Genomic DNA, 115,343 nt, shown 5'->3' with positions numbered 1-115,343 from the left:
ATTATCTAGATATTTGGGTGTATAAAGATAATAAATCAGTGCTTGCTTTAAACAAGGGGTTGGGGTGTGTATGGGAAGGAGAAGGTGAAGATGAAAAAGGTATTCCATATTTATATGGTACTTTAACGAAGGAAGGATTCGACATAAAATCACAGAAAATAAGGAATAATTTGTCTAAAATAAAAATATAATATGAAAATAAATGATTTTATTCAGAATTTTGCTAATCAGTTTGACGAAACTGATGCAAGTGAATTTCAGGCTACAACAGAGTTTAGGCAGCTTGATGAGTGGTCATCCCTTTCATCTCTTGCAATTATATCAATGATTGATGATGAATATGATGTTGTTATTAACGGGAATGATCTTCGCAATTGCAATACTATCGAGGATTTGTTTGCTATAGTAGAATCTAAAAAGTAACTTATGGCATTCATATCAATACCTAATGTAGCTATTCGGGGAATCTCAGCATGTGTACCGTCACATGTAGAAGAAAACATTGACCTTCCTGTCTTTAAGGAGGGCGAGGCTTCTCGTGTGATAGCTCAGACAGGCATAGAACGCAAACATACGGTTGAATCAGGTACTACAGCTAGCGATCTTTGTGTTAAGGCTGCCAATAAATTGCTTGAGGACTTAGGTTGGGGAAAAGATACGATAGACGTAATTGTGTTCGTTTCATCATCAGCCGATTATGTAGTCCCGCCAACAGCTTGTATAATACAAGAAGAACTGGGATTGCCAGAGACTTGCCTTTCTATTGAAATTAAGCATGGTTGTTCGGGGTGGGTGGTAGGATTGAACTCTGCTGCTTCCCTCATAATGGGAGGCTGTTTGAAAAGAGCTCTGCTTCTTTGTGGTGATACCTCGACATTGCTCCATTCACCTTTTGATAAGGAAACGCGACCACTCTTTGGTGATGCCGGTTCATGTACTGCTTTAGAATTTGACACTATAGCTTCCACCTTGGAGTTTGAACATGGCACTCGTGGCAAGGACTTTAAATCTATTTATACTCCTGTTGGTGGTTGTCGGAATGCCGTTACAGCGAAAGACCTTGAATTCATAGAGTATGGTCCAAATCAATTACGTCGTAATATTGACTGTACTATGGATGGCATGAATGTGTTCGCTTTCGGAATGTCTGTTGCTCCGAAAAGTGTAAAAAGACTAGCCGAAAAATATGTACTAAATCTTGAACAGATGGATTATCTCTTTCTGCATCAAGCCAATCACTACATGAACGAGAAAATTCGAAAGAAACTAAATTTTGCTCCAGAAAAGACACCTTATAGCCTTCGTGATTTTGGTAACACGAGCTGTGCTTCTATTCCTGTCACTATCATAACACAGTGTAGCAAAGACTTTGCAACTAGAAAACTAGATTCTATTGGTTGTGCTTTCGGTGTGGGACTAGCATGGGGAAGTGTTCATTTTCAGACAAATAAAATAGTTTGTTCAGAATTAATATTTTATTAAGTTAATGTATAATCCGTTTTCATTAGAAGGTAAGACTATTTTAGTCACGGGTGCTTCATCCGGGATAGGGCGTGCTACGGCTATAGAATGTTCAAGGATGGGCGCAAAGGTAATCATTACAGCCCGTAATGAGGAACGATTGAAGGAAACTCTTGAACAGTTGGAAGGAGATGATCATTGTATGATCCTTTGTAATCTTGCTGACACATTGGCAATAGATGGATTGGTTTCAAATTTACCTGAAATTCATGGGTTGGTCAATAACGCTGGTTTTACAAAGTTGTCTTTACTTCAATTTGTAAAGGAAGAAGACTTGAAATCCATATTTCAAGTAAATACTATAGCCCCTGTTCTCCTTTTCCAAAAACTTCTAAAAAAGAAGAAAATAAAGAAGGGTGCATCTATTGTATTTACTAGTTCTATGGCAGGATTAGGATGTACATCTGTCGGTAATTCCATGTATACTGCCAGTAAAGGTGCGATAAGTGCATATATAAAGACTGCGGCTCTTGAACTTGCTCCCAAAAGTATTCGTATAAATGCCATCTGTCCGGCAATGGTTAATACAGGTATTCTTGAGGGTGGATCTGTAACAAAGGAGCAATTAAAGGAAGATATGAAACAATATCCGTTGGGACGCTATGGTGATCCATATGATATTGCATGGGCGATGATATATTTGTTATCTGACGCCTCCAGTTGGATAACTGGTACAAATTTAATCCTTGATGGAGGTTTAACATTAAAATAATTATTAAAATAATCCGATATGACAACTTTAGAAAAGTATACAAATGTTTTCGTGGAAAATCTGCAAATAACAGCAGAACAGTGTGAAGGTCTTCAATATCAAGGTGTAGAACTTTGGGATAGCGTAGGTCATATGACTCTTGTTGCAGCTTTGGAGGATACTTTTGATATCATGCTGGAAACAGACGATATTGTTGACCTTTCTTCTTTCGAAAAGGGGATGGAGATTCTTCAGAAATACGATATCACATTCTAAAATCTAATATGCTAAATAATGATTTTTATTCATTATATTTAAAATGTATCATATTAACAGAGAATTATTAAACAATGGAAGATGTTGAAATAAAATCATTGGATTATAATCAGATTTTAGAGTATCAAGCAGACAGATATCCTTATTTGTTTTTTGATAGGATTGATGAAGTAATACCGGGACAGAGGTGTAAGGGGTATAAGAACTTGACTCATAACGAATGGTTTTTCCCTATTCACTTCCCTGGTGATCCTTGTATGCCCGGTTTCCTGCAAGCAGAAGCTTTGACGCAAGTATGTGCTCTTTGTATATTGACATTGGAAGGCAATAAAGGCAAGCAAGTGTTGCTCCTCTCTTGTGATAAGTTGCGTCTGTTTCAGAAAGTTCGTCCCGGTGACAAAATGGTACTTGACACAGAGCTGTTGTCATACCGTCATGGTATAGCAAAAGGTAAAGGAAGAGCTATGGTTGACGGCAAACTAGTTTGTTCATGTGAAATGACTTTTACTCTTTCAGAGTCGGAAGAGCGCAAGGCATTAACTCCAAAGATTTGATTATGGATATAAAAGGAAAAGTTGTCCTCATCACAGGATGTAACAGAGGTATTGGTAAAGCTATGCTTGAGACTTTTTCTGCACAAGGGTGCAATATTATTGCTTGTTTGCGACAGAAAAATGAAGAGTTCGACATGCTATGTGAGGAAATAATCCAAAGGAATGGCACGATGATTACCAAGTATTATTTCGATATGATGGATGAAGATAGTATAAAAAGTACTATCACACAGATATTCAAGAGTAAACAGCGTATTGACATAATGATAAATAATGCAGGTGTGGTAACGAAAGGCTTATTACAAATGACAACGATGAAACAGTTGCACGAAATTTTTCAGGTTAATTTTTTTGCCCATGTGCAATTCATACAGGGTGTTTCTAAAATAATGATGCGGCAACGGGAAGGTGTAATTATCAACATGGCAAGCGTTGGAGGAATTGATGCTTATCCTGCATACATAAGTTATGGATGCAGCAAGGCTGCAATGATATATTTAACAAAGACTTTGTCTCAGGAACTGGCTCCTTATGGAATACGGGTGAATGCTCTTGCTCCCAGTATGACTGATACCCGTATGAAAGAGCAGATGGGAGCAGAAGCAAATGAGGAAATAATGAGGCGTACTGCGCTCAAACGTATTGCCCAACCAGAAGAGATAGCTAAACTTGCATTATTTCTGGCTTCGGATGATTCTTCGTTTATTACCGGACAGGTAGTGCGCATTGATGGAGGTTTAAACTAGAGCAATAATAATGGAACAAAAAAAAATAAATAACTGTAAACAGTTAGCCAAAGAACTTCGGCGAGAAATAGTCGTGTCATCTTATGGCACAGGTAAGGTAGGTGTACATATAGGTCCAGCCCTTTCCCTTGCCGATTTTTTAGCTGTGTTGTATGGTGGTGTTATGAATATTGACCCCTCTAATCCGTTTAAAGAAGGGCGTGACCGTTTTGTGTTGAGTAAAGGGCATGCATACACTGCGCTTTATTCAGTCCTTAGCCTTCGTGGTTTTTTCTCAACAATGGAATATCATGAAAATTTCATGACTGACGGAGGATTGTATCCTGCACATCCTATTAAGCAATTGGACAAGGGCATTGAGTGTTCTACAGGTAGTCTTGGTATGGGGTTATCCTTCGCTGTCGGGAAGGCTCTTAACGCAAAAAAGAAAAAACTTGATTATAAAACATATGTTGTCGTGGGTGACGGAGAGTGTAACGAAGGAAGTACATTGGAGGCATTTGTGTCTGCAGTTCAGTATAAATTGGATAATCTTATCGTGTTCATTGACCATAATGGATATCAGCAGGATGGTATGACGTCTGAGATCATGAATTTTTCTTTTGCTGATACTTTGGGAGCCATCGGCTGTAAAGTGGTAGAGATTGATGGAAATGACACGGAAGCTATAATTAATGCTTTGGAGAATAGACCAATAAATGGTAAACCTCTTGTTATAGTCGGTCATACAATCAAGGGGAAAGGTGTATCATTTATGGAGGGTGTCAACTCATGGCATCATTCATCAATGAACGAAGATCAATATAAACAAGCAATGGAAGAACTAAAATAAACAGATAATTATGGAATATAACAGAATACAACTTCGTACTTGGTCTATGCTCGGCAAACGAGGTACTTTCGGTTCCGCGCTTACCGAGTTCGCTCCTATAGCTGATAATCTGATGGCGGTTTCAGCAGACTTTACACGTTCTTCCGGTTTGGAACGATATAGTAAGGTTTATTCTGATAAGTTTCTTAATGTAGGTATTGCCGAGCAGAATCTTATCGGAGTTTCGTCTGGACTTGCCAGTGAGGGCTACAATGTGTTTGCTACATCTTTTGCAGCATTCATTGCAACACGCAGCTATGAGCAAGTGAAGATCCATTGCGGATATATGCAGCATAATATAAAAGTTGTTGGCTTGGCTGCTGGTTTCGGTGTTCAGCAACAGGGTAATACCCACTACGGTCTTGATGATATTTGCTTGATGCGTGCTATACCTAACATGACTATAGTATCGCCAGCCGATTCGACTGAGGTAGTTAAAGCAACAGAAGCCCTTCTTAACTTTGAAGGTCCTGTATATTTGAGGCTTTGTGGTGAAGCTAATGACCCTATGGTGTATAAATCCGATTATGATTTTGAAATAGGTAAGGCTATAACGCTGTGTGAAGGAGCCGATGTTACTATAGTCTCTACTGGTACAATGGTGTATCAGTCACTTCAAGCCGCGAAAAAGTTGGCAGAACAAGGTATTGAATGTACGGTAATAAATATGCATACAATAAAGCCTCTTGATACAAATGTGCTTGCTAAATATTGCCATGACTGTAAATTGGTAGTAACCTGTGAAGAAGGATTTGTATCAGGTGGACTTGGTGCTGCTGTTGCAGAAACTTTAGTACAGAGTGGCAAGAAAATACCACAGATGCTCCTACTTGGTCTGACTGATTTCCCACATGCTGGTTCTTATAAATACATGCTTGCACAAACTGGTCTTGATGCCCAACATATAGCAGAGAAAATACAAAATAAACTGGCTGATATTTGATAACGATGTTTAATCTACAGCAATATTCGGCAAAAATAGCCGTCATTACTGACCGTGGTGAAAAACTTACTTATGCTGAACTTTATACAAAAGTAGAGGATTTTCATGAGCATATACCTGTAAAGGGACTTATTTTCTTTTTGTGCGAAAATCAACTGGGGTCTTTAGTGGGATATATGGCATGTATAATGAAAAAGATTCCTGCTGTATTACTTGATGGAAGTAAAGAGCTGGAATTAATACAACAGCTTATTACTATTTATCATCCCGAATACCTTTGGATGCCTACACATCGCAAATGTGAAATAGGTGGAAAGACACTTTATGAATATGGTGACTTCTCACTCCAGCAGATAACTTATGATCATGACTTTACCACTGAAGAGAAGATTTTAAATCCGGACCTTATACTTTGTCTGACCACTTCTGGAAGTACTGGATCACCAAAGCTAGTTCGTCTGTCATTAAAAAATCTGGAAAGTAATGCTGAATCTATAGCCGAGTATCTTCAAATTGATAAAAATGAACGTCCCGTAACAACACTTCCAATGTATTATAGTTTTGGCGTTTCGGTAATCAACAGTCACTTGATTAAAGGTGCCACCCTTTTATTAACTGATAAATCTGTTATTCAAAAAGAGTTCTGGTCGTTCATCAAAGAGCAGAAAGCTACATCTATAGCTGGTGTTCCTTATACTTACGAGATGTTACGCAGATTACGTTTCTTTCGTATGGAACTGCCGGATCTTAAGACCATGACGCAGGCTGGTGGGAAGTTGAACGCCACTTTTGTGAAGGAGTTTGTAGATTTTGCTAAGCAGAGCGACAAACAATTTATTGTAATGTACGGACAGACTGAAGCTACTGCCAGAATGAGTTATCTTCCTTGGGAAAGAGCATTAGAGAAAGCTAGTAGTATCGGCATTGCCATTCCGGGTGGTGAATTCTCATTGGCAGATGCGTCAGGTAATGAAATACTAGACACGGATATTGACGGTGAGTTGGTTTATAAGGGAGCTAATGTCTCAATGGGATATGCAGAATGTCGTGAAGATCTGTCTAAAGGTGATGAGAATCATGGAATATTGCATACAGGTGATATTGCTCGCAAAGATGCAGATGGCTATTACTATATCACCGGACGTATGAAACGATTTGTAAAAGTCTGGGGTAATCGTTGTAATTTAGATGCTACGGAACAACTCGTAAAAGCAGTTACTTCAAATTGCGCATGTGTAGGTGTGGATGATAAGATAACAGTGTTTGTGACTGAAGAAGGACTAGAAGATCAAATCAAGAATTTACTAGTGGAGAAGACCGGATTCAATCCCCGCGCATTTGCTATTCAAGTGATTGCGGAAATTCCCAAATACACATCAGGTAAGATACAATACCCTGAACTTCAAAAAATGATTTGAGTATGGAAATAAACGAAATATTGGAAATATCCCCGTATTCATTAAGTAAAGACCAAAAGCGCGAATTACTCAATAATCGTCTGCATGAACTGACACGCAAACATTATGAGCAATGTCTGCCATATCGTAGAATGATGGATGCAATGGAACTGGACATGGATAATCTTCCCGGTTACGAAAAGCTCCCATTCCTTCCTGTTCGTCTATTTAAGGAGTTTGAACTTCGCAGTTGTGAGAAAGATGAAATTGTAAAGACTATGACATCATCGGGAACTACAGGTCAGCAGGTGTCGCGTATCTTTCTGGATCGTGAAACAAGTAGTGCCCAGCAGAAATGTTTGACAAAAATCGTCAGTCACTTCATTGGCACCAAGCGTGTGCCCATGCTGATACTGGATACATCAGCTGTTGTCAAGAATAGAAGTATGTTTTCTGCCCGTGGAGCCGGTATTTTAGGTTTTTCCATGTTCGGAAGTAAACGTCAGTATGCACTGGATGAAAATATGGAATTGGACATCGAAGGCATGAAGAACTTCCTCGAAGAACATAAGGATGAAACGATCTTTATGTTTGGTTTTACTTTTATGATTTGGCAGCATTTTTACAAAAAACTTATCGAAACCGGTTACTTACCCAACCTTTCCAAAGGTGTGCTTATTCATGGTGGTGGTTGGAAAAAACTGGTCAATGAGAAAGTTTCTCCAATAGAATATAAGAAACGTCTGAATGAAGTTTGTGGCATTTTGCCGGAGAATATACATGACTATTACGGGATGGTTGAGCAGACCGGTTGTGTGTATATGGAGTGCCAATGCGGTTATTTGCATGCTTCTGTTTTCAGTGATGTGTTGATTCGCCGCCCGAAAGATTTTTCATTAGCCGCTGTAGGTGAACAAGGTCTGATTGAAGTGGTGAGCGTATTGCCCGGTAGCTATCCCGGACATGTGCTTTTGACTGAAGATGAAGGTATGATATTGGGTGAAGACGATTGTCCTTGTGGTCTGAAAGGCAAGTATTTCAAGATTGAAGGTCGAATTAAAAATGCGGAAATCCGTGGATGTAGTGATACCTATGCAACAAAGTTCTGATTATATCTTGCTTTTCCCACAAGAGATTGATTGGGAGAAGTTTACGCAATATCACCCCGATGAACCATTCTCGGACGGTGTGATAGAGTTTCTGAATGCTTTATCTTCAGTCTTACTGAAAGATCATCGAAGTCGTATGTTTCCGGATGTCATTACTTTTGCGTTTTTCTGTCGAAGGGCAAATCTGATAGCACTGAAAGAACGGTATATGCAGGATAAACTGAGATTGGGTCGTGGCATACTGTTCCACATTGCTCCCAGTAATGTACCTATCAATTTTGGTTATTCATTGGTGGCCGGTCTGTTAGCAGGTAATGCAAATGTGGTTCGTGTCAGCGGCAAACAGTTTACACAGGTTGACTTGATTATTGATCATTTACATGAATTGATAGAGTGCGGAAAGTATGATGATATTGCTTCACGCATTGTTCTGGTTCGATATGACCATACAAGTGATGCTAATGCTTATTTTTCTTCTCTTTGTGACGTTCGTGTCATTTGGGGGGGGGATACGACCATTGCCACCCTGCGTCAAAATGTACTACCGGCACGTAGCTTTGATGTCTGCTTCGCTGACCGATATTCCATTGCAGCCATCCGTCCAAAAGCCATAATGGCAACCTGTGATGCCGATATGAAAAAGTTGGCGGAGGCCTTTTATAACGATACCTATTTGTTTGATCAAAATGCCTGTTCAGCTCCCCATACTATTTTTTGGTTGCAAGATGAGCACTTGGAAGCGGCCAAGGATCGCTTTTGGAATGCTGTTCATGAGCATGCTGAGCATAAATATCGACTACAAGCTGTGGTGAGTGTGGACAAAATAACTGCATTCTATCGTCAGGCTGCATACATGGATGTTAAGTATGAGAAGATGCCCGACAATGTGGCGGTACGTTCCGAATTAGTGGAACTGCCGAAGAATATTGAAGACTTCCGCTGTACATGTGGCTATTTCTCAGAATACACTGTTCGATCGTTGGATGAGATTGCTCCGATCGTCACCACCAAGTACCAGACACTGGGGTATTACGGATTTGAAAAGAACGAACTCATTGATTTCATTCGCCGCAATCGTCTGAAGGGACTGGATCGTGTTGTGCCCATCGGAGAGACGACTGTTTTTGCGCTTACTTGGGATGGATACAATTTAATAGATACGTTTACACGGATTCCATCGGTAATATGATATATTTGGATAGCATTGTCAATTCCGTATTTAACTCTATGACATATTTGATTCATTCAGATAATAGTCAAGATTTATATATCGTAGATTGTGGTGATGTGCAACCGATAATAAATTATGTCCATAAATACGAACTTACATTACGAGGTATATTTCTCACTCATACACATTTTGATCACATTTATGGTCTGAATGAAGTGGTGTCAGCTTTTCCGCAAAGCACAATATATACCTCTGAACACGGTAAGGAAGGTCTATATTCTCCCAAGTATAATATGTCTCGTTATCAGATTGAGATACCGCATTTCATTTATCGGTTTGATAATGTTGCTATCATAGATGAAAATGCAAGTTTACCTCTCTTTGACGGAGTAGCGATGCAGGTACTTAGCACTCCTGGTCACGACTGGAGTTGTCTTAGCTATTTGCTGGATAGATGGCTCTTTACAGGTGATAGTCTGATACCGAATACTCGGTTGTTGGTGCACTTTCCGAAGAGTGATAAGACGGTAGCCTACAAACAATATGAAAGGCTGCAACAGTTGGCTGAGTTGAACAAATTAGAAATTAAGTCCGGACATTATGTCCATAATTAATGTTAAATGATGAATATAATTAAAACTACTATTGAAGGCTTAGTAATCATAGAACCTAAAGTCTATCAAGACGAACGCGGCTATTTCTTCGAAAGTTTCAATGCTAACGAATTTGCGGAAAAAACAGGTATGGATATTCACTTTGTACAAGATAATGAATCCATGTCCTCCTACGGTGTGATGCGTGGATTACATTACCAAAAGATGCCATATACCCAAAGTAAACTAGTACGATGTGTGAAAGGCGCGGTTCTTGACGTTGCAGTGGATATTCGACATGGCAGTTCCACCTTCGGTCAACATGTAGCGGTAGAACTTACGGAAGAAAACCATCGTCAGTTCTTTGTTCCTCGTGGGTTTGCCCATGGGTTCGCAGTGCTGAGTGAGATAGCTATCTTTCAATATAAGTGTGATAACTTCTATCATCCGGAAGCCGATGCCGGCATAAATATCAAAGATAAGAGTTTAGGGATTGACTGGAAAGTTCCTGTTAAGCATGCTATTCTTAGCGAAAAAGATCTGAAGCATGCTTGTCTTAAGGATGCATCTTATGATTTTGATATAAATAATAAATTATATTAGAAATGAAATTCGAAGATTTATCGATGACATTGGAGCAAGTTGTAGATTTTGTAAAGAATCACAATATGTTTATCGGAGATGATGATCATAAACATCTAAGTAATGATGGCATTTTAGAGTATCTGAAAGCAAATAGGGATCGAATAACATTCAAACCTTTGTATTATTATGGTGACACAATCATCGGAATCCAAATAGAAGAAAACGTAGATGGCGCTCTTAAAAAGTATGAGTGGTCCGTCAAGTACTAACAATTATTCAAACAATATTAAATATGAATATTTTAGTCACCGGTGCTAACGGTCAGTTAGGGCAGGCTATCAGAGCGCAATCTCGTTGTTTCCAGAATCACAATATAATATTTACAGATGTGATTGCAGATGATATGTTAGAAACGATCCTATTAGATATCACTAGCGAGGATGCCATTCGTTCTGTCTGCAAGTCTGCGCAAATTAATGTTATCATCAATTGTGCTGCCTATACGGATGTGGAAAAAGCGGAAACAGATTTTGAAATGGCAAATCTTATCAATTGTGATGCCGTAAGAAATCTAGCAACTGTCGCTAAGGAATGCGACATCACGCTTATCCATATCTCTACTGATTATGTCTATGACAGTAGGAAAGCCGCTCCTTATGTGGAAACTGATGAGAAGCATCCAATAAATGTCTATGCTTCAACTAAATATGCCGGGGAAGTGGCTATCCATGAAGTCGGATGTAAGTTCATCTTGTTTCGTACAGCTTGGATGTTTTCTGGCTTTGGAAGTAACTTTATGAAAACGATGCTCCGCTTGACGGCTGAGAAGGAAACTCTAAACGTAGTATATGATCAGGTTGGTACCCCGACATACGCTCCTGAGTTAGTATCTGTAATTTTTAAAGTTATTGATGAAGATAAATTAGATATGACAGGTGAGTATAATTTTACTAATGAAGGTTCGGTATCTTGGTATGACTTTGCAGTAGCCATCAATTATTTGAGTGGGCACAACTGCAAAATTAATCCTTGCAGTTCTGAAGAATATGGCTCTAAGGTGATAAGACCCAATTATTCTGTTTTGGATAAATCAAAAGTAAAGAAAACTTTTGGTATAACAATTCCGCATTGGCTTATTTCCCTTGAACAGTGTATTAATAATAAACAATAAAACTCATGAAAGGTATTATTCTTGCTGGTGGGGCAGGTACAAGATTGTACCCTTTAACAATGGTTACTTCAAAGCAATTGCTTCCAGTTTATGACAAACCAATGATTTTTTATCCATTGTCTACGCTTATGTTAGCGGGGATAAAGGAAATCCTGATTATATCTACACCTGTAGATTTACCCAATTTCGAACGTCTTTTAGGTGATGGTAGTCAGTTTGGCATTCAACTGTCATATAAAGCACAGCCATCTCCAGATGGCCTTGCTCAGGCCTTCCTGCTGGGTGAAGATTTCATAGGTGATGATTGGTGCGCAATGATATTAGGAGATAATATCTTTTACGGAAGTGGTCTGAAAGAAAAACTTAAGAGTGCAGTGAGTAATGCCGAAAACGGGTATGCTACAATTTTTGGTTATTATGTCAATGACCCGGAACGTTTCGGTATTATGGAATTCAATGAAGATGGTAGGATTCTATCTGTAGAGGAAAAACCTAAGTATCCAAAGAGTAATTACTGTGTCACTGGACTCTATTTTTATGATAAGCGTGTTGTTTCATTTGCAAAGGACGTAAAACCCTCTGCTCGTGGTGAGTTAGAAATAACATCGCTCAATAATCTTTATCTTAAAGATGGGGCATTGAAAGGAATTATATTGGGGCGTGGCTTTGCTTGGCTTGATACAGGGACTATGGATAGTTTAATAGAAGCATCCGAGTTTGTACAGATGACTGAGAAACGACAAGGAGTGAAAATATCCGCTCCGGAGGAGATTGCGTTTCGTAATGGTTGGATTGATAAAGAAACACTAATGACTTCTGCACTGCGTTATGGTAAATCGCCTTACGGACAGCATTTAAAGAATGTAGCTGAGGGTAAATTTATTTACTGATTGAAATTAAAGATATGATAAAAGGAATTTTTTGTCACGACTTACCAATTTATAAAGATATTGATGGGAATTATTGTAGCACTACACTTACTGATAGTTTATTCTTAAGATATTTTAATGTAGTTGACGAGCTTGTTGTTGCGACGAGAGTATATAAGATTGATAAAACATATAAAGAGGCACACCAAGAAAAAATCACTTTACCAAATATTAAGTTTCTAGAATTTCCTAATTTGAATACCTTTAAAGGGATTTTTACGCTTATACCTAAGGCTAAAAAGGTTTTAAAAAAAGAGATGCAGAAGGTTGATTTAGTATTCATTCGAGGTGGTATTATTGCCACATTAGGTGTGACAGTTGCTCGTGAATTGAATAAACCCTATCTTTTAGAGAATGCTGGATGCGCTTGGGATGGTTATTGGAATCACAGTTTGGCAGGAAAGTTAATAGCTCCTTTTATGGAATATAGGGCTAAAATTGATACAAGAGACGCTGCTTTTGTCATCTATGTTACAGAAAAATGGCTTCAGAATCGTTATCCAACTAAAGGTATTAGTACGTATGCTTCTAATGTCATATTGGATACTATGGACGATATTATACTAAATAAAAGACAACAGAAAAATAATCTGAATAAATCAGATCTTATTGTTGTCGGTACTACTGCTGCTATAAATAATAAAGCAAAGGGACAGCAATATTTTATTGAAGCTATGTCTAAGTTGAAAAAATATAATATTCGATATGAACTTGTAGGAAGTGGAGATTCTAATTATCTAAGATCTTGTGCTTTGAAAAATGGAGTAGCAGACCGTGTTGTCTTTAAGGGGCAAATGAAACATCAACAAGTTCTTGAATGGATTGACTCTCTAGATATTTATATTCAGCCAAGTATGCAGGAAGGTCTTCCTAGAGCATTGATTGAGGCAATGAGTCGAGCTTGTCCAGCAATAGGATCATCTACAGGTGGTATTCCAGAATTACTTCCATCTGATGCGATTTTTAAAAGAGGGAACGTTGATTCTTTAATCAAAACTTTTAAGACTATTATAGAGTCGGATTTAGATGCTAAGGCTAAAGTGAATTTTAATAAAGCAAAGGAGTATGAATTAGAAAAACTAAATTCGAGGAGGAATGTGGTATATGAACAATTTAAGAATTATATCATAAATGAGTAAGATATGTGTTTGTATCAGTTGTTTCAATTGTTATGAAACAAGAATGAAGGGGGTTGTAGAATATTTTAATGATAATCACTATTCTACCAAGTATTTTATATCAAACTTTAATCATTATGATAAAAAATACTATACAGTTAATTATCCTAATACGACCCAAATTCAGGTTCCTCGCTACGCTAAGAATTTGTCAATAAGCCGTTTGAGATCTCATTATGTTTTTTCGAAAGAAGTTTTTGCTCTTTTGAAAAAGACAAAACCTGATGTGATATACTGCATATTTCCACCAAACACATTGGTGAGAAGTGTTATTAAGTACAAAAAGATTACTCAGTGTAAGGTTATTCTTGATTGTTATGACACGTGGCCTGAAAGTTTTCCTACAAAACGATTTTCTAAACTACTTTCTTGGCCATTTAGTATATGGGCAAACATAAGAAACCGCTATATTTCAGAGGCTGATTTGATTTTGTGCGTTTCGCAGGTTGGGGTTGATTTTATAAAGAAAATTGCTCCTAATACACCTGCTAAGTTGCTCATGCCGGTTATTGATGCTCAGGAATTTCTCCAGTATAATGATGACACTTCAAAATTGACGTTTTGTTATTTAGGAAATATCAATCATATAACCGATATTAATTTGTTAAATTTGATATTAAAGGGGGTTGCTAAGAGGAAAAAAGTCTGTTTGCATATTATCGGAGAGGGGCAAAATTATCTTGCTCTTAAAGAGTTGCTAACTGATTCAGGTATCGATGTAATTGGACATGGAATTGTTTTTGATATAAAAGAAAAAATGAAAATTTATTCTTTATGTAATTTAGCTATTAATGTCCCTAAAGAAGAGATTCAATCCACTATGTCCTTGAAATCCGTGGAGTATATCAGTATGGGACTTCCATTTATCAATAGTGCTGGTGGAGATACACAATGTTTGGTGGAAAATTATCAAATAGGTATTAATATCGATAAAAATAATTTGGCTAGAACTATTGAACAAATTGCTATTCTTACGCCAAAAGAATTGAGATGTTTGCACGACAATACAGTCTATTTATATAATAGTAAGTTCTCTAAACAGGATTTGAATATAATTCTAAAAGATTGAATGTTCTAGGTTTGAGAACATCTTTTTGATTACACATAACTATGTTGCTTCTTGCATTTCCATATTGTTTCTTATTAGTCATAAATCTGATACTTACTTTTAAAAATAGGAGTAGTAATTTGATTGCTGTTTTAACTTTACTGTTTTTAGGTATTTTGTTTTGCTTCAATGATGGAGAGTCTGGTGATCATTATTTATATAAATTAGGGTTTGAGAATCAAAATGGTGGTATGGCGGTTGAAGGAATTTATGATTATTTCGTTGAAGAAATTAAAATAATGGGAGTAGAATCATATAATGTTTTTCTTGGTATTATATACGTAATTTGTTTAGTATTATTTCATTTGGGAATTAGAAGTAATATATACAATATTCACGCATTTATTCCTGTAATACTTCCCTATATTTACCCTTCTTGTACAGTCACAATAAGGTTCACACTGGCGTTTTCATTATTTGTGTTCTCCCTGCGATATTTGTTTAGAGGTAAAATACTACTATATTTTTTACTTGTTATATTGGCTGGTATGATGCATTACTCTTTGTTTTTTGCTCTCTTATTCGTTTACTGTGCAAAAATAAATGCGAATGAACGAAATAAGGTAGTAAAGACAGAAAAGGATCTTGATGAAAAGTCTAATTTATCATATTATTACAGAAAAAATATATTCGCTAAGTTGGTTGTTATAATTTCTTTATTATTAGTGATAATTATATACGTAACAAGGAGTTTGCCTTTCTTAGATCAGATATACGTGATTTTCAATATTTTAGATTTAGGTATTGATAACAAATTGGATGCAAATATGGCAACAATGACAAGGTTAGGAGCTTTCATTTTTATTCCTGCGTATATTTTTTCTTTTTATATGTCTATAAAGATGCGAAAGTATGTAATTAAAGCTATTTTGAATGAAGAAGGTATAGCTGAAGTTTATTACTTGATAAATATTAATTATATTATTAATGCTATTTCTGCTGCAATAATCCCATTGTTGGTTCTTAATCTTTCATTTAGTCGATTACTCTTTCTTCCTACTATTGTTAACATAATAGCATATGAGAGAATTCTAAAATATAATAAATGTGAGGAACCATCTATACATCTTAATGGTTGCAATATACTATTGTCGCTCATTATGCTAGCGTGGTTTATCCCTGCAATTTTTAAAATTAATAGTATTAGTCCCAGTACATTGCTAGAAACTGCAAGTCAATTTCTTGATTCAATATGATAAAAAATATCTGTGAGATGGAGCGAAGTAAGATTTTTATAAAAAACACCGCATGGGAATTGGGTTACTATCTTTTGATAATAGCATTGGGCTTTTTTGCACCTAGATTTATAATTCTCACTTATGGATCTGACGTGAACGGTTTGTCATCAACTATTACACAAATTCTTAATATAATTCTTCTTTTACAGTCAGGAGCAACGACAGCTGCTGTTTATTCACTATACAAACCTATAGCAGATCATAATTGGGAAAATATATCAGAGAAAGTAACAGCGGCAAATTTGTACTTTAAAAAAATGTCGTATGTTTTTTTGGGTATAATGTTTGTTGTTGCCGGAGTTACAGCGTGGAATATTAATAGTGGAATACCGGAAATTACGATCTTTATTGCTTTTATTATAATGGGATTTAAGAGTTTTCTTGATCTCTACTTCACATCTAAGTATCGCATAGTATTTACTGCTTTTCAAGAAAAATTTATAATGTCTATTGCTACTCTTCTTGAACAGACAATATACTATGTATTAGTTTTTACGACTATATTTTTCAAATGGAATTTTTTATTTTTATTCTTTTGGTTATTTTTTGGCTGTATTGTAAAGATTATGGTACTTAAGATAGTGTATGTAAAACGCTATCCAGATATCAAAAGGATTGGGAATTTGTTTAAATCAGCAACAATTCATGGCAAAAATTATTCTTTAGTAAACGAGGTGTCGCATAGTATTGTCACAACTTCAACAGCAATCATGATATCATTTATGTATGGATTGGATGAAGTTAGTGTGTTTTCTATCTATGTAATGGTATTTTCTGCCTTGAATCTTTTTAGTACAGCCCTTAACTCATCTTTTGGACCAACTTTTGCTAACCTTTGTGCTAAAGGAGAAACTAAAAGGGCTAAAGATGTATTTACTATATTTCAGTTTTTATATATTATGATGAATACAATTTTGGTAATGTGTGCTTTTTACTTGATAATACCTTTCATGCGATTATATATAGAGGGAAAAACCGAAGTAAGCTATATTAATATTACACTTGCTATTCTTTATTCTATTTCAGGGTTATTATCGGCCTGTCGTATTCCTTACAACCTAATAGTCTCATCATACGGTTTCTTTAAGGAAACTTGGTTGCAGCCAGTTATAACTGCGATAATATCATTGCTGATTTCATACTTCTTTGGTAGAATTCAGTATGCCTTCATCCTGATTGGCCCTATAATATTTTATTTAGTGAATTTTGTGTATCAATATTTTAAATTAAAACGATTAACTCCTCATCTGATTTCTTCTAAAGTATTCATCATTTTTGCTATATCTTTAGTAGGTATAGTACTAGTATACTTTGCAATGAAGGGAATAGAAGTTCCTCATGGATTTTGGGCTTGGCTGTTGGCTGCTGTCTTTACTCTATTCGCGGTGACAATTTATATATTCGTTGCTAGTAGGATTTTTTTAAGTAAGGAGTTTTATTTATCTATGGCTTATATTAGAAGTTTATGCAAGGCTTATGTTTAGAAGTAATTATTTATGTCTCAGATAATTTATTTTATAGAAAACAGTGGATATTATAAGTATGTGATAGCCGCAGGAGAGGGGGACTCTGATGTGTTTTTCCCTTTGGGATTTAAGAATCACTATATTGAAAAATTATTTAAATTGCATTTGGCTTGGCCAATAAATAAGAGGTCTGATGCTCCGTATGTAAAGATTTGGTTTAATAGTATTTTAAAAGGGATAAATATAGATCCGAAACAAGATTTATATATTTTACTTGCAGAGTCATATCATTTGTCTTATAGTAATAACTTTCTTAATTACTTGAAGAGTAAGTATCCTGATGCTAAATTGATTTTCTGCTTTTCGAATCCTGCTGGTGATTATAATCTCAAAAAATTACAGAAAGTTATTCTCAATTATGATGCAGTCTTGACCTTTCATAAAAAGGATGCTGAGTTGTATGGGTATTTTTATTGTGATGATATGCCATATCGTTTACCCAATATTGATCAAGACGATTTAGACAACAGTGATGTTTTCTTTGTCGGAGCAAATAAAGGGCGCCTTAGATTGCTTTTATCAATTTATGATAAACTGTCTAATGCAGGCTTAAAATGTGATTTCTTTATTTGTGGAGTAGAAAAAAAAGATCAAATATTTCGAGAAGGGATTGTATATAATAAAAGAATTTCATATGATGAAGTTTTGAAACATGTTAAAGCGTCAAAGTGCGTTCTTGAGGTATTGCAAAATGGGAATAATTATGTTTCAATTCGTACAAATGAAGCTATTCAGTATAATAAAAAGCTTCTTACAACAAATAGTGAGATAATAAATACTTCATTTTATAATAAGGAATTAGTGCAAATCTTTTCTGGCGATAATATTGATACAAACTTTTTTGTTAAAGAAGTGGCATCAGATGTTTATAATAATATTAATTCAAATAGATCATTTTTGGCGATGAAAGAGTATCTTAAAACGAATTTTAAAAGAAAATAGAAATATGATATCTTCAAAAAACGAATATGAATTGTTTTTACGTGCGGATAGTGTAGCTAACAAATTTGAAAGAATGCCGATGAAGTGGATTAATATCCGTTTTCGTTATTTACGTTGTTTGCGACGGTATGAGTATGTTGTGAATTGTAAACCTACTTTGTTTATAGTTAGAAAGCAATTACTACGGTTAATATTATCTCAACTTAGCGTAAAGTCAGGTATTCAAATTCCTATTAATACTTTTGGTAAAGGTCTTTATTTACCGTATCATGGAACAATCGTAGTTAATGAGACAGCTCGTTTCGGTGATTTTTGTGTTGTTCAGGCAGGTGTTAATGTAAGTGCAAATGTATGTGGTGGAAACCATATATATTTTGGAACAGGTTGTAAAATAATGAAGAATGTTGAAATTGCTGACGATGTTATCATTGGAGCTAATGCAGTTGTAACTAAAAGTGTTTTCGAACAAAATATAGTTGTGGCAGGCATACCGGCAAAGAAGATTAATAATAATGGATATAGAGACCGGAAAAATGCAATTTAACAATCCTTATCTTTATTGTTGGTAAGCATCCCAGAATAGCGTCTTTCATATTTTCCATTTACGTTTTGCCTTTGCTATATACTTTTAAAAATAAATTTATGAACAGTAGTAGTGATTTCTATTTTGTCGGAGTTGTGGCAATATCTCAAGCCAATATTTGATGAAACGAAAGATTTAGCCGCTAATCTTTTCATCAAAGCTGTTTGTTATGCAGTGAATGAATAGGAAGCGTGTGAATAAAGGTCAGGCTGAGATTGATAATAACGCCGCCGAATGCCTGATGAAGTCTATATTGCGGATGTTTTACGAAAATTAACATCTAGTGAAACTGATTATGTGGCACTTTTGCCAATGAATATTGTAAAATAACTTAATTATTAATCAAAAATATAACTCAGTATGGACTACAATACCTTTAGCGGGGTTATAGCCAGACAGTGAGTGCTTATATACAATTCAATGAATTTAGAAATTCGAAATAAAAATGTTCTCATTATTGGTGCTAGCAAAGGCATTGGTCGTGAGATTTCTTTGGCCTTTGCTAAAGAAGGAGCAATGGTAACTGCTATCGCACGAAATGAGAAATTGCTGGTTTCATTGCAACATGAAATGAAACAAATTTATGAGGCTGATCACAAATATTATGTTTGCGATTTGATGGATATGGATTTAACAGTATTGGCTAATAAGCTTTTAATAGAAAAAGGTCCTTTTGATATTATTGTTCATAATGTAGGTGGTTCCTTAGTAAGCCGTAATGCATTAGGAACTTTAGATGAGTGGGAATATGCATGGAAATTTAATGCGGGTATTGCTATCGCTTTAAATAACATATTAATTCCACCAATGATAGAAAAAAAATGGGGTCGTGTCATTCATATTTCTTCAATTTCGGCTCAGATGTTACGGGGTAACCCGTTGTATGCTTCGGCTAAAGCTTTTTTAAATGCTTATGTTACGACTGTTGGGCGTACAATAGCGTCGTCTGGAGTTGTAATGTCGGCTGTGATGCCGGGAGCAGTTGCTTTCCCTGGTAGTTATTGGGATGAATATACAAGAACTGATCCTGAAAGATGCAATGATTTCTTGCGTCATCATCAAGCGGCTGGTCGTTTTGGTACAACAAAAGAAATAGCTGATGTCGTGCTTTTTATGGCAAGTGAACAAGCGTCCTTTATGCAGGCGGCTATAATTCCGGTAGATGGGGCTAATATGTGATGTGTATGAAACGATTATTTGATATAGTATTTAGTGTGCTGGGACTTATAATAATAAGTCCTGTCTTCATTCTTCTTTCCTTGATAATTGTCTTGGATTCACGTGGAGGAGTTTTCTTTAGAGGAGTCAGAGTTGGGCAATATGGAAAGGATTTCAAAATCTTTAAGTTCCGTTCAATGGTGAAAGATGCGGAGGGTAAAGGTAAATGGAATGTAGGAGATAATGATAAGCGAATAACACGTTTTGGTCATTTCCTTCGTAAGTCTAAATTAGATGAACTACCTCAACTTATTAATGTACTTATTGGGGATATGAGTTTGGTTGGACCTCGACCTGAATTACGTTATTATGTAGAAATGTACATAGAACGAGAGAAAAAGATTTTGAAAATGAAACCGGGAATTACTGACTGGGCTTCAGTGACTCATTTTAAACAATTTGTCAGCTTCACTCAATCAGATGATCCAGATAAAGAATATGTAGAGAGGATTCGTCCTTTAAAGTTGGAGTTACAACTTTATTATTATGAACATAGAAGTTTAGGGATGGATATACGAATTATTGTATTTACCGTTTCTAAAATGATCTTCCGTAATTTGAATCTTCCGAAAGATATTCAAGAAGTAATAACGCAATTTAATAATAAAATCCAAAAATATGACAAGTGAAGAATTAGCATGGAAGATCAAACGTCATGGTGTAGAGATGACGCATATTTCGCACGGGTCTCATATCGGAGCCATATTGTCTGTATCGGATATTATAGCTGTTTTATATGCAGATATACTGAATATAGATCCACAGGATCCAAGAAAGGCCGATCGTGATCGTTTGATTTTGAGTAAAGGTCATGCAGGGGCAGCCATTTACGCTGCACTTGCTGAAAAAGGCTTCTTTCCTGTAGGTGAATTGGCTACTCATTATAGAGATGGTAGCCGTTTATCAGGACATGTGTCACATAAAGGCGTGCCGGGAGTGGAGTTTTCTACAGGATCGTTGGGACATGGATTGCCTGTTGCAGTTGGTATGGCACTAGAAGCAAAAATGGAACGTAAAGATTATCAAGTCTATATCGTTATGGGCGACGGTGAATGTGATGAAGGTTCGGTATGGGAAGCTTCTATGTTTGCCCATCATCATAAATTGGATAACTTAACTGTAGTGGTGGACTATAACAAGATGCAGAGTCTGACTTTCTGTGAGGATACATTGTCACTAGCTCCTTTGGATAAGAAATTTGAAAGTTTCGGATACAATGTGTTAAGCGTTGACGGACATAATCATGATGAACTGAAAAAGGCTTTTCGTACGACTTTTACTAATGGAAATCCGAAACTGATTCTAGCTAATACTATCAAAGGAAAAGGAATATCATTTATGGAGAATAATATATTGTGGCACTATCGTACTCCGCAAGGAGAAGAATACGAGGCTGCCGTTAAAGAACTGGAGGAACAAAGACCATGAGAGATACATTTGTCAGAACACTGATTGAGATAGCTAAGGCTGATAAGGATGTGCATCTATTGACCGGTGACTTGGGGTTTGGCGTATTAAAACCTTATTGGGAGCAATTGCCGGAACAGTTCACTAATGTAGGCATTGCCGAACAGAATATGACTGGGATTGCAGCAGGAATGGCTTTATCAGGAAAGAAAGTATTTACTTATTCTATCGGTAATTTCCCCACTTTGCGCTGTCTGGAACAGATTAGGAATGATTGTGCTTATCATGATGCTAATGTAAAGATCGTTTGTGTGGGAGGCGGGTTTGTATATGGTTCTTTGGGTATGAGTCATCATGCCACGGAAGATTTGGCTATCATGCGTGCATTGCCTTCAATGGTAGTTATGGCTCCAGGTGACTTGACGGAGGCTGCTGCTTGTACACATGCTATTTATGAGCATTCGGGAACGTGTTATTTGCGTTTGGGTAGAGGTGGCGAACAGAAAATTCATGATTCTATTGTAAACTTTCAGATCGGAAAGGCTCTAAAGATAAGAGATGGAGAGAAGGTTGCAATTTTCTCTACCGGTGGTATTTTTGATGAAGCATTGGGAGCTGTAGAGTTATTGAATAAAAAAGGGATATGTCCTGCTTTATATACTTTTCCAACTGTAAAACCAATCGATAAAGAATTGATAACACACTGTTCGCACGAGTATGATTTGATTGTAACGGTAGAAGAACACAATATTATAGGTGGGCTTGGAAGTGCTGTCTCAGAAGTACTGAGCGAGTTGCCGAGCAGAGCAAGACAGATAAAGATAGGATTGAATGATACTTATTCGTGTATTGTGGGGAGTCAAAAATACCTAAGAAACGAATACGGAATGAGTGCTGAGAAGATTGCGGAAAGAATTGAAATGTTTTAATATAATAGTATAGAGACTATGATATATCTAATAGATAGGAGGGGGATACCTTAAAATGACTGGAGTAGATAAATATTGATAATCCGCTATATATGAATTTTCTCAGAAAAAGAGCTCCGCAAGGGGCTTTTCTTTTTGTTATCTGAAATAAAAGCTTGACCTTTGTATTGTTGATCAACTAAATGTGAATAAAATAACTTGAATTTGAATCTTTAGAAAAAACGTAAGCCTCCGATACAATCCCCGTTGTCTTGTATCTTTTTTCTCTTGATCTTTGCGCAAAAAAAGATTATGCGAAAAATGAGCAAAGAAGAATTCTTAGAAATTCTATCCCGCCAGTAATGAAGCGGTTTGACGATAAAAGACTCCTGTGTCAATGAAGCCTATACCGAATCTAGTTTTTATCGGGGCTTACGAAGAACTGAAAATGAATTAAAGTAATGGAAATTATAAAGACTAATATAGAAGGAGTCGTTATTATCGAACCCCGTATTTTTTAAGATGATCGTGGTTATTTCTTTGAATCTTTTGCTCAAAGTAAATTAGTGCGAGTTATAAAAGGAGCTGTGTTAGATGTTGCTGTTGATATAAGAAAAGGCTCTCCTACATTTGGGCAATATGTATCTGTAGAATTAACAGGTGAAAATCATCGTCAGTTTTTTATACCTCGTGGATTTGCTCATGGATTTAGTGTTTTAAGTGAAGGAATGATTTTCCAATATAAATGTGATAACTTCTATTCTCCTCAAAGTGAAGGGGCAATAGCATGGAATGATCCGGATTTGAATATTGATTGGCGTATTCCTGCTGAAAAAGTGGTTCTCTCAGAGAAAGACGGTAAGCATCCAAGGTTAAAAGATTGGCAGAATGTGTTTTAGGATATTACTCCAATTACCTGCAATTCAGTTCTTAGAATTGAAATAAACGACGATTGGGAGCGTATTCTTGAACGAACGCACCGATAAAAAGAAAAAAACATTGAGAAGATTGTATTGAATCTTCTCAATGTTTGAATCCAATCATTAAGAAGATTTTTTCAAACTTCCCAATGATTTTTGTAAGCTTTCAAAGTGACATAATGACAAAGAGGACATATGGCCTCTTTTATAAATTCTTATGATGCGTTCTTTAAACTACTTTGCTGATTTTTAATTTATTGAGTGCCTTTTATGGACTGTTTTTATGTGATTGCCGAAATCGTATTTTACGCGAGCTAGATTGTTGCTTTGTTGATGAACGCTTCCGGTAGTTTACCAATAAAGTATTGGATATTGTACGGATTATTTAAAGGATGAAGTGTGGGAGATAGCATTAAGGACAATAATAACTGGTTATGCTCATAATAACAGGAAATCAGGCAGATATTTGTACACGATTTTAGGAAAACATGGCCTTTGCTTTCTGTTTTTTACCTTGCTGGTCTGCTTCTTTTTCCTCATTGCCATCTTCAAAACTATCATGTGCCTTTTTGTCCTTTTGTCTTTTTGAGAGAGAAGGATAAAGCGAAGTGTCGAATGCGGATGAGTGCATGCAACTTTTTGTAAACCAGATTATAACATGCTATTTATTTCTCGGATAGGGAAAACGGAATCCTCAAAATAGGTTGTAATATCGCGTAATATGCTTTTGGGGGAATATTTTTGTGGCAGGCTTCGCAAGCGAGGAGATTTCATTGATCAACAGTTAATTGGTTTAAGAAAATGTGTACAAAAAAGCTAGCTGGTTTCTTTTTTGTTTTCTATTCTTGATAGAAGAGGTGATTTTTTGACATAAAAGCTTTCTTTATTTAATTTATTTTATATCTTTGCTAGCATATCAAGATTACAATCAACTATTTATTCACATAAACTTAATAAAATTATGTTCAAAGCTCCTTTTTCTTTTGACGGTCGTATTCGTAGGATCGAATATTTCCTGTCTGGTATTATCGGTGGTATCGTTTTTGGTGTTGCCTATTCTCTCGGTTTAGCTACTTTGTTTCTTGGTGCGGCTGCCGGTTCCGCGGGTGGTTCCCTGTTTGGTATCTTGATTGGTATCGTAGCGGGAATAGCCTCTATATGGTTCTCTTTGGCGCAGGGCGTGAAGCGGTTGCATGACTTGAACAAGTCCGGTTGGTTGATACTCATTTGCTGTGTTCCTATCATCGGGTGGGTATTCAGTCTTTACATGTTGTTTGCCGATGGTACGGTAGGTCCTAATCAGTATGGTGAAGATCCGAAGAACCGTATGCCATATCAGCCGCAGCCAACTTCTGTAAATGTAACAGTGAATGTGTCGAGAGAAACTCCTGCTGAAGCACCTGCCGAAGAAGAAAAAACAGAAAAAGCCGAATAGTCTTTAATAAGCAGAAATATGGTTGCCTCTTGCAAAATTCGTTTTGCGAGAGGCATTTTTTTACTACCTTTGAGGATTGGTAAACAGAAAAAAGAAGATAAATATGAAAAAAGTAATTTGCAGTGAAAAAGCACCGGGAGCTATCGGTCCTTATAGTCAGGCGATAGAAGCCAATGGAATGGTATTCGTATCGGGTCAGTTGCCTATCGATGCGGCTACCGGAAAGATGGCGGAAGGAATTGAAGAACAGGCACGCCAGTCGTTGGAGAATATAAAACACATCCTGGAAGAAACAGGGTTGACAATGGGAAACATTGTAAAAACGACTGTATTTCTCCAGGATATGTCTTTCTTTGCCGGAATGAACGGTGTATATGCTACGTATTTTGACGGAGCTTTTCCGGCACGTTCGGCTGTGGCCGTAAAGGCTTTGCCGAAGGATGCGTTAGTGGAGATTGAGTGTATCGCGGTTCGCTAACAAATCGGCGACAATAAAACTGCTGCCTCCCACGAAGATGAAGTCTTTAGGGGGGCAGTTTTCTTTTGCTGCCCGCACGGCATCCACTACGGTAGGGTAGGAGGTGCCTTTCAGTCCCGCTTCCGAGGCCATTTTCATCAGCTCATCCTCCGGCATTGCACGTTTCACGCTCGCTTTTGTGAAATAGTAGGTGGCGTCTTTCGGCAACAGTTCCAGAACACTGCTGATATCCTTGTCGCTGACCATGCCGAATACAATATGCAATTCCTGATGCAACTTTTCGTGTATATACTTCAATTGCTTGCGAATACTTTTAAAGCCATCAGCGTTGTGACCTGTGTCGCAGATGAGGTCAGGATAGCTTTGGAGTTTCTGCCAGCGTCCCATCAGACCGGTCATCTCGCATACATTAGAGAATCCGGTATGGTAATCTTTATTACAGATTTCATATCCCAGGTTCTTTAAAATATCCAGTGCTGCCAGGATTGTGAGACAATTTTCTGTTTGATAGAGACCGCTCAGTTCGTAGTATAATCCCGTCATAAAACTGGAATTATGAATGGATATTGCGTCTTTTCTTTTATCCATGATTCTGTCTATCGCACGTATGGCGTCAGCCGGGTTGATAAGAGAGACAAATTGCATCATTTTCATTGGAAGCGTCTGTATCTGCTGAAGTTTTATTTCCTCCTCCAATAATTCCTGCAAATCGGCTCTGGACTCTTTCAGGTTATCATATGACAAATATTGCACATGGGTGAAACTCTTTAATTCTTCCGAGAAGGTGATGAAGGTATTCATTGCCTTGGCTTTCATCGTAAATACTCTTTTCACCGCTCCGGATACTTTTCCCACTACTACCGGAACATCTTCTTTGATAATTCCTGCCTTTTCTTTGGCTATTTTAGTCAGTGTGTGGCCCAGATATTGCATATGGTCGAAACCGATATTGGTAATAACACACAGATCGGGGGTGATGATATTGGTACAGTCCAGACGTCCGCCCATGCCTACCTCGATCACTGCCACATCTACCTTCTGATCGGCAAAATAGCGGAATGCCATTGCCGTGGTAAGTTCGAAGAAAGAAGGGTGCAGAGGTTCGAAAAAGGAACGGTGGTCTTCTACAAAGTTGACCACATACTCTTCGGGAATCATTTCACCGTTGATACGGATACGCTCGCGGAAATCGATCAGATGCGGGGAAGTGAATAACCCGACTTTATAGCCCGCGGCTTGTAGCACGGCAGCGATCGTATGCGAACAGGAACCTTTTCCATTTGTCCCGGCGATATGTATCGTTCTGAATTCTTGATGCGGATGACCTAAATGTTCGTCCAATTTGTGTGTTGTCTCTAAACCTGGCTTATATGCTTTACCACCTATTTGCTGAAACATCGGTGCACTTTCATATAAGTACTTTAAAGTGTTCTGATAATCCATGTTTTATAATATTTAACTCCGGGCAATCTTTATTGCTCGCAAAATTGTTTATCTTTAGAACCATCATTCCAACTGTAAACGGAGGATTGATGAATGAGACTGCAAATATCAACATTAAAATCTAAGAAATCATGGGAACTAAGAAAAATTTTGTAATTGACACAAATGTTATTCTTCACGACTATAATTGTTTGAAGAATTTTCAGGAAAATGATATTTATCTCCCCCTTGTCGTACTGGAAGAACTGGACAAGTTCAAGAAAGGAAACGAGCAGATTAATTTCAATGCCCGTGAGTTTGTCCGGGAACTGGATTTGCTGACAAGTGACGAACTTTTCTCTAAAGGAGTGAGTCTGGGAGAAGGATTGGGACGCCTGTTCATTGTCCCCGGCAATGTGGATGCTCCCAAAGTTCATGAATCTTTTCCGGTGAAGAAACCCGATCATCTGATATTGGCAGCCGTTGAATATCTGGCGGGTAAATATCCGAAGACTCCGGCTATCTTAGTGACCAAGGATGTGAATCTGCGTATGAAGGCACGTTCCATCGGTATTACCAGCGAAGACTATATCACAGATAAAGTATCCAATGTCGATATATTCGAGAAATCCAATGAGATCTTTGAAAACGTGGATCCGGCATTAATCGACCGTATCTATTCCTCCAAAGAAGGCATCGACCTGAGTGAATTTGACTTTAAAGACGTCATTCATCCTAACGAATGCTTCGTTCTGAAAAGTGACCGGAACAGTGTACTGGCACGATACAATCCTTTTACCCATTCCATTTGCCGCGTCACGAAGGGACGCAACTATGGTATTGAACCTCGTAATGCCGAACAGAGTTTTGCTTTCGAGATACTGAACGATCCGAACGTCAAACTGGTGGCATTGACAGGAAAGGCAGGAACGGGTAAGACATTGCTGGCTTTAGCGGCAGCTTTAGGCAAGTTGACTGATTATAAGCAAGTATTGCTGGCACGTCCGGTGGTGGCGTTGTCCAACAAGGATATCGGTTTCCTTCCGGGAGACGCACAGGAAAAAGTTGCTCCATATATGCAACCGCTGTTTGACAACCTGAATGTGATCAAACGTCAGTTTGCCGCTAACTCGACCGAAGTGAAACGTATCGAAGATATGCAGAAGAGCGAGCAACTGGTGATTGAAGCGCTGGCATTTATCCGCGGACGTAGTTTGAGTGAAATGTACTGTATCATTGACGAAGCGCAGAACCTGACCCCGAATGAAATAAAAACGATCATTACCCGTGCAGGCGAAGGTACGAAGATGGTGTTTACGGGAGATATTCAGCAGATTGACCAGCCGTATCTGGATAGCCAGTCCAATGGTCTTGTATATATGATCGACCGTATGAAAGACCAGAATATCTTTGCACATGTCAATCTGGTGAAAGGCGAACGCAGTCAGTTGAGTGAGTTGGCCAGTAATCTGTTATAAATAATAAAGAACTAAAAAAAAGAAGAATGAAGAATTACCGGTAGTATAAATGCGCCGGCGGATTCTTCATTCTTCTTTTTTATTCTTTGTTTCTAGTCCTTCATTCTTAATTTTCTTTCTTACCGAAATATTTTAGGAATTGCGTACGTTCGAACGTATTGATGCCTTGAACGTCTTTAATATTCAGTTTTCCTTTGAACTGAGCAATACTTTCGAAACCTTTCCGTTCCATCCATGCAGATAAGAAGCGGGTGGATTCTCCGATGAATGCGTTCGTGTTCTGATAGACAGCGCTGCAAACTTCTACGGCAGTAGCTCCGGCAAGGATTGCTTTTACTACTGCTTCCGGACTGGAAACACCACCGGAGGCTGCATAATCGATTTTGTCTACCACTGAGGATGCGATTCCAATCCAACGGAGAGGAGTGGCAAGATCGGTGGAAGTGCTGAATACTGCACCGGATATTTGTTCCATATTCTCGATATTGATATCCGGCTGGTAGAAACGGTTGAAGAGAACCACTGCAGCTGCTCCGTTAGCGTACAGCTGATCGATCAGAGCTACAGGATTTGTCAGGTTGTCCCCCAGTTTCATAATCACCGGAATGCTTACTGTCCGTTTGATATGACGCAGGATGTCGATATGACGCTGCTCAAATGAACCGTACGTATATTGTACATCCGATTGCAATGCCAGAATATTGATTTCCAGTGCATCGGCACCGGCTTCCTGTATCTGTTTGGCAAAGTCTATCCATTCCGCATCCGAATAGCAGTTGATGCTGGCTATGATGGGGATGTTACACTCTTTTTTGCTTTCCTTGATTAAGGTGAGATATTCAGCTAATTTATGTTCACGGATATATTCTTCCAGATAATCGCTTGCTTCCGGATAAAAAGCGGGATCTTTCAGTTGATCCGCTTCCAGCATGATTTGCTCCTCAAACAGAGATTTCAGTACGATGGCACCTGCACCTGCTTCTGCCAGTCTCTTATTTTTGCCGGCACTGTTGGTCAGTCCCGAACTACTGATAATGATTGGGTTTCTGAGAGAAAGCCCTGCGAAAGTAGTTTTTAAATCGGTCATAATTATATCTTTTTAAAGTAGTTGGCTACTGATTAATAGTTTCTTTCTCCGAATATCTTGCTTCCTACCCGTACCAGAGTGCTTCCTGCGGCGATTGCTTCGTGATAGTCATGTGACATACCCATCGACAATTCACGGAAAGTAAAGGTTTCGGCAAACCAGTTTGCTTTTATTTCCTGAAAGAGCCTATTCAGTAAACAAAATTCCTGGTTAATTTGTTCAACATCATCGGTGTTGCTTGCCATTCCCATCAATCCGCAGATGCGTACGTGAGACAGTTCTTTCCATTCGCCGGCATGCAGCATATCCTTGCATTCTTCGGGGCTGAAACCGAACTTGGTCTCTTCCTGTGCAACGTGAATCTGTAACAGACAGTTCACGATACGTCCCGCTTTGGCAGCTTGCTTGTTGACTTCCGTCAGCAGTTTGTACGTATCGATTCCATGTATCATCGCTACGTAGGGGATCATGTATTTGATCTTGTTTGTCTGCAAGTGCCCGATAAAATGCCATTCGATGTCTTTCGGCAACGTTTCGTATTTAGCTGTCATTTCCTGCACTTTGCTTTCTCCGAAAATACGCTGTCCCGCCTGATAAGCCTCTTCTATCGCTTCATTGGGATGGAATTTTGAGACAGCAACCAGCCGGACTCCTTGTGGGAGTTCGGCCAGCACTTGCTTAAGATTGTCAGCAATACTCATGGTTACTTATGCTTTTGACGGATCAAACTCTGGTTTGTCATTCGGTCCGGCACTGTAAGGATATACATCCATCAACGGGGTCTCGGATACCATACCGATCTGGTAGTCGGCCATCGTTCCTTTCATGCCTTCATCCAGCTTCTTCACTGCGTCGCGCAAGTCGGCAGCCTGAACCAGCACTTGGGTAGAAGTCTTTTTCTCTGCACCGCTTTTTTCGTCAAGGGTGATAAAGATAAGTTTGCACTTAAACCAGCGGTCGGCACTTTCCTCGTCGCTGGGGAAAAGTTCGCTATAGTTGGCACGTTTAATGTCCGATACTGTAAATTCTCCTGTTATAAATGGAGTCATCTCCTCGATAATACGTGCTTCTGCTTCTGTAAAGCTGAGTGCATCTACCAGATAAGGTTCAGTCACTTTCTTCTGCATTCCGTTTTCCATCGTTTTCTCGTAACGGATTTTGCACTCAAACCAAGTATGCATTGCCATAATTTTTCTTCTTTTTTAGTTTATTGATTCGTGTAAATTGCCTACAAAGATAAACAAAATACGAAGTAACTACCGAAAGATTTTTATTTTCTTTTATGCAGATTCCTCAATTCGAACGAAAGCATGACGCGGAAAAGTCCGATGATGAAGAAAGTAAAGGAAATCATGTAGACCACGTACAATGCACCTACTGCCGGTTGCCACAATATGATGAGAGCACAGATGATGGCGAGGATACCGAAGGCCATATACCAGCCCCAGTCGCGGGTGCCGTAACGTTTGAGGTCGATGGAATAGCCGGTAGAGGAAAAGCCCCGGAACATGAGCCAGAAGGCGATGATGAACGGAATCACTTCCATGCTGACCATCGGATAGGCAATCAGGTAAATACCTAAGATAAGGTCGATAATTCCTCCTACCAGATACCAGCCCCAACTCGGTACTCCCTTGCGGTTGCTGAGGGAGAATATAATTTCGAGAATACCGCTTATCAGCATCGATATGCTGAAAACGATGCTAAGTGCCACATAGCTGCTGAGAGGTGAGAACATAAGCCAAAGGGCGACAATAATATACACGATTCCTAACAGGAGAGAGGTCCACCAGTTTTTTACTGAATGTTTGATCTCATTGAAAACAGTTTCCATACGTTCTTTAATTTTAAATGAATACTCTGTGAATTTGTGGAGGAATAACAAATTGATTTTAGAAAAGGTTTTCGTGTGAACATATTCCGGGGATAAGTTGTTTTTATTATAAAGTAATTTTAAAATGTAAATGCAATATGGCAACAACAAATTTCAAAGGACAACCGGTGAAACTGATCGGTGAATTTATACAAGTAGGTAAAGTCGCTCCTGACTTTGAGTTAGTAAAAACAGATTTGTCTTCTTTCTCCCTGAAAGACCTGAACGGCAAAAATGTGATTCTAAATATTTTTCCAAGTCTGGATACCAGTGTCTGTGCAACATCGGTACGCAAATTTAATAAAATGGGAGCAGGTCTGAAAGATACGGTAGTATTGGCTATCTCCAAAGACCTTCCTTTTGCCCACGCACGTTTCTGTACGACGGAAGGCATCGAAAACGTAATCCCATTGTCAGATTTCCGTTTCTCTGATTTTGACGAGAGCTACGGACTGCGTATGGCAGACGGACCGTTGGCAGGCTTACTGGCACGTGCAGTAGTCGTAATCGGCAAAGACGGCAAAGTGGCATATACGGAACTTGTTCCGGAGATTACTCAGGAACCTGACTATGAGAAGGCATTGGCGGCAGTTAAAGAATAGGTAATAAGTATTAGGTATTAAGTAATAAGTATTAGGTAATAAGTATTAGCCGAAGTCGCTTATTTCATTATTGGCATTAATTATGCGGAGTATTACTTAATACTTATTACTTAATACCTATTACCTATTACTTTACATTAAACCTTAACCACATGGACAAAATTCGATTTTTCTTCATCGCCCTGTTAGGTATGGGCGCTGCACACTTGTCGGCTCAAACGGCCGATAGTACACAAACTTCTCCCTGGACAACGGAAGGTTTTGCCGGACTCAAACTGACGCAGGTTAGTTTGACCAACTGGTCTGCTGGAGGTGACAATTCTGTCGCTTTTGACTTGCAAGGTACTTATCAGGCTAACTATAAAAAGGGAAAGCATATATGGAACAACCGTCTTGAACTGGCTTATGGCTTGAATAAGACAGGGGAGGATGGCATGAGAAAGGCCAATGATAAAATATATATGAATACCAACTATGGGTATTCTATCGCCAAAAACTGGTATGCAAGTGCATTTACCACTTTCCAGACACAATTCTCGCCCGGATACGACTATTCAGTCAATAAGGATGTCGCTATCTCCGAATTTATGTCTCCGGCATATCTGACTACCGGTTTGGGATTCACATATGATCCGGGAAAGATTTTCACGGTTGTATTGTCTCCTGCCTCTTGGCGCGGCACCTTTGTTCTAAATGACCGTTTGTCTGATGAAGGCGCTTTTGGTGTCGATCCCGGCAAACATCTTTTGTCGAGCTTCGGTGCTAATCTGAAAGGAGAGGTGAAATATGAATTCTTAAAGAACATGACTGTATATTCCCGTCTGGACTTGTATTCTGACTACTTGCATAAACCTCAGAATATTGATGTGAACTGGGAAGTGCAGATTAATATGGCAATCAACAAATGGTTCTCCACTACGCTGACCACCAATTATCCCAAGCGGGTCTAACCATCGGAAATGAAAGGATAGTAAAGTGATGTAATATCACTGATTTACAGTCTATTAGGAATGAAAGCCGATTTTGGATAGGTTCGTTATTCTTTCCTAAATTAGCGGATTGTTTACCCACTTTTGTCTCGTTTTTGTCCCTCGTTGTATTATCTTTGTATCGCAAACTAAATGCTTGATAATCAGTGATAAAAGAATATATTAACATCAGAAAAGAAAGGAAATAAAATGGGACGAAAGAAGAAAGAAATCCGTTTGAAGGAGCCTGTGCGCATCCGAGAAAAGAAGATAGCAGGTGGCAACATCAGCCTCTATCTTGACATTTATCAGAATGGATTGCGCAAGAAAGAGACTTTGAAACTCTATCTTGTGCCAGAAGTCAACACTGCTACCAAGTTGCAAAACGCCAATACAAGAAAGTTGGCAGAGCAAATCAAGGCGCAGCGCATTCTTGACATCCAGAGAGAGGGTCTTGTGGATTGGGACAAGGTGAAGAAGTCACGCATGACACTTACCAAGTGGATGGATGACTTTGTGAAGTACAATGCCGAGTTGTCTGAGTCTTCCATGAAGACAAAGCGAAACACTCATACTCGCATTGACCAATACCTACTATATATAGGCAAGCCAGAGTTTCTGTTGAAAGACGTGGACAAGGAGTTTTGCAAAGGCTTCATTACTTTTTTGAAGACTTGCACCTACAATGATGGAAAGAAACAACTCAGCACCACCACTTGCCGTATGTTCGTCAACTATTTCGGCTCGTCATTGGCAAAGGCAGTAAGGGACGGACTGATTGAGCAAAATCCATTCTTGCTGTTGGAGGCAAAGGAGAAGCCACAGAAGCGAGTGGCTGAGCGTGAGTTTCTGACGATAGAGGAAATAAAGAAGGTGATGAACACACCATGCCGTTATGAACTGGTGAAGAAAGCCTTTCTGTTCTCCTGTTTCACTGGTCTGCGATATAGCGACATGAAAGCCTTGAACTGGAGTGAAATCCACAAGGCTGCTGACGGCAAGACAGAATACATTGACCATATCCAAGTCAAGACCAAGGATAGAGTAACCATCCCCTTGTCGGAAGAAACAAAGAAGTGGATGCCTAAAAGAGAAGAAGGCATAGACAACATCTTCCACAACTTGACAATCACATCTACAACTGTAGAAGTGGTTCTGAAAGAATGGATGGAGGCAGCAGGAATAACCAAGCATATAACTTACCATTGCTCACGACACACGGCGGCAACTATGCTCCTGACCCTTGGTGCAAGTATCTATGTAGTAAGCAAGATACTCGGACACAAGAGCATCAAGATGACGGAGATTTACGCCAAGATTGTTGACAAGAAGAAGTTGGAAACCGTGAACCTCGTGAACGGAATGTTTGACCAAATACCAGTAATACAATGAAGATAGAAATCAAGGAACGTAAGCTGACGGAAGGCAAAAGAGCCTTATATCTGGAATACTACGAGACTGGCTTCCGCAAGAGAGAAAACTTGCATCTCTATCTCTTGCCCGATGATGCCGTTGGTGCTGCAAAGCACAATCGGCTTACATACAACAAGGCTATGGAGATACGAGCAGAGCGCATCCTCACCCCTCCTGTATTGGAGAAAGAGAATGCCAAAAGCGAAGAACAAGGTAACGGCTTGACTTGGCTACAATGGTGCGATGACTATATCAAATGGTCTGTTGATTGTGGCAACTGCAAGAAGATGATAGGTCATAAGAATGTTGTCCGCAAGCGTATCGCCACTTATCTGCGAAGAGTAGATAAGAAAGACATCCTGCTGAAAGATGTCAGTAAAGATGAAATTTGCGGTCTTTTTGATTATATGCGCAACAAGTATCGCAACAAACGCCAAATCAAGACCAACGGAGGACGGTTGGCTGATTACACATTACTGTTGTTTGAGGAAACTGTCAAAGCGATATTTAACAAGGCTATGCGTGAAGGACTTGTAAAATTCAATCCTGTACACAGTCTAAACAAGTTGGAACGCTTCCATGCTCCTGACAAACACAGAGAGTATCTTACGCCAGAAGAACTCACACGTTTCCTGGCGGTGGAAGCTGAATGTGAGAATGAACGAACCGTACAACTGGCATTTGGCTTATCATCCATGACTGCCCTTCGCCTTGGCGATATGCAGCATCTAAGGTGGTGTGATATTAAAATGATAGATGGCGTGCCGACAATCAGCATCATACAGCGAAAGACAAAGCGTCCTGCCATTATTCCGCTCAATGAAATGGCGCAATCGTTGTTGCCACCTCGGACGGATGACAATCCGGAAAGTCTTGTGTTTCACCTTGTCAAGAAGTCAGACAACGTATCGAAATACGTAAGAAGACTTAAAGAAAAGGCAGGCATAGAAAAGGATTTGACCTACCATTGCTCACGGCATACGACAGCATCGTTGGCTATCTCAGCAGGAGCAGACATATCAGCAGTGAAGGATGTTTTGGGACATGGAAGCATCACTTCAACCGAAGTTTATGCAAAAGTGGCTCTTGAAAAGAAGATAGAGGCGGTCAATCTGTTTAATGGCGTGTTTGATTGAGACATACAGCAGGGTGCGAACAATGGGAAGTCTTACTTCTTCCCTTTTGTTGGGAAATTGCCGTCAGGCTGTATTCAAAAAACGCTTGTGTTCAAATAAATCTGCAAGACTTATCTGGACACAGGCTTTTTCATGTTCAATTTAATCTTTGATAAAGATGACAACAGGAATAATATACGCTCGTGTCTCCAGTATTGGTGACAGGCAGAGCACGGAAAGACAGGTCAAGGACTTGTCGGAGTATGCAAAGTATAAAGATATCGAAGTCCGTAAAGTCTTTGAGGAGCATATCTCTGGCGCGAGGAAGAATGAGGAGCGTCCAGTGTTGTGTGAGGCAATAGCTTTTTGCAAGGAAAAACGCATAGGCATTCTTCTTGTCAGCGAGCTGTCAAGGTTAGGTCGCAATGCGTTTGAGGTTCTTGCCTCTGTCAAGGAACTCATTGACTGTGGCATCAACCTCTATATACAAAAGGAGCAGCTTACTTTATTGGACGATGATGGACATCCGTCCCTCTTCGCCCCAATAATGATAGCCACGCTTTCTACCTGTGCGCAATTGGAACGTGAAAATATCTCGTTCCGTTTGCAATCAGGCAGAAAGCGGTATATAGAGAAAGACGGAAAACTTGGTCGCAAGGTCGGCTCGGTAAAGACAGTAGAGCAGATGAAAACGGAATATAGGGAAGTAATAAATCTGCTCCGCAAAGGATATTCCATAAGGGATGTGGCAAAGTTGAGTGGCAAGGGTATAAGTACGGTTCAAAGAGTGAAGAAACTGTTTACATGAAGTGTACTATGCAGTAGTGACTCACTTACAACCAAATATTTTATGCTAAAAAAGTGAAAAATCTTTGGCAATTTCAGCCAAATTGAATAAATTTGCATTTAAATTAAAATGTTTTACGCTATGGCAAATCTAAACAGGCTAAAAGTAGTGCTTGCAGAACAGCAGTGACTATCACTAGAAAGGCTTGACAGATTTGAGTACGATTAACTAATTCGTTTTACACTCTTAATATAGGTTCACTAATCAACTTTACACTTAATGTTGAGTGAACTAAATCGGTTTACATTTAGCCTTCATTGAACTGAATGGCTTTACAGTAATTTAGACTTAGGACCAAGAACGCCTATCTCCGATATGAACGCAAATTTAATAGCTTAGCCTTGAAACTATAAATAGTTCAAGAAAAAAATATATCTTTGCAGTCATAAGCCGAAGAGGAAACGTGCTCTGCTGAGGAGCAACCCGCCAGCAATAGGCTTAGCACTACACTGAAAGTAGATTCAGACGAGGTTGCTTTATAGGTGATCTCGTCATTTTATTTTCAGGAAGTGCATATGGCTAAGAAAACCTATTCCATAGGACTGGGCAGTTTTGCCTCCCAGGGATTTCTCCAACATCTTTTTTGAGGACCTTCCTGCAAATGTGCAACCTCTGGCGTTTGCATGCCTATACTTCTATGGGGTCGTTCCGTATTGTAAAACAGGATAGTGTAGCAGTAAAATATCTAAATATTTATGGCATAAAGATTTGGGGTAAACAAAAAGATCTAACTTTGTACTCCGAGAATGGGAGTGAGTGTGCTTTCAACAGATAGTCAAAATAGCGGTCATAAACCAGTCTGTTTGCTGCTACATTTCTGCTACACAAGACTATCAGTACAAAAGGTAAATATTTAGATAACAGCGATAAGGAAATACCGTGGATTAGTCCTAGCTGGTCCACGCTACGTACTCTGGACAAGAGTAAAACAAGAAAAGATTGAATCAGACAATCGCCGTAACTTCAACGAGTTACGGCGATTGTTCGTTTGTACGGCTGCTCGTTGTGGAGCACATACAGATATTGTATCTCTTTGAACAAACAAGAAAAGGCATCCGTATGACGCGTATTCGTCTCAAAAGAGAAAGAGAGACGCTTGATGCGGCCGGTTTTGCTTGGTCTAACCCGATGTATGAGGCAAGGACTTTGCTATAAATACCAAGAAATAGGTATTGCGGGATCAAATAACTTCAATTAAATTTGCACAAAATTTAACAAATGATTTAAAATCGACTTATCTGCTTGAAGGCAAACAATATTTGGGTGCCATCGTTGAGGCTTGGAGTTCTCAGTGATGAGAAAGCATCATAGGTCTAATAAATTTACTATGCATTATATAAGAAGAATGCTGCTTCTGCTTCTCGCACTGACACCCTTAGGCGTGTGTGCCCAGACGCAACAAAGCACAAAAACAGAGAGAAGAAGTGCGATGACCGATTCGGTGTACAGGTTGACAGAGGTGGTGGTGCGATCCAATCAGATGTTGGGTAGCAAGTTTGAGGTCCGCAACCGTACGGGGGCGGCTTATTATATCTCTCCGGAGGAACTAGGAAAGTTTGGTTATACCGACATCAACCGTATGCTCAAGAGCGTGCCGGGAGTGAACGTGTATGAAGAAGACGGTTTCGGATTGCGGCCGAACATCAGCCTGCGTGGTACGAAAGCCGAGCGAAGCGAGCGTATCTCACTCATGGAGGACGGAGTGTTGGCTGCTCCGGCGCCTTATGCCGCTCCCGCGGCCTATTATTTCCCCAATGCCGGGCGCATGTATGCCATCGAGGTGCTGAAGGGGAGCAGTCAGGTGCAATACGGTCCGTTTACCACCGGTGGCGCTATTAATATGGTGTCGACGCCCATTCCCTCGAGATTCACCGCCAAGTTGAACACCTCTTACGGCAGCTACAACACGCTCAAGTCGTATGCAAGCATAGGCAACCACTTTAAATATACGGGCTTTCTGGTGGAATATCTGCGCTATCAGTCGGATGGTTTCCGCAAGGATGAGCCGAACGAGCGCACGGGATTCAAGCGCAACGACCTGATAACAAAGTTCTCGGCACAGACCAATAGGGATGAAGGACTCAACCATTTGTTCGAACTGAAGTTTGGGTTTGCGAATGAGACTTCTGACGAGACTTATCTGGGATTATCGGAAAGCGATTTCGCCATGCGTCCCTACTTCCGCTATGCTGGTGCGCAGAAAGATAATTTAAAGACCCGTCATACCCAATGGGTGGCTACCTATCTGATAAAGGCTGGCAGCAAATTTAAGATAACCACAAACTTATATTATAACTATTTCTTCCGCAACTGGTATAAACTGAACGAGGTGAGGGCAGGCATTACCAAGGCCGAACGCCGTTCGATCGATGCCGTGCTGGCTGATCCGGAGACCAATCGAGACTATTTCGATATTGTTACGGGCAAGAAAGACTACATCGGCGAGGCGCTGATGCTGCGCGCCAATCATCGTGTGTACCGCTCGCGAGGCATACAGTCGAAGGGTGAGTATCGTATGATGCTGGGCGGTGGCTATCTCACCGCGGAGCTGGGCGTGCGCTATCATGCCGACAGTGAGGACCGATTCCAGCAAGACGATGCTTATGCGATACAAGGCGGGCGTATGAGTCTTTTCTTGGCGGGACAGCCGGGCGACAATGCCAACCGCATTACCACGGCTCATGCCTGGTCGGGCTATTGGCTGGGAAAATGGTCGAAAGGCATTCTCACGCTCACAGTCGGTATGCGCTATGAGGATGTGGAACTGCTGAATCGCAATTATACCAAGGCCGATCCGCGTCGTACGGGCAAGGTGCGCATTGAGACACCCAACCACGCACATGCTTTGTTGCCGGGATTAGGATTCAATGTGAAGGTACTGTCTGTCCTTTCGGCTTTCGGAGGAATTCACAAGGGGTTCGCACCGCCCAGCGCCGTGCTCAACCAAAAACCTGAAAGCAGTGTGAATGTGGAAGCCGGACTGCGCCTGACGACGCAAAAGATGAAGTTCGAGGCCATCGTCTTTAACAATAACTATTCCAATATGCTGGGAAGCGACTTGGCCGCACAGGGCGGACAAGGCACGCTCGACCAGTTCAATGTAGGTAAGGCTATGGTAAACGGCTTGGAACTAATGTTCCATTATCTGCCGCTACCCAGGCATTTCGCCGTCCAGCTGCCCATTCAGCTTTCCTACACATACACCAATACCGAGATGAAGAACGATTTCATAAGTTCGGCTTGGGGAAATGTGGTTTATGGCGACGAGATACCTTATATATATAAGCACGCTTTCAATGCTCAGATAGGCATCGAGCATAAATGGGTGGAAGCAAACTTCGGAGCACGCTATAATGGTGATATGCGCACCACGCCGGGGCATGGAAAGATTGCCGAGCGTGAGAAGATTCCCGCCCATCTGATTTTGGACGCTTCGCTAAAAGGGCATATCAATAAGAATATCACCATCACACTGAATGCCATCAACTTGGCCAATAAGAAATATTTGGTATCACGCCATCCCGCCGGATTGAGGGCCGGCCATCCTTTTGGCATCTACGGGGGCGTCCAGCTGCATCTGTAAAGCAAAGGCAGATTATAGTCAATAAAGCAAGTAGAATCATCATTGTAAAAAAAGAATGTATAGACTTATAAACATAAAGAAAGCATTGACAACCGTCTTGTTGTTGTTCACGCTTCTCACCGCGGTGGCGCAAACAGCCGGAACCGTTACGGGAACGGTGAGGAACGAGCAGGGCGAAACACTCATCGGAGTGCATGTGCAGGTGTTGGGAACCAAGGCAAAGGCCGTGTCTGATGTAAACGGAAACTTCACCATCAAGGCTGTGCCGGGACAGACATTACAGGTAAGTTACATCGGCATGCTCACACAACGGGTGAAAGTCGGTGGGCAGCCATTGAATATCGTGCTGAAAGACGACAGTCGGCAAATAGACGAAGTCGTGGTAACAGGCTATCAGAACATCCGTAATCGGGTATACACCGGCGCTGCCACATCGGTAAAGATGGATGACATCAAGCTTGAGGGTGTCGCCGATGTATCACGAATGCTCGAAGGACGCGTGCCCGGCCTGTCGATACAGAACATATCGGGTACATTCGGATCGGCGCCTCGTATCAATATCCGGGGTGGCGCCTCTATCATCGGCAATGTGCAGCCGCTGTGGGTTATCGACGGTGCGGTGTATGAAGACCTTGTACACCTCAGTCTCGACCAACTGGCATCGGGCGATGCCGTGACACTCATCAGCTCGGCCGTATCGGGACTTAACCCGGCCGACATACAGGACATACAGGTGTTGAAAGATGCTTCGGCCACATCGGTGTACGGTGCTCGGGCTTTGAACGGCGTGATTGTGATTACCACCAAGTCGGGTAGGAGGGAATCTCCCCTGCGGGTAACTTACTCCACGGAGAATACCGTGCGCCTGAAACCTCGTTATAGCGAATTCGACTTGCTCAATTCGCAGGAAACGATGTCGCTCTATCAGGAGATGAACGACAAGGGCTATTTCGGTATCAGCAATTCACTTTACGGAAGACGCAGCGGAATCTATTATCAATTATACAAGGGAGTGAGTACCGTCAATCCGGCAACGGGCACCTATTACCTACCCAATACGCCCGAGGCAAGGATGGATTTCCTGCGCAAACACGAATATGCCAACACCGACTGGTTTGATCTTCTCTTTACGATGAAGCCCATCACTAATCATGTGATAACGCTTTCGGGCGGTGGCAAGAACACGGCTACCTATGCGTCGATAGGTTTCTATCACGATGCGGGATGGACCGTTACCGACAAGGTGCGCCGACTTACGACCAATTTGAAGAATACCTTTTATATAAACGATAAGCTCACGGCTATGCTCACGGCACAGGGTAACATCCGTTCGCAGAAGGCGCCGGGCACGATGCCGCAGCGCAAGAACAATACGCTTGGAGTATTTGAGCGCGATTTCGACATCAATCCATTCACGTATGCTCTCGGAACAAGTCGCACTCTGCGCCCCTATAATGAAGACGGGAGTCTTGAGTACTACCGCAATAACTGGGCGCCATTCAACATCTTCAACGAATATGCCAATAACAAGATGAACATAGATGTGCTGGATTTCAAGATACAGGGTGAAGCTACTTATAGGCTGAACGACGACATCGCTATCAAAACCCTGCTGTCTACGCGACAAGCATATACCAGTACGACCCACGAAGTACATGAAGCCTCGAATATAGTACAGGCTTTCAGAGCCAATGAAAATCCGTTTGTCGCTCAGCAGAACATCTATCTGGTGCACGATAAAGACAATCCGCAGCTCCAACCCAAGGTCGGGCTGACCCATGGAGGTATACTAAACAAGACGGAAGCCTCGCTGAAAAGCGTCTTGGCTCGCATCGCCCTTGATTTCGATAAGCGTATGGGCGAGCATGATTTAAAGGCTTTTGCCTTTACCGAGGTACGATCGGCTGTGCGCACGGTCAATCCTTTCCAAGGTTATGGCATTCAGTACGACAGGGGAAATCAAGTCTACACCAATCCATTGATATTCAGCAAACTGATAGGCGAGGGTAACGATTATTTCAATCTGCACAAGAGAAACGACCGGGGGGTTACTTTCTCGTTTAATGGAACCTACGGCTATGCGGGTAAATATGTCTTCAATATGGTGTTCAACAGCGAAGGCTCCAATACTTCTGGCAAAGGAGCGCGTGCGTTGTGGTTGCCCACATGGAATGTGGGAGCCAAATGGAACATCGACCAGGAGGCCTTTATGAAAGACAATAAGACGATTTCCAGACTGGCTTTGCGCGTCAGTTACGGCCTCACGGCCAAAATGAACGAAGAGGCCATCAATGCTAATTCCATTTACAAAAGCGGCATTGTGAATCGCCATAACTTCAACGATAGGGAGAATAAATTCAATATCCTGCATTTGGAAAACAGAGACCTGACATGGGAAAAAATGTATGAGCTGAATATCGGTGCGGAACTGGGACTGTTCAATAACCGCATCAGCACGACATTGGATGTGTATCAGCGTAACACTTTCGACCTGATAGACCTTGTGCGCACCTCTGGCGTGGGCGGTCAATATTATAAATATGCCAACTTCGGCGACATGCGCACGCGAGGCGTAGAGTTGGGGCTACATACCAAAAATATCGTAACGGACGGCTTCAGTTGGAGTACTAGCCTCACATTGAGTGCAATGGATCAAAAGATTACGCGCCTGCAGAACACGCCGAATGCTTTTGATATGGTGGCGGGAAGAGGTCGTGGAAACATCGTGGGCTATCCGAGAGGTTCGCTCTTCTCGTTTAATTTCCAAGGTCTGAACAACAACGGACTGCCCACATTCGACTTCGGGCTTTATCCATCCAGCCAAGGAGAATACTCAAATATTGCTGGAGCTGACTTCCTCGATACGCAGTATGCCAAGTCATATCTGCTGTATCACGGACCGATAGAGCCGCAAGTGATAGGTGGCTTGTCCAACACATTTAAATATAAAGATTGGGAATTCTCGTTCTTCATAACGATGCAGGCAGGCAATAAGATTCGTCTGAACCCTACATTCGACCCCGAGTTCGGCGACTTGAATGTCTTCTCCAAATCTTATTACAACCGTTGGCTCAATCCGGGCGATGAGTTCAAGACCGATGTTCCCGCGCTTCCTTCTCAGGAACTGATTGCAAAAGTAGGTAAGGAGAATATCGAGCGTGCCTATAACACATATAATTACTCGCAGCAGATGGTGGCCGACGGAAGTTTTGTGCGGATGAAGAATATCTCGTTGGGATATAACATGCCTGATAAATTTCTGAAAAAGGTGAGGCTGCACGCAGCAAACCTACGCCTGAATATCACCAATCCGTTCCTGATCTATTCAGATAAGAAGCTCAAAGGACAGGATCCGGAGTATTATAAGTCGGGTGGGGTGTCGCTTCCTACGCCTAAACAGTATACTGTAACATTGAACATAGGTTTTTAACAAGAAGAAATATGAAAAGAAATATATCATTGTTGCTATTTGCGACAGCAGCTTGGCTATTCGTCGGCTGTAACAACTTCCTGGATAAAAGTCCCGATTCAGAACTGAATGTTGATATTGACTCCGAGGAAAAGATTGCGGAACTGCTTACAGGAGCTTATCCCGAGGCAAGCTATATCCCCTTTCTGGAGCCTCGCACCGATAATGTGGAAGAGCGTGTCAACGGTGTACATTCGCGGCTGAATGAGTCCATGTTCTTTTGGGAGGACTACGATCAGGAAGACCTCGATACGCCTTTGAACTATTGGAATGCCTGCTATAAGGGCATCGCACAGGCCAATAAGGCTTTGGAACTACTGAGTCGCTATCCCAAGAGCGAACGTGTAAAGGCCTTGTATGGAGAGGCCTTCCTGTTGCGAGCTTACCTGCACTTTATGTTGGTCAACATCTGGTCGGAACCTTATGGGGGAAAAACGACCAATCCGGGCATTCCTTATATTACGAAACCTGAGAAAAATGCTTTGGTAGACTATCAGCGAGGTACGGTGAACGAAGTCTATGCCCAAATCGAAAAGGATTTGAAATTGGGCATATCCTTAGTTTCAGACATCTATTATAAGCATCCTAAGTTTCATTTCAATAAGAAAGCAGCCTATGCCTTTGCCTCTCGCTTCTACCTGATGAAGGGAGAATGGAAAGAGGTCATTGCATATGCGGACTATGTTCTTGGCGGAGATCCCAAGACACAGCTCCGCCCTTGGCGGCAATATGCCGACGTATTCGAGTTCAACCACAGAAGTCTCTATCGCAGATATGCCGCTGCGAGCGAGCCGGCGAACTTGTTGCTGACCACTACAGAGTCGCGTCTGGCACGTACTACGCCCAGCGAGAAATATGGTTCCACATTCAATACGGTAGACAAGATTTTTGCTCAAAAGGGCATTGAGGGCGGGGGAGATTATGCAAAGATGAACTTCATAGGTACCTATATCTTCACTTCGTCAACCGCTCCTGTTACTACCGGTCGCTATTTGGCCAAGTTCGACGAGCTTTCTACCTCCGAAAGCATCGGCACAAAGCCCCGTGGACTTTATGTAACGAATGTGCTCTTCACCGTCGACGAGGTGCTCTTAAACCGGATGGAAGCCTATGCCATGTTGAAGAATTACAGCCATGCCATCGACGATTTACTGCAATATATGCAGGGAAAGTTCGGGTTTATGCCCTCCGTAGACCGTGCCGTGTATACATCTACAAACAGCGACAATTATAATATCTATACTCCTTTCTACGGGTTGACACTAAAACAGCTGGCCATGGTGAAACTCTTCCTTGATTTCCGGCAGAAAGAATTCTATCAGGAGGGTCTGCGCTGGTTCGACATACGGCGTTTCCATTTGGCCGTAAAACGCTCGTCGAAGAGTTCCTACTACTTCCCGCTGGAAAAAGAAGACCCCAGAAAAGTGCTCCAGATACCAACCGAAGCCATTCAAAGAGGTCTTGCCGCCAATCCGCGCGAGCGCCAGGAACCAATCCGATAAATCCTATCAACATCCAAACAGATAAAGTAAGACAATGAAAATAAAGATAAGAAAGACAACTCTTCTGCTCCTCACGGCACTCACTCTCACAGGATGCGACGAAGAGAAACTGAGCGACAGAAGCGTGATTGACGACGGTAAGCAGCAGATAGAAACCACGCAGCTGGATAATTGGATACTCGACAATATCACCAAACCCTACGGCATTGAGGTAATCTATCGCTGGGAAAAGAATACCGGCTCTACGGGTACATTCATTTATCCACCCAAATTAGAGAATGTGCGTGCGATACTCGAGGCTGTGAGAGAATTAGGTTTAGAGACCTATCGACTGAAAGAAGTGGGAGGAGCAGACTTCCTGCTCGGTCGTCTGCCCATCAAGCTGTATCTCTATGGCGGTGGAAATCCCGATGAGAACGGGGTGGAGCGCCTCAATAATCCGCAGCTCACGGCAGCGGAGATGTGCCTGTACAATGTGAACGACTTCAATCCGGGCGATGCCGACAAGATGTTCGTACTCATGCGCAGCGTACACCATCAACTGGCCAAGCGTCTTATGCAGCTCATCGCTTACGACCGTGATAAATTTTTCACCATCAGCGGGCATCGTTATACGGGTTCTACCGAGTTGATAGCAGCCCAGTTGGGCTATGCCTCTACTGGAAAAGAGAAGTTCGGACTGGATGCTTATGCCAATAAGCGAGGATTCTATACAATGCTCTCGTTCCTTTCGGCTGAAGACGACTTTGCTGAAATCATCAGCGCCACGCTCACCAGTACGCCTAAAGAGGTGTATGACGCTACCGTTACGGCAAAGACGCCTGATACGGATGTCGACCCGGAAGTGAATGCGCGTTATGCCAAAGAGGCAGAACAGGCTTATAAGGAATTTACGGAAAAACAAGCCTTCGTCAATGAATATGTGCAGAAAAGCTGGCATATCAATCTCAAGCAGATGCAAGTGATCAGTGTTCGCAGAATCAATGCCTATATAAAACAACATTAAGAAAAAATGAATAACAGATATATGAAATACTGTCTTGTATTGGCGGCCTTGTTGTTGGCAGCTTGTTCTTCCAAGGACGATGTGTTCGATAAATCTCCTTCGCAACGCAGCAGCGAGAGTATTACAGCCTTGAAAGCCGAACTTGTGAATGCGCCTTATGGCTGGCGGGTACTCTATTTTCCCAAAACCGACTCGCTGTTGTTCTCCAATCCGTCGGAACTGATCTCTCAACATGGATTCAGGGGGCACTACGGTTATGGCGGCGACTGCTTCACGATGAAGTTTGCGGCTGACAATACCGTAGAGATGTGGGCAGATTTCACCGACCAAACAGCGGCTGAGGCCGTGAAGAGCGAATACCTTATCGGCCGAAACAGCTTCACCCAATTGAGTTTCTCTACATATAACTATATACACAGACTCGTGAACGACCGCTTTGCCGGAGCTTCAGATTTCCTTTATATGGGCAAGAATGAGGATGGAGACTTGGTGTTTCGCACGGCTACTTACCTGCAGCCGGCACGCGAATACATAGTCTTCACCAAGCTGAGAAGCGCAGAGGAGACAACAGGCTTCGTGCGGAAAGCTTACGATAATCGCACATTCTTTGAGCAGATGGTCAATCCGCAGCTCCTTATACATAGGGGCGGACGCACCTATTTCCGGAGCGACATCTACATCAAGCGCAATGTGGAGACCAATCAGGCTTTGCTCAAGGAAATCAAGGAAAAGAAATACTATCTCTTCCTTTTCACCCAAAAGAAGAATCCCATCCCGGGCTACCCTGCCAAAGAGATGACCGGCCTTGGCTCTGGATATGCCGGGACAGAGCACGGCATAACATTCAGAGCTGGTCTGCGCTACGACAGTAAGACCATGTTTTTCGACTTTCAGCGTAAGGGCAACCGATTTGTGGCTGAACTGGTATCGGTCTACGACCCGTTGCTGCGTAGCATCCGTTTAGTGAGCAAGCACCTGCATCCCGAAGGAGAGTTCACAGGACTCGAAGCGGAAATATGGGACGAGCCCGTAGAATGACAAGTGAGAACATAAAAAAAATACATCATAGAAACAAGGACAAGAGACAATGAAGATAAACTTGACAAAATACACTTTGATAGGCCTGACCCTGCTCACGCTGGGTTGTTCGAGAAGCAGTGAAGATTATGCCGATGAGGACTATGAGAAGCTGTTCCCATTTCCCGGTATTGAAAAGCCGAAGGTCTCCTATGAAGACCAAATCGTGCAATTGGGCGATCCCGACGCACCAGTTTCGGACTATGTATATCCAGGAGTGGACATTACCGAGAATGTGAGGGAATATAAAGTAACGCTTACTTGCTCGTTCAATGAAGTGGATATTCTGGGGCAACTTGTAGGCGAGGACGATATCTCTTCCCGCTATACGATTCATTACATCGCTCCCGACAAGCAGTTGCGTATCGTATCAAGCAATAATGGCGACGAGACGGCACATCTGTTTCTGACCAACGGTAAGGAGCAAACCATCACATTCGCGGCCAAATCGGGTTACCCGATGTATCTCTGTGTCAACGGAGTGGGGCCGCGTGGATCGTCTGTAAAAGCCACCATCTCTGCTATATCCGAAGACGGGTTCACTATTGTGAAGCCGCTGAGCGTGAACGAGCATCAGAACGAAGAAGGCCTTGACAAAATCAAGGCTCCGTTCTGTGGCTACATCATTCTTCCTTAATATAATATTAGAAATATGAAAAAGAACATTGCAATTTACATCATGTTGCTCTTGGCTCCATTGACATTCCTTTCGTGCGATCAATGGGGGGGTGAGACCGTGGAGTCTGCTTATCGCGAACCGCAGATCCCTGATCCGACCTATCAATTCAAACGCAATGGTAGCAGCAGTATAGACTATCTGGAATGCGGCCTTCTGCGCGATCCGCTTGACTATATTTACAACAGTTATCTCAAAATCGCTTCGATAATGTATCAGGCCAATATGGACAAGGTACAGGACTATTTCTGCAATGGAGAGTTCGGCTTGAAGCCCAAGGAAGAGCTGGCGTCGTCTCCTCTGCACAAGGCCGACAGGGCACGCATACTGAAAGATGTGGAAGACATCTTTCAGACAACGGGCGTGTTGAGTGGACTGTCTAAGCCGAGTCCCGGAACTTATCGCAACCGCAAGGCAAAACCCGGACAAGGCGGATATGTGGGCACGAATATCGGTGATGTCAACATTGCCTTCGCCAACGAGAAAGGAGTGATAGTGGCAGAGTTGTTCAATGGCATCGTATGGGGGGGGGGCTATTTGGATAAGATCCTCAATACGCATCTCAACGACAGTCTATACAACGACACCCGACTACGCCGTGAACATGAAAGCACAACACTACTCCCGGGACGGAACTATACGGAACTTGAACACCACTGGGACCTTGCCTATGGCTATTATCAGTATTGGCTGCCCTTCATACAGACAAGCGGCCTATCTGTGTTGCGCGAAAGCCGAATTAAGATCTACAATGCCTTTGCAATCGGCCGTCAGGCGCTCACCGAGTTTCGCTATGAGGAAGTGCAAGCTCAGTTGCTGCTTATTAGGGACGAATTGTCGAAAGTGGCTGCCGTGCGGGCTATGAGCCTGCTGGTCGGCGAGATAACCCTTGTCAACTTAGATGAAGACATCAACAATGCCTTGGTGTTTCTTTCCAAGGGCTGCGGTGCCGTTTACGGACTGCAATTCACCTTGCAGGCCTCGGGTAATCCCTACCTTTCCTACGAAGAAGCAACACATTTCATCGCACAGCTCACGGCCGGCAGCGGATTGTGGGACAAACAGCGGCTGCTTGGCTCGGAATCGACCGAAGGATCTCTCAAGAATGTGGCGGCGGCCATCGGTAAATGCTATGGGCTGACACTCGACGATATTAAACATTCCAATTAGCAAACTTCACACAGAATGATACATAGAATCTATTTCATTTTATTATTATTGTCGCTTTCGTTTACGGCGAAGGCACAGTTGGGGAAAGAACTAATTCCCAATGGCGGATTTGAAGAATACGCCAAAGTTACGCCTCCTCCATCAGGAGAAGACGACGAAGAGGATGAGGAGGAAGAACCTCCCGGCTATTTTGATCCTTATCAAAAACCGCTTTATTGGTCTTTCAACTCGTCGTTGTTCTATACGAGAATCAAGGATGCACACAGCGGTGTATTCGCCGTGAAAGTATATCCCAATGGGGGCTCGTTCTTCTCGCGCGACGAGAATTTCAACCCTTATCACATCGCGATTGAGGCTGGCGGAGAATACCGCCTTACCTATTGGTATAAGGGTAATGTCAAGAATCCCAATATCACGGTAACAGTAGACTGGTATAAGGGCACGACATCCATAAAGAAAGAGACGCGCGACAAAGAAAAAGCAACGGATTTCTCGGATCAGTGGCAACAGAAGACATTTACATTCAAGGCTCCTGCTGGAGTAGACAAGGCTGGAGTGGGCCTCTATATTGAAAACGATTACAAGTCGGCAGAATCCGGCGGTTGCATTCTTATCGACGACATCTCATTCGTGCAGACCAAAGAGGGGAAACCCTCAGCGGCGCTCGAAGCGCCTTCCAATGTCGTGGTCAGACCGCAGCAGCGAGAAATGGAGCTGTCGTGGAATGCCATTGCCGAAGAAAATGTAAGCTATCAAATCATAATGAATGGAGAAAAAGTGGCTACTACAGAAGGGACATCCTATATCGTCGAGCGACTCGAACCGGGCAAATCCTATCAGTTCAGCGTGTGTTCTGTCAAGGGGTCGGATATATCGGCTCCTTCTGCTCCGCTCACGCAACAGACCCAACGGATGAATACGGGCATTGACAAGGAAGATCGCGTTCCTTATTTGTACACAGTGCGTGAGGTCGGAACCTGTCCCCGCACACTGCGGCTGTTCTATCACGATTTGGCCGATCCCGACGCCAAAATCATATACAGGGTAGACGGAATGCCTGTGACGCCTGTTAATGGTAGCATTATCTTCACGGGCAAGGGGCAGCATATCCTGCAAATCGAAATCACAGAGACGCCTGAACGCAAATGGGATATAGAATACAAATTGAATGTGGATTAGAAAAACGATGAAACAAATACTTTTTTATTTGCTGCTATGTTGCGGCATCGTGTTTGCTGCATGCGACAGCGACAACGTACAGGAAAAGAAGGACATCCGCTTGGGAACTGACAACATCACCGAGGTTTCGCTCAATAAGCTGTCTACCCGAACCATTATTCTCAGCGGGGGAACTGGAAAATATATGGCCAATGTTGCCGACTCGAAAGTCGCGGAGGTCAAGATCAGCAAAGATACCTTGCGCATCAGTGGGATATGGGAGGGACGAACCTATGCCACCATCATTTCTGGCGACTTCAAAAAGCGTGTGGAAATCAACGTGGTGGTTCCTGAACTCAGTATCAGCCAGTCGGAAATAAGACTTTATCCTCGTGATGAAAGTAAGTTCGTGAGCTTGAACGGTGGGGGAGACATCGTCGACTTGAAGATAGAAGACCCGGACAAAGTAATCAATGCGAAGTGGAACGCAAAGACCAACATCTTGGAAATTCAAGCCTATTACGAGGGTGAGGCGATGATACGGGTCATCTCGCAAGACAAGAAAGAGAAGACTCTGAAAGTCGTTGTGCGCTGCGATGGTACGGCCGGTCGCGTGGGCATCTATGGCACCACTTCGCACAGTCTTTACGAGCAGATGAACACGGTGATGGCCGTGCGGCGTCCCGGTGTGGGAGTGTGGCTCTGCAACGGTGCGCACCCATATTCTTCCCGGAAGGTTTTGAAGATAACACCTGCTGTTGTCAATCCCGTGGCTGGAACACATATTGATGTCTCGTTCTCGATGCTTTATCCTGATGAGTTCGCAAGTAGCGGATTGAAAGAGGGCAATTGTAAATTATACGTAGAAGAGGTGAGGAAAAAAGATGTTGTGCTTCGTGGTCGGGGTTTCAAGATTGTCATACCTTACGAGAAGAAATAAGACAATATTTCCATATCTTTACCAATTCTTCGCTAGGAAAAAAAGGTATATACGAATCCGATTTATTAATCAAATAAAAAAAGAACTATGCAAATCTTTACATTCAGAAAAGGCCTGACGGCAATAGCGTTATCTTTGCTTTGCTGTGTGGCTTATGCACAGAAAACGGTGATATTGGAAACTCCCGGAAAACTTTCCGAGAAAATATCCGGGGCAGAAAAGTATACCACAACCTCTCTGGTAATATCTGGTCCTATTAACGGAGCTGATATTTTATTTCTCAGGGAGATGGCCGGCAGAAACCAAGAAGGGGGCAAGACGGAGGGAACGCTGCAGTGTCCAAATAGAAGTGCAACGATTTTCGGGGTAAAACTATGAAAAACACTGCGGGGGAAGCCTAAGTGGCGGGGGCGCAAAGCCCCCAAGAACGTCTGACAGCAATACAAACAAAAAAAGGAGACCGAAGTCTCCCAAAGATTAATTATTCTTGTATTGCTATGTACAATCAATTAACCTCAGAACAAAGGTACGAAATATACCTGGGAATAAAAAGGAAGTGGAGCATAAGTAGAATATCTCGCGAAATCGAGGTGTCCGCGTCCACTGTACTTCGAGAGATCAGACGCAACAGCAACACCAACGGCGAATACGTGTGGCGCACAGCCCAACGCAAGGCGGAAGCGCGCAAGCACGGGCTGGAGGGCAATCACCGCAAGCCGGCGGAATTATGGTGGCGTATCGAGCAAATGATAGAGGAAGAGGACTGGTCACCATCGCAGATTGCCGGCGTCTTGCGCAAGGAGGGTATTCATATCGCAATACAGACCATCTACAACCACGTGCATGCAGACGCCAGCGGACGTCTTGCGAAACATATGCCGCATGAGCTGAAGTATACCAAGAGAGTCAAGGCGACACGCCCCACCAAGGCCACAAACATAGCCAATCGCACAAGCATCCACGACCGTCCCAAGGAGGCGGACGGCACACGCTTCGGCGATTGGGAGATGGATACCATCGTGGATTCTTACGGCCACGCCATTGTCACGCTTACGGAACGTTCAACCAACTTCATTCTGATGGAGAGACTGAAGTGCGGACGCAAGGCTGTGCCTACGGTGAAAGTCGTGGCTAGGCTGCTTTTCCCGTATAGGGAGTTCGTTCACACGATAACCACAGACAACGGATGCGAATTGGTTTTGAATGATTGAGTCCTTTGGCTTAGTTATGAGGTCTCTCAAATCCACCCTTTCTAGTGCGGAGATCCTTATTAAGGTAGCCACCTCGGTGATTGAATACGGACTTTTGTAGTCAGCCTTGATTTTGGCGATTATCAGATATGCAATAATAGCAACCCACAAATGAGTACGTACTACATTCTCTGAATATCCCCACAAGTTCTTCACTACGATATTCTGCTTTATCCACTTGAAGAAAACCTCAATATCCCATCTATGACGGTATAGATTGGCGACCTCAATGGCACTGATCTCAAAATTGTTGGTAATAAATTCCACATCATTGCCTGTTACCGAGTCATGGTAAGTAACCATCCGGATTGGTTCTGGGTAGAGTTTCTTCGACTTATGGGTAGTCAGCTTTATGATAAAATCGCCACAGATTCCTGTACTTGGATCAAAGTCAAGACGATGGTTAACGACCTCGTATCTCATATTATCTTTGGGACGACTTATCCAATATGCACCGGCTTTATGAAAGCGAAACAAAGCAATGAAATCAACATATGCTTTGTCCATCATATAGAACGCAAATGGCTCAGGCACAATCTCATCCAGTTCATTGCTGTCATGCCATTTCCCATCTGTAATATGGATATTTGCAGGAATGCTTCCACGAAGATCCAGCAGTGTGTGCATTTTGACTGCGCCTTTGCTATACTTGCCCAATGCCCATGCAGCCAGAACAATGCTTGTTGAGATAGTTGTGGAGTCAAGCGCATAGAGGACATTGTCTATTGTTATCTCAGTAACCTTTGTGTTTGAATACATTGGTCGGACGATACTGATTAAATACATGCCAAGTCCTTCGTAGATGCGATAGTCTCTTTTCTCATTAGCACGACATAAATTGGATTGATTGACAGACTTGCGAATTCCCAAGTGGTATATGCTACTTCCATGAGCCTCTAGGCACAGACAAATATCACGGATGGATACGCAACCAGTAATCTGACCAAATAGCAGGTGAAGCAACTGGTTATAGCAGGATAAATCTTTTGCATGCCAGTCACCTTTGTACTTCTTCACCAACTTGTCAAATTGGTATCGAGGTATGAAGTCGATGACTTGAGCAAAGATATATTTGCCGATGTTCATAATCTTGCAGTTTTGGCTGCAAAATTACTCAATCAATTTCAAATCAAAAAACAAAGAACGCTTGTAAATAATTAAATATCAAATATATAACTATAGTTAAGCGAATAATATCGCATCACTAGTAAGCATTAAACAAGAAGATATATGCCTATACTACAAATTTAAGCCACGGACTTATGCAACTGTGCCGTTTATCCGCATTCATTCCGTCATCGCTATGCTAAGAATTTCTTGGAAAAATTCAATGACATAGCATTACTTGCTGACCTCATGGGGCATAAAAGCATCGAAACCACTCGCATATATCTGCGAAGAAGTAGTCTAGAACAACAAGAGATTGTTGATAAGGTAATTACTTGGTAATGTCGTTCGGGCAAACAACAGGTCGCCAGTTCTTTACACGGTGATGGAACTGACGACTTACTGTCGCTTTCACTTGCATTTCAAAACGATCCACACGACTATTGTTGAAATAGTAAAGATGAAGCATGGCAAGAAAATCCATAGCAAAGTCTTCATCCAAATGTTAGATAGCCATACGCCCTCATTCTGTGCCATTTTGTTTGCCATATTATAGAAATGACTAGAGAGTATTTTCTTAGTTTCATTTCTGTGTTCTTCCAATAATTGCGTTCCACCAACAACAATCTGCTTTTGGAGCTCAGAAAGTTTGTTCAAATCATCAGAGGAGAGTTTAGCCTTGAAGGTGAAGGCATGGAATTTTTCAAAAGTTTCAAAGAGATGTTGAACAGCAGCATTTGCATCGTCCACAACCTCATTGAAAGCGGTAGTGGCTTCGTTCAAAGAATCCTTGGCTGCAGAGATACTGTTATTTGCTGCATCAAGTTTTACTCCAGCCTCCTTGTATGCTTGCAGTTGTCGGTCGAACCTATCTGAAGCCTTATCGGTTTCGATATTCTTGTCAATCGTGTCCTTAAAAGAACCAAAATCCATATCTGAGAGTTTACTTTTGCCTATTGCCATAATGAAAATTTTTATGGTTGTATTTTGTTATCTGTCATATCCCCGTTTCTTGCGTGGACTGCATAAGCGGTTAGCCATCATAGCACAACGATGCGCCCACGAAAGTTCATCCTCGTCTTTGTCTCGTCCCCAACCAGAGGTTGCACCACCTCCGCCACCTCCAGACTGGGCAGCTATAGTTGTTGCAGCATCAATGTATTCAGCAAAGAGAAGAATTGCTGTCTTTTGCACGTCCTCAATCTTGGCAAAAACATTGTCTGCATCAAGGGCGATATTCTTGTCTATGACATCAAGACATGGTTGCGGAATATCCACAGGGTAATGATGGAACTCGTCTGTGGAGAAGTTGAAATGTCGCATCTTGGAAGTGTTGTCCATAGTGTGCATTGGCTTTGCCATTGACACAACATTTTTCGGTTGTCCATTTTCTGCACCCCTTAGCGAACCAACAATTGGCCTTTTCCATTTCTGCGGATGCAATTTTGCCCAAGTCTTTTCTATCTTTGACGGCATGAGACAACGCCCTTTGCCGAGTTCAGAAGACTTGTAAATGGAGTTTCCTCGCCTAATGGAATACCCACGCACTTGTCCTTTACTGTCGGATTGTAGTTTGACATCATATCCTATTTGCGTGAGGCATTTTGTGTATAGTCCCCAATCAAAGCGTGGCATCCTGGCTAAAACTGACAGGCAGTCCTGCGCTATCATGTCCTTGTTTCGTTGGCTCACCTCTTGTGCATCTTTCCAACCTCGTTGTTGTCCAGTCTTGGATGCTGCCATCATTGCTCTCTCATAGATGTAATGGGCATCGTTCACGTTGCCCTTTATGTCTATGCGGTTTGCATCAATGTGAAGGTGCATAATGCCACTCTTGCTGTCACGATGAAGTGCAACTACATATTGGCTGTCTTTGAGATTGGTTGCCTTTGCACTTTTGCGCTTCGACTTGGCGGAAAGGTCAACAGCATCGAACTCACGGATAAAGTCATCCGCCAACCTCTGCCAGTCCTCTATCGTCCACCCTTGTGTTTCATCCGAGGTTGGGGAAACTTCAATACGTATCATGTTACGTTTGAGCGGATGATAACGGTTCAACCTGTCCTCAAACTTCTTCTGCAAGGCAAGCATTCTTGCCCACATTGCCGTTGGGGAAATATCATCGGGCAAGAGATTGGTCTTTACAATCTCCGCCTTGTCCTTATCTACTGAGTAACGTATGGCATTTGCGCCATGACTTATTACCTTTGCTTTTGCTATCATAGATGTCGTATGTTCTATTGTGTTAAGTATTTCTCTATCTCAATCATGCGGTTCAAGATTACCTCTACACTTGTTCTCCATCGTTTCATGAAGATTTCGCTGCGGAGAATATTCTCACGTTCCGTAAGCGGACGACCTTTGAGGAAGCCGAACAATTTCTGTATATCGCCCCTGGCATCCGATAGGCTGTTCAAAGCCTCCATTTCTTTGTCAGTCAAGCGTTGTTTGGGATATTTGCCCTCCAACCGCTTGCGTGCGTATGCGCTTGTTGTCAGTCCGCAAAGAGCAGCATATTCCGCTATCTCCTTATGAAGCTGTGGCGTAAGCCTTACTATTAGGCGGCTCGTATATTTCGGTGCCTCCTTTTCTATATTCTTCTTATTCATACCAAGTATTGCTTCTATAAAAGTGTGCAACCCAATGCGAGCTTGCGAGCGTTCAAGAAGTCCATTGGCATACGGACAAACGAAGTGCGTTTGTATGACATTGGTATTTCTTGCATAGCACTGCTATCAGAGTTTACGCACATGCACGCTACGCACTGTGGCTGCACATGTTCACAGACTTATTGTATAACGGTTCTCAAATTACCCAAGTAACAGCAATTGTGGGGCATCCTCTGCTTCCATCTGTTCCTTGAAGAATTGCCTTCTGGCTTCTGCCTCCAGTTCCATGTCTGAAACGCTTGGCGGTGGAACATCTTCCTCCTTGCCATTATCGCCATTTCCAGAAGTTAGGGAAGAAAAGGAACTGTTGGCAAGTTGTGTAGGAGAAGTACCGCCATTTTTGATGGGTGGATCTTCCTTGTTAGGGAATGCGGTTGTGGAAGCAGAAGAAATTGACTTGTCATAGTTACTTCTTTGGTTGATGGGAACATAGTGAGGATTGACACACTTCTTGCCATCAACAATCCATGCTGAAATGCAGAGCAAAGTGTGAACACTTCCCCGTCTTGTCTGTATAGAAGAAAGGATGCCCAATTTGTTCATGTGGTCAAGCATCTTGGAGACGGTCTTTCGGTCACACTTCCATAGTTTGGATAGAGCCACCTCAGATATGTTCACTTCCCACAATTCTGTTGTGGATTCCCCAACCTCATTTGAGGTTTCAATCTGTCGTGTCACAATCTGAATGAGTTGATAAAGGCATGAAAGGCGATTGATGCCAGCCGTGCCACCCATCAGATAGTTTACTTGTCCGTTACTCAGGATAATGCTGTTGAAAATATTACTGTTCATCGTTGTATGATATTAGTTGTGTAAATGTTTTGTTACTGTCATGCGGAAAATCTCTGCGGTGAAAAGAGAAACTATCGCCTCATGCCGAAGCCTCTTTCTGGCATATAATACTCCTTGTCGTATGCGATATGGTCAAGCACACATTGCAGTCGGTCAAGTTGAGGACTATCAAGCACTTGTATGGCATTGATGGTGATTTTCTGTGATGCTATTCTTCGATGCTCACAGTTTCTTTCCGACATGGTTCCGTCACCGTCTGCAAATACTGAATGCAGGTAAGCGTTGACGGATTCCGTCTGTTCCTTGCTTGGGTAAGCGGCAGGAAAGCGGTCGGAAATGTAGTCTACCATATTGCTGACCGCATTAGCCAACAGAGGGTCACGTTTTTGCAGACTGTTTACAAGTTCATCTTTCGTCATGATGCTATGGTCTATTGTTCATTTCATTCAGACGGTTTGCAGCCTCCAGTCTTATCTCCTCCTCCGACATTGCTCTTGCTCCTCGCACCCAGTCAAGCAAGGCTTTCTTCTCAAAGAAGATGAGCTTGCCAGCAGGCTTGAAGTACGGCAACTGGTTAAGATGCGTCATCTTGTAGAGCGTACTCTTGGCAATGCCGAGAAAGGCGGATGCCTCTTCAAGGTTCAACACTTCCTTTGTCATATAGCAAAGGTTTTCCAACTTGTTCACTCTCGACTGAAGCTCCACTATCTTGCGCTCATGGTCGAGGTTCATCTTTAATGCGTTCTTTTCTGTCATAATTCTGATATTTTGTTTATTTCGTTATCGATTTCGGCTGCAAAGGTATATAGTTGCCAATGATATTCAAGCAGCCGTTATGGCTTATTAAAAGTGCTGATTTTCAATTCTTTGGTTCTATTTTACCATGCTGTAACGTGGTAGATTGGTCGGACACTCATCTGAAATTCAGCATCTTTAAATATTTATCGTTCAAACACTCCCAAAGTCAGGAATTGGACAATAGGGGTGGCAAATCTTTGGTTCTATTGCCAGTTCTCGTTTTTGAAAATGTCCAACAGAGTGCAAAACAAAATTTAACACCCGATTTTCTCAAGTCATGCTGTTTGAGGTCAAAATCGCTTGCAATAACCACATTTAGGGTACAATGGTAGGAAAATGAGTTGTGAATGAGAGAAATAGGGATTTCCCCTCGTTTTTCAAGGTACAAATTTGTACCTTTGCAAACGAAACAGAGGTATTCAACAAGGGATATTTCGGGCAAAGTGTTCTTGACTTTATTTTTCCGTGTTTTTGTCCCGTTTTTGTCCCTCGCTGATTTTGTATCACGAGACAAGAATTTGCAAGTTGCTGATTTACAATGGTTAAAGCTGTATCTTGGAGGGTTGATAACGACAACCACCAGTAACCACCAATATGGTCTATGACGATGATATCAAAATAGTTCAGAAAGACGGCAGCAAAGGATCACGTCTGCAATTCAAAGAAGTGCTGGGCGTAGGAGTGCAGTTTAATTTTTAAGTAATAAGTAATAGGTATTAGGTAATAAGTATTAAGTCTTAAACCGTGCGGATAAGCTAATAACACAGCAGCTTCGGTTAATACCTAATACTTATTACCTATTACTTATTATTTATTTCTCTTCATTCCTTTATAAACCAGGAAGCCCACGATGAATATTCCGATTGCGATGAAGCAATAGCCGATTTCGTGGCTGTATTCTGTTACTTTGGCAATCAGTTGTTCTTCGCTTTCGATGCCGGGCACTGTCGAGAGGTAATACCCGATTACGGCGAGGATTGTATTCCATAATCCGGCTCCGATAGTGGTATACAACAGGAAGGTGTGCATTTTCATGCGGGCAAGTCCTGCCGGTATGGAAATCAGCTGGCGAACTGCCGGAATCAATCGGCCGATGAAGGTGGAAAGTGCGCCATGCTTGTCGAAATAAGATTCGGCATGTTGTACTTTGGCTTCGTCGATCAGACACATGTGCCCGATGCGGCTGTTGGCAAATTTATAAATAATGGGACGTCCCAGCCATTTGGCCAGATAATAGTTGATTAATGCGCCGATATCTGCACCGATGGTGGCAAATAAGACTACCAAGTAAATATTAAGCTCGTCATTGACAGCTGCTTTGTATGCTGCCGGCGGGATGATCACTTCCGATGGGAAAGGGATGAAGGAGCTTTCTATAGTCATTAATAAAGTGATTGTCCAATAATTCAGATGTTCGAGACACCACTGGATAAAAGCTACTGATTCCATGTGTTTTTGGGCTAAAGTTTATTAATATGATTATTTATTTCCTTTCTCTTTCTTCATGCGCTTCCAGACTTCTTTGAGCATTTGTTCGCCTTCCTCCGTTTGGTTAGGTCTGGACAGCAGATCCAGAATGATGTCCTCGCTGATCGGATGGGCACTTTCACTGTTGTACTTGAAGAAGTCGTCTATCTCGTTATGCATCAGACTGAGAATACTCAGTTTCTCTGTGACGTCTGCATAGTTGGGATCAATCCGGTATGACTCTTCAAAACAGAGTTTGGCTTGATATAAGTACTCTGCGTCCGAATAGGCCGAAGCTACCAAATACCACATTTCTGCACTCGGTTCCATCACCAGTGCTTTGTCAAAAGCCTTGACTGCCTTTTTTTTCTGACCTTCCTTCATGTAGAGTTTACCTTCTGTCAGATGGATACCGGGATCATCCGGCTGGATCTTTTTGGCTTTTTTACATAACAGATGCGCTTCCTCATGCTTGCCTAGTTGGGAGGCGGCTACAGCTTTGTTGGTATAAGTATCTATCAATAGAGGAGAGTTGCCGGCTCCGTCTGCTACAAAACGGTCGATGACACGTTGGTAGCAATCGTCTGCTTCTTGCCATGCTCCTTTGTTGGAATATGCCATCCCCAAAAACATGTAACCCATTTCGGGAGGAAAGGCTTTGTATTCTATCGCCTTTGTATAATTCTCAATGGCGGCATCCGAATTGTTCAGATAGAAATAGCAATGTCCGCGGTAAGCGTAGGCTTCTCCAAACGTCTCGTCGGCAGCCAGTGCAAAGTCACAGGCTTCGATTGCTTTTTCGCTGTCTTCAGCTGCAAAGCGGCATTTGGCAAGTCCCACCCAGTAACTGGCATTGTAAGGGTCCATATCAATCAGTTGATTGTAATAGGTCGATGCGGCTTCGAGTTCATTGGTGCCTGCGAGATAGTCTGCCATGACAGCTATGAAATCTTCTTTTTTACCGAATCGGGGGGTACCTTTATCCAACCATTCCTTGGCGGCTTCGGGGTATCCCATATCCATATAGAGATAGATGATGTTAATAATTGTTTCCAGTTCATCCGTATCTTCTATGGTATCTAATGTGCTTCGGGCTGCTTCCAGTTGTCCTTCGTTCAGCAGAAGTTCCGCTTTCAGCATTTTTACATCAGTAATATAATCATCTGTGATGCTTTCTGCAACTTTTTTCGCCAGAGGTATTTTACCGGTATCAAGATAAAGATAGGCCTGCTCTACCAGTAGATCTGTGCTGTCGGGATGCAGGTGGAGGCCGTAAGTTATGACCTCTTGCGCTTCGTCGAATTTCCGTTCGGCAGCGTATCGGTCAGCAATGTCGGCTAGTTGGTCTCCGTCCAGATAGAGTTGTCGGTTTTCTGCTTTTGCCGTTTCATATTGAGCGATTAACTCGTTTAGTTCTTTATTTGCGGACGGTGAATTTTTTCTCCCCATTCTGATTTATTTTGATTTGAATAAAGCAGCGCTAAAAAGATGTTTAGGCACGGATTACACAGATTGAAGCGGCTTGTAAGTTACGTGAACTCTTTAAATCCGTGTAATCCGTGCCTGAATAATATCATAGATTTATTCCTTATTCGGCTTTTGGCACTGCCTTTTTATGTTTAAGTAGCCTGTGAGGGCTGAATTTTATTTATTGATTTTGCCCCAGGTATCCTTTAATCCTACCGTGCGGTTGAATACAAGTTTCTCCGGAGTCGAGTCTTTGTCGATATTGAAATAACCGATGCGTTGGAATTGCAGGTATGAGAGCACAGGCAAGGTTGCCGCAAACTTCTCGATATAGCAATTCGGCAGAACTTTCAAAGAATCCGGATTGATGATTTCCTTCATTGCTTCCAGAGCTTCGCAGTTCTTTGCTTCACGGATGGCAGCCAGTTCGTCGCGTGGGTTTTCTACCTTCCACAGACGGTCGTAGAGGCGTACTTCTGCTTGCAGGCAGTGGTTGCAGCTTACCCAGTGGAGCGTACCTTTCACTTTGCGGTTGGCATCCGGCATACCGCTGCGGGTGTTCGCGTCATATTCACAATATACTTCTGTGATTACGCCGTTCTCATCCTTCTTGCATCCGGTACATTTTACGATGTAAGCGTTTTTGAGGCGTACTTCCTGTCCCGGAGTCATGCGGAAATATTTCTTGGGCGCGTCTTCCATAAAGTCTTCGCGTTCCATCCATAATTCACGGCTGAACTCGATCATGTGGCTTCCTGCTTCCGGATCTTCCGGATTGTTGATAGCTTCCAGTTCCTCCACTTGTCCTTCCGGATAGTTGGTGATGATGAGTTTCACCGGGTTGATGACAGCAGATACGCGGGTAGCACGGCTGTTCAGATCGTCACGTACGGAGCTTTCCAGCAATGCGATATCGTTCAGGGCATCGTAAGTCGTATAACCGATTTTATCGATAAATTTATGAATAGATTCCGGAGAATAACCACGACGGCGGAAGCCGCAGATAGTCGGCATACGGGGATCGTCCCATCCGTTCACCAATCCTTCTTTTACCAGCGTCAGCAGGTTGCGTTTGCTCATCAGCGTGTAGCTCAGGTTCAGCTTGTTGAACTCAGTCTGACGGGGACGGTTGTCGTTCAGATCCTTACCTTCTTTCAGCCAGTCGATGAAGAGATCATAGAGCGGACGGTGTACCACAAATTCGAGCGTACACAGAGAGTGGGTTACTCCTTCGAAGAAGTCACTCTGTCCGTGGGCGAAGTCGTACATCGGATAAGCCTTCCAGGTAGTACCTGTGCGGTGGTGCGGATGCTTCACGACACGATAGATGATCGGGTCGCGGAAGTGCATATTAGGATTGGCCATGTCGATTTTGGCACGGAGTACCATAGCGCCTTCTTCTATCTCACCGCTGTTCATCTTCTTGAAGAGTTCCAGGCTTTCTTCGATTGGGCGGTCACGGTACGGGCTGTTCACACCTGCTTGCGTGGGAGTACCTTTTTGCTGGGCAATCTGTTCAGCTGTTTGCTCGTCGATATATGCTTTTCCTTCCTCGATGAGGCGGATGGCGAAGTCCCATAATTGCTGGAAATAGTCGGAAGCGTAGTATTCGTTTCCCCATTGGTAGCCAAGCCATTGAATATCTTCTTTGATGGCTTCTACGTATTCCACGTCCTCTTTGGTCGGGTTTGTGTCGTCGAAACGAAGGTTACATACACCGCCATGTCTGGCAGCGATGCCGAAATCAAGGCAAATAGCTTTGGCATGACCGATGTGAAGGTATCCGTTCGGCTCGGGCGGGAAGCGGGTCTGCACTTTTCCACCATTTTTACCTTCCTTCAAATCCTTCTCTACTGCCTGTTCAATAAAGTTCAGGCTTTTCTTATCGCCTGTGTCTTCGTTTTTAATATCTGTCATAACGTTAAAATGTTAACTCTATTTATAGGCTACAAAAGTAGGACATTTTTTTTATTTTACTGGAATATAACCGCTCTTTTTTATAATCTCCTGTCCTTCGGGCGAAAGAATGAAGTTGATCAGAGGAGCTACCTGCTCTTTGTTCTTCACATTATAATAGTAATAAAGGGGGCGGACAATGGGATAAGTCTTGTTCGTTGCGTTCTCCACTGTCGGGGCGGCGTAGTGGCTTCCGTCATACGAAACGGAAAGCGTTTTGGTGCGGGGAGATACGTATGCCAGCCCGACGTACCCGATGGCTCCCTTCGTCTGGCTGACGGACTGGATGATAGCACCTGTGGCGGGCATGGAAAGGCTGCCTGCCATATAGTTCTTGTTTTTCAGCACGTTTTCCTTGAAGAATTCGTAAGTTCCCGAAGAGGTTTCGCGGGAATAGACAACTATTTTGCGGTCGTCTCCGCCCACTTGCTTCCAGTTGGTGATTTTTCCGCGGAAGATATCTTCCAGCTGCTGGCGGGTGAGCTGTTTCACCGGATTGGAAGGGTGCACCACTACGGCAAGGGCGTCGTAGGCTACGATCACCTCGTCCACCTCTTGTCCGGCTTCTTTGGTTTTCATCTTTTCGCTGAATTTGATCGGACGGGAAGCCATGGCAATATCCGTCGTATTATCCATCAGTGCGGAGATGCCGACCCCGGTGCCTCCTCCGGTGACAGTGACCCGCGCATCCGGATGCTGATTCATAAATCGCTCTGCTGTTTGTTGGGCAACAGGCAATACGGTGTCGCTGCCTTTGATACGCTGTGCGTTGGCGCTGAGAGACAGAAGGGAAAGGGCGATTAATAAATTTCTTCTCACTTTCATAATTATTCTTTTTATTGTTGGTGCAAATAAAACAATCACATATTACATTTTTGTTTCAGATAAGGGAGAAATAATGTTTGTAACACAAATGTAACAGCATTGAAATACTTCCTTCAAACGTTAGTCACACCTCCTTAATAAGGAGTTGCTTTCTTTGCATCAGAAAACCAATAGGTATGAAGAAGATTTTTGAGAAAATAATAGAAGGAATTCTGACTTGTAGCGGTTTCGTAACAAGTATTACAATCCTGCTGATCGTGCTTTTCCTGTTTACGGAGGCTTTCGGGCTGTTCAATAGCAAGGTGATTGAAGAAGGGTACGTGTTGGCTTTGAACAAAGGCAATAAGGTAAATACGCTGAGTCCTGCTCAGATAAAGGACGTTTTCGACGAGGAGATAACGAACTGGAAAGAACTCGGTGGGGAGGATCTCCCTATCCGGGTTTTTCGTTTGGAAGACATCACGGAGTATTATACGGAGGAAGAACTGGGTCCGGCTTACGAGTATGCCGGCGAAAGAATCACGCAGTTGGTGGAGAATACGCCCGGTATCGTGGCTTTTGTCCCGCAGAAATTTATAGTGCAGCCCGATGCAGTGCATTTTATTAAGGATAATACCATTTCGGTAAAGGATGTCTTTGCGGGTGCCGAATGGTTTCCGACAGCGACTCCTGCCGCCTTATTCGGATTTCTGCCGTTGATAGCGGGTACCTTGTGGGTGAGTCTGTTCGCTATACTTTTTGCACTTCCGTTCGGGCTTTCGGTATCTATCTATATGTCTGAGGTCGCCAATCCGAAGGTGCGTAACTGGCTGAAACCAATTATTGAGCTGCTGAGTGGTATTCCTTCGGTGGTTTATGGTTTTTTCGGCCTGATCGTCATCGTTCCGCTGATTCAGAAATTCTTTGATCTGCCGGTAGGGGAGAGCGGTTTGGCGGGAAGTATCATCCTGGCTATCATGGCGCTGCCTACTATCATAACAGTTACCGAAGATGCCATGCGCAATTGTCCGCGTTCGATGCGGGAAGCAAGTCTGGCGCTGGGAGCTTCGCAGTGGCAGACCATATATAAGGTCGTGATTCCCTATTCGATCTCCGGAATCACTTCCGGTGTGGTGTTGGGCATCGGACGCGCTATCGGAGAGACGATGGCAGTATTGATGGTAACGGGTAATGCCGCAGTGATACCGACAACGATTCTCGAACCGCTCCGCACGATTCCGGCAACGATTGCGGCGGAACTGGGAGAAGCTCCGGCAGGAGGACCGCACTACGAAGTGTTGTTCCTGTTGGGTGTCGTACTGTTCTTTATAACATTAATCATCAACTTTAGCGTGGAGTATATCTCTTCTAAAGGAATAAAACGTAGCAAGTGATATGGAAATACGAAGTAATAATAAAGCGAAACACCGTTCTCAGAGGCTGGCTTTCGGAATTTTCCGGTTGTTGAGTCTCTGCATAGTGTTGATTTTGTTTGCGATTCTCGGTTTCATTATATATAAGGGAGCGGGCGCTATCAGTTGGGAGTTCATCACTTCGGCACCTACGGACGGGATGACCGGCGGAGGTATCTGGCCGGCTATTGTCGGTACTTTCTATCTGATGGTTGGCAGTGCGCTTTTCGCTTTTCCAGTGGGAGTGATGAGTGGAATCTATATGAATGAATATGCTCCGAAAGGGAAGCTGGTACGTTTTATACGAGTGATGACGAACAATCTGAGCGGTATTCCTTCTATCGTTTTCGGTCTGTTCGGTATGGCGCTGTTTGTCAATTATATGGGCTTTGGTGACAGTATTCTGGCGGGTTCTTTGACGTTAGGTTTACTTTGCGTACCTTTGGTTATTCGTACTACGGAGGAGGCATTGAAAGCGATTCCCGACAGTATGCGTGAAGGAAGCAGGGCATTGGGGGCTACCAGATTGCAGACGATCTGGCATGTGATTCTTCCGATGGGGATGCCGAACATCATTACGGGATTAATCCTTGCTTTGGGACGTGTTTCAGGCGAGACGGCACCGATTCTGTTTACCTGTGCCGCTTACTTCCTGCCGCAGTTGCCGACGAGTATTCTGGACCAGTGTATGGCGCTGCCGTATCACCTGTATGTGATTTCGACCAGCGGAACGGATATGGAAGCGCAGTTGCCGTTGGCTTATGGTACGGCTTTGGTACTGATTGTGATTATCCTTCTGGTTAATCTGCTGGCAAATGCATTGAGAAAATATTTCGAGAAAAGAGTAAAAACGAATTGATAAGTATATGGATACAATAAAAATAGATGCGCGTGATGTAAACTTCTGGTATGGTGATTTTCATGCCTTGAAAGGGATCAGCATGGAGATTGAAGAAAAGTCTGTAGTTGCCTTTATCGGACCGTCGGGATGTGGTAAATCGACTTTCCTTCGTCTTTTCAACCGGATGAACGACTTGATTCCCGCTACCCGTCTGGAAGGTGAAATCCGGATTGACGGGCATAATATTTATGCCAAAGGGGTGGAAGTGGACGAGCTTCGCAAGAATGTGGGCATGGTTTTCCAACGCCCTAACCCTTTCCCGAAAAGCATATTCGAGAATGTCGCTTACGGGCTTCGCGTCAATGGAGTGAAAGATAACGCTTTCATCCGTCAGCGGGTAGAAGAGACGCTGAAAGGGGCTGCGCTTTGGGATGAGGTGAAAGATAAACTGAAAGAGTCTGCCTATGCTTTATCCGGCGGACAGCAGCAACGTCTCTGTATTGCCCGTGCCATGGCGGTATCTCCTTCGGTACTGTTGATGGATGAACCGGCTTCCGCGCTCGATCCTATTTCTACGGCCAAAGTAGAGGAACTGATTCATGAACTGAAGAAGGACTATACAATCGTGATCGTAACTCACAATATGCAGCAGGCGGCACGTGTCAGTGACAAGACGGCTTTCTTCTACTTGGGAGAGATGGTAGAGTATGGTGATACGAAAAGGATATTCACCAACCCTGAGAAAGAGGCTACCCAGAATTATATCACAGGACGTTTCGGCTAAGCGTCACCGGAGTGTTTGTGAAAAACGAGAATATTAATCATTTATATATAAATAGACTATGGTAAAGTTTATAGAATCGGAACTCATTCTATTGAAGAAAGAAGTAGATGAAATGTGGACACTGGTGTACAATCAGCTTGACCGTGCAGGGGAAGCAGTCATGACACTTGACAAGGAACTGGCACAACAGGTAATGGTTCGCGAACGTCGGGTGAATGCCTTTGAACTGAAGATCGACAGTGATATAGAGGATATCATTGCATTGTACAATCCGGTGGCGATTGATCTCCGATTTGTGTTGGCAATGCTGAAAATCAATACAAATCTGGAACGTCTGGGAGACTTTGCAGAAGGGATAGCCCGTTTCGTTATTCGCTGTAAAGAACCGGTGCTGGATGCCGATTTGCTGACTCGTCTGCGTTTGGGAGAGATGCAGGCAGAGGTATTGTCCATGCTGGAACTGGCAAAACGTGCCTTGAACGAAGAGAACATTGAAATGGCAACGGCGGTATTCGGCAAAGATAATCTGCTGGATGATATCAATGCGGAAGCCACAGGCATCTTGGCAGATTATATCCGTGAACATCCGGAGACGGCGCATATTTGTGTTGACTTGGTTGGTGTGTTCCGCAAACTGGAGCGTTCGGGCGACCATATTACTAATATAGCCGAAGAAATAGTCTTCTTTATTGATGCGAAAGTCTTAAAACATAGCGGAAAAGTGGACGAAAACTACCCGAAATCGTAATTTTTTGCATGTTTTTAAACAAAAATTAGGGCTACTTAGAAAATAATCCTATATTTGTCCCTTGTAACGGACAAGTTATGGGCGGTTTTGCGTCAAATGATAATAAATCCAAAGAAATTTCAAAAAGATGTTATATGACATGTTTTATAATTTGGAGAGTATCAGTAAAAGCGACTATATTTGCACCGTTATCCTGAAAACAATCTTTTTACCTTTAAAAAAAACTAATACCTATTGAAAACTGAAAAATGGAGCTTTGTGAAAAGCCCCATTTTTTTTTGCTCTTATTTTTTAAGCTCCTTCCTTATTTGTATCTTTGAGCCGTACTAAAATAAATAACATTATGTTTTCTGGAATCGTAGAAGAGTACGCTACTTTGGTAGCACTGGTGAAAGACCAGGAGAATATACACTTTACATTTAAGTGTTCGTTTGTAAATGAGCTGAAGATTGATCAGAGTATTTCTCACAACGGAGTATGCCTGACGGTAGTGAGTCTGACCGATGATACGTATACGGTAACTGCCATGAAAGAAACGCTGGACCGTTCGAATCTTGGTTTGCTGAAAGTGGGTGATAAGGTGAATGTAGAGCGCAGCATGATGATGAATGGCCGACTGGATGGACATATCGTGCAGGGACACGTAGATCAGACGGCTACTTGTGTGGAAATCAAGGATGCGGAAGGAAGCTGGTATTTTACATTTAAATATGCATTTGATAAAGAAATGGCGAAACGTGGCTATATCACGGTAGACAAGGGTTCGGTGACTGTTAATGGTGTCAGTCTGACGGTATGCAATCCGACGGATGATACTTTCCAGGTAGCTATCATACCTTATACTTACGAATATACCAACTTTCATACATTTGAAATCGGTAGCGTAGTGAATATCGAATTTGATATCATCGGTAAGTATATCAGCCGGATGATTCAGTATAGATAATTAAAAAATAGATGTCTGATGGATTTTCTGCAATTGGTACTGTCTCGTCAGAGTGACCGGGCGTATGATAAAGAGCGTCCGGTAGAAGCGGAGAAGCTGGAGCGCATTCTGGAAGCTGCTCGTCTGGCTCCTTCTGCCTGCAATGCGCAGCCATGGAAGTTTGTGGTCGTGACGGACCATGAGCTGGCTTCAAAAGTGGGGAAGGCGGCAGCCGGACTAGGCATGAATAAGTTCGCCAAAGATGCCCCTGTACATATTCTGGTTGTAGAAGAGTCTGCCAATATTACATCCTTGCTTGGAGGAAAAGTAAAAGGCAAGCATTTCCCGCTGATTGATATTGGAATCGCTGCTGCTCATATCACATTGGCTGCAGAGAATGAAGGACTGGGTTCCTGCATCTTGGGCTGGTTTGATGAAAAAGAGATCAAGCAATTGACAGGTATTCCTGCTTCCAAACGTTTATTGCTGGATATTGCAATCGGGTATCCGGTGAAAGAGAAACGAAAGAAGATGAGGAAGCCGAAAGAAAAGGTCATTTCTTATAATCAATACTAATTGAAAAAAAGATTACTCCTTGGACTTGCCGGAGTAGATATACAGTAAAAAGCCTCGTTGGTTTAAAAGGAAGAGGTCGTTCCTTTAAAACCAACGAGGCTTTCCTTTAAAACCAACGGCCTGTTTCTTTTAAAGGAAAAAGTTGCAGTCTTTAATCTGTTGATTATAAGATAGTTGTCTAAATACAATTCTCAAAATTGAGAATTGGTAAAAAACAAAGACGTTTAAAGGCGTTTTTATAGGTCTTTCAGCAGTACTTTACTTGCCTTCTTATAGTATTCTTCTCTGGATTCAGTCAGTACTTTCCATTCGTCATTAAACTCCTCATCCTTGTCGATCTTGAAGTTTTCGGACCCATAAGTATCCAGTCGGTCGAGCAAGATGGCTACATTCAGTTGGTTGATATCCATAGAGGGCTGGTAGCCGATATCTTCACTTTTTTGGTCGGTCACTACCTCGTGGATCAAGTCTATTTCTTGTAATTGATAGAGTACCTGATTAGTCAGCCGGATGGGGATTTGATGCTCTTCCGATATTTCTGCTGCTGTATAGGGCGGTTCATTCCTTTCGAAACGTTTGGCGATAAGCGACATGATCAGGATAGAGATAAAGTCCCGGTAACGTCTGCTGATGTTGCGGGTATCCTGATCGAAACTAAAGCTGCGGATATTTTGTCCGGCATACGTCAATTCAGCTCCGAACAGACAGATGGTCCATGAGATTTGCAGCCAAAGCAGAAACAAGGGGAGGGCGGCGAAGCTACCGTAGATAGCATTGTATTTCGATACCCATAACTGGCTGTTGATATACAGGAACTGGAAGGCCTGATAAGCGGAACCTGCCAGGATACCTGCAATCAGAGCGTGCTTGAATTTCACTTTCGTGTTGGGCATGAAGATATACAAGCCCGTAAACATCAGCCAAGTTAATACAAATGGGATAAGGCGGATCATGAACTTCATGACGGGAGCCAATAAAACGAAATCGTCCATCTGCTTCAGCACGGTACTCACAAACAGGGAAAGACCGCCCGATACCACAATCAGAATCGGCATGAGCAGGAACATGGAGAAATAGTCCGTAATCTTCCGGTACATGGAACGCGCCTTCTTTACTTCCCAAATACGGTTGAAAGTGATTTCGATATTGCTCACCAGATTGATCACGGTCCATAGCAACATCACCAGACCTACCCCAATGAAAATACCGCCTTTGGTTTGCGAGAGGTAGGAGTTGACGAAAGAAAGAATAGCTTCCGTCGTTTCTATATTTCCCCCGAAGCCGCTCCGAAACTGGTGCTCCATCAGATTATCAAATCCGAATCCACGGGCCACGGCGAATAGGATGGCGAGTATAGGCACAATAGCAAGCAGTGTGCTGTATGTCAGTGCTGAGGCCTTGTTTGCCATCCGGTCTTTAGTAAATCGGTTGATACAGAGATAGATGGTTTTGATAATATTGTAGAGCGAGAATTTCGTTCTAGTCACTTCATCTTCCGTGATGCGCCAGATGTCATACGTGATGAATTTCCATATATCGGTGATTTTCTTCTTCATGGCTCAGAATTTTAAAAAAGCAGTTTAAAAAAGAAAAAAGCAGTCAGCCTGTAAGCCGAGTTCTGTACCTTATAGATATAAGGTGCCTGTCATTTATCTGAGTGGCGTGTCACCACGACACTTTAGCGGTCTACCCTCCGACATGGAGCGAGCAGCTCTCATAACGCCGGTTTACATGACCTTACAACTCCTAAGACGTACAGCCCGTATGTCACCATACGACTGGTAGGCTCTTACCCTACCTTCTCACCCTTACCTCTCCCCGAAAGGAGCGGCGGTTATTTTCTTCTACGTTACTCTACCCTCGCGGACAGCTTTCTGTTAGGAAGTAGGATGCTCTGTGTTGCCCGGACTTTCCTCCTGCGCGAAACGCGCACGCGACAGACCGGCCAACTGCTTTAGACTGCAAAAGTACGTCATTTATTTTGTTTTAGCCAAAGAAAGTGTCACAAATAGAAATAATTTCTACCTTTGCTATCATTAAATCATGATTCAATGAAGAAAAATATCCTTTTTTTCTATTGCTTGCTGGTAGTAACGGTAGTTAGTCTGAAAGCTCAGGAAATACGTCCCATGCCTGCTGATTCGGCTTATGGGGTAGTGCACATTTCTGTTTGTAATATGCGCGATGAAGGTAAGTTTACATCCGGGATGAGTACGCAGGCGCTGCTCGGAATGCCGGTCAAGGTATTGCAATATACCGGCTGGTATGAGATTCAGACTCCGGATGACTATACGGGATGGGTACACCGGATGGTGATTACTCCGATGTCGAAAGATCAATACAATGAATGGAACCGTGCTGAGAAGATCGTGGTGACTTCCCATTATGGATTTACGTACGAAAAACCGGATGATGACTCTCAGACCGTATCGGATGTCGTTGCCGGCAACCGTCTGAAGTGGGAGGGGAGCAAAGGGCGCTTTTACAAAGTGTCTTATCCCGACGGTCGCCAGGCATATATATCCAAACATATTTCACAACCCGAAACGAAGTGGAGAGCTTCATTGAAACAGGATGTCGAAAGCATTATTCAAACCGCCTATACAATGATCGGAATCCCTTATCTGTGGGCGGGAACTTCTTCGAAAGGAGTCGATTGCAGCGGTCTGGTCCGGACAGTGCTTTTTATGCACGATATAATCATCCCGAGAGATGCGTCGCAACAGGCTTATGTAGGCGAACGCATTGAAATCGCTCCTGATTTCTCCAACGTGCAACGCGGAGACCTCGTCTTTTTCGGTCGCAAAGCCACAGCCGACCGCAAAGAAGGCATCTCGCACGTAGGCATCTACCTGGGCAACAAACGCTTCATCCATGCCCTGGGAGACGTACATGTCAGCAGCTTTGATCCCGAAGACGAATACTACGACGAGTTCAACACCGGCCGTCTGCTTTTTGCCACTCGCTTCCTGCCTTATATAAATAAGGAGAAAGGCATGAATACCACTGACCATAACCCCTATTATCTATATGACTAATCATTATCAATTATCCATTATCCATTCAACAAATGCCAAATAGAAGAGATTTCCTGAAAACGGCCGCCTTTGCAACTTTAGGCTCCGGAATAGCTGTCAGTCAGGTATTGGCGGGAGAATCTATAGCTTCCACCATTCATATAAACAAACAGGGTATGGGAGGGAAGATGAAAATGACTTTTTTCCCTTATGAGTTAAAGTTGAGGCACGTCTTTACGGTAGCCACTTATTCGCGTACCACCACACCCGATGTGCAGGTAGAAATCGAATATGAGGGAGTGACCGGATATGGAGAGGCGTCAATGCCCCCTTATCTTGGGGAGACGGTGGAGTCGGTGATGAACTTCCTTAAAAAAGTAAATCTGGAGCAATTCAGTGATCCTTTTCAGTTAGAGGACATTTTGTCATACGTTGACAGTCTGTCGCCGAAAGACACGGCGGCAAAGGCAGCGGTAGATATTGCCCTTCATGATTTGGTGGGAAAACTGCTGGGAGCTCCGTGGCATAAGATATGGGGATTGAATAAGGAAAAGACCCCTTCCACCACCTTTACGATCGGTATTGATACGCCCGATGTGGTGCGCGCCAAAACAAAAGAGTGTGCAGACCGGTTTAATATATTAAAGGTAAAGCTAGGGAGAGACAACGATAAGGAAATGATAGAGACGATCCGTTCGGTGACAGATCTTCCGATTGCCATAGATGCCAACCAGGGATGGAAAGACCGCCAATATGCGCTCGATATGATCCATTGGCTGAAAGAGAAGGGGATTGTAATGATAGAGCAGCCCATGCCGAAGGAACAACTGGATGACATTGCCTGGGTGACACAGCAAAGCCCTCTGCCGGTGTTTGCCGATGAGTCGTTACAGCGTTTAAAGGATGTGGCCGCTTTGAAAGGTGCGTTTACGGGAATCAACATCAAACTGATGAAATGTACCGGTATGCGTGAAGCATGGAAGATGGTGACGCTGGCGCACGCTTTGGGAATGCGCGTGATGGTGGGCTGCATGACGGAGACTTCGTGTGCGATATCTGCTGCCTCGCAATTTTCTCCGGCGGTCGATTTTGCCGATCTCGATGGCAACCTGCTCATCTCCAACGATCGCTTTAAAGGGGTAGAAGTGGTGAAGGGGAAAATCACCTTGAATGACTTACCCGGAATCGGTGTCATGAAAATCTGATCTTACTGAATGAATGTCAGACTGTTAAAGCCATCTGACATACAACGAATGTAAATTTGTCAGTTGCTGTCGTTAAGCGCTGTTAAGCCTCAAATATTCTCTGTTAAAAGAGGACAAAAAAGAGTGACAAGTAGAATAAGTGAACGATATTTGTTATTATTTTAACGTCGTAAAAGTTAAAACAATGTCGAATATTAACATTTTAAAGAATTATAAATCATGAAACAGACAACAAAGAACATTCTGGGAGTAGGAGCTATTATTCTTCTTAGCTCAGGAGTTGCAGGATTGACAACTTACAAATTGTTGCAATCCAATGATGCTGCCAAAGAGACATCTTTTAATGAGATGTTCCAGCAGAATCCCAATGTCAAATTGGCTGCTTTTGACGCGGTAAACGCTCAACCGGTTGACTTGACACAAGCTGCGGAGAATTCGCTTCATGCTGTCGTACATATAAAGTCTACTCAGGAAGCTAAAACAAGAACCGTTCAGCAAGCGCCGGATATTTTTGACTTCTTCTTTGGAGACGGACGCGGACAGCAGCGTCAGGTACAATCCCAGCCTCGTGTTGGTTTTGGTTCCGGAGTCATCATTTCCAAAGACGGATATATCGTAACCAACAATCACGTAATTGAAGGTGCCGATGAGATCAGTGTGAAGCTGAATGATAACCGTGAGTTCAGAGGACGTGTGATCGGTACTGACCCGAGCACAGACCTTGCTTTGATCAAGATTGAGTCTGATGATGATCTGCCTACTATTCCGGTTGGAGATTCCGAAACACTGAAAGTAGGAGAGTGGGTACTCGCCGTAGGAAATCCCTTCAATCTGAACTCTACAGTGACAGCAGGTATCGTAAGTGCCAAAGCCCGTACTTTGGGAGTATACAATGGCGGTATTGAATCTTTCATCCAGACAGATGCCGCCATCAACCAGGGAAATAGTGGTGGTGCACTGGTGAATGCGAAAGGCGAACTGGTAGGTATTAACTCCGTGTTGTCTTCACCTACGGGAGCATACGCCGGATACGGCTTTGCTATCCCTACCAGCATTATGACTAAGGTAGTTGCCGACCTGAAACAATACGGAACAGTACAGCGTGCCCTCCTTGGCATCAAGGGAGCTTCTTTGGGCAGCAGCATCATGGAAGATCAGAGTCCTATCGATAAGTCCGGTACTACACTGCGTGATAAAGCGAAAGAATTTGGCGTGGTAGACGGCGTATGGGTACGCGAAATCGTTGATAACGGTTCGGCTGCCGGTGCTGATATCAAGGTGGATGACGTAATTGTCGGTTTAGATAACAAGAAAGTACATAACTTTGCCGACTTGCAGGAAGCATTGGCTAAACACCGTCCGGGCGATAAGGTAACTGTGAAACTAGTTCGTGACAAGAAAGAAAAGTCAGTAGAAGTGACGCTGAAGAACGAACAGGGTACTACCAAGATCGTGAAGGAAGCTGGTATGGAAATTCTGGGTGCTGCATTCAAAGAACTGCCGGATGACTTGAAGAAACAGCTGAATCTCGGCTATGGTCTGCAAGTGACAGGCGTTTCTTCCGGTAAGATGTCAGATGCAGGAGTTCGCAAAGGTTTCATCATCCTGAAAGCTAACGACCAGCCGATGCGCAAAGTAAGTGATCTGGAAGAAGTGATGAAAGCCGCTGTTAAGTCTCCGAATCAGGTATTGTTCCTGACCGGCGTATTCCCGTCCGGCAAGCGCGGATACTTTGCAGTAGACCTGACTCAGGAATGAGTTATAAATTAAGGTAAGAAGATTGTAGGATAAGCTAATGAAATAGAAAAAGGATGCCGTCATACAACTTGTCGGCATTCTTTTTTGTTTTATTAGTTGAAAATATAGTGAAAAAGTTGCCTAAATATGTATGTTAACAAATTATTTGTCGTAACTTTGCACTCCAAATCTGTTTTTAAAGAATGAGACAACTAAAGATTACCAAAAGTATCACTAACAGAGAGAGCGCTTCTCTTGACAAGTATTTGCAGGAAATCGGCCGTGAGGACCTGATAACAGTCGAGGAAGAAGTGGAACTCGCTCAGCGCATTCGTAAGGGTGACCGTGTAGCATTGGAAAAATTGACACGTGCCAATCTTCGTTTCGTCGTATCTGTGGCCAAGCAGTACCAGAACCAGGGTTTGAGTTTGCCTGACTTGATTAATGAAGGCAATTTAGGACTGATCAAGGCCGCCGAAAAGTTTGATGAAACACGTGGATTCAAGTTTATCAGCTACGCCGTATGGTGGATTCGCCAGTCTATTCTGCAAGCATTGGCAGAGCAGTCGCGTATTGTTCGTCTCCCGTTGAATCAGGTAGGTTCGCTGAATAAGATCAGCAAAGCCTTCTCAAAGTTCGAACAGGAAAACGAGCGGCGTCCGTCTCCCGAAGAGTTGGCAGATGAACTGGAAATTCCGGTTGACAAGATCTCTGATACACTGAAGGTATCCGGCCGTCATATTTCGGTGGATGCGCCTTTCGTGGAAGGAGAAGACAACAGCCTGTTGGATGTGTTGGTAAACGACGATTCGCCTATGGCGGACCGCTCTCTGGTTAATGAGTCTCTTGCGAGGGAAATTGATAGAGCTCTTTCTACGTTAACCGAACGCGAAAAAGAAATCATACAGATGTTTTTCGGTATCGGACAACAAGAAATGACATTGGAAGAAATCGGCGATAAGTTTGGTCTCACACGTGAGCGCGTTCGTCAGATTAAAGAAAAAGCAATTAGAAGACTAAGACAAAGTAATCGTAGTAAATTGCTCAAATCCTACTTGGGATAAGTGAGGAATATCAGTTTCTGAAAAAAAAGAATTAGGGTCGCATAAGTTGCACTTCTTGGAGTAATCATCTGAAGAATGTACTTATGCGACTTTTATTTAGCCGTTATTCGTCAATACTATACTATGCACAATTTTATGAAGAAGTCTGCTCTGATATTATTCACGCTTGTTGGTCTGAACATTGGCATCGTAGCCAAAGCCGAACAACCCTTACGGGAAAAAGCCCTTGCAGCGAAAACCTATTGCGTAGAGAAAGGGTTTAATACGAATTATTGCTTTCTGGTAGATTTCAGCATTCCTTCCGGCAAAAAACGTTTCTTTGTCTGGGATTTCAAAGGCGATTCCATCAAATATTCAAGTCTGTGTGCTCATGGATATGGTAAGGAGAGCACGCCGAAGAAACCGGTATATAGTAATGTGGAAGGCAGCTATTGCTCTTCTTTGGGGAAGTATAAGGTAGGAATCCGTTCGTATAGTAAATGGGGGATTAATGTACATTATAAACTGCATGGATTGGAATCGACCAACAGCAATGCTTTCAAGCGTTACATTGTGCTCCATTCGTATACTCCGGTACCGACTTTGGAGATATACCCCATGCATCTTCCATTGGGGATTAGCCAGGGATGTCCTGTGATCTGTGATGACGCGATGCGGAAGGTCGATGCACTGCTGAAAGTCGAGAAGAAGCCTGTGTTGCTATGGATATATGAATAGAAATACTAAATCTTAATGATAAATAGATGATATTTCCTCTTTTTTGTTACCTTTGCCACAATTAAAAATTTATGATATGAAATACGTAAAAATACTATTTGCAATGGCACTTGTGTTGACAATGTGCTCGGCTTTCTCTTTAAAGAAAGACCACTCAAAAACAGTTTATGCCTTCGGAATTGCCGCTTCCTTTACGGATACAGTCGTGTATTTTACGGATATTCAAATATTGGATAGCGCAAAGGTTAGCAAGGAAGGTTTTCTGACTCATCGTGATCTGTACAGCTATCAGCTGAAGAATTATGTGGAAGATAACGGACTGCAACAGAATAGTACCTGTATGATCTATTTCTCAGAAAACAGGAAAAAACTGGAGAAAGAGGCAACGAAGATTCTGAGTAAATATAAAAGGAACAGGAATACCACAGTAACACGGATTGATACTGATAAATTCCACTTTATAAAACCGGAAGAGTAAAAGATTAATTGTTAATATGATAGGAGATGCAGGTTTGCATCTCTTATTTTTTTATCTTTGCAGCCGTAACTAATTGGTAATCTAATGAAAAAGATTAAAATATTATCCCTTCTCATGGGTTTGGCTGCGTTGTTTGCAGCTTGTGAGAATAATGAAAACGAAGGTCCTGAAGGACCCGAACCACGTGAGCAGGTAGGACGTACAGTGTTGGTTTATATCGTGGGGGATAATGGAGTCAGTGAGTTATCAAGCCTTTTTAAAGTCAACTTTAGCGATATGAAGGCGGGTATGGAAGAGGTTGATTATTCCAAGTGTAATTTGGTTGTTTATAGTGAGATGGTAAATGACGTTCCTCACTTGATTTCATTGAAACAGAAGAATGGTAAAGTAGTGGCCGATACTCTTTTTACTTATGATGAACAAAATCCGCTGGATAAGGAAGTTATGGCCAGTGTTATTTCCCAAACAGTTAGTTATTTCCCGGCAGATAGTTATGGGTTTGTATTTTTGTCTCATAGCTCTTCATGGGTGCCGGCCAGTAATAATGCGAACTCTCGCTCCATCGGATATTATCGTAGGACTCAGATGAATATACCGGATTTCCGTGAAGCATTGTCCTCTGCTTTTCCAAAACCATTAAAATTCATATTGTTTGACTCATGTAATATGCAATCTGTGGAAGTCGCCTATGAACTTCGTGACTGTGCCGAATATTTTATTGGTTCTCCTACGGAGATTCCGGGACCGGGTGCACCTTATAAGGCAGTAGTACCGGAAATGTTTACTGAAACAAATTTGGCGACGAATATAGCAGAGGCGTATTATGGATATTATGAAAAATCTTATACAGGGGTTGCTCCTGTTAGTAATGAGAATTGGACGGGAGGAGTTGCTACTTCTGTGATAAAGAGTGCGGCTTTGGATAATTTGGCAGCAGCAACCAAGACAATCATTCCTAAATATATTCAAGAGAAAAGGGAAGTAGACCGTAGTGATATACTAGCTTATGATTTTAACGATGACGCTAATTATGATTTTGAAAAACTGATCCGAAATTTGACAGGTGGAGTAGATAATACGGATTATCGGTCTTGGTATACAGCCTTTGAAGCAGCTGTTGTATATAGGAAAACAACTCTCAAAAACTATTCCGGTATCATTCATAGAATGTTTACTATGGAAGGTTCGGAAGGACTTTCTACATATATACCTACTGGCGCAAGCAATTCTACTATGAATACTTTCTATCGTACTTTGTCATGGTACACTGCTGCCGGATGGGATGGAACCGGATGGTAAGAATAAAGTCAGAATAAAAAGAAAGTGTGCCGCCCTGAAGCAGCACATTTTTTTTATCTCCCCCCTACAACCATTCATACTCCTTCCTCGCAACCTCCGGACACTTGATTCAGACATCCGCACTTAACTGATAATGCCCTACGATTTTCGCCTGTGGAAATAACAGTTTCAGTTCTCCTAATATCCGTAGTAGCGTTTCTTTTTGTTACGTCGCCGTGTATTCATTGGTGCTACCCCCTCCGGGTTTCTCGTCAAGTTTCGGAGAATCTTCGTTTTCTTCCTCAGCATCCGCTTTGTAGAGAGAATATTTCATCACCTTACACATATGTTTTATTAAAACGCTGCAAAGGTAAAAATCGTTTGCAGGTGTGGAAAAACCGTGAAGCACCGCATTGGTAATAAGGGTAAGGAGAGTACATTCCTTTTTATTTCGACAAAAAAATCGGTTGAACATTGTGTAGGGTAGTTCATTTTATATAGTTTATGGCGAAAAAAGAATCTCAATTATGAACTTAAAAAGAAAGGATTATATGAAACAGCATAGCTTTACAGACTTTGTTTACGAAGTTATTGGCGAGTTGCGGCAAGAGAACCGTTTTGCGACGGCCTATATCTATCACTATGCCTTGCAGGCATTCACCGCTTCTGTAGGTGGTGGCAAAATATTTTGGGGAGGACTGAACCGAAGAAGCTTGTGTAAATTTCAATATTATCTGGAGAAAGAGCAGAAGAGTTATAACACAACTTCTACTTATATCCGTGCGCTGCGTGCTATTTATAACCGTGCGGTAGATCGTGGGGTTGTGGCGGGAGAATGTCGCCTGTTTGTCAATCTCAAAACAGGGGTATCTTCCGAACATAAATTGGCATTAACTGCCGGGCAGACGAGCCGGTTGCTGGGTGATGTTGTTGACGGAAAGTATTCTTCCGGCAGACTCTCCAGTCCTGTACTCCCTCCGGAGGTGTACCGGGCGCAGGACACAATGCGATTGATGCTGTTGCTGCAAGGGATGCCTTTTGTAGACCTTGCTCACTTGCGCAAAGTGGATTTGAAAGGGGACCTGCTGATATGCCGACGCCAAAAGACGGGTACTGAACTTTGTGTCAAGCTTATGCCGCAGGCACGTCAGCTTATCGAACGTTATAGGAGCCGGGAAGAATCTTCGCCCTATCTGTTGGATATCCTTACTCCCACTTCTTTCGATAGAGAAGCTTTTGATGATTATCGCCGTTGCTTGCGTAAGCTGAACTTCAACCTTTCGAGACTACCCGGACTGATGGGAATGGAGGAGGTAAAAGTCAGTTCCTACACGGCGAAACATCATACAATCTCTATCTAATTGAAAATTAAACAGTTATTTCTGTTTAATTAATATCAGGTAACGATTTAGAAACGAGCGAATTACAATATTCTGTTTTCTTTTGCCTCTGTCAAAGAACGATTCTTTCAATGCAAATATACACTTTACTTGTGACAAAAGCAATCTTTTTCTACATTTAATCGACTTACAGTCAGCCTTAAAGAGGGTATCTGGTCTCATTCCATCTTCTTCCTCAAAAATAACATAGCAGTCTAAATTGGTTTATGTATGGGATAGGTCTTGTTCATTCGATCCGGTAGACTACTATACATAAAAGTATAAAGGCGAGATACGACAAGGAGATGCCATGCTTTTGTGTAAGGGGAATCTCTCTTAGCTTATCGCAGACCATGTATAGCTAAGTGTTTTGAGAATAAACAGTCTGTAAAAAACGGAAAGACACCGATTATGGGCCGTATCACCATCAATGGAACCCAAGCCGGTTTCAGTTGTAAGAAAGAAATGTCCCTCGCTTTGTGGGACGTCAAAACCAACCGGGCCAAAGGCAAGTCCGAGGAGGCCCGTACACTCAATCAGGAGCTTGACAATATCAAGGCGCAAATCACCAGGCACTACCAGTACATCTGCGACCACGACAGTTTTGTTACAGCCAAGAAAGTCTATAACCGCTATGTCGGCTTCTCAGAGGAATGCCACACCCTTATGAACCTTTTCAGGGAACAGCTGGAACCGTATAAAAAGAAAATCGGCATAGAGAAAGCCGAAAGCACCTACTGCGGTCTGGTTGCCGATTACAAGAGTCTCCTGCTTTTCATGAAAAGCAAGAAGAATGCAGAGGATATTGTCATCGAAGAACTTGAGAAATCATTCATCGAGGATTACTACAACTGGATGCTCGGTACATGCGCTTTGGCAAACTCCACTGTCTTCGGGCGTGTCAATACCTTGAAGTGGCTGATGTATATCGCGCAGGAAAAAGGCTGGATACGGGTTCATCCGTTCGCATCATTCGAGTGTATGCCCGAATACAAGAGGCGTTCTTTCCTTTCCGAAGAGGAACTGCAAAGGATAATCCATATAGAACCGAGATACAAACGCCAGCGTGCCATGCGCGACATGTTCCTGTTCATGTGCTTCACCGGTCTTTCCTATGTGGACTTGAAAGCCATAACATACGATAATATCCATACCGACTCCAACGGCGGTACATGGCTGATGGGCAACCGTATAAAAACGGGAGTGGCGTATGTCGTAAAATTATTGCCCATTGCTATCGAACTGATTGAAAAATATAGGGGTACGGATGAAAAGAAAGACTCCCCGAATGTGTCTTTCCGGTAGGTGAATACAATGCCATGCGGCTCAGTCTTGGAATCATAGGCAGGAAATGCAACTCCGGGGCGAGGTCACCCCGCACATCGGACGCCACGCATTTGCCGTTCTGGCCATACTCAAGGGGATGCTGCTGGAAACTCTTCAGAAAGTGTTTGGGCATAAGTCCATCACATACGTCCTGCGCATCCATTCACTTGTCCGGCGCAGGCGGGGCAATCTTTTTCTGGAAGTCGCCCATCTGTACGACCAGCGTGCTGACCAGCTTTCTCAACTCCTAATACGCGCTTGTTTCAATAATTGTCAGTTCCATACTAAAATTCTTTTTAAGATTCTGAATATGCGACAAAGTAACGCACATCCTATATCCTTTCCAAACAGATAATATCAGAGTCTTCCGTTGGCGTGCATTGGCGTATCCAACGTTAAAAGAGAAGGTCCTTCACCTGCATCCATGCGGCAACGGAACTTCCATTCCCTTACTTGTTTTCCATAAATTTATAGGATTAATTTCTGGTGCATGATATTAATAGTCATTATTCTGTCTGCTTTTTTTGCTTGCATAATTGCAGCTAACAGTTATCTATTCCAGAACGCATTGTTATGGAAAATGGCAAGCTGTTTTGTTGGTTTATGGATATTGTGTATGATAATTACCGTCTTCGTTTGTCGTAAACTTGAATGCTCTAATTAAAACAGTACGGTTGTCATGCTTTGTGTGTTTTATTATAAATATTATGAATTATTTGGAATTGATATGTAATATAGATAATTTTGCAGTCGGGAAATGGTTTCGGGAGGTTTACGCCTTCCGAATGAAAAGGGAACCCGGTGAAAATCCGGGACAGTACCCGCTGCTGTGAGTCCACAAAAACGGACATCGAACTTTTGCCACTGGTGTAATACCGGGAAGGCACGATGACCGGGACGAGTCAGAAGACCTGCCATGACCGGAATGAGATTTACACCTGCGGGATATACGGGTCGTAATCAAATAAGGAATAGCTCATCGGCCATTCAATATTTGAAGACAGACATATTCCCGTTCGTGTAAGTCCGCACGAACGGGAATTTTTTGTGTTTGTTAATAATATGTTTTACATTAAAATGAGTGACCTATGAAAAGAAAATTACGCTTTCTGGCAGGTGCCTGTCTATTTACCGCAACCGCCTTGTTCTCTGGCTGTAGCTCGGACGATGACTTTTTGATGGACCCGGTTGATTCCGGAACTTCGCAAACCCGTGCTGTGACAAATCCGGACGGTACTTTAACTATCACTTTCGATGATTTCGATCCCGGCATGTTAGCAGGACCTACCTCGGCCGGAGAAAATCTTTATTCGTACCAAGGGTATCCTCAAGTAACCACCATTTACGACAATACTCCGGAAGAATATCTCTTCCTTTCAATGTTTAATACTGTAGGTGGAAGCACAGAGTATTCCAGCGGCGGCATCGCACTTTCCAACTGGAACATCCGCTCCAATCAGTCGGGAAATACCGGAGACTGGTGGTATTCTTATCTAAACCAATGTTCTGTCTATAACACTGCGGTGGAAGCGGAAGGACAGAATAAGGAAGCCGGGCACAGCGGTTCCAATTTCGGTGTCGTTTACGGATATGTGGATGCTTACAATCAGGCATGGATGGCTAAACCAGAATTTTATTTCAATGTTCCCCGGAAATTGGTCGGCCTGTGGATCTGCAACACCTCATACACTTATGGTGTCATTACTTATGGTAATCAGTTCGGTTCTACGGGGGTAGCGACTCCTCTGAAAGAGATGAAAGGGTATTTCCAAGTGAATCTGGAATGTTATGATGCGAATGGCGGTCTGATCCGCACTTACAAACGTCTTTTAGCCGATTATCGTAACGGCCAACAACAGGTTGATCCTATCACGACATGGGATTATTGGGAAATCAATGCCGAAGGGGTGCAAAGTGTGAAATTCAACTTCGAGGGTTCGGATTCGGGAGCATACGGTTTGAATACTCCGGCTTATATCTGTATTGATGATATCACCATACAATAAAAAGAATACAAGGATATCCCTTCTGTCGGGGGTATCCCTGTTATTTTTCTAAAATCCACACATCATGCATCGTTTTCACTATTTTATTATTTCTGCCTGTATGCTGTTCACCTCCTGCAACAAGGATGAAGTCATTACCGAAGAAGTAGGAGGACAACCTATAATAGAACTTGACAGCGAGACCGGTATTTACACGGTCAAGGTCGATCACGAATTGACTATCGCCCCGATATACCAGAATGTTGAAGATGCTCTTTTTGCTTGGACGATAGACGGTACGCTGGTTTCTTCGGGTCCGTCTCTTCAACGTACATGGAATGAATGCGGGGATTTTTATGTCAAACTAAGAGTAGACAATGCGGAAGGCTATGCCGAAGAGGAACTGAAAGTAGAAGTGAAAGAACTCACCCCTCCGGTCATCTCACTGGCACTACCTTCGCAGGGGCTAAAAGTCGTCCGGAATACCGATTACACATTTACTCCCGATATTCAGCATTCGGATGTCGAAGGGTTCAAAATCGAATGGGTACGGGAAGGAAAAATCGTTTCCACCGAGAATACTTATACTTTCAATGAAAAAGAACTCGGTGTTTATACGGTGACAATCAACGCTTCCAATATAGATGGGACAACAACGAAAGACGTAAGCGTAGAGGTCGTGGAAACGATGCCCTACGTTGTCAAATTCCCGACCCCGTCTTACCTGCAAACATCCACGGGCAGGTACACTTTTGCCGACCGTCCTGTTTTCCTGCGTCCGTTGTTGGAGTATTTCGACAATCCCCGTTTTGAGTGGAGTGTGGACGGTCAGGTCATGGAAGGAGAAGTGGAACGCATGTTCAAGTTCACGCCGTCCGCACCCGGAGAATACACCGTCTCCTGTACTGTGTCGGAAGACACACCGACGGAAAAAATAAGCAGGAATATCGACAAAGGGAAAACGGCTGTCACTGCCACCGTAAAAGTCGTTTGTGTGGACAAAAAGGAACAAGACGGCTTCCGGGCCTCGGGAAGTTCCAAGCTCTGGAATAAAGTCTATGAATATACCCCAGCTCCCGGCCAATTTATCAACGAGACGAGCACGATAGGCGGTATGACCGGCAACGAAACATCCCCTGAAGCGGCTGTCGCATGGGCAACACAGCGTTTGAAAGACAAACTGCACGTCTCTTTAGGTTCTTTCGGGGGTTATATCATCGTCGGCTTCGACCACAGTATTCCCAATTCGGGTAACCAATATGATTTCTGTGTTCAGGGGAACGCCTTTGACGGCAGTTCCGAACCGGGTATCGTATGGGTCATGCAAGATATAAACGGAAACGGATTGCCGGATGACGAGTGGTACGAACTGAAAGGATCTGAAGCAGGCAAGGAAGAAACAATACAGAATTTTGAAGTGACCTATTACCGTCCGGAAGGCAAAAAAATGGATGTCCAATGGATCAGTTCCGACGGTAGAAACGGCTGGGTAGACTATCTGTCCGCTTATCATACACAAGACTATTATTATCCGGCTTGGATTTCGGAAAACAGTTATACCCTGACAGGCACTTGTCTGGCCGCCCGCAACACCCAAGATTCTCAAACCGGTTATTGGGATAATCAGAGTTATGACTGGGGGTACGTGGATAATTTCGGAAACGACCAGATAGAAGGCGGCAGTACGGTGGATGGAAGCGGACAAAGGAACGGTTTCAAAATTTCCAATGCCATCCATGCCGATGGAACGGAAGCCAATCTGCAATATATTGACTTTATCAAAATACAATGCGGTGTTCTGGCCAAAAGCGGCTGGCTGGGCGAAGTTTCTACGGAGGTATTTTCTTTTGAGGATCTAACCAAATAATAAAAATTACAAGTATGAAAATTTATTTTCTTCCCATGCTCCTATCCTTGTTCTTTTTGGGAGCGTGTGACAAAAACGATGAAATTATACCTGAAGATGCAGATGAAAATTTCATCACATCGGTCGTGATGACCGTGGACGGGAAATCGTACACGGCCGACATTACGGACAATACAGTAACAATAACCGTTCCCTATACGGTATCGCTGAACAACGCCGAAGTGGAATTCAAGTACACAACTTCTGCAACAATCATACCTGATCCTGAAACGGTAACGGACTGGGATAACGAACGAACCTTCCGGGTGACATCCTATAACGGAGATGCCCGCGAATATACCTATAAGGTCGTGAAAAGCGAGATAGAATCTGACGGAGATGTGGAGTTGAAGACCACCGAGGAGGTAGCTTCTTTTGCCGCAACCAAAACAACCGTTGTCAAAGGGAACCTGATTATCGGCTCTGATGCGGAAGAGGCAGAAAAAATCACTGACATATCTGCATTGGCATCTTTGAAAGAGGTTACTGGCAACATTGTCATTCGTAACAGTTACAACGGTGCAGACTTGACAGGGTTGGATAATATCGTTTCTGCCGGAGGTTTACAGGTAGGTTCGACCGATGTCGCCTCGAAAGCTACGGAACTTCACATGATTTCCATGAAAGCATTGGAAACGCTCTCCGGAGACATATCGGTATATAACGACCAAGTGACGTATGTCCTATTCGAGAAACTGGCAACTATTGAAGGAAGCGTGATGTTCAATGCGTCGTCGTTACAGAGTTTTGAGTTTCCGGTTCTGACTACTGTAGGTCAGGATCTGAATCTTCAAGGACTCAATGAAGAGAACACAGCAGCCGGTTCGATTGCGTCTTTGGAAATACCGGAACTGACAAGTGTCGGAGGGGTCTTGTCCGTAAACAATCTTGCCAAGCTGACTTCCATGAGCTTCCTTAAGCTGAAAGAGACCGGTGGCCTTGATTTCCATACCGTCCCCGTGATGTTGGAAACCATCAACCTTCCGGAAATCGAAACAGTAAACGGAAGTATTATTATGGAAGCCAATATGGAAGCTCCTCCTACCGGTAGTTTTGTTCCCCAACGAAATGACGTGCTTCAGGCTTTCGGTGGAATGGACAAACTGACAACGATAAAGGGACAGATAAAGATAAAGAATTTCACGGCACTCAAACAACTTCCCGACTGGAGCAAGATCACCACACTTGGAAGCATCACGCTGGATTATCTTGAAGATGTGAGCGGAACACTGCTGTTGCCGAACGCCCGATTTGAAACCTTCGGAGAAACAGCGCCCCAGATTGAAATTATAAACAAGGTGCAGCTCTCCAAAATTGAAACAGCCGAAGATTTGTCAAATGTAAATTTTGTCATCACCAGTCTCACGAATAATAAGTTCCCTGAAATCACGTTCAAGAATATCAAAGACTTCACTTGTAAGCCAACCACCAACAATACCGATTATACCATATCGACAATTCAACATGTATATGGAAATCTAAATGTGACAGGCCAAATGCGAAGCAATGCCAAATTTCCCGACTTGGAAATCATAGATGGATATGGATATATCCAAATACCCATGTTTGCTTCAATCACAATGCCAGTCTTGAAAGAAGTGGGAGGACAGTTCTATTTATCTGGAAATTTTACCAGTTGTAACTTGCCCTTACTATCCAAAGTTTGTTGTTCAGCTTCTCCTGTATATTATAAAGAGGGAGAGGGTTCGTTAGCAATATCTTTACAAAGTAAATCGCTGGATATTCCGGAATTGCTTCACGTAGGAGGTGAAGGGTTGTTCGTTAATAAAGCAACAGGCATTACTTGTGATAAATTACAGACTATAGATGGTACGCTACAGATAAAAAGTGCGACTTCTCTTTCTCAGGAAACACTTTCCATGGAGAAGTTGGAGACCTTGCATGGGGTTGTTTTTGACGGTTTGACGAAATTTACCGACTACACTTTCTTCGGCAAGTTTATAGAAAACGGAATGATTACGGGGGAAAGTTGGAGCGTGACGAAATGTGGGTATAACCCAACCTTCCAAAATATGAAGGACAAACAATATACGCAGCAGGATTAAACCTTATACCTTAACCAGAGTACCCGTAATGATTCGGGTACTCTTTTTTATCCGAATGACAATGAGCAGAACAATACAACGGATTTGCCTTTTTCTTTTCTGCCTGCCAGTTTTCGGCAGTTGCATGAAATGGGATTACGGAGAGATGGAAGATTTCTCTGTATCGGCCTCTGGTCTTTTCATTACCAACGAGGGGAATTTCCAGTACAGCAATGCCACGCTTTCCTACTACGATCCCGCCACGTGCGAAGTGGAGAATGAAGTGTTTTACCGTGCCAACGGGTTCAAGTTGGGCGATGTGGCCCAGTCTATGGTTATCCGGGACGGTATAGGCTGGATCGTGGTGAACAACTCGCATGTGATTTTCGCCATCGACATCAATACTTTCAAGGAAGTGGGCCGTATCACAGGTTTCACCTCACCCCGGTATATCCATTTTCTGTCGGATGAGAAAGCCTATGTGACGCAGATATGGGACTACCGTATCTTCATCATCAACCCCAAGACATACGAGATTACCGGCTATATCGAATGTCCAGACATGGACATGGAATCGGGTTCCACCGAACAAATGGTACAATACGGCAAGTACGTCTATGTGAACTGCTGGTCGTACCAGAACCGCATCCTGAAAATCGACACGGAGACGGACAAGGTCGTGGACGAACTGACCATCGGCATACAACCTACTTCGCTGGTCATGGACAAATACAACAAGATGTGGACCATCACGGATGGCGGTTACGAGGGCAGCCCATACGGTTACGAGGCACCGTCTCTCTATCGTATAGACGCCGAGACTTTCACCGTAGAGAAACAGTTCAAGTTTAAGCTGGGCGACTGGCCTTCGGAAGTCCAGCTCAACGGTACACGGGATACACTTTACTGGATCAACAACGATATTTGGCGAATGCCGGTGGAAGCCGACCGTGTTCCCGTCCGGCCTTTTCTGGAGTTTCGGGACACCAAATACTACGGCCTTACGGTCAATCCCAACAACGGGGAGGTATATGTGGCCGACGCTATTGATTACCAGCAACAAGGTATCGTGTATCGCTATTCGCCGCAAGGCAAGCTGATCGATGAATTTTACGTGGGAATCATTCCGGGAGCTTTCTGCTGGAAATAACGAGGAAGGAGGACAAAAATGAAAAGACATCTTATTCTATTGTTCGTGGGGGTAAGCCTGCCCTTTCTGCTTGCCGCCCAGCAGAAAAATTCCGTCAGCATTACCAAAAGGGTACTACGTATTCCGGAGGTTACGGTGGTGGGCAAACGACCTATGAAGGATATAGGCGTGCAACGAACCCGTTTCGATTCCATCGCCATGAAAGAGAACATCGCCTTGTCTATGGCCGATGTGCTGACATTCAACTCATCCGTTTTTGTCAAGAACTACGGACGCGCCACGTTATCCACCGTGGCTTTCCGGGGTACCTCTCCCTCGCATACCCAAGTGACGTGGAATGGTATGCGCATTAACAACCCGATGCTGGGCATGACGGATTTTTCCACCATCCCTTCTTACTTTATCGATGATGCCTCGCTGCTGCACGGAACGTCATCGGTAAACGAAACGGGCGGCGGCTTGGGTGGTCTGGTCAGGCTCTCCACTTCTCCGGCCAACCATGAAGGGTTCGGGTTGCAGTACGTGCAGGGAGTGGGGTCGTTCAGCACGTTCGACGAGTTTCTCCGCCTGACCTACGGTGACAAACACTGGCAGTCCTCCACCCGTGTGGTGTATTCCTCTTCCCCCAACGACTACAAATACCGAAACCGGGACAAGAAGGAAAACATCTATGACGAGGACAAGAACATCATCGGTTCCTATTACCCGACGGAACGCAACCGCAGCGGGGCTTATAAGGATCTGCACGTCTTGCAGGAAATTTATTATAACACGGGCGAAGGCGACAAGTTCGGGCTAAACGCCTGGTATATCAATTCCAACCGGGAACTGGCGATGCTCAGCACGGATTACGGGAACGACATGGACTTCGAGAACCGCCAAAGGGAGCAGACGTTTCGCGGCGTCCTCTCGTGGGATCGCGTGCGGGAGAAATGGAAGGTCGGTGTAAAAGGCGGCTATATACACACATGGATGGCCTATGATTACAAGCGGGACAAGGGAAACGGCGAAATGGCTTCGATGACCCGCTCACGCAGTAAGATTAACACGTTCTACGGAAGTGCGGACGGGGATTATGCTCCTTCAGAGAAATGGCTGTTCACGGCCGGTGTTTCCGTACACCAGCATTTGGTGGAAAGCGCGGACAAAAATATCATCTCGCAGGAAGGTAACAAGGCTGTTGTCGGGTATGACAAGGGACGTGTCGAGTTTTCCGGTTCCGTTTCTGCGAAATGGCGGCCTGTCGATCGTTTTGCCGCCTCGCTTGTCCTTCGCGAGGATATGTTCGGTACGGAATGGGCCCCGGTTATCCCGGCTTTCTTCATCGACGGGGTACTGTCGAAAAAAGGCAATATCGTGGCGAAAGCATCCATCTCCCGGAACTACCGTTTTCCCACGCTGAACGACCTCTATTTTCTGCCGGGCGGTAATCCCGACCTGAAAAGCGAGCACGGCTTCACATACGACGTGGGGTTGTCGTTCTCGGTGGGGAAAGAAAATGTATATGCTTTGAGCGGTGGTATCAACTGGTTCGATTCGCACATCGACGACTGGATCATCTGGCTACCCACAACCAAGGGATTCTTCTCCCCCAGAAACCTCAAAAAGGTACATGCTTACGGGGCAGAGACCAACGCCCACCTTGATATAATGCTCGGAAAGGACTGGAAACTGGATATGAACGGAACTTTCTCGTGGACTCCCTCGATCAACGAGAGCGAACCGATGAGTCCGGCAGACCAATCCGTCGGCAAACAGTTGCCATACGTGCCGGAGTTTTCCGCAACGGTGACCGGACGTCTGTCATGGCGGACATGGAGCCTGCTTTACAAATGGTGTTATTACAGCCAGCGTTATACCATGTCGAGTAATGACTATACCCTGACGGGCTATCTGCCCCCTTACTTCATGAATAACGTGACACTGGAAAAACAGCTCTCTTTCCGATGGGCCGATCTGTCGCTAAAGGGCAGCATCAACAACCTGTTCGATGAAGAATACCTTTCCGTATTGTCCCGTCCCATGCCGGGCATCAATTTCGAGATATTCATCGGCATAACACCCAAGTTCGGAAAAAACAAAAATAGTAAACGATAATCTGCATCAATATGAACGCATTAAAGAATTTAAGCCTGATTTTGTTGCTTTCTCTGGCATTTACAGGCTGCCACAACAAAAGCTCAAAAATCAATGATTTCAACCTGCTGCTTTATGCTCCCGAATATGCCTCCGGCTTCGACATCAAAGGGGCGGGCGGGAAGGAAAGCGTACTGATAACCGTCAGGAATCCCTGGCAGGGAGCGGACAGTGTAACCACATGGCTGTTTATCGTCCGCAACGGTGAAGAGGTTCCCGAAGGGTTTGCAGGACAGGTACTCAAAGGAGACGCCAAACGCATCGTGGCGATGTCTTCCACTCATATCGCCATGCTTGACGCAATCGGTGAAGTCCGGTGTATAACCGGCGTTTCGGGAATCGACTACATTTCCAACCCAGACATCCAAGCCCGCCGCGACAGTATTGGCGATGTCGGCTATGAAGGGAACATCAACTACGAGTTGCTGCTCTCGCTCGATCCCGACCTCGTTCTGCTCTATGGGGTGAACGGCGCAAGCGCAATGGAAAGCAAACTCGAAGAACTCGACATACCGTTCATGTATGTCGGCGATTATCTTGAAGAGTCGCCTCTCGGCAAGGCCGAATGGATGGTAGTGCTTTCAGAAGTCACAGGAAAACGTGAGAAGGGTGAAAAAGCCTTTGCCGCAATCCCGGTCAAATACAACGCCTTGAAAAAGAAAGTGGCCGACAGTACCCTCGGCACTCCTTCGGTTATGCTTAATGTTCCCTATGGCGACTCGTGGTTCATGCCTTCAACCCAAAGTTATGTAGCCCGCTTGATTACTGATGCGGGAGGCCGCTATATCTACCAGAAGAACACGGGAAACGCTTCTATCCCCATTGACTTAGAAGAAGCATATCTGCTCGCGTCGGATGCGGACATGTGGCTGAACGTGGGAATGGCGAACTCCCTTGACGACTTGAAGGCATCATGTCCGAAATTCACCGATACCCGATGTTTCAAAAATGGAGAGGTGTATAACAACAACGCCCGTACCAACACAGCCGGGGGTAACGACTATTACGAGTCTGCCGTCGTGAATCCTGACATCGTGCTCCGCGACCTCGTGAAGATATTCCATCCTGAACTGGTGCAGGAAGAGTGTGTGTATTACAAGCAACTGAAATAGATGCGATCCCGTTCGACTATATTATTCTCCATATTGATTACGCTCACGGTCGGTCTTTTTTTACTGGACTTGGCCGTGGGAGCTGTCAACATTCCGATCCGCGATGTATGGGCAGCACTGACCGGGGGAAATTGTTCCCGTGCCACGGAAAAAATCGTACTCAACATACGCCTCATAAAAGCTATAGTGGCACTGTTGGCCGGGGCTGCCTTATCGGTCAGCGGTCTTCAGATGCAGACCCTCTTCCGTAATCCTCTTGCCGGTCCCTATGTCCTTGGCATCAGTTCCGGTGCAAGTCTCGGTGTGGCACTTGTGGTACTTGCCGGGATCGGTTCATCAATAGGCATTGCCGGAGCAGCGTGGGTGGGTGCGGCTGTCGTGTTGCTCGTGATAACTGCCGTCGGACAGCGAATAAAAGACATCATGGTAATCCTGATTCTGGGCATGATGTTCTCATCGGGCGTAGGTGCTGTCGTGCAGATATTGCAGTACCTCAGCAAAGAGGAATCGCTGAAAGCCTTTGTCATTTGGACGATGGGGGCTTTGGGTGACGTCACCTCCGGACAACTTCTGATTCTTGTTCCATCGGTGTTTGCCGGACTGCTGTTGGCGGTACTGACCATCAAACCGCTTAACCTCCTGCTGTTCGGAGAGGAATATGCCGTAACAATGGGACTGAATATTCGGCGTTCACGCAGCCTGTTGTTTCTCTCGACAACGCTGCTCGCCGGAACGATAACCGCTTTTTGCGGTCCGATAGGTTTCATAGGTCTCGCTATGCCTCATGTCACAAGAATGCTTTTCCAAAATAGCGATCATCATGTCCTTCTGCCCGGAACAATTCTTTCGGGATCATCGATATTGCTTCTTTGCGACATCATTTCTAAAATATTCACCTTGCCGATCAACGCCATTACAGCTCTATTGGGAATCCCAATCGTCGTATGGGTGGTTTTACGCAACAAATCCATCACCGCATGATAGAATTACAGCATTTTTCCATAGGTTACAAAGAAAACTCGTTGCTCCACGAGGTAAATGCCACGATAAAAAAAGGTCAACTGACAGCCCTTATCGGAAGAAACGGGACAGGAAAATCGACGTTGCTCCGCGCCATAGCCGGTCTGAACCGGTGTTATTCCGGAAAAATCATTCTCGACGGGCACGACATCGCCTGCATGAAAACCGAAGATATGGCAAAAACGCTGGCTGTCGTCACGACCGAGCGCACGCGCATCGCCAACCTGCGGTGCAAGGATGTCGTAGCCATAGGCCGTGCTCCTTATACCAACTGGATAGGTAGGATGCAAGAAACAGATAAGGAGATAGTCATGCAATCGCTCATTTCGGTGGGAATGGAGGCTTATGCAAACCGCACGATGGATAAAATGTCGGATGGCGAATGCCAGCGTGTGATGATTGCTCGTGCATTGGCACAGGATACTCCTATCATTCTCCTTGATGAACCGACTTCCTTTCTTGACATGCCTAATCGCTACGAACTTGTGGCGTTGCTTCGTAGGCTTGTCCACGACGAGAAAAAATGTATCATGTTCTCGACACATGAACTTGACATCGCGTTGTCCATGTGCGATTCGATAGCATTGTTAGATACCCCGAATTTAAGTTGCTTGACCGCGTCTGAAATGCAGAAAAGCGGATACATTGACAGACTTTTCCAAAATGAAAACATCCGTTTCGACTCCTTATGCGGTACAATGATTTTGAAACAATGAGTATATACACTGTAGAAAATTTTACTTCAGACATCACTGTTGAAGGATATATCGCCGAATTCCGTGACGAACCACATTTTCTTGAACTTTGCAAACAATGTACCAATTACGGTAAAAGTTGGGGGTGTCCTCCATTTGATTTTGATACGGAATCGTTTCTCCGACAATACAAGTATGCACATCTTATGGCAACGAAGATAATCCCTGAAGACAAAGATATTCCGATTGAATATACACAAAAACTCATTTTACCGGAACGGATACGAATCGAGAGCGAATTATTGGATATGGAACGGAAATATGGAGGGCGTTCATTTGCCTATATAGGTAAATGTCTTCACTGCTCAGATAACGAGTGTACGCGTAACTGCGGCACACCATGCCGACACCCGGAAAAAGTGCGTCCGTCACTCGAAGCCTTCGGATTTGACATAGCCAAAACGCTTTCTGAACTTTTTAACATCGAACTTCTTTGGGGAAAGGATGGCAAATTACCTGAATATCTTGTTCTCGTAAGCGGATTTTTTCATAATGAATACGAACTTTGCAACATAGCATACTAATGATTCGGACATGAAATAAACAGACAAACTAACCACATTCGGTTCAATCTGTTTTGTGATTTCAAATGAATTATAGTTAGATATGTAAAAAGCGACGCTGGAGCTTGAAATAAGTAACGGTTTATCGGTGTATTCTCCGTTAAACCGTCCTGTTTTCGTTAAACGAAAACACAACTTGCTGTCCCCTAATGGGGACAACATTCTCCAATAGGAATTGTGTATCAGCCCATTGTACGGCTATTCTCCTGTGATTTTCGGGTCATTTCCATCAGGCATTTGCCGGCTGCTCTCCCCATAAAAAGGTGGCTGTCTCTCCTGAATCATGTGACTTACGCCCATAATTCAGGAATAAGGGAGACGTATGTACTGGAAATCTGCCCTTTCCATACCCTATTCTCCATTAATGGATTGTTATTTTTACACTTCTGCAAATGGAGAATGGCAGGTAGCCGTATACACCTTATTGTTTTTCTTCATTGTCTCCATTAATGGATTGTTACTTTTACACATCTACAAAAGGAGAATGGGCTGTGAACCGTATATGCCTTATGGCTTTCCTTCATTGTCTCCATTAACGGATTGCTACTTATACACATCTGCAAATGAAGAATGGGCATGTAACCGTGTATGTCTTATGGTTTCTTTTCCTTGTCTCCATTGATGGATTGCTACTTCTACACATCTGCAAATGAAGAATGAGCATGTAACCGTGTATGCCTTATGTTTTTCCTTCATTGTCTCCTTTGACGGATTGTTACTTCTACACTTCTGCAAATGGAGAATGGGCAGTGAATCGTATATGCCTTATGGCTTTCCTTCACTGTCTCCTTTGACGGATTGTTACTTTTACACTTCTACAAATGGAGAATGGGCAGTGAACCGTATATGCTTTATGGCCTTCCTTCACTGTCTCCTTTGACGGATTGTTACTTCTACACTTCTGCAAATGGAGAATGGGCATGTAACCGTGTATGCCTTATGGTTTTCCTTCATTGTCTCCATTAATGGATTGTCACTTCTACACTTCTGCAAATGGAGAATGGGCAGTGAATCGTATATGCCTTATGGCTTTCCTTCACTGTCTCCTTTGACGGATTGTTACTTTTACACTTCTACAAATGGAGAATGGGCAGTGAACCGTATATGCTTTATGGCTTTCCTTCACTGTCTCCTTTGACGGATTGTTACTTCTACACTTCTGCAAATGGAGAATGGGCATGTAACCGTGTATGCCTTATGGTTTTCCTTCATTGTCTCCATTAATGGATTGTCACTTCTACACTTCTGCAAATGGAGAACGTGCATGTAGCCGTGTACGCCTTATGTTTTTTCTTCCTTGTCTCCATTAACGGATTGATATTTTTACACTTCCACAGACCGATAATTCAAGAATCCGTATCAGGACGGATGCATGCTCCCACACCTGCCCATAAGGATTTGAAAGGGGCGGTGGACAAGGAACGGAATCCCGCCGCTTTTCCACGCCGCTACGGACAGCAGGATTCTGACGTCACTCCTGCATGGGAAGAACCATCCGGATGGAACCATATGTTCGTCCCCCCGTCATGTGTATCATGACAATCCCCGACTTTGGATGACTATAAGTGACAGGTGGTTCCGTCCTGTCCTCTTCTTTTTTTATTTTGTATTCCGAAACAATGCCAGTTGTGTAATTTAATAATTTAAGATTTTAAGACAATGGATTCAGAAAAGGAAAAGAACCGGCTTTCCGATATCGTTCTCGAGAGGGTCGGACTCACGGGAAACCTTCTGTCAGCTCCCGTTTCCCCATCCCCGGAACCGGCGGTGGATATGCCGGGTCATGAAAGGCAGGTCCGTGCAGGGAAAGTGACAGCCCCGGAAGAATACAAGAGGAGGTTTCTGGTTCCCGCTCCCAAGTCTGTGGAGTGGAAGACCGCGTATATTGACGGGAGGCTGCACCGCCGGATCGCCATGCTGGTCAGGGCCGCCGGTTGCGGCAGCATCTCCGGGTTTATCATCCGGCTGCTGGAGCTCCATATGGAGGAACATAGGGAGGATATCGCCGCCCTGCTCGGTGAGGTCTACCGTCCCTGGGATGAGGACGGGCAGCCGGGAGAACCGGCCCGCCGATAAAATGTTGTCATTGTCCAAGAAGATATATCATGACAGGAAAGAACGTAAAAGACCGGATGGGTCCCGGCGGGATGGACGCGGACCGCATCCGTGAGATCATGGGGGAAGCACCTGCCTGTCCCCGGAAGGGACGTGGAACGTCCGGTAACGACATAATGCGTCCCGCAAGGAAAAGCGGCCCCATGCAGCCGTCCGTCTATGGGGAGGAATACCTGCATGGCATTGCGGGCGTGCAGCGCCGGTCACTGCATATTCCTGCCGCCCTGCACCGGAAACTGTCCATCCTGGCGGGAGCCTCGAGAAATGGAACGGTCACGCTGGAGGGGTTCATCAACCACCTTGTATCGCGGCATCTGGAAGAATACAGGGAAACGGTGGAGATGATTCTGGAAGAGTCCCTGCCCGACCGGTCATAATAGTGTTTAACATTTAATGCAAGAAGTATGATGAAAAAAGAAAAAGAGTTGTTGGTTGCCGTCGCCAGCCAGAAGGGTGGCGTGGGAAAATCCGTCTTTACGGTACTGCTGGCCAGTGTGCTGCATTACCGCAAAGGCCTGCGTGTGGCGGTTGTGGACTGTGACTACCCGCAGCACAGCATCGCCCTGATGCGTGAGAGGGACATGGAGAGTGTCATGAAAAATGACGACCTGAAGGTGAGCCTTTACCGGCAGCACGAGAGAATCCGGAAGCCTGCCTATCCGGTCATCAAAAGCGATCCGGAAAAGGCGGTGGAGGACCTGCATCGTTATATGGACGAAAAGGGGGAAACTTTCGATATCGTGCTTTTCGACCTTCCCGGAACGCTCCGCAGCGAGGGGGTGGTCTATACTGTTGCCGCGATGGACTACATTTTCGTCCCGCTCAAGGCGGACAACATCGTCATGCAGAGTTCCCTGCAGTTTACTAAGGCTCTGGAAGAGGAGCTGGTCGCCAGGAAGAACTGCAACCTGAAAGGGACCTGGCTGTTCTGGAACATGGTGGACAGGAGGGGGCGGAAGGACCTGTATGACGCCTGGAACCGGGTCATCGACAAGATGGGGCTGCGGCTGCTGTCCTCACACATTCCGAACACCCTCCGCTACAACAGGGAGGCGGACCCTGTCTGCAAGGGTGTCTTCCGTTCCACGCTGTTTCCACCCGATCCCCATCAGGAGAAAGGCTCCGGCCTTCCTGAACTGGTGGAGGAGATATGCCGTACCATCGGCCTGGAGGAACCCGATACCGACCGGTAGCGGATGTCAGGGTATAGACACCTTAAATAAGGACTTTTAGCCTAAGATAAAGTAAGCTAATAGCATGATAATAAAGCTCTTATAATTACGATTTCTCCTATGAAAGCATTACCTTAGTAGTGTAATAATAAAGGAGGTAACAAGTTATGAACGAGCAAATTAGAAGCATTTTAGCACAAGAGACAACAAAGACAAGCAAGATCCGGCAGCTGTATCTTTTAGGTGTTCCCCGCGCGGAAATCGCAAGAATGGTAACCAACGGCAATTACGGTTTTGTGGTGAATGCCCTGCACCGGATGAATGAGTGTGGGGACGGTCCGAATATCCATCCGTCGACAGCTGCGTTGGACTATGCTTTCAACCGCAAGTTCGGTATCGAGATCGAGGCCTACAACTGTTCCCGTGAACGGCTTGCACGCGAGCTCAAGGAAGCCGGCATCGAGGTTACGGTGGAAGGTTATAACCATACCACCCGTCCGCATTGGAAGCTCGTGACGGACAGCAGCCTGAGCGGCAACGACACCTTCGAGCTGCTCAGTCCGATCCTGGTCGGTGAAACCGGACTGCGGGAACTGGAGAAGGTCTGCTGGGTGCTTGACTTGTGTGACGTGAAAGTGAACGAGAGCTGCGGTCTTCACGTGTATATCGATGCCACCGGTTTCAACATGGAGACCTGGCGTAACCTGGCTTTGAGCTACAAGCATCTGGAACCGGTCATCGACCGGTTCATGCCGGCCTCCCGTAGGGACAACCGCTATTGCCGCGGACTGGGGCACGTCTCTGATGAGATGATACGTTCCGCCCGGACTGTGGACGAGTTGAAAGGAAGGATCGGCGACCGTTACCATAAGGTGAACCTCGAGGCCTACTCACGGCACAAGACGGTCGAGTTCCGCCAGCATTCGGGAACGACCAACTTCACAAAAATGCGTAACTGGGTGCTGTTTCTCCACAAATTGGTTACCTTTGCCACAAGGGAACATGTGCCTGCGGCCACCACGCTCAGTGACATCCCCTTCCTGGACAGTGAGCAGAAACTATATTATAAATTGAGGACTAAAAAATTATCGGCATGAACAAGCATATGTATATTTTGGCGGACGGCGGCAGGATTGCCGCTTCCGGCCCTTCCGAGTTTGTACGCCTCCTGCGTGAGGGCAGCTGGTTTGACAGCGAGTGCACCGACGAGGAGTACATGGTGAATTTCTCCGGGCGGTACAGGGAACTGCACGGGGTGACGGTGAGGACCGACACGCCGGAGCATTTCATGGACGACCTGAAAAAGTACGGTTACATCAAGGGCTGAGAGGCCCGTTCCTTTATTGTTACGTTCCCTGCCGGTTCATTCATCTCCGGTGGGGATTTTTTTCTTTTTTCACGGTATCTGATCTCCGCCGTATCCTGTTTTCCGGAGGCTGGTTTCACGACCTCCTTCCTCAATCATTTTTTTCTCTTTTCATACTGCTATCAACGGATTGTCGTACTTTTACACACAATCCCGGCAATATCGGGAAGAATCCCGGGCTCTCGCCGGACTGCCATTTGTCATATCTTTTGCCGGCATTGACTATTTATGTCTATATATGACTATAACTGACAAGGTATTCCCTCATACATTTACTCTTTTTTTCTTTGCGGCGTAGGACGACAATCCGCCACCGGGAACGTCCGCCTGACCAAACACCCGGTTATCACATGGAATTAATGTATAAATCAGAAGTTATGGTTATGGACAGCATTGAAAGGAACCCCCAAATCCGTATCATATCGACGGGAAGAAGATGCCGGATATACGTTGCTGCTAAAGGTTCATATTTGAACCGCATTTCCGGGGACCGGAAAGAGGTGGCGCCCACAAGGACTTTTCATCACCGGTCGGAAAGTAAAAAGGCGATAACGGAGAAACGGTAAAAAATATATTGAACTCCTTCTTCAAACAGCTCCGGAGGGGGAGTCGGAAACCACGACACCCAGCCGGAAGTGCCTTTGGAAAGTATTTTGAACTGTATTTCAATAATTTGAGTTTCTGACAGGAAGCTATTTAAAATGGAAAGAAAAATGGACTATAATAAGAAAACTGAATATGGTTAACGATAATTAGTATATTTATGCAGTTGTCGTGCATGGAAAGCTCGTCGGGGCTGACTGCTCAGCCCCTATTCTTATGGATTACGCAAGCGAATTTTGATAATTTCTCGAAAAAAAAGCATCCGTCCTAATTACAGCGAACATAATCGTAACTAATTTCGCTCTAACTGCATTCAGAACCGACATCTTATTTTTTCCCTCTTCGACCTTTCTGTCATAATATTTCTTCAATGGACTATTTTTCACTTGTGAAACAGATAGTGCCGCCATATGTAGCAAATGCTTGATGCTTTTGTCAGCCCTATTAGATACTCTATTTTTAGAACGTTGGCTACTTCCTGACACATAGACGAACGGAACAACTCCTGCATGACAGCAAAACTTCCTGGGATCAGTAAAAGAAGTGAAAGCATCTGTTTCCATGATCATCTTCAGTGCAACACGTTCCCCAACTCCATCCACAGACATGAGTAAATCCATTTGATGAGCAATGACAGGTGCTTGATTTATAAGTTCTTTTATTTCAAGGTCTATTTGTGCTATGTAATCCGTAAATGTATTGATAATCCCTTCAACTCTATTGCATTTAGCAATATATATTGAGTGTTCCATATAGTCTACCTGATCTTTTAGCTGGGATTGATATTTAGCCCTATCTGCAACAAGCATACTGCGTTCTGTTGATAAGTTTTTGAGTTTTTGTATTATAAGCTCTGATGCGGTATACGGTTGTAGGCAATCATTATATCTTTCTGCATACATTGCTATTCGGCAGGCATCTATTTTATCATTTTTGCCACGAGGTATTCCATGACAATATTTTATTTTAGCTGCATCTTCCAAACATAAGTAGACTCCTATACTTTTTGTTGCACAGACCAAAGGATAGGTATATTGCCCTGTATGTTCCGCACAGACAACCAAACTGTCCTCAGAGAGGAAAAATTTCTCAAACGTTCTTGTTAACCAAGATTTAATAGAGGATAGATCATTAGGAATAACATCATAAAGGATGTCCTTACCGTTACTCCTTAAACATAAATCCAATTTTTTCTTACTCACATCAACTCCTAAATAAAAAACTTTCATACTTTTGTTTTTGAACATTAAACAAAAAAGAAAGGACCTGAACTTGACCTAATAATCTTAAACAGGTTTACTGAAATTCTTATATGGGTTTGAGTTCAAGGAAGGAGCAAAAGGACCGAATAGGGACTTAGACTTGACTTCTATTGCCGCTGATGGTTTTCCTTTTGCTTTCCTTTCAATATCAATTCAAAGATAAATATTTTGATGCTGCAAATCTAAGGTTGCCGCATGGCGTTCCCTCCGCAGATGAGTATTTACGGTTTCTCGGACTTGAACCCATCGACATACGGTTTTCCTTGCGTGACCACAGCGAAGGCTTGCCTTATAAGTTTGTTGGCGACAGCAACGACCGCCACCTTGCCTGGCTTGCCGTTAGACCGCAAACGGTCGAAACAAGCCTTGCACTCGGCATTACACCTGAGTGACGAGAAAGCCGCCACATAGAGCTGGCTTCTGAGGTTTGAATCCCCGTTCTGGTTGATGTGACCTTTGACATTGACTGACGTACCGAACTGTTGGTAAATAGGTGACAGGCCCAGATAACGGGTCAGTTGCTTGGCATTATCAAAATAGGTGAACCCGCCTGTGGCCACGATAAGCGCGGCTGCCAGTGTAACACCGATGCCTTTGATGGAGGTGAGCAAGTCCATCTGTTTCCTGTACTCGCCTTACGCCAAGGAAGTGATATTCTCTTCCATTGCCTTGATTTGCTTCTCGAGGAAAGCAATCGTCTTTTCGATGGTTTTCTTGCATTCAGGGTCAAAAGAAGAAAGAACTCCATCGAGCCTTTAAGGTTGCGTGTTGCCACAAGTTGCTTCTTTAGCTGGCGTAGTACCGTTCGTTTCTGCTTCAGTACGAGGATTGAGTCACTGCGGAGCTTATAAGGATCCGGCTGCATCCTCTCCCCGTACAGGGCTATCAGACGGGCATCTATCTCGTCCGTCTTGGTGACGGAGAGCATGGCACGGGCGAAGTTCTTTATCTTCAGCGGATTCTCAAGGCTGACGGTTATCCCTGCTTCGGAAAGCAGATAGACGAGCAACGCACTGTAATTGCCTGTGGCTTCTAATACTCAATGGTGCTCTGCTACTGAAATGGTTTGGATGAACTCATGGACACCCTTAACCGTGGTTCTTGAATGTTTTTGTCCTGCCGGTCTTGGCGGACGAATAAGCGACAACAAAGGTCGCCTTGCTGACATCGATTCCAACGTAGGTCATAGTCTGAAACTTTAATTAAACAACATCACTACATCGTGAGCCATCATTACGAATGCGGGGGCTCAAAAGCCCATTGAACTATCCGGTTTCTGATGTAAGAGTGTGGGGGCTAAACATTTTTCACGGTCTTTACGACTAATGGAAATTGAAAGTTCATTAAAAACGAAATGGCAAAGAATTAAATGTAAAATCAACGCTCTCTTAGGTTTCTATAGAAAAACTATCCATATTATATATCTATAAACATTTATAATTAGACATATGATATACGGATACATTAGAGTAAGCAGTGATAAGCAGACAGTAGAAAACCAACGTTTTGAAATCAAGAATTTCTGCGACAATCAAAACATAAAAATTGATGGTTGGATAGAGGAAACCATTAGTGGAACAAAAGCCTATAACAAACGTGAACTCGGAAAATTGCTCAATAAGGTACAGAAAGATGATTTGATTATCTGCGCTGAATTGTCCAGATTGGGTCGTAATCTCTTTATGATAATGGAAATTCTGAATATTTGCATGAGCAAGGAATGTAGGGTTTGGACTATCAAAGACAACTATAAGTTAGGAGAGGACATTCAAAGTAAAGTGTTGGCTTTTGCTTTTGGACTGTCAGCAGAGATTGAACGTAACCTTATTAGCCAACGAACAAAAGAAGCCTTAGCACGAAAGAAAATAGAAGGGGTAATATTAGGACGTCCTAAAGGGAAAAAAAGTGCTCCAGAGAAGTACAAACTCCACGATAAGAGGATTCTCATACAAGAACTATTGAAAGCTGAAGTTTCACAACGCAAAATCGCTAAAATTTGTAAAGTGGATAGAAATACGCTCGCTCGATTTATTAAGACTTTTATGGTAGAAGCATAAGGAGCGATTTCGTGCAGCAACAAGGCGTGAAGTGTAACTTTGCAGATTCTATCCCGTGGGTGATATTGTCTCCCATTGAACAAAGTATCAGGCGTAAGATTGAATCTATTGGTACACCACTCAAAGATTGGGATATAAACATTTATCGTGGAGTCCTTACCGGGTATAACGATGCGTTTATCATATCTACCGAAAAGCGTGATGAGATATTGGCGAATTGCCAGACAGAAGGCGAGCGTGTTCGGACGGCTGAACTTATACGACCCAATACTTGGCCCCCCAACGTTGCATAGCATACCACTCATATCGAATTCCTGTCTCTGCTTTGTTTCGTTTAGAAAGTGGTTCTTTATATTCCAACATATGGTTATATACAGCAGGATATTGTTCTTTAAACGCTTTTTCTGCCTTTTCAGAAGCACCAGTTATAGATTCATCAAATTGGTATGGGAAATGCCAAGGGATATATATTAGCCATTGCCCTGCCCAGTCATATCCATACCTCTTTATATCTCTGCCACGAAGAATCGGAGGATTTTTCTAAGCCAAAAATTGTATGGAAAATAATCGGAAACCAAATGGCTTTTGCATATGATGCCAACAATTATGTAATGAACAATGCCTGTTATATTATGACAGGCGATCATTTGGATTATCTGTTGGCAGTATTGAATTCACAAGCTATAACATGGTATAGCTATGTGACTAATATGAATAAAACTGGCGTTGGAGATGTTCAAGTTGGAGGTCAAAATATAGCGACTTTCCCTATACCTTTTTATGATGCCAATAAAATAGAACTCATTGAATTAGCAGAACTTGCAAACAGTATAATAAATAAAAATATCAATCTACCATTTATTGACTCTAAAATAGAGGGTTTGGTTTCAATGATATATGGATTCACGAGTGAAGAAACTAATTTTCTACATTCATTTGTTTCTTCACTCCGAAAGTCTATTTAGACAATTTGCTGGTTTTCAATATATTGAATTTCATCTGAGGTAAGTTTATAAACATCATACATCAACTTATTGCTAAAACATTCAAAATCCGTAATGCTCATCTTGCCTACTTTCAAATCATTGAAAGCAGCAAGATGAGTATTTAGTTGTTCAGTAGATAGCTTAGCAACAATAAGCTGTTCTATGGTATACTTTTTCCATCTAATAGTCCCTACTCCTGTAGTTGTCCCTACTTTAGAAAACAACCATTCAGACACGGACGAATTTAAAGCAGACAAAAGGTATTCAATACACTCGCCTTTCATGTAAAAAGAAGTTGCTTCTGGTATATATTCTCCCAAAAAGTCGAAAGCAAATTTTGATTTATCAGATATTTCTCCCCATATGATTTTTGGCTTAGAAAAATCCTCCCAATAACTGATGCTATCTTGTGTTTCAAACCACTCGTTACTAGTTTTCTTTCGGGCTTTTATTTTTTTGCCATTAACAATATGAGTTTCTCCTGTTTGTTCTAAACGCTCTATGCCAATTGACAGAAGATAATTTTTCACCGCAGGATAACTTTCTATATCATAATGCCGCGAAGGAAATGTGGCTATAATCCACAAGTCCGCCCATTCATATTCATATCTCTTGATATCCCTGCCACGAAGAATCGGTCGTATAAGTTCAGCCGTCCGAACACGCTCGCCTTCTGTCTGACAATTCGCTAGTATCTCATCACGCTTTTCGGTAGAAATGATAAAAGCATCATTGAAACCAGTTTTTATCCCATAGTTGATTTGGATGTTCCAATCCTTCAAGGGTATTCCCACAGACTCAATCTTCTGCTTGATGCTCTGTTCAATGGGAGACAATATCACCCATGGGATAGAATCTGCAAAGTTACACTTCACGCCTTGTTGCTGCACGAAATCGCTCAAATTATTCAAGCCATTCGAATCTTGTACCAAACAAGCTTGTGTGTTAAAAATATTTGCTGCTTTTTGAGATAAAAGAATATTTGCTTCTACCGTTATTGCATCGAATATTTTTATACCTGCAAAATCTACCAACATAATAGGATTGGTCTTGCTTGCGAAATAACCTCGCAAGGCTTCACCATACCCTGCACGCATCCATTTATTAGACGTGATATAGCAAAGAAAACCATTGGGAGTAAGCAGGTTCATACCCAACTCATAGAAGAGGCAGTAAATATCACCAGTGCGTGCATAAGTTATGTAACCCATGCATTCTAATACATCGGCACTCTTACCCATAGATTGTAACTGAATGTAAGGTGGATTGCCAATGATACAGTCAAATCCCAAGAAGTTGCCTTCGGCATCGAGTACTTCTGGAAACTCTATACGCCATTCGAATGCACCAAGATAAATTTTGTTGGAGCGTATTTCCTCAAATATATTTTCTAAAGTCGCAATTTCTTTCTTTAAATCGGCAATGCGCTTGTCCGACGTTTTCTTTTCCTTTTTTGTCGGTTCAAACAGTTGAGGCGCTTGTAAGTTTGCCAACTCAGAGCGGCGTTTGTTCAATCTAACCAATCGTGCATCCCGGCGGTTGATCTCTGTTTTCAGTTTCGACTTGATTTCTGTTATAAACGTTTCCAAATCCTGCTTTTCGCTTTTACTTTGGGCATTTTTATATTTAGCTACAGCCTCCTTATATTGGCTGATGCTGATACTAGACTCTCGCAGTACGGTCTGAATACTGTCTGTCAAAGCGAATCGGTGAAGCAAAGAATTTCCACATTTGATGTTAATGTCGATATTTGGTAAGGTTTCTAAATAAGTGTAATTACTTTCAGCCGTATAGTAAGCATTCTTCAACAATTCAATCCACAGTCGTAGGCGGCAAATCTTCACAGAGTTGGGGTTAATATCAACGCCAAATAAACAGTTCTCAATGATTTGACGCTTCTCCTTGAAAAGAGTTTCCTGCATGCGGCGACTTTCCGCATTGAGTGGGTTGTAAGCAAATAAATTACCTTCGGTATCGGTAACAATCAGCTCGTCATTTTCAATGGCAAGTTGATAGTCCGCTTTGCGGATACGCTTACCGGTAGCATCTACCAAAATACCTAATTCGTATTTCAAGAGTATCAGTTCATTGAGAGCAGACACAAGAAAGTGACCCGAACCAACAGCTGGATCACACAGTCGCAAACTGTTAATTAGTTCATTAGCTTCGACTATATTGTCAATATGGTTGTATAGTTCTATACGGGTGGTACAATTCCAGCCATAATAACCATTAAACTTTTGCAACACGGTCTTGGTGATTGCTTCACGGCACATGAACATAGTGATAAAGCCTGGAGTGAATACTGAACCATCCTTGTGACCATTTATTTTCTCGAATATAAGCCCTAAAACAGAAGCATTGATGAGTGTTTTAGCCTCTTCTTGCACTTCTTCACTGCCTTCGCTCGCAAAGTTATAAGCGTCGAGAAAAGCAAACAAATATTGCAGGGTGGGTAATGCGTTGACTTGTAGATTGCGTTTTTTATTTCGTAATACGCTACTCGCCAAGACAGGAAGTACCGTACGTTGTGAAAGGCTGTTTATCTTAATTGTTTTACTTTCCAAATCTGTCACCTCGAAAAGAGAACTGTTAAGATAGGGAACGTAAGCAAAATCACGCATAATGGAGTGTGTGCGGCTGCCCATGTCACGTGCAAGCACTTGGAAAAAGAGTGTGTTGAGATCATCATAGTCATGAATCTTAGTTATTGAAAGAAATTTATAGATTGCATCTCCATTGTGGTATTTCAACATCTGAGCCTCCAACAGTTTCAAGAAAAGGATACGATTCATCCAAGTAATACACAATTCCATTGCAACATTGAATAACCGTTCCTCATAATCATTCCCATACAAACTACCATTTATGTGACGCAAACAATCTTCTGCATCCAGTTGGTTAATAGTATTCTCTAGTAATGAAGCCTCGTCACGCCGTTCCACAGCTTTGCGTACAATCACGGTTTTATTATTCTCTTTGCGTTCCTCAATACCAATAATGTGTAGCAGCTCAGTGTAGAATCCACGGTTGAGCGAATTGCTGTCATTTTGGAACGATAGCTTCAAAAGATGTGTATCGCTGAATATCTTATAAAGTTCGATAAGTTTGCGTGAAGCGCTACCGTCTGTTCTATCAAGCAGGTGTTGATAGTCTTGTAAGTTGAAGTAAGTGTATTCAAGGCTATCTTTCACCTCCTCAATATAGGTTGTTGCAATTTCAGTATAGAAGAAATCGGTTTTGTTACTGGTTTTGCGTCCATCCACAAAGTCTTGAAACTCACGACGTAATTGTTTGTTCTGATAGAATTTGCGTTCAAACTCATGGGCATCAAAAATAAAGAATTCATGAATATTAGTAGCGATGAGATATTTAATATCATTGTTCTTCTTATTGACACGTTCTTTAAGATAGTATAGCAATAATTCCTGCAAAGCCTTACGATTAAGATTGTCATTAGAAATCATCTCACCTTTGCTGGTGGTACTCTTTACTTCAATCAATAACCCTATATTGGACTTGATAGTTTTATCCAATCGGATAGCCAAATCAATATCTTCTTCGGGAGCCATGTAGTATGGCTTGTAGAACGTTTCACTCAGAAAATTACGTAAATGTTCTTTTTGCGTGTGTTCTCTTTGCCCATCCACAATATTGTCTCTCAATGTGCGAAGGGCATTTTTGAATAAGTCAAAATCTGTTGTTTCAATCGCAACCTGTCTATATGCTTTGTTCAAAACTTGATTCGGTTTGAGTAGTCCCATAATGTTTGGTAAATGAGTTAATAAAATACAAAGGTAGTCTAAAAACTTGATAATAAAGAATGAACGTATTGGTTTAACGAAAGTTTGTTCTACTGCCAGCCATTATCAACAAACAATAGCAACAGTAGATTTGACATGATTCTACTTATTATATTGTAATAGCCAGCCAAAGTAATCTTTTCACATCCGGATCTATCACAGGTTGGATAAGTTGTTAACCTGAAGGTAACCGACCTGATGGTATAGGAACAGGAAGAAGTCTGTAATCATGGCATTTACCCGGATAGAGAAGCCACATTTTTTATTGCCGGACTTCCGGCATTGCCTCATCCATGTGTGAAAAGGAGTTTTTTCTTTCACCACAACGTTCCTTTCACATACCCAAAGGGGGTAGTGGATCCAGACCTGCTTCGGCTTTCTTTTTCCTTCCCATATGACAAAAACCGACTATCCATGACTATTCCTGCCAGTGTGCCGGTCGTGCTTGCCTCTCATGGTTTCTTCCCTTATATTCGCACTGATATTTAAACGAGTTGAAAATATGGAAATATGCTACATCGAGGCCGGTGTCCTTGAGAGGATGCTGGCGCGCGCCGAGAACCTGTCCGCACGTGTGGACAGATTGTATGAGAGAAACCGCTGTAAGGAACCCGGAGAGTGACTGGACGGCCAGGATGTCTGCCTGCGCCTTGACATCTCGCCGCGTACCCTGCAGACTCTCCGCGATACCGGACGGCTGGCGTTCACCCGCCTCCAGCGCAAGTTCTATTACAAGCCCGGGGATGTGGAGAAGCTGATGGCCTACGTCGGCATCAGACGCAAGGAGAAGGAGGTGAGAGAAAGAAGGAAGAACGGAAACCTTTAAAGAGCGGAAGAGATGGAAGGCATTATCGACAAGGAGAACGAACGTGTCCGCAGGTTCTTTGCCCTGCTGGACGACATGGAGAAAAAAGTGGAACGTCTTGCCCGTGACAACCGTCCTCCCTTCAACGGGGAACGGTTCCTGACCGACAGGGAGCTTTCCGGGATGTTGAAGATCAGCCGCAGGTGCCTGCAGGATTACAGGGACCAAGGACGGATTCCCTATATCCAGCTTGGCGGGAAGATCCTGTACAGGCAGTCGGACATCGAGAGGCTGCTGGAGGAGAACTATCACCCTGCATTGGTATAATATCGTATTTAAGTTTAAGGATTGTCGCCGGAATTGCATTTACGATTCCGGCGGCAGTTTTTATTTAGCCTGCGGCTTCCTTGCCGGCCGCGGGCTTTCTTCTTTCCATCAGCCGGTTCATGTCCGAGGATATCTTCCGGTCGGTGACCTGGGCGTAGACCTGCGTGCTGTCGATGTTCGTATGGCCCATCATCCTGGCGATGCTCTCTATCGGAATACCTGCGGTCAGTGTCAGGGTCCCGAACGAATGCCGGGCCATGTGGTAGGACAGGTTCTCTTTCATGCCTAATGCCACGCCCATTCCATGTACCTCATACCAGAGGACGTCGCGGACCGGCAGCGGGAATACCGGCCTGTCGTCATCCGTGGTGTTGTAAAGCTCCAGTATCTGTCCGGCTATGGGATGCAGCGGGATGAACGCCTCCACGTCCGTTTTGGCGCGGCGGATGCGGATATACCTTCTTCCTTCCGAAGTCGTTCCGATGTGACGGGGATGGAGAGCCCTCGTATCCGCGTAGGCCAGACCGGTCAGCGAGGAGAAGATGAACGTCCTGCGTGCCAGCTCCATCATCGGGTCGGGCAGCGGGGTTTCCATCATCCGCTTCAGTTCACTGCGGCTGATATGCCTTAGTTTAGGTGTTTCTTTCCTCTCGTATGCCACGTCCTCTATCGGATTGGCTCTTAGTATTTCCCGGTCCACGGCGATGTAGATGAGCCGGTTGAGCCAGCACAGGCAGTGGTTCACGTGTCCGTTCCTGTGTCCCAGCTCCTTCTTGAGAAAGACCTTGAACGATTCGGCGAACTCCTCGGTGATGTCCGAAAAGGCGATGTCCTTCATCCCGCGGGATTCGATGAACTGCCTGAGGTTGAGCTGGGTGGTCTTCGACTGGCGGTAGGTGGAAGTGGAGTTGATCTCCTTGGAGCGGACCCTGAGCCGTTCGCGTTCCACCTCTCCGGCCTGCAGGAGGTATTCCGGTACGGAATTGGCGCCTGACACGGTGGTCTTGAGCAGTTCGGCCGTGACCACTCCCTGGTTCCTCAACAGGTTCCCGTACGCCTCTTCCAACCGGCTGCGGAAGGCGGCAAGGCGGTTGTTCTCCCTGGCTGTTTTGATTTCACACTTCTTGCTGTCCCAGTCCCCGGGTTTGCAATAGACGCCTGTCGTGACTGCCGATTTCTTTCCGTCGATGCTGATCCGGCAGAGGACGGCGGTCGTGCCGTCCGATTTCACCTTGTTACGGTTGATGTAGAATAAGAGCTTGAATGTACTGCGCATGATAATGATTGTTTAGGGATTAAAGGATAAGTTTCAAATCGCGGGTTGCCTCGACGAACCTGTCCATGTCCTCGAACAGCTTCTTCGGGGTTACGCGCGCGTATATCTGGGTGGTCTTTATGTTGGAGTGTCCCAGCATTTTGCAGATGGTCTCTATCGGCACTCCCTCCTCGAGCGTGACCAGCGAGGCGAAAGAATGCCGTCCCATGTGGTAGACAAGGTCCTGGCTCAGCCCTGCCATCAGGCGCAGGGATTTCATATTGGCCCTGAGCGTGTGGTAGTCCTGCGGCGGGAAAAGAGTTTCGCGGGTATCGTCCCGGTATTTCTCAATCAACGCGACGGCTTCCGGAAGCAGCTTGACACGTCCGAGGTAGTCGGTTTTCTTTCGCTGGTATTTCAGCCAGAGGCTGCCCTCGTCATCCCGGAAGAGGTTCTTCCGGGTGATGCTTACCGCATCGGCATAGGCGGTGCCGGTGTAACAGGCGAAGAGGAAGAGGTCCCGGGTGATGACATGTGACCTGCGTTTTTCCGGTATCTCCAGATCACGCAGCTTCTCGAGATTCTCACGGCTGAGTGCTTTCGGTGTTGTCTCCTTCTGCTTGGGCAGCTTGAAGTGGCAGAAATGGTATTTCTCCGAGTGGCCCTCCTTGTAGGCGATGCGGCAGATCTTTTTCAAGATGGCCAGGTAGCCGCGAAGCGTGTCCACGGCATATCCCTTTTCCAGAAGGATGAAATCCTGATAGTCGCGGATGAACTGCTCGTTGAGCTGCCCGAAGACAAGGTCCGGAACCTTGAATTTCGCCTTGATGAATTCGGAAAGCGTGCGGTAGGTGAAGAGGTAGGTCGAGAGTGTGGTGGGCGCACGGTCCACACCGACACGGGCCTTCATTTCCCCGTTATGCCGGTCGAGAAGTTTGAGCAGGGTCATCTGCATGCCCGCATTGCCCTGGAACATGTCCCTGACCGCGGCGGCATCAAAATCCCTTTTTCTTTCCATGAGGGAATTGAAGGCCGAGTGTACGGCAAGCAGCAGTCTTTCTATTTTTTCATTGGTCTCCACCGCTTCCCGGCTCTTGCCGTTCAGCCGGCTCTCACGCGCGTTCCACAGCCCGGGGGTGCAGGAGAGCTTGCAGCTGAACTGCGCCATCGTGCGGTTGAGGGTGATCCGTCCCATGATCGGGGCTTTGCCGGTCTTGTCCGGCTCGCTCTTTTTCAGGTAGAGCAGCACCTTGAATTTTTCCACTTTCATAACGCTCTTTTTTAGGTTGTAAAAATACTCCTTTGAAAAGCGTCCTTTGGCATGCAAAACATTGAGAAACAGTGAATACAAATCCGCTTTGTTCTTATCGGTAAAAATTCGGTTACCTGCCGTCGTTTCCGAAACAGGCGGCTAACAGTCTGGTAACTGAAACGTCGCAATATTTTGTTTTCTTTTGCAGGTCTGTCTGTTCTGCAATTCTCGCAAAATGCTTAATTATAAACGTTTTACGTTTAATTATCGTCATTCTGTTTTTTATTGCATTTCTAAATATTACTTATACAGCACGCCACACTTGGGCTACACTTGCCAAATATTGCCAGGTTCCCGAAGAGGTGATTTCCGAAGGACTGGGACATTCTTCACTTGAAGTCACACGGACGTATCTCAAGAGTTTTGAAGGGGAGGAACTTAATCGGGCAAATATAGTCGTTAATAATTACATAATCACAGGGGAAAAGAGAATGTGGAATGAAGCTTAAGATGCTGTTACTTCGTAAGTAACAGAGAGTTATCGATGCTGCAAAGATATAAGAATTTTAATAAAAAATATATTATTTACAAAGTTATTTTCATTAGATCACTAAAAAAGTTTCGACACAAGGCAAAAAACAAGGATAGGGATACATACTAGTTGCAAGAGTTATGAAAACGCATATAACTTTTTCTTCCCACTTTGAAATGAATAAAGCGGAATACACTGCTATTTGTCTTTCTTGACTTAAATAATCTGTTGATAATCAGGATTATGGTAGAACTGCGCTCTGTTCTGTCATAAAACAAGTTTCTGTTACTTACGAAGTAATTTTCGCCTATACAAACGGACAACTTAAGTATAATGAAGCAAAAAAATAAATTCATAAAAGAGCGTCTTAAGCACAAACAGGAGCAGCTTTCCATGCAGGCAATCAGACAGGAACGTCTTAACCGTACCATGCAAAATACCAAAGATGATATTGATCAGCTCATCTATGCCCTTCACGAACTGGAAGAAGCCGAAAAAGGTAATCATAAACGTCATACTATTCCTTATAATGAAGTCTTCAGTTTCTTTACGCGCATCTGCCGTCTGTTCGACTATCTTCAACACCGTTGCCATAAATATTTTAATTACCGGCTGACCTGCCTTGTGATACACGCCCATTACCGATTTCGCAGCCGGACACGGGCACCCGGTCGTGAGTATCTTAGTCCCGGAACCATACTTACCTATTTCAAGCATGAATGGGAAATGGTTGTATAACTTCGAACTTAAAATAATCATTGCATTTATAACACTTCTTTTTTCTTAGGGATCTGATAGCGATTTACATTATTAATTAATAACTAGAGAATATGGGAAAATTAAAACATTTAGGTATGTCACTCCTCTTGGCAACAACATTTTTCAGTTGCGGAGATGACTATGACGACACTGCTTTGCGCAACGATGTGAACGACCTTAAATCGAGAGTAGAAAAACTGGAATCATGGTGCAGCACTACCAATACACAGATCAGCGCCTTGCAGGGACTGGTTTCAGCATTGGAACAGAATGACTATGTGACCGGAGTTACTCCTATTGTAGAAGGATCAGTAGAAGTGGGTTACACTATCACTTTCACTAAAAGCAAGCCCATCACCATCTATCACGGCAAGGATGGTAAGAACGGTGCTGACGGTATAAACGGTGTCGACGGCATCACCCCTCTTATTGGTGCGGAGAAAGATACCGACGGTATATATTATTGGACTATAAAGCTCGGTGATGCCGATTCTGCATGGTTGACTGATGTTGATAACAATAAAATACCTACTACCGGTAAAGATGGAGAAAATGGAAACGATGGTGAACCTGGAAACAATGGTGAGCCTGGTAAGGATGGTGAGCCCGGTCATTCTCCCGTTATCAGTGTAGATACGTTTGAAGGCAAACTGTACTGGAAAGTAGATGATGAATGGTTACTGGACAGTAATAGTAATAAAGTGGCTGCCACCGGTGAAAAGGGAGATACCGGTTCCGCTGGGAAAGACGGGGAGAAAGGTCCGCAAGGTGAGCAGGGGGATTCTGTTTTCAAAAAAGACGGTGTGAAAATAGAAGACGGCAAAGTGATCTTCACATTAGCAAATGGAAAGGAATTCACGCTTCCGATGCTAGTTGACGGCCTCGCTGTGGGTATTGGTGGCAGCGATTTGTTCTATGCATCGCCTTCAGACAATTCTATAGATGTCACTTTTGCTTCTACTATGAAAGAGGAAGATTATAAATCCATTGTTGCTACTATTACGAATGGTAATGAAGCAGACTGGATTATTAAAAGTCGTGGTGCGGTAGATACATGGAAAGTAGCAGTAACGGAACCGACTTTCACCGGCACAGACGGAACATATACTCCGGGAAGTGCAAAGATTACTATTACCCCTCCGGCAAATGTCAAACTGTCGGATACAGCTCTATTGACGGTGACAGTGACTGACGCTAATGATGGTACAATATCAGTTTCGAGAGAAGTGAAATATTTTGATGGTGAGATAGTGGCATGTACCGGAGGTGATTTAAGTATCAAAGGATTGGATACATCTGTGAAAAGACTGGCCCTAAAGGGCTCTATTACGGTAGAAGATTTTAAATATATCAGAGAATCATTAACTGCACTTGAAGTGCTGGATATTTCGATGACCGACTTGACTGAACTGCCGGATCGTGCATTACGTTTCGGTGGTGATACACCAAACACTTCATTGAAAGCAGTCAGACTGCCTTTATCTATGAAAACTATCGGTTATGCAGCTTTCACTAATTGCAGAGCATTGACAAGTATTGATACTGAGAATGTGGAAATCATAGGTGAATGGGCATTCGAACAATGCCGCGGTTTGGTGGAAGTGAAATTGCACGACGGATTGAAAGAGATTCGTAGACAAGCCTTCAATAACTGTATTTCACTGACATTGATAGATATTCCAGGTAGTGTAACAGATTTGGGCAAAAATACAGAAGTATCTACGTCACAGTATGAAGGTTGGGTGTTTGAAAACTGTACGAACTTAAGTACGATCACTTTGCATGAGGGTTTGAAGAAATTATATGTCTCAACCTTTTCTCGTTGTGGAGTCGTATCTATCAATATACCTACGACAGTAACAGATATCCCTGACTATGCTTTTCAGGAATGTCAGAATCTGGAGCGCGTCACATGGCATAATGGTATCACTCAGATAGGGGAGGCTGCATTTTTAAGATGCCGTTCATTAAAGGCTATTACTATTCCTACAGGAGTAACAGTACTCAGGAATAATCTATTTGATGAATGTGCGAATTTGCAGTATGTGACATTACATCATAATATCACTGAGATACAAGTAAGAGCTTTCTCTTATTGCACTTTACTTAAGTCAGAGTTTTTCCCTTACGAAGATGCTTATATAGATAGAGCAGCACTCCCCAATGCACTGCAAACTTTAGGAGCAGGTGTATTTACGGATTGTAAGAACATGGAAAGTATTAATATGCAACGTACACAGGTGAAAAATATACTCAGGAATACATATTCCGGATGTAGTGGTATAACTACCTTCTATTATCCGAATGTAGTAGAAACAATCGGTGAGTTTGCTTTTTCAGGTTGTTCTGCGTTAGTGGGATCTTTTTTCCCGGCTTCATTAACATCCATTGAAACAAATGCATTCCACTTATGTACGAAAATGAGCCAAGTTTACTGTTTGGGAAGTACTCCACCTACGCTTGGTACGGCTGCTTTTGATTCTTCTCTAAAATCAATAAGTACACTATTTGTGCCAGAGGCTGCGATTTCGGCATATAGTAGCAGTAGTTGGAATCCCTATTTTAAAGAAATAAAGAAAGATTTACTCCATCCATAAAATTCAGAAATTCAAATGATAACCAGGTTCCGTTGCTTTTCTTGGCAAGAAAGGTGGCGGAATCTTTGTTTTGTTACACTGTTCCGGCAATTCGATATAATAAAACTTAAACAGATTCTTCCATTTTTTTTATTATCTTTTTTATTCCATACGTTTGTAAATGGCAAGCTTTTCCGCAAGTTTGTATATTATTCACGCTCACTGATTCATCGATATTAATTTTGTAGTCGTGATTTTTATCTATTCAATCCTTTACTCACGCGTGAATATATATTAATGTATAAAGAAAATAGCTTTTACAATTACAGTAGAAAAAGATACTCTACAATATCATTGTCAATCAGGTGGTTACAGAAAAGTTTCAAAAAAGTGGTAGAAAATAGTCAGATATATTTGGATTGTATAGCAAAACCTCGTACTTTTGCACCCGCTTTCCAAGAGAGGGACGGCCTAACAATTGACATTCTGCTAAAGTTTAAGGCTTCAGAAAATAAAAACAAAAAAACTTCGAAAAAAGTTTGGAAGTTATCTGAAAAGGTCCTTATCTTTGCATCCGCTTTCGCTAAGAAAGCAGCGCGACAGAAGTCACGTTAGTTCTTTGAAATATTGATAAACAATACAAGTAGTACAAGAAAAAAATAGAACCGTCAATACTTGTCTTATATATATTAATATGTGTGAGGCGTAAGGTATTAATGAAATCAATAAATTGTACGGCATCCTGAACAGAGCAAAAAGCAGCAGCAATGCTGATTAACAATACTTTTACAATGAAGAGTTTGATCCTGGCTCAGGATGAACGCTAGCTACAGGCTTAACACATGCAAGTCGAGGGGCAGCATTTCAGTTTGCTTGCAAACTGGAGATGGCGACCGGCGCACGGGTGAGTAACACGTATCCAACCTGCCGATAACTCGGGGATAGCCTTTCGAAAGAAAGATTAATACCCGATAGTATAATGAAACCGCATGGTCTTATTATTAAAGAATTTCGGTTATCGATGGGGATGCGTTCCATTAGGCAGTTGGTGAGGTAACGGCTCACCAAACCTTCGATGGATAGGGGTTCTGAGAGGAAGGTCCCCCACATTGGAACTGAG

The 115,343-nt window shown here is 43.2% G+C and carries 102 protein-coding genes, 1 rRNA gene, 1 other RNA gene, 8 pseudogenes and 1 riboswitch (1 of these 113 running past the window's edge); of the genes and pseudogenes, 88 read left to right on the top strand and 24 right to left on the bottom strand.

Going from position 1 to position 115,343, the window contains the following annotated elements; genetic code table 11:
- From NBH01_RS10030 to NBH01_RS09885, 30 genes and pseudogenes are all read left to right on the top strand, one after another.
- Positions 1–191, top strand: partial view of a GNAT family N-acetyltransferase gene (locus NBH01_RS10030; RefSeq protein ID WP_055230236.1) — the 3' end only. Its footprint begins 355 nt before the window's first position; 191 of the gene's 546 nt are visible here — the last part of the coding sequence; its start codon lies beyond the left edge, outside the window; the stop codon is at positions 189–191.
- 1 nt (position 192) lies between these two features.
- Positions 193–423, top strand: a complete 231-nt coding sequence (locus tag NBH01_RS10025) for a phosphopantetheine-binding protein (RefSeq protein WP_055230238.1) — start codon at positions 193–195, stop codon at positions 421–423.
- Between the two features lie 3 nt (positions 424–426).
- Complete coding sequence (locus NBH01_RS10020; RefSeq protein ID WP_055230239.1) at positions 427–1,482, top strand: ketoacyl-ACP synthase III; 1,056 nt, start codon at positions 427–429, stop codon at positions 1,480–1,482.
- Positions 1,483–1,486: 4 nt separating this feature from the next.
- Positions 1,487–2,233, top strand: a complete 747-nt coding sequence (locus tag NBH01_RS10015; RefSeq protein WP_055230241.1) for an SDR family NAD(P)-dependent oxidoreductase — start codon at positions 1,487–1,489, stop codon at positions 2,231–2,233.
- A gap of 18 nt (positions 2,234–2,251) precedes the next feature.
- Complete coding sequence (locus NBH01_RS10010; protein WP_055230243.1) at positions 2,252–2,488, top strand: hypothetical protein; 237 nt, start codon at positions 2,252–2,254, stop codon at positions 2,486–2,488.
- A gap of 74 nt (positions 2,489–2,562) precedes the next feature.
- The gene (gene fabZ, locus NBH01_RS10005; RefSeq protein WP_055230245.1) at positions 2,563–3,042 is read left to right on the top strand and encodes a 3-hydroxyacyl-ACP dehydratase FabZ; all 480 of its coding nucleotides are present in this window, start codon (positions 2,563–2,565) and stop codon (positions 3,040–3,042) included.
- Between the two features lie 2 nt (positions 3,043–3,044).
- Entirely contained in the window at positions 3,045–3,788 is a 744-nt protein-coding gene (locus NBH01_RS10000; RefSeq protein WP_055230248.1) for an SDR family NAD(P)-dependent oxidoreductase, read from the top strand.
- A gap of 10 nt (positions 3,789–3,798) precedes the next feature.
- Positions 3,799–4,620, top strand: a complete 822-nt coding sequence (locus NBH01_RS09995) for a transketolase (protein WP_016267471.1) — start codon at positions 3,799–3,801, stop codon at positions 4,618–4,620.
- 10 nt (positions 4,621–4,630) lie between these two features.
- Positions 4,631–5,602: a transketolase family protein gene (locus tag NBH01_RS09990; RefSeq protein WP_055230250.1), complete on the top strand. Its 972-nt coding sequence runs from the start codon at positions 4,631–4,633 to the stop codon at positions 5,600–5,602.
- A 5-nt stretch (positions 5,603–5,607) separates the two neighbouring features.
- Complete coding sequence (locus NBH01_RS09985; protein WP_055230252.1) at positions 5,608–7,020, top strand: AMP-binding protein; 1,413 nt, start codon at positions 5,608–5,610, stop codon at positions 7,018–7,020.
- 2 nt (positions 7,021–7,022) lie between these two features.
- On the top strand, positions 7,023–8,108 hold the full coding sequence (locus NBH01_RS09980; protein WP_055230255.1) for a LuxE/PaaK family acyltransferase: 1,086 nt from the start codon (positions 7,023–7,025) through the stop codon (positions 8,106–8,108).
- Positions 8,092–9,297 carry an acyl-CoA reductase gene (locus NBH01_RS09975; RefSeq protein ID WP_055230257.1) on the top strand — a complete coding sequence of 402 codons (1,206 nt, stop codon included), beginning with the start codon at positions 8,092–8,094 and terminating at the stop codon, positions 9,295–9,297. Before NBH01_RS09980 ends, NBH01_RS09975 begins: the two co-directional genes overlap by 17 nt.
- A gap of 38 nt (positions 9,298–9,335) precedes the next feature.
- Positions 9,336–9,893, top strand: coding sequence for an MBL fold metallo-hydrolase (locus NBH01_RS09970; RefSeq protein ID WP_172681279.1), 558 nt, complete (start codon positions 9,336–9,338; stop codon positions 9,891–9,893).
- A gap of 9 nt (positions 9,894–9,902) precedes the next feature.
- Positions 9,903–10,475 (top strand): dTDP-4-dehydrorhamnose 3,5-epimerase, encoded by a 573-nt coding sequence (rfbC, locus tag NBH01_RS09965; RefSeq protein ID WP_055230289.1) that lies wholly within the window; start codon positions 9,903–9,905, stop codon positions 10,473–10,475.
- A gap of 2 nt (positions 10,476–10,477) precedes the next feature.
- The gene (locus tag NBH01_RS09960; RefSeq protein WP_055230261.1) at positions 10,478–10,726 is read left to right on the top strand and encodes a hypothetical protein; all 249 of its coding nucleotides are present in this window, start codon (positions 10,478–10,480) and stop codon (positions 10,724–10,726) included.
- 23 nt (positions 10,727–10,749) lie between these two features.
- A complete protein-coding gene (rfbD, locus tag NBH01_RS09955; RefSeq protein ID WP_234141612.1) occupies positions 10,750–11,628 on the top strand; it encodes a dTDP-4-dehydrorhamnose reductase in 879 nt (292 codons plus the stop codon).
- A gap of 5 nt (positions 11,629–11,633) precedes the next feature.
- Positions 11,634–12,518, top strand: coding sequence for a glucose-1-phosphate thymidylyltransferase RfbA (gene rfbA / locus NBH01_RS09950; RefSeq protein ID WP_195568484.1), 885 nt, complete (start codon positions 11,634–11,636; stop codon positions 12,516–12,518).
- Positions 12,519–12,532: 14 nt separating this feature from the next.
- Complete coding sequence (locus NBH01_RS09945; protein ID WP_008764942.1) at positions 12,533–13,696, top strand: glycosyltransferase; 1,164 nt, start codon at positions 12,533–12,535, stop codon at positions 13,694–13,696.
- Between the two features lie 43 nt (positions 13,697–13,739).
- Positions 13,740–14,804 (top strand): glycosyltransferase, encoded by a 1,065-nt coding sequence (locus NBH01_RS09940; protein WP_032840683.1) that lies wholly within the window; start codon positions 13,740–13,742, stop codon positions 14,802–14,804.
- A 119-nt stretch (positions 14,805–14,923) separates the two neighbouring features.
- Entirely contained in the window at positions 14,924–16,039 is a 1,116-nt protein-coding gene (locus tag NBH01_RS09935; protein ID WP_008764945.1) for an EpsG family protein, read from the top strand.
- A 17-nt stretch (positions 16,040–16,056) separates the two neighbouring features.
- Positions 16,057–17,565, top strand: a complete 1,509-nt coding sequence (locus tag NBH01_RS09930; protein ID WP_008764946.1) for a polysaccharide biosynthesis protein — start codon at positions 16,057–16,059, stop codon at positions 17,563–17,565.
- Between the two features lie 12 nt (positions 17,566–17,577).
- The gene (locus NBH01_RS09925) at positions 17,578–18,549 is read left to right on the top strand and encodes a WaaS/CpsH family glycosyltransferase (protein ID WP_151879575.1); all 972 of its coding nucleotides are present in this window, start codon (positions 17,578–17,580) and stop codon (positions 18,547–18,549) included.
- A gap of 4 nt (positions 18,550–18,553) precedes the next feature.
- Entirely contained in the window at positions 18,554–19,093 is a 540-nt protein-coding gene (locus tag NBH01_RS09920; protein ID WP_008764947.1) for a serine O-acetyltransferase, read from the top strand.
- A 459-nt stretch (positions 19,094–19,552) separates the two neighbouring features.
- The gene (locus NBH01_RS09915; protein WP_008764948.1) at positions 19,553–20,311 is read left to right on the top strand and encodes an SDR family NAD(P)-dependent oxidoreductase; all 759 of its coding nucleotides are present in this window, start codon (positions 19,553–19,555) and stop codon (positions 20,309–20,311) included.
- A gap of 5 nt (positions 20,312–20,316) precedes the next feature.
- The gene (locus tag NBH01_RS09910; protein WP_008764949.1) at positions 20,317–20,979 is read left to right on the top strand and encodes a sugar transferase; all 663 of its coding nucleotides are present in this window, start codon (positions 20,317–20,319) and stop codon (positions 20,977–20,979) included.
- Entirely contained in the window at positions 20,969–21,778 is an 810-nt protein-coding gene (locus tag NBH01_RS09905; protein WP_032840686.1) for a transketolase, read from the top strand. Before NBH01_RS09910 ends, NBH01_RS09905 begins: the two co-directional genes overlap by 11 nt.
- Entirely contained in the window at positions 21,775–22,686 is a 912-nt protein-coding gene (locus tag NBH01_RS09900; protein ID WP_032840687.1) for a transketolase family protein, read from the top strand. The genes NBH01_RS09905 and NBH01_RS09900 overlap by 4 nt, the downstream gene beginning before the upstream one ends.
- Positions 22,687–23,126: 440 nt before the next feature.
- Positions 23,127–23,564, top strand: a pseudogene (locus tag NBH01_RS09895) (dTDP-4-dehydrorhamnose 3,5-epimerase family protein).
- Positions 23,565–24,546: 982 nt separating this feature from the next.
- The gene (locus NBH01_RS09890; RefSeq protein ID WP_008764951.1) at positions 24,547–25,020 is read left to right on the top strand and encodes a DUF805 domain-containing protein; all 474 of its coding nucleotides are present in this window, start codon (positions 24,547–24,549) and stop codon (positions 25,018–25,020) included.
- A gap of 103 nt (positions 25,021–25,123) precedes the next feature.
- The gene (locus NBH01_RS09885; protein ID WP_008762436.1) at positions 25,124–25,498 is read left to right on the top strand and encodes a RidA family protein; all 375 of its coding nucleotides are present in this window, start codon (positions 25,124–25,126) and stop codon (positions 25,496–25,498) included.
- Here NBH01_RS09885 and NBH01_RS09880 read toward each other — a convergent pair.
- Positions 25,466–26,941: a bifunctional folylpolyglutamate synthase/dihydrofolate synthase gene (locus NBH01_RS09880; protein ID WP_008764953.1), complete on the bottom strand. Its 1,476-nt coding sequence runs from the start codon at positions 26,939–26,941 to the stop codon at positions 25,466–25,468. The two genes, NBH01_RS09885 and NBH01_RS09880, sit on opposite strands and share 33 nt — an antisense overlap.
- A gap of 131 nt (positions 26,942–27,072) precedes the next feature.
- Between NBH01_RS09880 and NBH01_RS09875 the strand changes: the two genes are divergently transcribed.
- The gene (locus tag NBH01_RS09875; RefSeq protein ID WP_008764954.1) at positions 27,073–28,398 is read left to right on the top strand and encodes a PhoH family protein; all 1,326 of its coding nucleotides are present in this window, start codon (positions 27,073–27,075) and stop codon (positions 28,396–28,398) included.
- A gap of 106 nt (positions 28,399–28,504) precedes the next feature.
- Here the strand turns inward: NBH01_RS09875 and NBH01_RS09870 are convergent, their stop codons facing one another.
- From NBH01_RS09870 to NBH01_RS09855, 4 genes are all read right to left on the bottom strand, one after another.
- The gene (locus NBH01_RS09870; protein ID WP_016267231.1) at positions 28,505–29,485 is read right to left on the bottom strand and encodes a dihydroorotate dehydrogenase-like protein; all 981 of its coding nucleotides are present in this window, start codon (positions 29,483–29,485) and stop codon (positions 28,505–28,507) included.
- A 32-nt stretch (positions 29,486–29,517) separates the two neighbouring features.
- The gene (locus NBH01_RS09865; protein ID WP_225679043.1) at positions 29,518–30,186 is read right to left on the bottom strand and encodes a YggS family pyridoxal phosphate-dependent enzyme; all 669 of its coding nucleotides are present in this window, start codon (positions 30,184–30,186) and stop codon (positions 29,518–29,520) included.
- 6 nt (positions 30,187–30,192) lie between these two features.
- A complete protein-coding gene (locus NBH01_RS09860) occupies positions 30,193–30,672 on the bottom strand; it encodes a DUF4494 domain-containing protein (protein WP_008762440.1) in 480 nt (159 codons plus the stop codon).
- A gap of 83 nt (positions 30,673–30,755) precedes the next feature.
- A complete protein-coding gene (locus NBH01_RS09855) occupies positions 30,756–31,319 on the bottom strand; it encodes an HdeD family acid-resistance protein (RefSeq protein WP_008762441.1) in 564 nt (187 codons plus the stop codon).
- Between the two features lie 137 nt (positions 31,320–31,456).
- Here NBH01_RS09855 and tpx point away from each other — a divergent pair, with 137 nt between their 5' ends.
- From tpx to NBH01_RS09775, 16 genes and pseudogenes are all read left to right on the top strand, one after another.
- Positions 31,457–31,960 (top strand): thiol peroxidase, encoded by a 504-nt coding sequence (gene tpx, locus NBH01_RS09850; protein WP_008762442.1) that lies wholly within the window; start codon positions 31,457–31,459, stop codon positions 31,958–31,960.
- A 152-nt stretch (positions 31,961–32,112) separates the two neighbouring features.
- Positions 32,113–32,892 (top strand): annotated as a pseudogene (locus NBH01_RS09845) (DUF3078 domain-containing protein); the annotation flags it as partial.
- 246 nt (positions 32,893–33,138) lie between these two features.
- Entirely contained in the window at positions 33,139–34,320 is a 1,182-nt protein-coding gene (locus tag NBH01_RS09840) for a site-specific integrase (protein ID WP_225679045.1), read from the top strand.
- Positions 34,317–35,477, top strand: a complete 1,161-nt coding sequence (locus NBH01_RS09835; protein ID WP_060451256.1) for a tyrosine-type recombinase/integrase — start codon at positions 34,317–34,319, stop codon at positions 35,475–35,477. Before NBH01_RS09840 ends, NBH01_RS09835 begins: the two co-directional genes overlap by 4 nt.
- Before the next feature lie 157 nt (positions 35,478–35,634).
- Positions 35,635–36,264 carry a recombinase family protein gene (locus NBH01_RS09830; RefSeq protein WP_025867462.1) on the top strand — a complete coding sequence of 210 codons (630 nt, stop codon included), beginning with the start codon at positions 35,635–35,637 and terminating at the stop codon, positions 36,262–36,264.
- Between the two features lie 1,366 nt (positions 36,265–37,630).
- Entirely contained in the window at positions 37,631–39,886 is a 2,256-nt protein-coding gene (locus NBH01_RS09825; protein ID WP_225679047.1) for a TonB-dependent receptor family protein, read from the top strand.
- Positions 39,887–39,941: 55 nt separating this feature from the next.
- Positions 39,942–43,316, top strand: a complete 3,375-nt coding sequence (locus NBH01_RS09820) for a SusC/RagA family TonB-linked outer membrane protein (protein WP_250700083.1) — start codon at positions 39,942–39,944, stop codon at positions 43,314–43,316.
- Between the two features lie 11 nt (positions 43,317–43,327).
- Positions 43,328–44,857, top strand: a complete 1,530-nt coding sequence (locus NBH01_RS09815; protein WP_118418028.1) for a RagB/SusD family nutrient uptake outer membrane protein — start codon at positions 43,328–43,330, stop codon at positions 44,855–44,857.
- 34 nt (positions 44,858–44,891) lie between these two features.
- On the top strand, positions 44,892–45,863 hold the full coding sequence (locus tag NBH01_RS09810) for a putative zinc-binding metallopeptidase (RefSeq protein WP_008776950.1): 972 nt from the start codon (positions 44,892–44,894) through the stop codon (positions 45,861–45,863).
- 6 nt (positions 45,864–45,869) lie between these two features.
- Positions 45,870–46,901, top strand: coding sequence for a DUF4302 domain-containing protein (locus tag NBH01_RS09805; protein WP_008776949.1), 1,032 nt, complete (start codon positions 45,870–45,872; stop codon positions 46,899–46,901).
- A gap of 49 nt (positions 46,902–46,950) precedes the next feature.
- A complete protein-coding gene (locus tag NBH01_RS09800; RefSeq protein ID WP_008776948.1) occupies positions 46,951–47,577 on the top strand; it encodes a hypothetical protein in 627 nt (208 codons plus the stop codon).
- Positions 47,578–47,592: 15 nt separating this feature from the next.
- Positions 47,593–48,786 (top strand): DUF4856 domain-containing protein, encoded by a 1,194-nt coding sequence (locus NBH01_RS09795; RefSeq protein WP_008776947.1) that lies wholly within the window; start codon positions 47,593–47,595, stop codon positions 48,784–48,786.
- Between the two features lie 15 nt (positions 48,787–48,801).
- The gene (locus NBH01_RS09790; RefSeq protein ID WP_025867460.1) at positions 48,802–49,965 is read left to right on the top strand and encodes a fibronectin type III domain-containing protein; all 1,164 of its coding nucleotides are present in this window, start codon (positions 48,802–48,804) and stop codon (positions 49,963–49,965) included.
- Positions 49,966–49,972: 7 nt separating this feature from the next.
- Complete coding sequence (locus tag NBH01_RS09785) at positions 49,973–50,884, top strand: hypothetical protein (protein WP_225679049.1); 912 nt, start codon at positions 49,973–49,975, stop codon at positions 50,882–50,884.
- A gap of 87 nt (positions 50,885–50,971) precedes the next feature.
- Positions 50,972–51,262 carry a hypothetical protein gene (locus NBH01_RS09780; protein ID WP_234141610.1) on the top strand — a complete coding sequence of 97 codons (291 nt, stop codon included), beginning with the start codon at positions 50,972–50,974 and terminating at the stop codon, positions 51,260–51,262.
- Positions 51,263–51,381: 119 nt separating this feature from the next.
- Positions 51,382–52,077, top strand: a pseudogene (locus tag NBH01_RS09775) (IS30 family transposase); the annotation flags it as partial.
- A gap of 138 nt (positions 52,078–52,215) precedes the next feature.
- Here the strand turns inward: NBH01_RS09775 and NBH01_RS09770 are convergent.
- Positions 52,216–53,220 (bottom strand): annotated as a pseudogene (locus tag NBH01_RS09770) (IS4 family transposase); the annotation flags it as partial.
- A 189-nt stretch (positions 53,221–53,409) separates the two neighbouring features.
- Between NBH01_RS09770 and NBH01_RS09765 the strand changes: the two are divergent.
- Positions 53,410–53,583 (top strand): annotated as a pseudogene (locus NBH01_RS09765) (tyrosine-type recombinase/integrase); the annotation flags it as partial.
- A gap of 69 nt (positions 53,584–53,652) precedes the next feature.
- Here the strand turns inward: NBH01_RS09765 and NBH01_RS09760 are convergent.
- From NBH01_RS09760 to NBH01_RS09735, 6 genes are all read right to left on the bottom strand, one after another.
- A complete protein-coding gene (locus NBH01_RS09760; RefSeq protein ID WP_008776940.1) occupies positions 53,653–54,204 on the bottom strand; it encodes a hypothetical protein in 552 nt (183 codons plus the stop codon).
- A gap of 27 nt (positions 54,205–54,231) precedes the next feature.
- Positions 54,232–55,464 (bottom strand): relaxase/mobilization nuclease domain-containing protein, encoded by a 1,233-nt coding sequence (locus NBH01_RS09755; RefSeq protein ID WP_225679053.1) that lies wholly within the window; start codon positions 55,462–55,464, stop codon positions 54,232–54,234.
- Between the two features lie 14 nt (positions 55,465–55,478).
- Positions 55,479–55,850, bottom strand: coding sequence for a plasmid mobilization protein (locus NBH01_RS09750; protein WP_025867458.1), 372 nt, complete (start codon positions 55,848–55,850; stop codon positions 55,479–55,481).
- Positions 55,851–56,051: 201 nt separating this feature from the next.
- Positions 56,052–56,702, bottom strand: coding sequence for a hypothetical protein (locus NBH01_RS09745; protein WP_250700082.1), 651 nt, complete (start codon positions 56,700–56,702; stop codon positions 56,052–56,054).
- Between the two features lie 71 nt (positions 56,703–56,773).
- On the bottom strand, positions 56,774–57,121 hold the full coding sequence (locus tag NBH01_RS09740) for a hypothetical protein (RefSeq protein WP_008776936.1): 348 nt from the start codon (positions 57,119–57,121) through the stop codon (positions 56,774–56,776).
- A gap of 4 nt (positions 57,122–57,125) precedes the next feature.
- Positions 57,126–57,458, bottom strand: a complete 333-nt coding sequence (locus tag NBH01_RS09735; protein ID WP_004311699.1) for a helix-turn-helix domain-containing protein — start codon at positions 57,456–57,458, stop codon at positions 57,126–57,128.
- A gap of 624 nt (positions 57,459–58,082) precedes the next feature.
- Between NBH01_RS09735 and NBH01_RS26780 the strand changes: the two are divergent.
- Positions 58,083–58,199: pseudogene (locus NBH01_RS26780) on the top strand (DUF3078 domain-containing protein); the annotation flags it as partial.
- Positions 58,200–58,307: 108 nt separating this feature from the next.
- On the opposite strand, the gene NBH01_RS09730 reads toward NBH01_RS26780, so the two are convergent.
- From NBH01_RS09730 to NBH01_RS09715, 4 genes are all read right to left on the bottom strand, one after another.
- Positions 58,308–58,949 (bottom strand): DedA family protein, encoded by a 642-nt coding sequence (locus NBH01_RS09730; RefSeq protein WP_008764956.1) that lies wholly within the window; start codon positions 58,947–58,949, stop codon positions 58,308–58,310.
- 30 nt (positions 58,950–58,979) lie between these two features.
- Positions 58,980–60,416, bottom strand: a complete 1,437-nt coding sequence (locus NBH01_RS09725) for a tetratricopeptide repeat protein (RefSeq protein WP_008764957.1) — start codon at positions 60,414–60,416, stop codon at positions 58,980–58,982.
- Between the two features lie 195 nt (positions 60,417–60,611).
- Positions 60,612–62,351: a glutamine--tRNA ligase/YqeY domain fusion protein gene (locus NBH01_RS09720; RefSeq protein WP_054960075.1), complete on the bottom strand. Its 1,740-nt coding sequence runs from the start codon at positions 62,349–62,351 to the stop codon at positions 60,612–60,614.
- 51 nt (positions 62,352–62,402) lie between these two features.
- The gene (locus NBH01_RS09715) at positions 62,403–63,215 is read right to left on the bottom strand and encodes a PstS family phosphate ABC transporter substrate-binding protein (RefSeq protein WP_008762446.1); all 813 of its coding nucleotides are present in this window, start codon (positions 63,213–63,215) and stop codon (positions 62,403–62,405) included.
- A 176-nt stretch (positions 63,216–63,391) separates the two neighbouring features.
- Between NBH01_RS09715 and pstC the strand changes: the two genes are divergently transcribed.
- From pstC to NBH01_RS09685, 6 genes are all read left to right on the top strand, one after another.
- Positions 63,392–64,588, top strand: coding sequence for a phosphate ABC transporter permease subunit PstC (gene pstC / locus NBH01_RS09710; protein WP_072067537.1), 1,197 nt, complete (start codon positions 63,392–63,394; stop codon positions 64,586–64,588).
- A 1-nt stretch (position 64,589) separates the two neighbouring features.
- On the top strand, positions 64,590–65,465 hold the full coding sequence (gene pstA, locus NBH01_RS09705) for a phosphate ABC transporter permease PstA (protein ID WP_008762448.1): 876 nt from the start codon (positions 64,590–64,592) through the stop codon (positions 65,463–65,465).
- A 7-nt stretch (positions 65,466–65,472) separates the two neighbouring features.
- Positions 65,473–66,231 carry a phosphate ABC transporter ATP-binding protein PstB gene (pstB, locus tag NBH01_RS09700; protein ID WP_008762449.1) on the top strand — a complete coding sequence of 253 codons (759 nt, stop codon included), beginning with the start codon at positions 65,473–65,475 and terminating at the stop codon, positions 66,229–66,231.
- A gap of 58 nt (positions 66,232–66,289) precedes the next feature.
- Positions 66,290–66,979, top strand: coding sequence for a phosphate signaling complex protein PhoU (gene phoU / locus NBH01_RS09695; protein WP_225679056.1), 690 nt, complete (start codon positions 66,290–66,292; stop codon positions 66,977–66,979).
- A gap of 343 nt (positions 66,980–67,322) precedes the next feature.
- Positions 67,323–67,925 carry a riboflavin synthase gene (locus NBH01_RS09690; protein ID WP_008766638.1) on the top strand — a complete coding sequence of 201 codons (603 nt, stop codon included), beginning with the start codon at positions 67,323–67,325 and terminating at the stop codon, positions 67,923–67,925.
- 18 nt (positions 67,926–67,943) lie between these two features.
- Positions 67,944–68,480 carry a nitroreductase family protein gene (locus tag NBH01_RS09685; RefSeq protein ID WP_022469939.1) on the top strand — a complete coding sequence of 179 codons (537 nt, stop codon included), beginning with the start codon at positions 67,944–67,946 and terminating at the stop codon, positions 68,478–68,480.
- A gap of 236 nt (positions 68,481–68,716) precedes the next feature.
- Here the strand turns inward: NBH01_RS09685 and NBH01_RS09680 are convergent, their stop codons facing one another.
- Together NBH01_RS09680 and rnpB are read right to left on the bottom strand one after the other, a co-directional pair.
- Complete coding sequence (locus NBH01_RS09680; protein ID WP_008762455.1) at positions 68,717–70,036, bottom strand: YihY/virulence factor BrkB family protein; 1,320 nt, start codon at positions 70,034–70,036, stop codon at positions 68,717–68,719.
- 35 nt (positions 70,037–70,071) lie between these two features.
- Positions 70,072–70,433, bottom strand: an RNA gene (gene rnpB / locus NBH01_RS09675) — RNase P RNA component class A.
- Positions 70,434–70,531: 98 nt separating this feature from the next.
- Here rnpB and NBH01_RS09670 point away from each other — a divergent pair.
- The 25 genes from NBH01_RS09670 (at position 70,532) to NBH01_RS09550 (ending at position 97,967) form a co-directional block, all read left to right on the top strand.
- Positions 70,532–71,518 carry a C40 family peptidase gene (locus tag NBH01_RS09670; protein ID WP_072067138.1) on the top strand — a complete coding sequence of 329 codons (987 nt, stop codon included), beginning with the start codon at positions 70,532–70,534 and terminating at the stop codon, positions 71,516–71,518.
- A gap of 32 nt (positions 71,519–71,550) precedes the next feature.
- A complete protein-coding gene (locus NBH01_RS09665; protein WP_022469938.1) occupies positions 71,551–72,702 on the top strand; it encodes a dipeptide epimerase in 1,152 nt (383 codons plus the stop codon).
- A 219-nt stretch (positions 72,703–72,921) separates the two neighbouring features.
- Positions 72,922–74,460 (top strand): trypsin-like peptidase domain-containing protein, encoded by a 1,539-nt coding sequence (locus NBH01_RS09660; RefSeq protein ID WP_008762458.1) that lies wholly within the window; start codon positions 72,922–72,924, stop codon positions 74,458–74,460.
- A gap of 182 nt (positions 74,461–74,642) precedes the next feature.
- On the top strand, positions 74,643–75,503 hold the full coding sequence (locus tag NBH01_RS09655) for a sigma-70 family RNA polymerase sigma factor (protein WP_008766632.1): 861 nt from the start codon (positions 74,643–74,645) through the stop codon (positions 75,501–75,503).
- A gap of 135 nt (positions 75,504–75,638) precedes the next feature.
- Complete coding sequence (locus tag NBH01_RS09650; RefSeq protein WP_032813748.1) at positions 75,639–76,220, top strand: murein L,D-transpeptidase catalytic domain-containing protein; 582 nt, start codon at positions 75,639–75,641, stop codon at positions 76,218–76,220.
- 76 nt (positions 76,221–76,296) lie between these two features.
- Positions 76,297–76,698 carry a hypothetical protein gene (locus NBH01_RS09645; protein WP_008762460.1) on the top strand — a complete coding sequence of 134 codons (402 nt, stop codon included), beginning with the start codon at positions 76,297–76,299 and terminating at the stop codon, positions 76,696–76,698.
- An 84-nt stretch (positions 76,699–76,782) separates the two neighbouring features.
- Complete coding sequence (locus NBH01_RS09640; protein ID WP_032813323.1) at positions 76,783–77,997, top strand: clostripain-related cysteine peptidase; 1,215 nt, start codon at positions 76,783–76,785, stop codon at positions 77,995–77,997.
- A 506-nt stretch (positions 77,998–78,503) separates the two neighbouring features.
- Positions 78,504–79,337 (top strand): phage integrase SAM-like domain-containing protein, encoded by an 834-nt coding sequence (locus NBH01_RS09635; RefSeq protein ID WP_225679058.1) that lies wholly within the window; start codon positions 78,504–78,506, stop codon positions 79,335–79,337.
- A 429-nt stretch (positions 79,338–79,766) separates the two neighbouring features.
- The gene (locus NBH01_RS09630) at positions 79,767–80,660 is read left to right on the top strand and encodes a site-specific integrase (RefSeq protein WP_011203113.1); all 894 of its coding nucleotides are present in this window, start codon (positions 79,767–79,769) and stop codon (positions 80,658–80,660) included.
- Between the two features lie 46 nt (positions 80,661–80,706).
- Positions 80,707–81,036 carry a site-specific integrase gene (locus NBH01_RS09625; RefSeq protein WP_004289226.1) on the top strand — a complete coding sequence of 110 codons (330 nt, stop codon included), beginning with the start codon at positions 80,707–80,709 and terminating at the stop codon, positions 81,034–81,036.
- Positions 81,037–81,422: 386 nt separating this feature from the next.
- Positions 81,423–81,614: riboswitch (cobalamin riboswitch) on the top strand.
- A 155-nt stretch (positions 81,615–81,769) separates the two neighbouring features.
- A complete protein-coding gene (locus NBH01_RS09620) occupies positions 81,770–82,687 on the top strand; it encodes a DUF4465 domain-containing protein (protein WP_007567599.1) in 918 nt (305 codons plus the stop codon).
- Positions 82,688–82,751: 64 nt separating this feature from the next.
- Positions 82,752–84,533, top strand: a complete 1,782-nt coding sequence (locus NBH01_RS09615; RefSeq protein ID WP_250700081.1) for a PKD-like domain-containing protein — start codon at positions 82,752–82,754, stop codon at positions 84,531–84,533.
- A gap of 14 nt (positions 84,534–84,547) precedes the next feature.
- Positions 84,548–86,638 (top strand): SGBP N-terminal domain-containing protein, encoded by a 2,091-nt coding sequence (locus NBH01_RS09610; protein ID WP_004311297.1) that lies wholly within the window; start codon positions 84,548–84,550, stop codon positions 86,636–86,638.
- 28 nt (positions 86,639–86,666) lie between these two features.
- Positions 86,667–87,767 carry a YncE family protein gene (locus tag NBH01_RS09605; RefSeq protein ID WP_004293828.1) on the top strand — a complete coding sequence of 367 codons (1,101 nt, stop codon included), beginning with the start codon at positions 86,667–86,669 and terminating at the stop codon, positions 87,765–87,767.
- An 18-nt stretch (positions 87,768–87,785) separates the two neighbouring features.
- On the top strand, positions 87,786–89,864 hold the full coding sequence (locus NBH01_RS09600; protein WP_004311295.1) for a TonB-dependent receptor plug domain-containing protein: 2,079 nt from the start codon (positions 87,786–87,788) through the stop codon (positions 89,862–89,864).
- Positions 89,865–89,875: 11 nt separating this feature from the next.
- Positions 89,876–91,015: an ABC transporter substrate-binding protein gene (locus NBH01_RS09595; protein ID WP_011203112.1), complete on the top strand. Its 1,140-nt coding sequence runs from the start codon at positions 89,876–89,878 to the stop codon at positions 91,013–91,015.
- On the top strand, positions 91,016–91,996 hold the full coding sequence (locus NBH01_RS09590; RefSeq protein WP_011203111.1) for a FecCD family ABC transporter permease: 981 nt from the start codon (positions 91,016–91,018) through the stop codon (positions 91,994–91,996).
- Entirely contained in the window at positions 91,993–92,751 is a 759-nt protein-coding gene (locus NBH01_RS09585) for an ABC transporter ATP-binding protein (RefSeq protein WP_004289235.1), read from the top strand. The genes NBH01_RS09590 and NBH01_RS09585 overlap by 4 nt, the downstream gene beginning before the upstream one ends.
- The gene (locus NBH01_RS09580; protein WP_004289236.1) at positions 92,748–93,314 is read left to right on the top strand and encodes a DUF2284 domain-containing protein; all 567 of its coding nucleotides are present in this window, start codon (positions 92,748–92,750) and stop codon (positions 93,312–93,314) included. The genes NBH01_RS09585 and NBH01_RS09580 overlap by 4 nt, the downstream gene beginning before the upstream one ends.
- Before the next feature lie 1,290 nt (positions 93,315–94,604).
- Positions 94,605–94,892, top strand: a complete 288-nt coding sequence (locus NBH01_RS09575; protein ID WP_178285291.1) for a hypothetical protein — start codon at positions 94,605–94,607, stop codon at positions 94,890–94,892.
- A gap of 120 nt (positions 94,893–95,012) precedes the next feature.
- A complete protein-coding gene (locus NBH01_RS09570; protein WP_004329593.1) occupies positions 95,013–95,429 on the top strand; it encodes a DUF3408 domain-containing protein in 417 nt (138 codons plus the stop codon).
- Between the two features lie 29 nt (positions 95,430–95,458).
- Positions 95,459–95,845: a DUF3408 domain-containing protein gene (locus tag NBH01_RS09565; RefSeq protein WP_004329592.1), complete on the top strand. Its 387-nt coding sequence runs from the start codon at positions 95,459–95,461 to the stop codon at positions 95,843–95,845.
- Between the two features lie 27 nt (positions 95,846–95,872).
- Positions 95,873–96,661, top strand: coding sequence for a ParA family protein (locus NBH01_RS09560; protein WP_004329591.1), 789 nt, complete (start codon positions 95,873–95,875; stop codon positions 96,659–96,661).
- A gap of 146 nt (positions 96,662–96,807) precedes the next feature.
- The gene (locus tag NBH01_RS09555) at positions 96,808–97,737 is read left to right on the top strand and encodes an amidoligase family protein (RefSeq protein ID WP_225550399.1); all 930 of its coding nucleotides are present in this window, start codon (positions 96,808–96,810) and stop codon (positions 97,735–97,737) included.
- Entirely contained in the window at positions 97,734–97,967 is a 234-nt protein-coding gene (locus tag NBH01_RS09550; protein WP_015547183.1) for a hypothetical protein, read from the top strand. Before NBH01_RS09555 ends, NBH01_RS09550 begins: the two co-directional genes overlap by 4 nt.
- A gap of 863 nt (positions 97,968–98,830) precedes the next feature.
- Here the strand turns inward: NBH01_RS09550 and NBH01_RS09545 are convergent.
- Together NBH01_RS09545 and NBH01_RS09540 are read right to left on the bottom strand one after the other, a co-directional pair.
- A complete protein-coding gene (locus tag NBH01_RS09545; protein ID WP_004307071.1) occupies positions 98,831–99,838 on the bottom strand; it encodes an IS110 family RNA-guided transposase in 1,008 nt (335 codons plus the stop codon).
- A gap of 254 nt (positions 99,839–100,092) precedes the next feature.
- A pseudogene (locus NBH01_RS09540) lies at positions 100,093–101,058 on the bottom strand (IS110 family RNA-guided transposase).
- Positions 101,059–101,319: 261 nt separating this feature from the next.
- Between NBH01_RS09540 and NBH01_RS09535 the strand changes: the two are divergent.
- The 3 genes and pseudogenes from NBH01_RS09535 (at position 101,320) to NBH01_RS09525 (ending at position 102,893) form a co-directional block, all read left to right on the top strand.
- Complete coding sequence (locus tag NBH01_RS09535; RefSeq protein WP_005680425.1) at positions 101,320–101,928, top strand: master DNA invertase Mpi family serine-type recombinase; 609 nt, start codon at positions 101,320–101,322, stop codon at positions 101,926–101,928.
- Positions 101,929–101,930: 2 nt separating this feature from the next.
- A pseudogene (locus NBH01_RS09530) lies at positions 101,931–102,194 on the top strand (TaqI-like C-terminal specificity domain-containing protein); the annotation flags it as partial.
- Positions 102,195–102,374: 180 nt separating this feature from the next.
- Positions 102,375–102,893: a TaqI-like C-terminal specificity domain-containing protein gene (locus tag NBH01_RS09525; protein WP_225658679.1), complete on the top strand. Its 519-nt coding sequence runs from the start codon at positions 102,375–102,377 to the stop codon at positions 102,891–102,893.
- On the opposite strand, the gene NBH01_RS09520 is transcribed toward NBH01_RS09525, so the two are convergent.
- Both NBH01_RS09520 and NBH01_RS09515 read right to left on the bottom strand, forming a co-directional pair.
- Positions 102,890–106,678 (bottom strand): type IIG restriction enzyme/methyltransferase, encoded by a 3,789-nt coding sequence (locus NBH01_RS09520; protein WP_250700080.1) that lies wholly within the window; start codon positions 106,676–106,678, stop codon positions 102,890–102,892. The genes NBH01_RS09525 and NBH01_RS09520 overlap by 4 nt on opposite strands.
- A gap of 195 nt (positions 106,679–106,873) precedes the next feature.
- Complete coding sequence (locus NBH01_RS09515) at positions 106,874–107,041, bottom strand: hypothetical protein (protein WP_004311262.1); 168 nt, start codon at positions 107,039–107,041, stop codon at positions 106,874–106,876.
- Between the two features lie 298 nt (positions 107,042–107,339).
- Here NBH01_RS09515 and NBH01_RS09510 point away from each other — a divergent pair, with 298 nt between their 5' ends.
- Both NBH01_RS09510 and NBH01_RS09505 read left to right on the top strand, forming a co-directional pair.
- Positions 107,340–107,543: a helix-turn-helix domain-containing protein gene (locus NBH01_RS09510; protein WP_083810220.1), complete on the top strand. Its 204-nt coding sequence runs from the start codon at positions 107,340–107,342 to the stop codon at positions 107,541–107,543.
- Between the two features lie 12 nt (positions 107,544–107,555).
- On the top strand, positions 107,556–107,849 hold the full coding sequence (locus NBH01_RS09505) for a helix-turn-helix domain-containing protein (protein ID WP_004311261.1): 294 nt from the start codon (positions 107,556–107,558) through the stop codon (positions 107,847–107,849).
- 64 nt (positions 107,850–107,913) lie between these two features.
- On the opposite strand, the gene NBH01_RS09500 is transcribed toward NBH01_RS09505, so the two are convergent.
- Positions 107,914–109,125 (bottom strand): site-specific integrase, encoded by a 1,212-nt coding sequence (locus tag NBH01_RS09500; RefSeq protein WP_004311260.1) that lies wholly within the window; start codon positions 109,123–109,125, stop codon positions 107,914–107,916.
- 19 nt (positions 109,126–109,144) lie between these two features.
- On the bottom strand, positions 109,145–110,374 hold the full coding sequence (locus NBH01_RS09495) for a site-specific integrase (protein WP_011203099.1): 1,230 nt from the start codon (positions 110,372–110,374) through the stop codon (positions 109,145–109,147).
- An 847-nt stretch (positions 110,375–111,221) separates the two neighbouring features.
- On the opposite strand from NBH01_RS09495, the gene NBH01_RS09485 reads away from it, so the two are divergent.
- From NBH01_RS09485 to NBH01_RS09475, 3 genes are all read left to right on the top strand, one after another.
- Positions 111,222–111,626 carry a hypothetical protein gene (locus NBH01_RS09485; RefSeq protein ID WP_008762464.1) on the top strand — a complete coding sequence of 135 codons (405 nt, stop codon included), beginning with the start codon at positions 111,222–111,224 and terminating at the stop codon, positions 111,624–111,626.
- Positions 111,627–111,718: 92 nt separating this feature from the next.
- Positions 111,719–114,244 (top strand): leucine-rich repeat protein, encoded by a 2,526-nt coding sequence (locus NBH01_RS09480; protein WP_008766626.1) that lies wholly within the window; start codon positions 111,719–111,721, stop codon positions 114,242–114,244.
- Between the two features lie 767 nt (positions 114,245–115,011).
- Positions 115,012–115,343, top strand: a 16S ribosomal RNA gene (locus NBH01_RS09475); the annotation flags it as partial.

Source organism: Bacteroides sp. B1-V-101 (assembly GCF_023656585.1).
Taxonomy (GTDB): Bacteria; Bacteroidota; Bacteroidia; order Bacteroidales; family Bacteroidaceae; genus Bacteroides; species Bacteroides thetaiotaomicron.
This window is presented reverse-complemented; position numbering and strand designations above follow the sequence as displayed.

Excerpts from the sequence above, each read along its gene's own strand:
- NBH01_RS09805 (WP_008776949.1), top strand. The coding sequence starts at position 45,870 with ATGAATAACAGATATATGAAATACTGTCTTGTATTGGCGGCCTTGTTG.
- NBH01_RS09760 (WP_008776940.1), bottom strand. The coding sequence starts at position 54,204 with ATGGCAATAGGCAAAAGTAAACTCTCAGATATGGATTTTGGTTCTTTT.
- rfbC (WP_055230289.1), top strand. The coding sequence starts at position 9,903 with ATGAATATAATTAAAACTACTATTGAAGGCTTAGTAATCATAGAACCT.
- pstB (WP_008762449.1), top strand. The coding sequence starts at position 65,473 with ATGGATACAATAAAAATAGATGCGCGTGATGTAAACTTCTGGTATGGT.
- NBH01_RS09785 (WP_225679049.1), top strand. The coding sequence starts at position 49,973 with ATGAAACAAATACTTTTTTATTTGCTGCTATGTTGCGGCATCGTGTTT.
- NBH01_RS09940 (WP_032840683.1), top strand. The coding sequence starts at position 13,740 with ATGAAGGGGGTTGTAGAATATTTTAATGATAATCACTATTCTACCAAG.
- NBH01_RS09565 (WP_004329592.1), top strand. The coding sequence starts at position 95,459 with ATGACAGGAAAGAACGTAAAAGACCGGATGGGTCCCGGCGGGATGGAC.
- NBH01_RS09480 (WP_008766626.1), top strand. The coding sequence starts at position 111,719 with ATGGGAAAATTAAAACATTTAGGTATGTCACTCCTCTTGGCAACAACA.
- NBH01_RS09755 (WP_225679053.1), bottom strand. The coding sequence starts at position 55,464 with ATGATAGCAAAAGCAAAGGTAATAAGTCATGGCGCAAATGCCATACGT.
- NBH01_RS09970 (WP_172681279.1), top strand. The coding sequence starts at position 9,336 with ATGACATATTTGATTCATTCAGATAATAGTCAAGATTTATATATCGTA.
- NBH01_RS10015 (WP_055230241.1), top strand. The coding sequence starts at position 1,487 with ATGTATAATCCGTTTTCATTAGAAGGTAAGACTATTTTAGTCACGGGT.
- NBH01_RS09855 (WP_008762441.1), bottom strand. The coding sequence starts at position 31,319 with ATGGAAACTGTTTTCAATGAGATCAAACATTCAGTAAAAAACTGGTGG.
- NBH01_RS09740 (WP_008776936.1), bottom strand. The coding sequence starts at position 57,121 with ATGACGAAAGATGAACTTGTAAACAGTCTGCAAAAACGTGACCCTCTG.
- NBH01_RS09500 (WP_004311260.1), bottom strand. The coding sequence starts at position 109,125 with ATGCGCAGTACATTCAAGCTCTTATTCTACATCAACCGTAACAAGGTG.
- NBH01_RS09570 (WP_004329593.1), top strand. The coding sequence starts at position 95,013 with ATGGATTCAGAAAAGGAAAAGAACCGGCTTTCCGATATCGTTCTCGAG.
- pstA (WP_008762448.1), top strand. The coding sequence starts at position 64,590 with ATGGAAATACGAAGTAATAATAAAGCGAAACACCGTTCTCAGAGGCTG.
- NBH01_RS09575 (WP_178285291.1), top strand. The coding sequence starts at position 94,605 with ATGGAGAACGTGCATGTAGCCGTGTACGCCTTATGTTTTTTCTTCCTT.
- pstC (WP_072067537.1), top strand. The coding sequence starts at position 63,392 with ATGAAGAAGATTTTTGAGAAAATAATAGAAGGAATTCTGACTTGTAGC.
- NBH01_RS09605 (WP_004293828.1), top strand. The coding sequence starts at position 86,667 with ATGATTCGGGTACTCTTTTTTATCCGAATGACAATGAGCAGAACAATA.
- NBH01_RS09820 (WP_250700083.1), top strand. The coding sequence starts at position 39,942 with ATGTATAGACTTATAAACATAAAGAAAGCATTGACAACCGTCTTGTTG.
- NBH01_RS09960 (WP_055230261.1), top strand. The coding sequence starts at position 10,478 with ATGAAATTCGAAGATTTATCGATGACATTGGAGCAAGTTGTAGATTTT.
- NBH01_RS09790 (WP_025867460.1), top strand. The coding sequence starts at position 48,802 with ATGATACATAGAATCTATTTCATTTTATTATTATTGTCGCTTTCGTTT.
- NBH01_RS09630 (WP_011203113.1), top strand. The coding sequence starts at position 79,767 with ATGGGCCGTATCACCATCAATGGAACCCAAGCCGGTTTCAGTTGTAAG.
- NBH01_RS09830 (WP_025867462.1), top strand. The coding sequence starts at position 35,635 with ATGACAACAGGAATAATATACGCTCGTGTCTCCAGTATTGGTGACAGG.
- NBH01_RS10000 (WP_055230248.1), top strand. The coding sequence starts at position 3,045 with ATGGATATAAAAGGAAAAGTTGTCCTCATCACAGGATGTAACAGAGGT.
- NBH01_RS09795 (WP_008776947.1), top strand. The coding sequence starts at position 47,593 with ATGAAAAAGAACATTGCAATTTACATCATGTTGCTCTTGGCTCCATTG.
- NBH01_RS09915 (WP_008764948.1), top strand. The coding sequence starts at position 19,553 with ATGAATTTAGAAATTCGAAATAAAAATGTTCTCATTATTGGTGCTAGC.
- NBH01_RS09635 (WP_225679058.1), top strand. The coding sequence starts at position 78,504 with ATGAACTTAAAAAGAAAGGATTATATGAAACAGCATAGCTTTACAGAC.
- NBH01_RS10010 (WP_055230243.1), top strand. The coding sequence starts at position 2,252 with ATGACAACTTTAGAAAAGTATACAAATGTTTTCGTGGAAAATCTGCAA.
- NBH01_RS09890 (WP_008764951.1), top strand. The coding sequence starts at position 24,547 with ATGTTCAAAGCTCCTTTTTCTTTTGACGGTCGTATTCGTAGGATCGAA.
- NBH01_RS09645 (WP_008762460.1), top strand. The coding sequence starts at position 76,297 with ATGAAATACGTAAAAATACTATTTGCAATGGCACTTGTGTTGACAATG.
- phoU (WP_225679056.1), top strand. The coding sequence starts at position 66,290 with ATGGTAAAGTTTATAGAATCGGAACTCATTCTATTGAAGAAAGAAGTA.
- NBH01_RS09875 (WP_008764954.1), top strand. The coding sequence starts at position 27,073 with ATGGGAACTAAGAAAAATTTTGTAATTGACACAAATGTTATTCTTCAC.
- NBH01_RS09560 (WP_004329591.1), top strand. The coding sequence starts at position 95,873 with ATGATGAAAAAAGAAAAAGAGTTGTTGGTTGCCGTCGCCAGCCAGAAG.
- NBH01_RS09650 (WP_032813748.1), top strand. The coding sequence starts at position 75,639 with ATGAAGAAGTCTGCTCTGATATTATTCACGCTTGTTGGTCTGAACATT.
- NBH01_RS09930 (WP_008764946.1), top strand. The coding sequence starts at position 16,057 with ATGGAGCGAAGTAAGATTTTTATAAAAAACACCGCATGGGAATTGGGT.
- NBH01_RS09780 (WP_234141610.1), top strand. The coding sequence starts at position 50,972 with ATGCAAATCTTTACATTCAGAAAAGGCCTGACGGCAATAGCGTTATCT.
- fabZ (WP_055230245.1), top strand. The coding sequence starts at position 2,563 with ATGGAAGATGTTGAAATAAAATCATTGGATTATAATCAGATTTTAGAG.
- NBH01_RS09595 (WP_011203112.1), top strand. The coding sequence starts at position 89,876 with ATGAACGCATTAAAGAATTTAAGCCTGATTTTGTTGCTTTCTCTGGCA.
- NBH01_RS09715 (WP_008762446.1), bottom strand. The coding sequence starts at position 63,215 with ATGAAAGTGAGAAGAAATTTATTAATCGCCCTTTCCCTTCTGTCTCTC.
- NBH01_RS09985 (WP_055230252.1), top strand. The coding sequence starts at position 5,608 with ATGTTTAATCTACAGCAATATTCGGCAAAAATAGCCGTCATTACTGAC.
- NBH01_RS09640 (WP_032813323.1), top strand. The coding sequence starts at position 76,783 with ATGAAAAAGATTAAAATATTATCCCTTCTCATGGGTTTGGCTGCGTTG.
- tpx (WP_008762442.1), top strand. The coding sequence starts at position 31,457 with ATGGCAACAACAAATTTCAAAGGACAACCGGTGAAACTGATCGGTGAA.
- NBH01_RS09730 (WP_008764956.1), bottom strand. The coding sequence starts at position 58,949 with ATGGAATCAGTAGCTTTTATCCAGTGGTGTCTCGAACATCTGAATTAT.
- NBH01_RS09660 (WP_008762458.1), top strand. The coding sequence starts at position 72,922 with ATGAAACAGACAACAAAGAACATTCTGGGAGTAGGAGCTATTATTCTT.
- NBH01_RS09600 (WP_004311295.1), top strand. The coding sequence starts at position 87,786 with ATGAAAAGACATCTTATTCTATTGTTCGTGGGGGTAAGCCTGCCCTTT.
- NBH01_RS09615 (WP_250700081.1), top strand. The coding sequence starts at position 82,752 with ATGCATCGTTTTCACTATTTTATTATTTCTGCCTGTATGCTGTTCACC.
- NBH01_RS09670 (WP_072067138.1), top strand. The coding sequence starts at position 70,532 with ATGAAGAAAAATATCCTTTTTTTCTATTGCTTGCTGGTAGTAACGGTA.
- rfbA (WP_195568484.1), top strand. The coding sequence starts at position 11,634 with ATGAAAGGTATTATTCTTGCTGGTGGGGCAGGTACAAGATTGTACCCT.
- NBH01_RS09905 (WP_032840686.1), top strand. The coding sequence starts at position 20,969 with ATGACAAGTGAAGAATTAGCATGGAAGATCAAACGTCATGGTGTAGAG.
- NBH01_RS09495 (WP_011203099.1), bottom strand. The coding sequence starts at position 110,374 with ATGAAAGTGGAAAAATTCAAGGTGCTGCTCTACCTGAAAAAGAGCGAG.
- NBH01_RS09810 (WP_008776950.1), top strand. The coding sequence starts at position 44,892 with ATGAAAATAAAGATAAGAAAGACAACTCTTCTGCTCCTCACGGCACTC.
- NBH01_RS09725 (WP_008764957.1), bottom strand. The coding sequence starts at position 60,416 with ATGGGGAGAAAAAATTCACCGTCCGCAAATAAAGAACTAAACGAGTTA.
- NBH01_RS09900 (WP_032840687.1), top strand. The coding sequence starts at position 21,775 with ATGAGAGATACATTTGTCAGAACACTGATTGAGATAGCTAAGGCTGAT.
- NBH01_RS09990 (WP_055230250.1), top strand. The coding sequence starts at position 4,631 with ATGGAATATAACAGAATACAACTTCGTACTTGGTCTATGCTCGGCAAA.
- NBH01_RS09995 (WP_016267471.1), top strand. The coding sequence starts at position 3,799 with ATGGAACAAAAAAAAATAAATAACTGTAAACAGTTAGCCAAAGAACTT.
- NBH01_RS09685 (WP_022469939.1), top strand. The coding sequence starts at position 67,944 with ATGGATTTTCTGCAATTGGTACTGTCTCGTCAGAGTGACCGGGCGTAT.
- NBH01_RS09535 (WP_005680425.1), top strand. The coding sequence starts at position 101,320 with ATGATATACGGATACATTAGAGTAAGCAGTGATAAGCAGACAGTAGAA.
- NBH01_RS09585 (WP_004289235.1), top strand. The coding sequence starts at position 91,993 with ATGATAGAATTACAGCATTTTTCCATAGGTTACAAAGAAAACTCGTTG.
- NBH01_RS09745 (WP_250700082.1), bottom strand. The coding sequence starts at position 56,702 with ATGAACAGTAATATTTTCAACAGCATTATCCTGAGTAACGGACAAGTA.
- NBH01_RS09735 (WP_004311699.1), bottom strand. The coding sequence starts at position 57,458 with ATGACAGAAAAGAACGCATTAAAGATGAACCTCGACCATGAGCGCAAG.
- NBH01_RS09525 (WP_225658679.1), top strand. The coding sequence starts at position 102,375 with ATGGGAAATGCCAAGGGATATATATTAGCCATTGCCCTGCCCAGTCAT.
- NBH01_RS09880 (WP_008764953.1), bottom strand. The coding sequence starts at position 26,941 with ATGGATTATCAGAACACTTTAAAGTACTTATATGAAAGTGCACCGATG.
- NBH01_RS09620 (WP_007567599.1), top strand. The coding sequence starts at position 81,770 with ATGAAAAGAAAATTACGCTTTCTGGCAGGTGCCTGTCTATTTACCGCA.
- NBH01_RS10025 (WP_055230238.1), top strand. The coding sequence starts at position 193 with ATGAAAATAAATGATTTTATTCAGAATTTTGCTAATCAGTTTGACGAA.
- rfbD (WP_234141612.1), top strand. The coding sequence starts at position 10,750 with ATGAATATTTTAGTCACCGGTGCTAACGGTCAGTTAGGGCAGGCTATC.
- NBH01_RS09800 (WP_008776948.1), top strand. The coding sequence starts at position 46,951 with ATGAAGATAAACTTGACAAAATACACTTTGATAGGCCTGACCCTGCTC.
- NBH01_RS10020 (WP_055230239.1), top strand. The coding sequence starts at position 427 with ATGGCATTCATATCAATACCTAATGTAGCTATTCGGGGAATCTCAGCA.
- NBH01_RS09750 (WP_025867458.1), bottom strand. The coding sequence starts at position 55,850 with ATGAATAAGAAGAATATAGAAAAGGAGGCACCGAAATATACGAGCCGC.
- NBH01_RS09825 (WP_225679047.1), top strand. The coding sequence starts at position 37,631 with ATGCATTATATAAGAAGAATGCTGCTTCTGCTTCTCGCACTGACACCC.
- NBH01_RS09690 (WP_008766638.1), top strand. The coding sequence starts at position 67,323 with ATGTTTTCTGGAATCGTAGAAGAGTACGCTACTTTGGTAGCACTGGTG.
- NBH01_RS09590 (WP_011203111.1), top strand. The coding sequence starts at position 91,016 with ATGCGATCCCGTTCGACTATATTATTCTCCATATTGATTACGCTCACG.
- NBH01_RS09885 (WP_008762436.1), top strand. The coding sequence starts at position 25,124 with ATGAAAAAAGTAATTTGCAGTGAAAAAGCACCGGGAGCTATCGGTCCT.
- NBH01_RS09485 (WP_008762464.1), top strand. The coding sequence starts at position 111,222 with ATGAAGCAAAAAAATAAATTCATAAAAGAGCGTCTTAAGCACAAACAG.
- NBH01_RS09580 (WP_004289236.1), top strand. The coding sequence starts at position 92,748 with ATGAGTATATACACTGTAGAAAATTTTACTTCAGACATCACTGTTGAA.
- NBH01_RS09655 (WP_008766632.1), top strand. The coding sequence starts at position 74,643 with ATGAGACAACTAAAGATTACCAAAAGTATCACTAACAGAGAGAGCGCT.
- NBH01_RS09835 (WP_060451256.1), top strand. The coding sequence starts at position 34,317 with ATGAAGATAGAAATCAAGGAACGTAAGCTGACGGAAGGCAAAAGAGCC.
- NBH01_RS09920 (WP_008764947.1), top strand. The coding sequence starts at position 18,554 with ATGATATCTTCAAAAAACGAATATGAATTGTTTTTACGTGCGGATAGT.
- NBH01_RS09545 (WP_004307071.1), bottom strand. The coding sequence starts at position 99,838 with ATGAAAGTTTTTTATTTAGGAGTTGATGTGAGTAAGAAAAAATTGGAT.
- NBH01_RS09865 (WP_225679043.1), bottom strand. The coding sequence starts at position 30,186 with ATGAGTATTGCTGACAATCTTAAGCAAGTGCTGGCCGAACTCCCACAA.
- NBH01_RS09505 (WP_004311261.1), top strand. The coding sequence starts at position 107,556 with ATGGAAGGCATTATCGACAAGGAGAACGAACGTGTCCGCAGGTTCTTT.
- NBH01_RS09815 (WP_118418028.1), top strand. The coding sequence starts at position 43,328 with ATGAAAAGAAATATATCATTGTTGCTATTTGCGACAGCAGCTTGGCTA.
- NBH01_RS09840 (WP_225679045.1), top strand. The coding sequence starts at position 33,139 with ATGGGACGAAAGAAGAAAGAAATCCGTTTGAAGGAGCCTGTGCGCATC.
- NBH01_RS09910 (WP_008764949.1), top strand. The coding sequence starts at position 20,317 with ATGAAACGATTATTTGATATAGTATTTAGTGTGCTGGGACTTATAATA.
- NBH01_RS09870 (WP_016267231.1), bottom strand. The coding sequence starts at position 29,485 with ATGACCGATTTAAAAACTACTTTCGCAGGGCTTTCTCTCAGAAACCCA.
- NBH01_RS09720 (WP_054960075.1), bottom strand. The coding sequence starts at position 62,351 with ATGACAGATATTAAAAACGAAGACACAGGCGATAAGAAAAGCCTGAAC.
- NBH01_RS09520 (WP_250700080.1), bottom strand. The coding sequence starts at position 106,678 with ATGGGACTACTCAAACCGAATCAAGTTTTGAACAAAGCATATAGACAG.
- NBH01_RS09860 (WP_008762440.1), bottom strand. The coding sequence starts at position 30,672 with ATGGCAATGCATACTTGGTTTGAGTGCAAAATCCGTTACGAGAAAACG.
- NBH01_RS09610 (WP_004311297.1), top strand. The coding sequence starts at position 84,548 with ATGAAAATTTATTTTCTTCCCATGCTCCTATCCTTGTTCTTTTTGGGA.
- NBH01_RS09925 (WP_151879575.1), top strand. The coding sequence starts at position 17,578 with ATGTCTCAGATAATTTATTTTATAGAAAACAGTGGATATTATAAGTAT.
- NBH01_RS09945 (WP_008764942.1), top strand. The coding sequence starts at position 12,533 with ATGATAAAAGGAATTTTTTGTCACGACTTACCAATTTATAAAGATATT.
- NBH01_RS09555 (WP_225550399.1), top strand. The coding sequence starts at position 96,808 with ATGAACGAGCAAATTAGAAGCATTTTAGCACAAGAGACAACAAAGACA.
- NBH01_RS09980 (WP_055230255.1), top strand. The coding sequence starts at position 7,023 with ATGGAAATAAACGAAATATTGGAAATATCCCCGTATTCATTAAGTAAA.
- NBH01_RS09550 (WP_015547183.1), top strand. The coding sequence starts at position 97,734 with ATGAACAAGCATATGTATATTTTGGCGGACGGCGGCAGGATTGCCGCT.
- NBH01_RS09680 (WP_008762455.1), bottom strand. The coding sequence starts at position 70,036 with ATGAAGAAGAAAATCACCGATATATGGAAATTCATCACGTATGACATC.
- NBH01_RS09625 (WP_004289226.1), top strand. The coding sequence starts at position 80,707 with ATGCAACTCCGGGGCGAGGTCACCCCGCACATCGGACGCCACGCATTT.
- NBH01_RS09975 (WP_055230257.1), top strand. The coding sequence starts at position 8,092 with ATGCAACAAAGTTCTGATTATATCTTGCTTTTCCCACAAGAGATTGAT.
- NBH01_RS09665 (WP_022469938.1), top strand. The coding sequence starts at position 71,551 with ATGCCAAATAGAAGAGATTTCCTGAAAACGGCCGCCTTTGCAACTTTA.